Raw genomic sequence first — 115,343 nt, forward strand, 5'->3', positions numbered from 1 at the left:
GGGGTGATTACGCAAGCGGTCGAGGCGATTCCATACCGTGCACACGATGCGCGTTCACACTTGCTACGGATACGGGACGAAGCGAACACCCCGGCCCGGGGCCGCACATGGCGGCGTGCGGCGGTAGCCTCGCGATCATGTTCGTTCTCGAGTTGACCTACACCGCGCCCCTGACCGCCGTCGACAAGGAGCTTCAGGCCCACGTCGCGTGGCTCGACCAGCTGTACGCGGAGGGCGTCTTCATCGCCTCCGGGCGCAAGAATCCGCGTGACGGCGGCGTGATCCTGGCCGTGGCCGACGACCGTGCGGCGATCGAGGAGATCGCGGCGAGCGATCCCTTCGTACTCGCGGAGGTCTGCGAGTACCGCATCACCGAGTTCATCGCCACGAAGACCGCCCCGGAGCTCGCCCCCTACCGGCAGGTCCTCCCCTAGCCCCGCTCCCAGCGCGCGATCCGACCCTTCTCGCCGGACGCCCAGCAGGCCCGGTCCCGCGTGCAGTCCACGGTGTCGTACGACCCCGTATCGACCGTCCGCCAGCTCCGCCCGCCGTCCGTCGTGACGTCCGTGCCGGTCGGCCCGACCGCGAGCGCGCCCCGGCGGCTCCCGGGCAGCCAGGCCACACCGGAGCGGTAGGCGGGCGGCGGCTCGGCGGCCGTGGTCCAGGTGCGACCCCCGTCGCCGGTGGTGGCCGCGGCCTTCGGAGACGGCTCGTCGGCGCGGTAGTCACCGCCGACCGCGATGCCGTGCGTACGGTCGCGGAAGGCGAGGCCGAAGACGCCGCGCGCCGGATCGCCGGCCGGGATCGGGGCGTCCGTGGCCGTCCAGGTGCGGCCGCGGTCGGCGGAGTGCAGGACACGCGCGCGCGGCGCTCCCCCGGTGGCCAGCCACACGTCGCGGGGGCCGGAGCTCACCAGGCACTGGCCGCTCGCCGCGAAACCCGCCTCGCCCTCCTGGGCGGCGGGCATGCCGTCGCTGGACAGGACCTTCCAGGAGCGGCCGCCGTCGGCGGTGGACAGGATGCGGTACTTGCCGTCCACCGGGTCGCTCATCGCCAGGCCGTGGCGCCGGTCGAAGAAGGTCATGCAGTCGTAGAAGGCCCTGGGGTCGGTGTTGCGAAAGGACTCCTTCCAGGTCGCCCCGCCGTCCGCGGTGCGAAAGACCCGCGACGCCTCGCCCTCGCCGATGGCGAGGACCACCGCGCGGCGGCCGTCGAAGGCCTCGATGTCCCGGAACTCCAGCGCTCCGGCTCCGGGCGGCGAGACGTTTTGCCAGTGCCGGCCGCCGTCCGAGGTGCGCAGCACGGTGCCTTTCGCGCCGGCCACCCAGGCGGTCCTCCGGCTGACGGCGGCGAGACCGCGGAAGCGCGCGTCGGTGCCGCTGTCCTTCAGATCCCAGCCGCCGCCCCGCTGCGAAGGACGCTCGGGCACAGCCTCGGCCGGGCCGGGCGCGGCCAGTGCCGCCACCGCGAGAGCCGCCCCGCACAGTCCCACCGACACCGCACGGCCCACGGGCCGCGACCATCTCGTCTTCCCCAAGGACCTCATGGCGGGCGAAGTTACCACCGGAACGCAGGATTCCTGCCGGTGATTCCGTGAAGACGGTGAAGAGCACGCGGTGACCGAGGTCACTCGGTGTTCGCGTGCACGGATTCCGTCATTCCGACGTCTATCCAAGTGCCGACCCGAGTCGTCCAGCTGTAGTTGAGGGAGCAGGCGTTGTCCACCAGCATCGATCAAGCCGTAGAGGCCCGCCTCGTCGCCGCCGCACCGCGGATGTCGACCATTCCCGCGACACTGCACTACGACCGGAGCGATCCGTTCGCCGTCCGGATGAGTTTCCCCGCCCCGGCGACCCTCGAGGGCGTCGAGGTCTACTGGACCTTCGCCCGTGAGCTGCTCGCGCAGGGCATGGAGCAGGCGGTGGGCGACGGCGACGTCCGCGTGCGGCCCTACGGCTTCGACCGCACGGTCGTGGAGTTCCACGCCCCTGAAGGCACGGCGATCGTCCACATCCGCACCGGCGAGCTGCGCCACTTCCTGCACCGCACCCTGACCCTGGTGCCCACGGGCGACGAACATCTGTACGTCGACCTGGACCAGGACCTCGCCGATCTGATGCGGGACGCCTGCTGAACCGACCCCTCAGCCGCTGCCCCCGCCGCCCGACCTGGCCGCCTCCGCGTACGTCACCGCCGACGCAAGCGCCTTGCGCAGCCCGCGCATCAGCTCGGGGAGCTCCGGGGCCGGGGCCCCGCTGCGGTCGGTGAGCGCGTCGAGCCGCTCCTTGTACTGTCTGCGGTCCTTGCCCGAGATGACGGCGCGCAGCTTGCCCGTCGCCGCGCACACCACCAGGGCCGCGTCACCCGCGGGGACCTCGGACACCGGCACCGGACCGCGCAGGACCGCGAGCGCCTCTGCGTGCAGCACCTCGACGTAGCCGGCGCGCTCCAGCTCGTACCGCCGCGAGGGGAAGATCCCGAAGACCCGGGTGCGCTCCGTTCGCAGATAGCCCTCGGATGTCAGCTGGTCGCGCACCGTGTCCAGGGTGTGGCGGGCCTTGTGAGTGATCCAGCCGTTCCATTTGCGGGGCCGGGATTCCTCGACGAGTTCGAGGACGCTGTCGAGCGCCGGGTCCCCGGTGCGTGCGCCGAGGACCGGCGTGGCGATGCCGCCCACGTCCGAGAGCAGTCCGCGCTGGGCAAGCTCCGCGAGCGCGCAGGCCCGCACCGCGTAGTGCAGTTCGGGGGCTCCGGCGATCCTGTTCCGGCCGGTGTCCCAGGCCAGCAGGAAAATCCGGGTCGGAAGTGAGAGCGAGCCAAAGGGCATGGGGCCTCCTTCTTCCTTCTTCGCGCTCACGATAATTCGTTGACAGCGGTCAGGGTGAGTCCTACGGTGCATAACGGTTCTGTTGTCGCCGATAGGAGTAGGACGTTGCTCGTCTGAGGTCTGGAGTCATCGCGTCACACGGCTCGGCCGTGTGCATGGCGTGCGACCTCGGCGTACGAGCCGTCTCCCTCTGACGCAGGGCCCGTTTTCCTGCCCTCGTCTTCTCTGACGACGCTGCTCCCGTCCTCCTGTCGCGCCCCGCGGTGCCCCGAAACGCGTTGCCCCTGACCGCGCTTCATCTCACGCAACCGCGAGGACCACATGTCTACTTCCCCCACCTCCATCACGTGCACGTCGCTCGACTTCACCTGGCCGGACGGCACCGGCGTCTTCGATGGTTTCCAGGCCGCCTTCGCAACGGGCAGGACCGGCCTCATCGGTGCCAACGGCTCTGGAAAATCAACCCTGTTGAAGCTCGTCGCCGGTGAACTCGCGCCGAGCGAGGGCGCGGTCCGCGTCGCGGGCGACATCGGGTACCTGCCACAGAACGTCACCCTCGACACCGGTCTGCGTGTCGACGAGGTGCTCGGCATCGCGGTAACTCGCGCCGCCCTGCACGCCATTGAGGCGGGCGACGTGGCCGAGGAGCACTTCGCGGCGGTCGGTGACGACTGGGACGTCGAGGAGCGTGCCGTCGCGACCCTCGATCAGCTCGGCCTCGGGCACATCGGCCTCGACCGCACCACCGGCGAGGTGTCGGGCGGCGAGTCCGTGCTGCTGCGCCTGGCCGCACTGCTGCTGCGCCGGCCCGACGTGCTGCTGCTCGACGAACCCACCAACAACCTCGACCTGTACGCCCGTCGGCGCCTGTACGCGGCCGTCGAGGCCTGGTCCGGGGTCCTGGTCGTGGTCAGCCACGACCGTGAACTCCTCGACCTGGTCGACCAGATCGCCGACCTGCGGGACGGAGAACTCAAGTGGTACGGAGGAAACTTCTCCGCGTACGAGGAAGCGCTGGCCGCCGAGCAGGAGGCGGCGGAGCGCATGGTGCGTGTCGCCGAGTCCGACCTGAAGAAGCAGAAGCGCGAACTGGCCGACGCGCAGGTCAAGTTGGCCCGCCGCAAGCGGTACGGCCAGAAGATGTGGGACACCAAGCGCGAACCGAAGGTCGTCATGAGCGAGCGCAAGCGCCAGGCCCAGGTCTCCGCGGGCAAGCACCGCATCATGCACGAGGAGAAACTCACCGAGGCGAAGGAGCGCCTGGACGACGCCGTCGAGGCGGTGCGGGACGACGACGAGATCCGCGTCGACCTGCCGTTCACGGCGGTCCCACCGGGCCGCACCGTACTCACGCTGAGCAATCTCGCCCTGCGCTACGGCGCCCGCGTGGAGGGCGAGTTCGAGCTGCGCGGCCCCGAGCGGATCGCGCTGGTCGGCCGTAACGGCGCGGGCAAGACCACGCTCCTGCGGACGATCGCCGGAGAGCTGGAGGCGGTGGAGGGCGAGGCACGGGCGCACGTCCCGCTGCGTTTTCTGCCCCAGCGCCTCGACGTGCTCGACGAGGAGTTGACCGTCGCCGAGAACGTGGCACGCTACGCACCCGACGCCACCAACAACCGGATCCGGGCCCGCCTGGCCCGCTTCCTGTTCAAGGGGGCGCGGGCCGACCAACGGGCGGCGACCCTGTCGGGCGGCGAGCGGTTCCGTGCGGCGCTCGCCGCGCTGCTGCTCGCGGAGCCGGCGCCGCAGCTCCTGATGCTCGACGAGCCGACGAACAACCTCGACATGGCCAGCGTGAAACAGCTGGCCACGGCCCTGGAGTCGTACGAGGGAGCGCTGATCGTGGCCAGTCACGACGTGCCGTTCCTGGAGTCGATCGGCATCACGCGCTGGTTGCTCCTCGACGGCGAAATGAAGGAAATCCCGACAGAAGGTGTCGGGTATTTTGGCTAGCTTCGCGTGTATGCACCAATACATCACCATCACCGGAGCCCGTGAGAACAACCTCAAGGAGGTGAGCCTGCGCATTCCGAAGGACCGGCTCACGGTTTTCACCGGCGTGTCGGGGTCGGGGAAGTCGTCGGTCGTCTTCGACACGATCGCGGTCGAGTCGCAGCGTCAGCTGAACGAGACCTTCACGTGGTTCGTCCGCAACCGGCTGCCGAAGTACGAGCGGCCGCACGCGGAGACCATCGAGGACCTCTCGCCCGCGATCGTCGTCGACCAGCGACCGATCGGCGGCCACTCCCGGTCCACGGTGGGCACGATGACGGACATCTACTCGGTGATGCGCGTGCTGTTCTCGCGGCACGGCACACCGAGTGCCGGTCCGGCCACCGCGTACTCGTTCAACGACCCGTCGGGCATGTGTCCCCGGTGCCACGGCCTGGGCAAGACCGTGCGGCCCGACTACGACCTCATCCTGGACCCCGCCAGGTCCCTGGCGGACGGCGCGATCCTCTTCCCGCCGTTCGCCGTGGGGACCTGGCAGGGCCAGACGTACACCAACACCCCCGACCTGGACACGCACAAGCCGGTGGGCCGATTCACCGCGCGTGAGCGGGAGTTCCTCATGCACGGCGGACAGCACGGCGGCAAGGTCAACGTCGACAACACCGGAGGCGCACGGGACATCGACTACGAGGGGCTCGCCGACCGTTTCGAGCGGCTCTACCTCAATCGCGACCTGTCGACGCTCTCCCAGAAGACCCGCGATCTCGTCCAGCGCTTCCTCGTCGAGGGCGAGTGCGACGCCTGCGACGGGGCCCGGCTCAACGCGGCGGCGCTCGCCACCCGTATCGGCGGCATGAACATCGCCGACTGCTCACGTATGGAGGTCACCGACCTCATCGCCGCCCTGGAGCCGATCGACGACCCGGTGGCGGGACCGGTCGCGTCGGCTGCCGTGACGGCGCTGAGTCGGATCGAGGCCATCGGGCTCGGCTACCTCAGCCTCGGCCGCGAGACGTCCACTCTGTCCGGCGGGGAGGGCCAGCGCCTGAAGACGGTGCGGCACCTGGGCTCCAGCCTGACCGGCATGACGTACATCTTCGACGAGCCGAGCGTCGGCCTGCACCCGCGTGACGTGGGGCGGCTCAACGACCTGCTGCTGCGCCTGCGCGACAAGGGGAACACCGTCCTGGTCGTCGAGCACGACCCCGATGTGATCACCGTCGCCGACCATGTCGTCGACATGGGGCCGGCGGCGGGCACGGGCGGCGGCCTGGTCGTCTTCGAGGGGACACCGGACGAGCTGCGGCACGCCGACACCCTGACGGGCAGGCACCTGCGGCGCTCCACCGGCATCAAGGCGAACCCGCGCGAGGCCATCGGCGGGCGGTGGGTCAAGGGCGCCCATCTGCACAACCTCAAGGGCGTCAGCGTGCGCGTGCCGACCGGGGTGCTCACGGCGGTGACAGGCGTCGCGGGCTCGGGCAAGAGCACGCTGGTCTCGGGGGCGTTCGTCGCCGAGCATCCGGACGCCGTGGTCGTGGACCAGTCGAGCATCGGCATCTCGGGCCGCTCGACCCCGGCGACGTACCTCGGCATCATGGATTCGCTGCGCAAGCTGTTCGCGCGCGAGACCGGCAGGGACGCGGGGATGTTCAGCTTCAACTCCAGTGGTGCGTGCGAGAGTTGCCAGGGGCGCGGGATCATCTACAGCGACCTCGCGTTCATGGACCCGGTGACGACGACCTGCGAGGCGTGCGAGGGGCGCCGCTTCAAGGAGGAGGTGCTCCGGCTGACCGTGGGCGGCAGCTCCGTCGCCGATGTGCTCGACATGACGGCCGAGCGCGCCCTCGGCTTCCTCGCCGCCGTCGCCGACACGGCCATGCGCCGTCGGCTGCGGGCCCTGCACGACGTGGGGCTGACCTACCTGACGCTCGGGCAGCCACTGAGCACCCTCTCGGGCGGCGAGCGCCAGCGCATCAAGCTCGCCACGCAGCTGCACCGCACCGGCACGACCTACGTCCTGGACGAGCCGACGACCGGCCTGCACATGGCGGACGTGGACGGCCTGCTGGCCCTCCTGGACCGGCTGGTCGACGCGGGGAACACCGTGATCGTCGTCGAGCACAACCTCCAGGTCGTCAAGCACGCGGACTGGGTGATCGACCTCGGCCCCGACGGCGGCAAGCACGGTGGCCGGATCGTCTTCGAGGGCACACCGGGGCAGCTGATCGAGGCGGAGGGCTCGTTCACCGCCGCACATCTGCGACGAGACCTGGGCCTGGACCCCTCACACGCTGCATGATGTGCGGGAACCCCTGGCCCGGCGCCCGCCGGACGGGGGCGCCCCCGCCGCTCCACCCCTACGGAGAGCATCCCGTGCCCAGCAGGAAAGCGCTGATCCGCCGACCGGGACCGCGTCTCGCCGAAGGCCTGGTCACACATGTCGAGCGAACCCCGGTGGACACCGGCCTCGCCCTCGAACAGTGGGAGGCGTACGCCGACGCGCTGCGGGCGCACGGCTGGGAGACGGTCGAGGTGGAGCCTGCCGACGACTGCCCGGATTCGGTCTTCGTCGAGGACACGGTCGTCGTCTTCCGCAACGTGGCGCTGATCGCCCGGCCCGGCGCCGAGTCACGGCGGGCGGAGACGGCCGCCGTGGAGGAGGCGGTGGCCCGGCTCGGCGCCTCCGTGAACTGGGTGTGGGAGCCGGGCACGCTGGACGGCGGCGACATCCTCAAGATCGACGACACCATCTACGTGGGGCGCGGCGGGCGCACGAACGCTGCCGGCCTACGGCAGCTGCGGGCCGTGTTCGAGCCGCTGGGGGCGCGGGTCGTGGCCGTCCCCGTCAGCAAGGTCCTGCATCTGAAGTCGGCGGTGACGGCGCTGCCGGACGGCACGGTCATCGGCCACCCGCCGCTCGTGGACTCCCCCTCGCTCTTCCCGCGCTTCCTGCCGGTCCCCGAGGAGTCCGGGGCCCACGTGGTGCTGCTCGGTGGCGCGAAACTGCTGCTCGCGGCGAGCGCGCCGAAGAGTGCCGAGCTGCTCGCGGACCTCGGTTTCGAACCGGTCGTGGTGGATATCAGCGAGTTCGAGAAGCTCGAAGGCTGTGTGACATGCCTCTCAGTGCGGCTCAGAGAGCTGTACGCCTGACCAGTCCTGGGGCGGGCGGGACGTGAGAGGCCAGTGAGCCCCTCTGTCTCGGCCACTTTACGGAGGGCTTAACCTACGGCAACGTAACCTACGAGACCGTAGGTAGGTAGCACCCGCTCGTACTGCCGCGTAACCCCTACGCACGTAATCCGTAGAAAAACTCCCGTCCCCCTGGAGCCCCCGTGACGATCACCTCTCCTCATCTCGGCAGCACGGACGACTGGACCGATGCCCGGTTGCTGTTCGCCCTGGAAGAAGTGGTCGAGAAGGAGCTCAACCGCCACATGAAGGTGGCCAAGGACTGGATGCCGCACGAGTACGTGCCGTTCTCCGACGCCCGGAACTTCCCCGGGTACTTCGAGGACGGCGAGGCCTGGGAGCCCGAGCAGTCCAAGGTCACCGACATCGGCAAGATCGCGCTCGTCGTCAATCTCCTGACCGAGGACAACCTCCCCAGCTACCACCACGAGATCGCATCCCTCTTCGGCCGTGACGGCGCCTGGGGCACCTGGGTGCACCGCTGGACCGCGGAGGAGGGCCGCCACGGCATCGTGATGCGCGACTACCTGCTGGCTTCGCGCGCCGTGGACCCGGACAAGCTCGAGCAGTTCCGCATGGCGCACATGGCCGAGGGCTTCGAGTCCGACAACCGTCACTCGATGCTGCACTCGGTCGCGTACGTGGCCTTCCAGGAGCTCGCCACCCGCGTCTCGCACCGCAACACGGGCCACCAGTCCGGCGACCCGGTCTGCGACCGCATGCTGGCGCGCATCGCCACCGACGAGAACCTGCACATGGTCTTCTACCGCAACCTCCTGGGCGCGGCCTTCGAGCTCGCCCCCGACCTGACCATGCAGTCCGTGCGCGACGTCGTGGTCGACTTCCGGATGCCCGGACACGGCATGCCCGGCTTCGAGCGGGCCGCCGCGCAGATGGCGATCGGCGAGATCTACAACATGCGCATCCACCACGACGACGTGATCCAGCCCGTCCTGCGCTACTTGAAGGTCATGGACATCGACGGGCTCGGCCCCGAGGGTCTCAAGGCGCAGGAAGAGCTCGGCCTGTACATGAACGGGCTCGACACCGAGGCCTCCAAGTTCGACGAGAAGCTGGCCGCTCGTAAGGCCCGCATGGCCGCGCGGGGCAAGTAAGCAGCAAGCAGCACGCTGCCCCCGCGGGCAGTCACTCGTAGGACCTGCACACCGCCGGCGCGGCGTCACGGACATCCGGGACGCCGTGGCCCCGCAGGGACCCCAGCAGATCCCGCCAGGCAGCCGTCCGGCCCGCCCGCTAGCCGAGCGCTTCCACCGCCGCCACGGCGAAGAGGCCAAAGGCGCGGGCTCCCGCCCTCGGCGAGACGGCATGCCACGGGGAGCTGCGGGGCGGCTGGAATCGAACCAGCGTGTTGAGGACCGCCGTGCCGAACCGATTTACGGCCGCCCGTCCCGGTGCAACGGTGGGCAGCGGGGGTGAACCCATGGCAGAGACGGCGCAGACCCATGAGTGGATGTTCTACGAGGTCATGTGGCGCGGCTGGGCGGGGCGGGCCGAGGTGCCCTATCCCGTTCCCTGGTGGGCCCAGGCGGCCTTCCGGCGCTGGAGCGACGACTTCGACTCGGGGACGTACGCATCCAAGGAGGCCGCCTTCGCCTCCAACGCCCTGTACCGCTACTGGCACATGGTGGGGGTCAAGGACCACCGTCAGGAGTCCCTGATCGGGCAGGCGGGCGAGATCGAGCCGGTCTACGACAAGTACTGCCTGTCCTTCTTCCTCTACTCGCCGTCCACCGGCGCCGTCCGCCTGCCGCAGCTGACGGACGCCGGGACACTCGGCCAGCGCATGGAGGCGCCCCATCTGCCGGTGGTCCTGACGACGTTCCGCACCGCTGACGGCACCGAGTTCGTGCAGCGGACCTTCGGGACGGCCGTCGGAGCCCGGCAGCGGGACCTCGTCGTGACCCGCCTGACCGTGGGCAGCGCGACCGGGCAGCCGCGCGACGGATGGCTGTGCGCCGCCGTCATGCCCGCGGGGCCGAGCGGCTTCCAGCGGCACGACCGCAACGGCCGCCAGATCACCGACCGCCGCCTGACGTTCCTGCGCCATCTGCCCGATGAGGGGCGGCTGGAGACCAACACGGGCTGGGGCCCGGTCTTCGACACGGCACCCGAGCAGCACGGCGTGTACGGCAACCCGGTCTTCAGTCACGACCCGGATTCCTATCTGACCCACAACCCGTTCCACGACCTCGTCACCGGCGGCAAGCTGAACGGCGCACTTCAGGCGCAGGACCAGATCGCGGGACTGTGCAGCGCGGCATTCGCCTGGCCCTACCGGATCGCCGACGACGAGCTGTTCGAGCTCGACGTGCGGCTGCCGGTCGATCTCTACAGCGGGTCCGCCGATCTGGCGGAGATCAAGGCCACTCCCGCCGCGGATCTGGAGGAGGCCAACCGTGTCTTTTGGACCGGCAAACTGGTCGAGCAGGGCGTTCAGCCTCAACTGCCGCAGCCGGTAGCGCACTTGGCGGATCAGTTCCGTCAGTGTCGCGCACAGCTCCTGATCCTCTCCGACCACGGCGAGATCCACCCGGGCCCGACGGTGTACGACTCCTTCTGGATTCGTGACTCCTCCGTGGAGGCCACGGCGTGCTCGCTGGTCGGCGACGCGGCACTGGCCGAGCGCCAGTTGGGCACGCACTACCCGCTCAAGTTCAACCGCGGTTCGGGCCGCGTCGGGCCGTGCGCGGAGTACGGCTTCTACGGCGGGCCGCACGAGAAGGACGACCGTGAGTGGGACAGCAACGGCCAGGCGCTGTGGGCGATCGGCCGCTTCGACCGGACCCACGGCAGGTCCACCGCGTTCGGCGCGAAGCTCTACACCCCGTACGTCATCGACGGCGCCCGGTGGCTGCGGGACAACCGCGACCAGAACGGCCTGCTGCACAGCGGCTGGAGCGCCGAGCACCTCGGCGAACGCGACAAGCCCCACTACTGGGACGACCTGTGGGGCCTGGCCGGTCTGTACGAGGCCGCGCGGCTCGCTGAGCGGCTCGGCTCCCCCGACGTACCCGAACTCTGGGGCGCTTTCGACGACTTGAAGCAGGCAACGGCCGCCTCGGTGCGCTGGGTCCTGGAGGAACAGCGCAGGCGCGGCGCCTGGGAGACGTACATCCCGACCGGGCCGGGCGACGTCGGCAGGCTCGACTCGACGATGATCGGCACAGCGGCGTTCTTCCATCCGCTGCGGCTGCACATGGGCAGCAAGCTGGGCGAGGACATCGACCGGGCAGCACGCTGGACCCTGGACACGATGTATGCGCACTTCGTGACCGGCGGCTACCGGCACGAGGCGGCCTGGAACACCTACGGCCCCTACCTCACCACGCAGTTGGCGCACGCCTACCTGCTGGCCGGCGACACCGTGCGGATGGACGCGCTGCTCGGCTGGATCGTGGGCGCTTCGCTGCCGCGGACCGAGGAGCGGGCGGTGGCGCTCGGCGCGTGGAACGAGCAGCACGCCTTCCCCATCGCCTCCGACTTCCGCGAAGTCCCCTCCCGCTACTGGTACATGGGGGACATCCCGCACGGCTGGGCGGCGGCGGAGTATCTGCTCCTGATCCGCGACATCCTCTTCTTCGAGGCAGACGAGGACCGCGACCCGCATCTCTACATCGCTCCGGGCGTACGCCCCCACTGGGTGCCGGACGGCGCTTCGGTGGCCGTCGACGACGCTCCGAACCTGTTCGGCACGCCCTTCGGCTATCGGCTCACCCATGACGCGGGCGCGCGGAAGGTGACCGTGGACATCGCGCGGGCGCCGGAGCGGGTGCGGTACGTCTATCCGTGCCGGTTCGGTCCGGTGCGTGCGGCGACAGCGGACGGCCGCGAGCTGACGGTGGCAGGGGATGACGTGCACGTCCCGGCGGGAACGAGGAGGTTCACGGTCATCTACGCCTGAGGCTGAGCCGCTCCTTCTCCGAGAGGCCGCCCCAGACGCCGAACCGCTCGTCATGGGCCAGGGCGTACTCGAGACACGCGGGGCGCATCTCGCAGAGCCGGCAGATGTATTTGGCCTCGCGCACCGAGCTGCCCGGTTCGGGGAAGAAGAACTCGGATCCTGTCTGGGCGCACAGGGCCTGCTCCTGCCAGGCGAGTTCCGGCTCGGCTGTCATGTCGATCTGCATGCCGCCGATGCTGGCAGGGCGCGCGAAACAACGGATCAACGAACGATCAACGCCGTGACGTGCGCTGTTTCAGGCTCCTTCTGCTTGCCCGTGGGGGGCGTGGGGAAACATTCGCGGGCGCGTTCAAGTGCTGGACGGGAAGGGAGGTCTGGGCCCTCGTCTCTCGACCTTCCTCCCCGTCAGCTCTCAGCTCTCAGCTCTCCGGCCCCGGTTCTCGGGCCGCCACTCTCAGCCCGCGCTCGGCGGCTCCGGTTGCATCAGCGCGAACCGTGCCCCTGCGGGGTCGGCGAGCTTGGCGAAGCTGCCGACGCCCGCGAGGTCCATGCGGGCGACGCGCACCGTGCCGCCGGAGGGCTCGACCTTGGCGAGCACCGCGTCGATGTCGGTCACCTGGAAGTACGGAGTCCAGTACGGCCCCGCCTCGGCTTCCTCCGGGGCGTCGGACAGCGGCCACAGGCCGCCGAACATGTCGTTCTCGGTGCCGCCCGCGGGGTGCACCATCGTGTACGAACCGCCCTCGAAGGCCTGGGTCGTGGTACCCCAGCCGAACACGGAGCCATAGAACTCCAGGGCCGCCTTCAGGTCCGGGGTGTAGAGCTCGGTCCAGCACATGCTGTTCGGGGCATCGACCAGGTCGAGGCCCTTGTTCGTGCCCGGCTGCCACACCGCGAAGCCGACGCCCTGGGCGTCGCTCAGGATCGCCATGCGGCCGAGGTCGCCGACGTCCATGACCTCGTACATCGTGCTGCCGCCGGCCTGCTCGACCGTCTTGGTCGTCGCGTCGGCGTCCGTCGTCTTGAAGTAGATCGTCCAGGCCGGAGGTGCCTGGTCGGCGGTGACGGTCATGGCGCCCGCCACGGTCTTCCCGTCCGCCTGATACGTGCCGTATCCACCGAATTCCGCGCCGCCCGATTGGAATTCCCATCCGAAGAGTGCGCGGTAGAAGGTGTGGGCGCCTTCCAGATCCGGGGTGCCCAGGTCGACCCACGTCGGGGCGCCCGCCACATAACGGGTATTGAGCATGATCGACTCCTTTGTCGCATCTCTCTTCCGTCCTTCCGAGTCTGACACCCGGCACTGACAGTGCGCGCGCGCTGCCATCTTGTGAAGGAAACAAGATTCTGAGAGCGCTCTCAGTCACAACTCTTGACGGTCGAATTCGCCGACGCGACAGTGGTCGCACCGCACGGCCCCCACCCCCTCCGCACGGCCGCATCACACCCACCCCGACCCCCATGGATCCCCCCGCATCCCCCACGCCCCACTCATCCCTCACCCCCACTCATCCCTCACCCCCACTCGCATCCCCCCACTCATCCCGGGAGACCTTCCGTGATTTCGCGTCGAGTGTTCCTGTCCTCTGCCGCCGGTGCCGCCGGAGCCCTGACCTACCCCGTCTGGGGAAGCGCCCTCAGCCCCGGCGCCAAGGCGGCTCCCGCGACCTGTGAACTCGCCCTCCAGAACAAGTCGTTGCCCGGCCAGGTGCGGGCCTACGTCACCGGGCACGAGCAGGGCACCGACCGCTGGGTCCTGCTGAAGCCTGACGGGGGCGTCTATCGCCCCGATTCACCCTCGGCCCCGCAGACTCCGCTGCCCGTCGACTGCGCGATCCCGCTCGGCGCGGCGGGCTCAGCACCGAAGGTCCTGACCCTGCCTCAGATGTTCGGCGCCCGCGTCTACTTCGTCCGGGACGACAAGCTCGACTTCTTCCTGAACCCGGGGCCTTCGCTGGTCGAGCCGGCCTTCGCGACCAAGGAGGATCCCAACTACGGGCGCACCTGGTCGTTCTGCGAATTCACCTTCAACAGCACGCAGTTGTACGCCAACATCAGCTACGTGGACCTCGTCACGGCCCTCCCCATCGGCCTGACCCTGGAGGGCGACGCCACGCACACGGTGGCCCCGCTGCCGGACGGCGCCGTCGCCAAGATAGCCTCCGACCTCGTCGCCCAGGGGCAGAAGGACGGGCAGCCCTGGGACGATCTGGTCATCCGCGGTGACGGCGGGGACGTACTCCGGGTCATCTCACCGCAGAATCTCATGGCCCCGTACTTCGACCGCCCCAATGAGATGCCGTTCCGGGACGTGTGGAACAGCTACATCGACCAGACGTGGGAGAAGTACCGGAGCACCGACTTGAAGATCGACCTGCAGGGCGGTCGCGGTGTGTTCACGGGCCGGGTGAGCGGGGACACGCTGACGTTCAACGGCGGGCACACGTTTCCGAAGCCGACGTCGAAGGACATCTTCACCTGCAACCACGGCCCCTTCACCAACAACCCCGGGGACTCCGACGACAAGAAGGGCCTGCTCGCGCGGCTCGCGGCGGGGTTCAACCGGAGCATCATGCTGACGCACGCGGAGCAGCCGAACGGCGCCGGCGCCGGGGACTACTACAAGGGCGACGTGACCAACCACTGGGCCCGTGTGGTGCACGCGAACTCCCCCATCGGCTACGCGTTCCCGTACGACGATGTCCGGCCGGACGGCGAGCCCGACGTGTCCGGTGCCGCCCACGACGGAAACCCGCGCCGCTTCACGGTGAGTGTCGGCTCCTGACGTCCCGGCCCCGCTACCCACCCCCCACGTACACCGCCCCGCCGCGAGCTGATCGCGACGGGGCGGGTGCCGTTATGGCAGGCCTGGCCCGCCGGTCCGGAGACCTACTTGCATTTGTTGCCGGCGGCCGGGTTGAGGAGGCCGACCACGTTCACCGAGTTGCCGCACGCGTTGACGGGAACGTCCACGGGAACCTGAACGACGTTGCCGCTGAGGACGCCCGGCGACTTCTTGGCCGTGCCCTCGGCGTGGGAGCCGGGGCCCGGGCCGGCGACGGCGGAGCCGGCCCCGCCGATGACGGTGACCGCGGCGAACGCCGCTGCTGCCAGGATCGCGCACTTGCGCATGGTGTTACCTCCGGATGAGGGAAAGTGCTGAACCGAGCCTCACCCGCCCACGCCGCGCCAAAAACGCCGGTGGACCGTGCGGGGTAACGAGGGCACCCGTTAGTGGGATCAATGGACCGAATGCCGCCCTTGCGGACTCTTGCGGGCCCCTACGCCGAGCCCCTGCGCACCAGTTCCGTCGGCAGGACCACACTCTCCGTCGGCAGCTCGCCGCGGGACAGGAGCATGCGGGCCATCAGGCGGCCCATCTCCTCGATGTCCTGGCGCACCGTCGTCAGCGGGGGGTCCACCTGCTCCGCCACCGCCAGCATGTCGTCGAAGCCCACCACCGCGACGTCCCGCGGCACCCGCTTCCCCCGCTCCCGGAGGACCCGGAGCGCGCCCGACGCCGTCAGGTCGTTGGCGGCGAAGACCGCGTCCACGTCGGGGACGCGGTCCAGGAGCTCGCGCATCGCGCGTTCACCGCCGGCCGGGGTGAAGTCGCCCCGCGCGACGAACCTCTCCCCCGCATCCGGCAGAACGTCGCGGAATCCGTCGAGGCGGTCCACCGCCGACGTCTGGTCGAGCGCGCCGGTGATGTGCGCGATGCGGGTGCGGCCCAGCGACAGGAGGTGGCGGACCGCGTCCCTCGCCCCGCCGCGGTTGTCGCAGTCGACGTACGGAGACGTCACCGTCCCCTCCGGCCAGCCCGGGCGGCCCCCGAACACCGTCGGCACGCCCGCGCCCTGGATGATGCCGGGCAGCGGATCGTCCAGGTGCAGGGAGAAGACGAGGGCGCCGTCCACATGGCCGCCCGCCAGATAGCGGCCGACTCGCTCGTGGTCGTCCCTTCCCTCCGTGAGCAGCAGCACCAACTGGACGTCTCTGGACGTCAACTCCTTGCTGATGCCCCGCAGTTGCAGGGCGAAGAACGGGTCGGCGAAGACCCGTGTCTCCGGCTCGGCGATCACCACGGCGACCGCGTCATGGCGGCGGGTCACCAGACTGCGGGCGGCGCGGTTCGGCACGTAGCCGAGCTCGTCGACCGCCTGTCTGACCTTCTCGGCGAGCACCTCGCGTACGCCCGCATCGCCGTTGACGACGCGGGACACCGTGGCCCGGGAGACTCCGGCCCGTGCGGCCACGGCCTCCAGGGTGGGGCGCGGGGCGGCGCTCGGCGGCTCGGTCACGTGGGGCTCCTCGGGGGCGGTCCTGCTGGTGTGCGCCGGTCAGGATACGACCGGTGGGCGAGGCGCGCGGACACCACCTGCCCGCGTCACCTCCGCGCGTCCGTCCTGATCAGTTCGGCCGCCTTCTCCGCGAGCGCCACCGTGGGAGCGTGCGTGTGGCCGCGCGTGATCCGCGGCATGACCGAGGCGTCCACGACCCGCAGCGCCGTCACTCCCCGCACCCGCAGCGTCGGGTCGGTGACGGAAGCCTCGTCGCTGCCCATCCGGCAGGTGCCGACCGGATGGTAGAGCGTCTCGGACGCCCCGCGGATCGCCCGGGCGAGCGCCGCGTCGTCGACCGTGCCCGGATACGGCGCGAGGGGCCCCGAGGTGTACGGGGCGAGGGCACGCCCCGCGAGAAGTTCCTCCGCGCGGCGCACCCCGGCGACGAGCGTGCGGATGTCCGCATCCGCCGTCAGATAGCCGGGGTCGATGCAGGGCGCTGACCCGACTCCCGGGCCCCGGGGCGTGATCCGTCCCTCGCTCTCCGGCTGGAGCAGCACCACGCCGACGGTGATGCCGTGTTCGGTGGGCGGGGTCAGGCCGTGCTGGACGAAGGGGACGGGCGCGTAGATCAACTCGATGTCGGGGGCGGCAAGTTCGGGCCTGGTCCTGATGAAGGCGACGGCCTCGCCCACGTTCGAGGTGAGCGGGCCGCGTCCACCGAGCAGGCAGCGGCCGACGTTGGAGAGGGAGTCCGCGCCGGTCAGTGTGACGGGCTCCGGACAGCGCATGGTCACCGCGTAGGCAAGGTGGTCCTGGAGGTGGCGCCCCACGCCCGGGGACTCGATGCGCGGCTCGATGCCCACCTTCGCGAGGGTGTCCGGGTCACCGACGCCGGAGGCCTGGAGGAGCTGCGGTGAGCCGATGGCGCCCGCGCACAGCAGCACCTCGCGGCGGGCTATCAGCTTCCCGGGGACACCGTCGGCGATGACGCCGGCCACGCGCGTCCCGTCGAACTCCAGCCTGCGGACCCGCGCTTCGGTCAGGACGTCGAGGTTGCGGCGGCGCCCGGCCGGTTTCAGATAGCCGTCGGCGGCGCTCCACCGGCGCCCGCGGCGCTGGTTGACCGGGGTGAGCGCGAAGCCGCTGTGGTCGGGCTCGTTCAGCTCCGTCAGCTCGCGCAGGCCCGCCTCGCGGCAGGCGTCCAGGAACGCGCCGGTGGTCGGGTTGAGGGCACGCGGCGGAGAGATCCAGAGCGGCCCCTCGCTTCCGTACACGCTGTCCGCGCCGGCGCCGCCGGGCCCGCCCGTCCACCGCTCCGCGCGCCGGAAGTACGGCTCGATCGCGTCGTAGGACCACTCGGGCCCCGCCGCCTCACCCCAGGCGTCGTAGTCGTCGCGATGGCCGCGCACCCACATCATGGCGTTCATCGAGGACGAGCCGCCCAGCATGTGGCCGCGCGGCCAGTACAGCTCGCGGCCGTCGAGCGCGGACTGCTTCGCCGTGGAGTAGTCCCAGTCGTAGGGCGTCTTGAAGAGCTTCGGGAAGGCCGCCGGGATGCGGATCTCAGGCTTCCGGTCGCGTGGCCCCGACTCGACGAGCGCCACCCGTGCCGCGGGGTCCTCGGAGAGCCGCGCCGCGAGGACACACCCCGCTGAACCGGCACCGACGATGACGTAGTCGTACACGCTGTCCTTGCTCAACTCGACTCCCTTGAATGGCAGTTCACGGGGGATGGGCGCAGGGGACGTACCGGCGTGGCGCGTGGCTGAGGTGCATGGATGAGGCGTACAAGGAGTACACCCATCGTGGACCTCTGGGTAAAGGGATGGCACGAGGATCGGCCTGTCCTACACGATCTCCACATGACGCGCGCGATGAAGCCGTTCGGGGTGCCCCCGGTGGGCCCGGCCCGCATCGCCCCTGACCACGGCGCCCAGGCTGTCCGGATGTTCACGAAGCGGAGAGCGCGCAAGCAGGCGGAGCTGCACGAGGAGCTGGCCGCCGCGCTGCGGGGTCCGGACGTAAAGGTGCGGCGGATGGCGTCGGTCACCGCCGCCGAGTCCGGCGAACTTCACTGGGTGGCTCATCGGCCTCCTGGAACACGACCCCGATGTCTCGGTCCGCCGGCACGCCGCCACCGCGCTGCGATGGCTCGAGTACAGCCATGCCGACCACGCCCGCGCCGGCGCCGAGGCCCTGGCGTGCCAGGCGAACGCGGACGACCCGGAGATCCGCGCGCACAGCGTCTCCGACGCCCTGCGGCGCGGTGCCCCAAAGGCGTACGACCGGCTGCTGGTCGAGCTCGAATCCCCGCACGTCCACAGCCAGTTGCTCTCGGGCCTGCTGCACGTGCCCTTGGGCTCCGGTTTCGTCCTGCCCTCGCGCGCCCGGTGCGCAAGGCGCCCATCGAACGCCTCGAAGCTCTGCGTGCCGCGGGGTGGGCGGACCGGGACGCGCCCGGGCCCGCGACGGCCCGCCCGAACGTGGAGGTCCTTGAGCCCGCCGACCGGGCCGAGCTGCTCAGCGAGCTCATCGAGGCCGTACGCGGCCTCTGGGCCGGGCCAGGCCCTCCCCAGGCCCGGCCCGGCGGATCAGCGCCTAGCCGTGATCGTGCCCGGACGCCCCGGACGCGGACCCGGCGGCATGATGCGGCTCGTAGTCCGGGATCGTTCCGTCCGCCTTCTTCACCAGGAAGAGTCCCGCCATCCCCATGTCGGAGTGGCTCTGCACATGGCAGTGGTACATCCAGGCGCCCGCGCCCACCCCCTCCCCCGCGATGACCTGGAAGCCGAACGAGTCCCCCGGCCCGGTGATCTTGTCGTCGAGGACCTGGCTCGGATCGTCGGGGCCGGTGAGCAGGCCCGTGCGGTTGTCCGCCCAGCGATGACCGTGCACGTGGAACGTGTGGTAGTACTCGCCGTGCGTGATCGAGACGAACTCGACCCGATCGCCCACCGTGGCCTCGAAGTTGGGGCTGTCGTGACCCGCCTTGTTGTTGATCGTCATGTCGTTGAAGACGATCGTGAAGGTCTTGTCCGGCAGCAGGTCGCCCTTGCGGCGCACGATCAGCGCGCCGTAGAGCCCCTTGCGCACACCGCCCGTGCCGTGGTCGGTACCGACCACGTGGTCGTGGTAATGCCAGTAGCCCGCGGTCCCGGGACGCCAGGTGCCGTCCTTGCGGCGGCCCGGCGCGTGCGTGCGCCAGGTGTACGTGCGCTTACCTCCCGGTTCGACGTGACTCTTGGTGTGTCTGGTGCCGTCGCTGGATATCTCGTAGTCCATGCCGTGGACGTGCAGGCTGGCGTCGACGTCCGTCAGGTTCTCGAACTCGATGTGCAGGGTGTCGCCCTCGTTCAGCTCGATGAGCGGGCCGGGAATGGACGCCTTGCCCTTCTCCAGGCCGTAGCCCATCTGCCCGTCCGGCAGCTTCTCGGCGTACAACTTGATGCGGCGCACCTCGCCGCCCGCGGGCGCGGTCTTGGGCCCTTCGGCCGTGCTCGCCTCGGGCGCGGTAGCCAGCGACAACGATGTCACCCCGGCGGTCGCGACCGCCCCGCCCACGAGCATCCGCCGGTTGAAGCTCCGTCGGTCCATGCCGAACTCCCCACTGCGGTACGGAGACTGACGGGGCGCAGGTGGCCCCCGAGACGGCCACACGGTATCGGGGGGATCTTTGTTTATCCACACGCAGGACAAAGTTCGCGGAATTCCGGTGTTACCTATTGGCGAGTGGCCAAAAGAGGTCTAGCTTCATCCGCGCCTGTTGCTGTGACCGACGAGGGGTGGGTGTACTCATGCGGCTCACACCGCATCAAGAGCCCTTGGCTGTACGAGGGTTGAGCAGAGTCAGACGCAGACGGAACCGCCAGAGCCAGAACCACGATCGCCACCAGGTCGGCTCGCGCCGTGCCTGGGCCGCCGCTTTGCTCTCCGGAGCGATGGTCACCGGCGCGCTCTCCACACAGGCCGCCACCGCGCGGCCCTATCCCGAGCCGCCGTTGACAACGATGTCCCTGCCGTCACCGCCCGGCCAGGCGAACGTGCGCGTGCTTGTCTTCCACGGCTCGGCCGCGGACGGCGACGAGTCCCCGGTCGTGAACGCCGGGATCGAGGCCATCGAGAAGATCGGCCAATCCGGCCCGGCCGCCCAGCGGTTCAGGATCGAGGCGACCGACGACCCGGCGGTCTTCACGAACGAGGCCAAGCTCGGCAAGTTCAACGCGATCGCCTTCCTGACCGGCGGCGGCGACGTCCTCGACGCCGAGCAGGAAGCGGGACTCGAGGCCTACATGGAGGCGGGCGGCGGTTTCGTCGGCATCCATGACGCGGCCCGCGCCGAGCCGTACTCGACCTGGTTCACCGGTCTGATCGGCGCACGACCTGCCGACTCCAGCCCGGCGAACGTGCAGCGCGCCACCGTCGAGGTCGGCGACCGGGAGAACCCGGCCACCAAGGACCTGCCCCTGGAGTGGAAGCGTCCCGACCAGTGGCTGAACTGGACCAAGAACCCGACCGGCGAGGTCCACACGGTGGCCCGCGTGCGCGAGTCGACGTACCAGCCGGGCGAGAGCAAGAACGGCGCCGACCACCCGGTCTCCTGGTGCCGTGACTACGACGGCGGACGCTCCTTCTACACCGGCATGGGCGGCACGGCGGCCTCCTACGACGAGACCGACTTCCGGCAGCACCTGCGCGGCGCGCTGCTCTGGACGAGCCGCATCGCGCGCGCCGACTGCAAGTCGACGATCACGGCCAACTACAAGGCGTCGCGCCTGACCCAGGCCAACCAGCCGGGCCAGAACGACCAGATCGGCGAGCCGCACGGCCTGGTGACCGCGCCCGACGGCAAGGTCCTCTACATCGGCCGCGGCGGCGCCGACTCCTCGCAGCCGGTCATCACCGACTGGAACAACCCCGACGTCGGCAAGGGCAAGGGCGAGATCCACGTCTACGACCCCAAGACCAAGAAGTCGACCCTCGCGGGCGCGCTGACCGTCTTCGGCAACAAGGGCGGCGGCGACGAGCTGATCAAGGTCGAGGAGGGCCTGCTCGGCATCGAGCTCGACCCGAAGTTCGAGCAGAACGGCTGGGTGTACCTGCACTACACACCCCACTCGAAGATCAACCGCGAGACGCACATGGCCGAGCGCCACGTCTCCCGCTTCACGCTCGACCGGGCCACCGACAAGCTGGACATGGGCAGCGAGAAGGTGCTGCTCAAGTGGCCGGTGCAGATCCACAGTTGCTGCCACGCGGGCGGCGGGATGGCCTGGGACTCCAAGGGCAATCTCTACATCGCGACCGGCGACAACAACTCCTCGCAGTTCAGCGACGGTTACTCGGGCAACAACCCGCAGCCCAACTTCAAGGGCGTCTCCTTCGCCGACGCGCGCCGCACTGCGGGCAACACCAACAACCTCAACGGCAAGATCCTGCGCATCCACCCGGAGGACGACGGGACGTACACGCTCCCCTCGGGCAACCTCTTCACCGGCAAGGAGCCGGACGAGGGTGGCGGCAAGACGCGCGGTGAGATCTATGTGATGGGCGTCAGGAACCCGGCGCGCATCTCCATCGACAAGAAGACCGACACGCTCTACGCGGGCTGGGTCGGTCCTGACGCCGGTGCGCCGTCGACGACGTGGGGCCCCGCGAAGTACGACACGTTCGCCGCGATCACCCACGCCTCCAACCGCGGCTGGCCTTACTGCATGGGCAACAACCAGCCCTACCGCGACCGCAATCTGCCGGACCCGACGAAGCCGCTTGGCTGGTACGACTGCAAGAACCTCAAGAACGAGTCGCCCAACAACGACGGTCTGGTGAACATCCCGCCGGCCGAGCCGAACAACATCTGGTACTCGCCGCAGGGCGGCGGCGTCGACTACCCGCGTGACGCGAACGGCGTCCCGAGCTACAAGACGGAGGAGCAGAAGATCCTCCTGCCGTGGCTCAAGGGCGGCGGCCAGGCCACGATGAACGGCCCGGTCTACCGCTTCGACGCCGCCAACTCCAGCGCGGACAAGTGGCCTTCGTACTGGGACGGCAAGTGGTTCGTCGGCGACTTCTACGACGCCGACCAGCCCCGGCACGCGGTCCTGACCGACCCCAAGACGGTCGGCAGCGGCGGCCTGCCCACGCACGCCGAATCCCTGAAGAAGATCATCCCGATCGGCAACGACGGCATCAAGAACCTCATGGACTGGAAGTTCGCCGCCGACGGCTCGCTCTACGTCCTCGACTACGGCCGCGGGTTCTTCACCTCGGACTCCAAGTCGGCGCTGTGGCGCGTCACTTACTCCGGCGGCGAGGCCACACCGGCCGCCAAGGATCTCGCAAGGAAGGCCGGATGATGCGGGCGGTACGCAAGCGAGGACTCTGGACGGCGCTTCTCGCGTCGCTCCTGATGGTGCTCGGCCTGACGTCCACGGCGGCGAGTCAGCCGGACAGTCCCGGCCGGGCGGCGGCCCAGACCCTGACCTGGACCGCGAACAACGACATCGACAAGTACGCGTCCGCGCCCACCACCGCGGTCGCGGGCGCGACGACGATCGTCTTCGAGAACAGTGAGGCGACCGGCAACAACACCGGCATGCCGCACACGCTGACGTTCGACGTCTCGGACCCCGAGTACAACAACGACGTGCCGCTGAACATCCTGGCCAACCCGAACGACGACCAGGGCGGCAAGCACACCGCCGAGGTCACCCTGACGCCTGGCCGTTACCGCTACCACTGCACGATCCCCGGCCACGGGGCGATGCAGGGCATCCTGGTGGTGACCGAGGGCGGCGACGAGGACACGACCGCTCCCGAGACGGCGGCCAAGGTCGAGGGACAGACCAACTCCGATGGCGCGTACGTCGGTTCCGCCACCGTCTCGGTGACGGCGACCGACGAGGGTTCGGGCGTCGACAAGACCGAGTTCGCGGTCGGCGCGGACGGCGCCTGGCAGCCGTACACGGCGCCCGTGGTCGTCGACCAGGTCGGCACCCACAAGATCCGCTATCGCGCGAGCGACAAGGCGGGCAACGTGGCGGCGGAGAAGGCCGTCGACTTCACGGTGGTCCCACCCTCGTCCGACGACAAGACGCCACCGGAGACCTCGGCGACGGTGACCGGCGAGAAGAACGACAAGGGCGAGTACCTCGGGATGGCGACCGTCACCGTGACGGCGTCCGACACCGGCTCCGGCGTCAACAAGATCGAGTACGCGGTCGGTGACGGCGGCGCGTGGACGGCGTACACCGCGCCGGTCATGGTCCACGCGGCGGGCGCGCACAAGATCCGCTACCGCGCGTCGGACAAGGCGGGGAACCAGGCGGCTGAGAAGGCCGTCGAGTTCACCGTGGTCACGCCGCCGGTCGAGGACAAGACGCCGCCGGAGACCTCCGCGAAGGTCGAGGGCGACAAGAACTCGGACGGCGCGTACGTCGGCAAGGCGAAGGTGACGGTCACCGCGACCGACGCCGACTCCGGTGTCGACAAGGTCGAGTACTCGCTCGACGGCGGTCCGTATCTCGCCTACGCCGACCCGGTCGTCGTCGACCGCGTGGGCCGGCACACGGTGGCGTACCGCGCGAGCGACAAGGCGGGCAACACGGCGGAGGCGAAGGACGTCTCCTTCACCGTCGCGGAGGGCGGCGGCGTGCCGTCCCCCAACTGCGCCGAGTACGACGAGCGGTTGACGGTGATCGTCGGCACCATCGACACGGGCATCCCGAACCGGGTCACCAACAACCGGTGCCGCATCAACGAGATGATCGAGGACGAGAAGGAGTGGACGTCCCACGCGCTCTTCCTCAAGCACGTCAAGAGCGTCACGGACAAGCTCCTGCGGGCCGGTGAGATCGACCAGCGCGAGTACAACAAGATCAACCGCGCCGCCAAGCAGTCCGGCATCGGCAAGCCGGGCCAGACCGAGGGCTACCGCAAGATCTTCGACGGCACCCAGGAGTCCCTGAACAAGTGGGAGCAGGTCGGCGGCGGCAAGTTCGGGCTGAACGCGGACGGTTCGATCACCAGCAGCACCACCGTCGAGGGCATGGGCATGCTGTGGTTCCCGGAGCGCAAGTACGGCGACTTCTCGCTGAAGCTCCAGTGGCGGGACGACGCGCCGGGCAACGGCAACGCCAACGGCGGTGCCTTCGTGCGCTTCCCGCAGGTGCACGACCACCCGGAGGAGTCACGTCCGGAGTGGGTCGCCATCAAGTACGGGCATGAGGTGCAGATGCTCGACAGGCCCGCCGGCGACATGTACAAGACGGGGTCGATCTACGGCTTCGACCGGGTGGGTCTCGGCGGCGCCGGGGTCACCCCGAAGGGCACGTGGAACGACTACGAGATCAAGGTGGTGGACCAGCACTACTCGATCTACCGCAACGGCGTCCTGATCAACGAGTTCGACAACACCGGCGGCCAGGTCTTCACGCCACCGCGTGGCGACGACCCGGGCACGGACGGGCGGCGTTACTCGTCCGGCTATGTCGGGCTCCAGGTGCACGGGGTCACCGATGTGATCTCGTACCGGGACATCAGGATCAAGGAGCTGTAGTCACCGGGCTGTAGTTCCCGGCCGGCAGGACCGACCTCGGCCCCCGCTCCCCCACTTGGGGGCGCGGGGGCCGTTGTCAGTGCCGTACGGCATGCTTCTGATCAACGGGATCGAGGCACGATCGAGGCGCGGGGGAATCGGGGGGCCGGAAATGGCCACGGGGATCGAGGACGTCGACTGGGCGTCGATGGCGCATGCCTATGGAGACGCGTCGGACGTGCCGCGGCTGCTGCGGGGCCTGGCGTCGGCGGACCCGGAGGAGCGGGACATCGCTCTGGACGGGATGTACGGCGCGGTGCATCACCAGGGTGATGTCTATGACTCCACGGTCGCCTGCCTGCCGTTCCTCTTCGATCTCGTGGCCGACGCGTCGGTCGCCGACCGCGGGGCCCTCGTGGAGCTGCTGTGCAGCATCGCGGGCGAGGAGGAGCCCGACCCGGAGGAGCTCGCGGACCTTTTCGCGGACGAGGAGGAGGACACGGACCGGGCGGCGCACATTCTTGCCGCGAGCGCGATGATCCGGGGGCGGGCCGAGTTCTTCCTGGAACGCCTGGGCGACCAGGACCCGGGTCTGCGCGAGGCGCTGCCGCGGGCGCTGGCCCAGCTGCACGGCGACCCCGCGCGGGTGCTGAGGGCACTGCGCGAGCGGATCGCCGTGGAACAGGCGGACGAGGTCGTGCGGGCCCTGGTGCGGGCCGTCGGCCTGCTGGGCACCCGGCACGCGCAGCCGCTCGGCGCGGAGGCGGGCGCGTGTCTGCGCGCGGTCGTCGAGTCCGGCACCGCAGGCCCCGGGCTCCGTCTCACGGCCCTGGCGCAGCTGGCCGAGTGCGCTCCCGCCCTGCTGCCCGAAGACTCCGTGGCGATCGCCACGGAGGTGATGCGGACCGCGTACGGGACGGCGAGCGAGCGAGGCGAAGCTCCCGTCTCCCCCGATCGGCCGCGTACGAAGACGCTGGTGTCGCATCTGAGGGACATCGAGGCCGCGCACAGTGCGAGCATCGACACGAACGCGGCCGACGCACTTTTCGAGGAGCTGCAGGACGCGCTCGGCGACCGCACGGCCGAGCGGTTCGCGCTGCTGAACGACCAGCTGTGCGGCGCCCACCGGGGACAGCGCATGACCGCGGTCCGGCTGAGCGGGCGCCTGCTGACCGGCTGGCGCGCGCCGGACGACCGCACTGTGGTCCTGCTCGGACGCCAGCTCGCCGAGCATGACGAGGGGCTCTCGCGGGCCACGCTGAGCAAGCTGGCGCAGGTGTACCCCATCGCCCATGCCGCTGCGGACATGCTGACGGCGGCCCTGGTCGAGTGGGAGGGCCGGTGGGAGCCGGAAGGCTGGGAGTCCTCCCTCTTCGGCAAGGCCCTGGACGTACTGGCTCTGCAGGGTGACGCGCGGGCCGTGCCTCAGCTGACCACGGTGCTGGAGAGCGGCGCCGCCGTCCCGGAGCACCTGTTCCGGTGGGTCGGGGCGCTGGGCTCCGCCGCGGCGCCCCTGGCGCAGGTGCTGCACCGCCGGCTCACGTCAGTCGGTGGGAACGGCACACGGTCGGATGCCACGCGCCTCGTCGCGTCCCTCAGCCGACTGCGCCACACTGATTCCCTGCCGCTGGTGGTGGGTGTCCTGCGGGACCACCACGGCGCACAGACCCAGTCGTCCGTACTGAGGGCAGTCGGCAGGTTCGGGCGCGCTGCCGCGGACGTCGCGCCGTACCTCCGCGAGCTGGTGTCCGACAGCTCTCTCAGCAACAGCCATCGGATGGAGGCGGCGGACGCCCTGTGGGCGGTCACGGGCGAGAGTGACCTCGCCCTGCCGCTCCTGAGCGAGGCCCTGGCCGCGACGCGGCCCTACAACCGGAACCTCGCCCTGCGCATCACCAGGTCACTCGGCCCACCGGCCGCGAAACTGGCCCCTCGGCTGCGCGAGCTGAGCGCGGACGGGGGGTCCGACGAGGGGTCCTTGGAGGCGACCCTCGCTCTGTGGAAGGTACGGGCCGAGGCGGCCGAGGTGCTGCCGACGCTCCTGGCCCAGTGGGCGGCGAACCCCGCCACCCGTCCGGCGACGGCCGCCTGCCTGGCCGAGATGGGCTCGGAGGCGATGCCCGCTCTCCCCCTGATACGGGAGGAGTTGGCCGCCACCCGCCGCCACAACAACCGCGGCGCCCGGGGGAACCTGCGCCATGCCTGCGCCGAGGACGAGGCTCTGCTGAGCAGCTGCCGCGGCATCGCTGCCGCGCTGGCCCCCTAGCCGGACCCCGGGCACACCTCAGTCCTCGTGCCTGGCCCGACTCGGCTGCACCCGCTTCGGCTCGCCCGGCATCTTCGGGTACTCGGGCGGATAGGGCAGGTCGCCCAGGCCGTGGTCCCGTTCGTCCTGGGCGGCGAGTTCGAGGAGTGCCTCCAGGGAGAAGGCGTGCTTCTCCATGTCCGCGTGCACGTCTCCGACCTGGGCGAACCGCTCCGGCATGGTGCCGATGTCGAAGTCCTCCGGCACCGCGTCGTCGACCTCGTCCCAGCGCAGCGGCGCCGACACGGGGGCGTTCGGCCGGGGCCGCACCGAGTAGGCGGAGGCGATGGTGCGGTCGCGCGCTGTCTGGTTGTAGTCGACGAAGATCTTCGCTCCCCGCTCCTCCTTCCACCAAGCGGTCGTGACGGCGTCCGGCATGCGGCGCTCCAGCTCGCGCCCGACCGCGATCGCGGCCCGGCGCACCCCGGTGAAGTCCCACCGCGGTTCGATCGGCACGAAGACGTGCAGGCCGCGCCCGCCGGACGTCTTGGGCCAGCCCTTGAGGCCGAACTCGTCCAGCAGGGCGCGCAGTTCACGCGCCGCGCGCACCGCGTCGGCGTAGTCCGTGCCGGGCTGCGGGTCGAGGTCGATGCGGAGTTCGTCGGGATGGTCGAGGTCGTCGCGCCGTACCGGCCAGGGATGGAAGGTCAGCGTGTTGAACTGCGCGGCCCAGATGACCGCGGCGACTTCCATGGGGCACATCTCATCGGCCGTGCGGCCGCTGGGGAAGGCGATGGTGGCCGTGGGGATCCAGTCCGGGTGGTTCTTGGGGACGCGTTTTTGGTAGAAGAACTCACCGGTGACCCCGTCCGGGAAGCGCTGGAGCGTCGTGGGGCGCTCCCGCAGCGCGCGGACGATCCCGTCGCCGACCGCCAGGAAGTACTGGGCGACGTCCAGCTTGGTGAATCCCCGCTCCGGAAAGACGACCTTGTCCGCGCTGGACAGCCGCACCGTCCGCCCACCCGCGTCGAGCTCGACCGCTCTACCACCCATGCCGCCACGCTAGGCGCAACGGACGAGAGGCGCACACCGGGCACGAAGTGGCGTATGGGCACAGAATCGAGCCATGGATCTGCCGGTGATGCCCCCCGTCAAGCCCATGCTCGCCAAACCCGTGGCGAGGATCCCGCCGGGCATGCAGTACGAGGCCAAGTGGGACGGCTTTCGCGCGATCGTCTTCCGGGACGGCGCGGACCTGGAGATCGGCAGCCGTACGGGCAAGCCGCTGACCCGGTACTTCCCGGAGCTGGCCGCGGCCCTGCTCGACCGCCTGCCCGGCCGGTGCGTCCTGGACGGCGAGATCGTGATCGCGCGGGACGGGCGGCTCGACTTCGACGCCCTCACGGAGCGCATCCATCCCGCCGCCTCCCGGGTGCGCACGCTCGCCGAGCGGACCCCGTCCTCCTTCGTGGCCTTCGACCTGCTCGCCCTGGACGACGAGGCCCTCGTCGACACGCCCCTCACCGACCGCCGCACACGGCTGACCGAGGCTCTGGAGGGCGTGAGCGCCCCCGTCCACCTCGCGCCCGCCACCAAGGACCCCGAGCTGGCCCAGGAGTGGTTCGAGCAGTACGAGGGGGCGGGCCTCGACGGCATCATCGCCAAGCCGCTCGACCTGCGCTACCGGCAGAACGAACGCCTCATGTTCAAGATCAAGCACGAGCGCACGGCGGACTGCGTGGTCGCGGGCTACCGCTTCCACAAGAGCGGTCCCATCGTCGGCTCGCTCCTTCTCGGCCTGCACGACGAGACGGGCACCCTGCAGCACGTCGGGGTCTGCGCCGCGTTCTCCATGGCGCGGCGCGCGGCGCTGGTGGACGAGCTCGAACCGCTGCGGATGGAGTCGCCCGAGGGGCACCCCTGGGCCGCCTGGGCGGACGAGGCCGCGCACGAGACGTCCCGGATGCCGGGGGCGCCGAGCCGTTGGTCGGGCAAGAAGGACCTCTCCTGGGTGCCGCTGCGCCCCGAGAGCGTCTGCGAGGTGGCTTACGACCACATGGAGAACGGACAGCGCTTCCGGCACACCGCGCGCTTCCGCACCTGGCGACCCGACCGCACCCCCGACAGCTGCACGTTCGCCCAGCTGGAGGAGCCGGTCCGCTACGACCTGGCGGACGTACTGCGCTGACCCGGCCCGACCCGGCGCCGACCCTGCCGGGAACGCAATCGCGCCAATGTTCACGCCCGCGGCCTCGCGCCGCTTCCACGTCACGGACACCGACCGTAAGCTCCTGCGCCTGATACGGGAGTTACCTACGGTAAGGGGGCCGGGGCATGGGGCACTCGGGAGTTACGGGCAGCACGAGACGGACGTTTGTCGCGGGGGCGGCCGCGGCGGGCGGCGTGGCGGCACTGGGGGCGGGCGCGCTGCCGGCGGCGGCCGCCGGGCGCACTCCGCGGGCGGATGCGGCGAAGACTTCGGTGGCCGTGCTCGGCGGCGGCGTCGCGGGCCTGACCGCCGCGCATGAGCTGGCCGAGCGCGGTTTCGCCGTCACGGTCTACGAGCGCAGGGCGCTGGGCGGCAAGGCCCGCAGCATGGACGTACCGAACAGCGCGAAGGGCAACCGCAGGCCGCTGCCCGGCGAGCACGGGTTCCGCTTCATCCCGGGGATCTATCACAACCTCCCGGACACGATGCGCCGCATTCCCTTCCCGGGGAACGCGAACGGCGTCTGGGACAACCTCGCGGCGCCGCGCGAGATGTCGTTCGCGCGCACCGGACGCGAGGACATCCGGATGCCGATCCCATGGCCGGGCAGCGAGCCGGAGAAGCTCACACCGGACGACATCGCGCGGGCGCTCACCGCGCTCCTCGACACCGCCTTCAACCTTCCCGCGCACGAGGTCGCGTACTTCGTGAACCGCGCCCTGGTCTTCCTCACCAGCTGCGACGAACGCCGCGACAGCACCTGGGAGTCGACGCCCTGGTGGGAGTTCGTGCGCGCCGCGCAGATGTCGAAGGACTACCAGCGCATCCTCGCGATCGGCGTCACCCGCAACATCGTCGCCACCAAGGCCGAGGAGGCGAGCACCCGCACCGTCGGCACGCTCGGCGAGGCCTTCGTCTTCAACGCGCTCGGCCAGGGCGCGGACGGCCCGCCGGACCGGCTGCTCGACGCGCCGACGAACGAGGCCTGGATCGACCCCTGGGTGACTCATCTGGAGTCTCTGGGCGTGGAGTTCAAGGTCGGCTGGAGCGTGCGCCAGTTGGGCTTCGCGGGCGGCCGCATCACGAAGGCCGTCATCGAGGACCCCGAGGGCGTACGCCGTGACATCACCGCCGACCAGTACGTACAGGCCATGCCGGTGGAGCACGCGCGCAGGACGTGGAGCGCCGAACTGAAGGCTGCCGACCCGCAGTTGGCGCGCTGCGACAAGCTGGAGACGGACTGGATGACGGGCATCCAGTTCTATCTGACGGAGCGTCCGCCCTTGGTGAAGGGCCACTTCAACTGCATCGACTCGCCCTGGTCGCTCACCGGCATCGCCCAGGCGGGCCACTGGACGGACCGCGACTTCCCCGCGGACTACGGAGACGGCGTCGCGGTCGAGTGTCTTTCCGTGGACATCTCCGAGTGGGACAAGCCGGGGATCCTCTACGGCAAGACCGCCAAGCAGTGCACGCGCGAGGAGATCGCCAAGGAGGTGTGGGCGCAGCTCAAGGCCGCGCTCAACGACACCGGCAAGGTGGTCCTGAGCGACAGCAAGCTGCACTCGTGGTTCCTGGACCCGGGCGTCGACGGCCTCGGGACGCCGAACCCGACCAACGAGGACGAGCTGCTCATCCACCCGGTGGGCACCCTGCACAACCGCCCGTCGGCCGCCACGAAGATCCCCAACCTCTGTCTGGCAGGCGACTACGTGGCCGTACCGATCGACCTGGCGACGATGGAGGGCGCCAACACGTCAGCACGCCAGGCGGTGAACGCCATCCTGGAGAGGGTCGGTTCGGATGCCGCACCGTGCACGGTGACCTCCCTGTTCCGCGCGCCCGCGATCGAGCTCCTCAAGCGCCACGACCGCACCCGCTACCGGCTCGGCCTGCGCAACGCCCTCGATCTGGGCTGAAGGGCCGAAGAGCGGGAGGCGGCGAGGCTGAGGGACTCGGAGACGGGAGAGCAGAGGCGTACGGGGTAGGAAGCCTGCATGGGAACGCGGACTGGGGCAGGGACACGGACACGACGCACGACGGTGGCGGCGGTGGCGGCCGTCGCCGCCCTGGCCCTGGCGCCCGGCTGCACCCTGAGCGACACGGCAGGCGACGGGAAGGCGCCCTCCGGTGACGGAGGGCGCGTACTCGCCGTGAAGATCGACAACGTACGTCCGGCGCGTCCCCAGACGGGCCTGGAGGCGGCGGACGTCGTGTACGCGGAGCAGGTCGAGGCGGGTCTCAGCCGCCTGATGGCGGTGTACGCCGACCGGCTGCCACCCGTCATCGGCCCGGTGCGCAGCGCGCGGGAGACGGATCTGGAGCTGCTTCGGCAGTTCGACGATCCGGCTCTCGTGTTCTCCGGGGCGCAGTCGAAGCTCCTCCCGCTCATCTCGGCGGCTCCCCTGCGACAGCTGTCCCCCGGCAAGGCTCCGGGGGACGCCTACTTCCGGGGCGGCGACAAGGTCGCCCCGCACAACCTCTTCGTACGCCCGAAAGCACTGGACGCCGACTTGGGCGAGGGAGGCCTGGAGAGCACGGGCTTCCGCTTCGGCCCGCGACCGAAGGGCGGCACCCCGGAACGTGAGCAAACCGTCCGCTTCCCGGCGGCGCGGTTCACCTTCACCTGGTCCGCCGGGCAGGAGCGCTGGCTGGTCTCCATGGACGGCGAGCGGGCCCGCACCACCGACGGCGGGACGCTGGCCGCGTCGACCGTCGTCGTGCAGTACGTGAAGATGCGCGAGTCGCGCTTCCACGACCGCTCGGGCAACAACACGCCCCTCACCGAGACCGTCGGCTCGGGCAAGGCGCGGGTCCTGCGGGACGGCCGTGCCTACGAGGCGCGCTGGGAGCGGCCGTTGCCGCAGGACGGCACGGAGTTCACGACGGCGGACGGCGGCGAGCAACTGCCGTTCGCCAAGGGCCAGGTGTGGGTGGTGTACGTGAAGGCCTGACTCAGGCCCGGGGGGCGGCGACGGCCTCCGCGGGATTGCGCAGGCCCTCTGCCGCGTCCGAGACCCGCTGGATGAGGTCGAAGAACACGGTCTGCTCGTCCGCGGAGAGCGGCCCGAGGAAGACCTGGTTCATCCGGGCCGTCCGCACGGTCAGCTTGCGGTGCGTGCGCTTGCCCTCGTCGGTGAGGTGCAGCAGATACCGGCGGCCGTCCTGCGGGTCGCGGACCTTGTCGAGCAGCTCGCGGCGCATCAGGCGGCTGATGACCTCCGCGATGGTGGACCGGTCGAGGCCGACCCGCTCGCCGACGGTGCGCTGGTCGAGGCCGGGCTCGGCGACGAGCGCGTTCAGGACGGCGAACTGCGGCGAGGTGATCTCCTCGGAGACCATCGTGTTCCACAGCAGGTAGTGCGCCTGCTGCAGACGCCGGGCCAGGTGCCCGGGGTGGGTGGTCAGGTCCACCGCGGCCATGAGTTCCTCCACTGCCTGTGCCGAAGATTTCTGTAGGTGCACTGAACACTACTCGCTCTTGACGGCCCCGGGAACGAGTGGCAGCGTAAGTTCAACCTCGTGGAAATAGTCAGTGCCCTGATTAATGAGCAGGGCATCGAAGGCCTGGAAGAGATGGGGCTCGACGGATGGACAAGGTGGTGGCCTCGGCCGCCGGCGCGGTGGCCGATGTGGGGGACGGTTCGTCCCTTGCGGTGGGCGGGTTCGGGCTGAGCGGTGTGCCCGGCGTGCTGATCGGGGCGCTGTACGAGGCCGGCGTGTCGGGCCTGCGGGTGGTGTCCAACAACTGCGGGGCGATGGAGTCGGGTCTCGCCGTACTGCTCTCGGCGGGCCGGATCGCGCGGGTGACCGGTTCGTACATCGGCGCCAACAAGGAGTTCGCCCGCCAGTACCTGGGCGGCGAGCTGGAGGTGGAGATGATCCCGCAGGGCACGCTCGCGGAGCGGCTGCGCGCGGGAGGGTGCGGCATTCCCGCGTTCTACACGCCGGCCGGGGTGGGCACGCAGGTCGCCGACGGCGGACTGCCCTGGCGCTACGACGGCTCGGGCGGGGTGGCGCTCGCCTCGCCTGCCAAGGAGGTGCGGGAGTTCGACGGGCGGGAGTACGTCCTGGAGCGCGGCATCCGGACCGACTTCGCGCTGGTGCGGGCCGCCAAGGGCGACCGGCACGGGAACCTCGTGTTCAACAAGTCCACCCGCAACTTCAACCCCCTGGCCGCGATGGCCGGACGGGTCACGATCGCCGAGGTGGAGGAGCTGGTCGAGCCGGGCGAGATCGACCCCGACGCGGTGCATCTGCCGGGGATCTACGTCCAGCGGGTCGTCGAGCTGACGCCGGAGCAGGCCACCCACAAACAGATCGAGAGGCGCACGGTCTCCGCGCCCGAGGAGCAACCCCCTGCGCAAGGAACGGTGAGCGACTGATGGCCTGGACCCGCGACCAGATGGCCGCCCGCGCCGCGCGCGAACTGCGCGACGGCCAGTACGTGAACCTGGGCATCGGCCTGCCCACGCTGATCCCCAACCACCTCCCCGAGGGCGTCGAGGTGGTCCTGGAGTCCGAGAACGGCATCCTCGGCGTGGGCCGCTACCCTACGGACGCCGAGGTGGACCCGGACCTGATCAACGCGGGCAAGGAGACGGTGACTGTCCGCCCCGGCGCCGCCTACTTCGACTCCGCGCTGTCCTTCGGGATGATCCGCGGCGGCCATATCGACGTCGCGGTGCTCGGCGCCATGCAGGTCTCCGAGCGCGGAGACCTGGCCAACTGGGCCATCCCCGGCAAGATGATCACGGGGATCGGCGGGGCGATGGACCTGGTGCACGGTGCGCGCACGGTGATCGTGGCGATGACGCACACCGCCAAGGACGGCTCCCCCAAGATCCTCGATGAGTGCGCGCTGCCGCTGACCGGCAAAGGCTGCGTGAACCGGATCATCACGGATCTCGGCGTCCTGGACGTCACCGAAACCGGTCTGGAACTCGTCGAGTTGGCGCCCGGCGTCACTCCCAGGGAGATCACCACCAAGACAGCGGCCAGGGTCCGCGTCCCCGAAGCCTTCTCCGATGCGATCTCCGAAGGAAGCCGTCATGAGCCTGCGTGACGTCTACATCGTCGACGCCGTACGCACCCCCGTCGGCAAGTACAACGGCGCGCTCGCGAGCGTCCGCCCGGATGATCTCGGCGCTCACGCGATCCGTGAACTCCTGTCCCGTACACCGGACTTGGACCCCTCACGGATCGGCGACGTCTACTTCGGCAACGCGAACGGCGCGGGTGAGGAGAATCGCAACGTCGCACGGATGGCCGCCCTGCTCGCCGGTCTCCCGGTGACGGTGCCGGGCGTGACCGTCAACCGGCTCTGCGCCTCCGGGCTCGAAGCCGTCATCCAGGCCGCGCGGGCCATCGCGCTCGGTGACGTCTCCATCGCCCTGGCCGGCGGAGTCGAGTCGATGACCCGCGCCCCCTACGTCCTGCCGAAGAGCGAGAGCCCCTTCCCCGCCGGGAACACCGAGCTGTACTCCACCACCCTGGGCTGGCGCATGGTCAACCCGAGGATGGAGCCGCAGTGGACGGTCCCGCTGGGCGAGAGCGCCGAACTCGTCGCGGACAAGCACGGGATCACGCGCGAGCAGCAGGACGCGTATGCCCTGAGCAGTCATCAGAAAGCCTCCGCCGCACAGCAGAACGGTCTCTTCGACGCGGAGATCGCGCCGGTCGCCGTCCCCCGGCGCAGGGGCGAGCCCGTCCTCTTCGAGCGCGACGAATGCGTACGCGCCGACGCGTCCCGGGAGGCGATGGCCAAGCTCAAGCCGTCCTTCCGCGCCCCGGGAGGCACGGTCACGCCCGGCAACGCGTCACCGCTCAACGACGGCGCGGCCGCGCTGCTCCTGGTCGACGAGGAGGGCCTGGAGGCGACGGGCCGTGAGCCGCTGGCCCGCGTCTCGGCGTCCGCGGTCTCCGCGACCGAGCCGCACTACTTCGGCCTCGCGCCGGTAGAGGCCGTCAACCGCGCTCTCGCAAAAGCGGGCCGGTCCTTCGGCGATCTGAGCACACTGGAGCTGAACGAGGCTTTCGCGGCCCAGGTGTTGGGGTGCGCGGCCGAATGGCCGGACCTCGACCCGGGGGTCCTGAACCCTCAGGGCGGCGCCATCGCGCTCGGCCATCCACTCGGCGCGTCCGGAGCGCGGCTCGCCGGGACCGTCGCCCACCAGCTCGCCCGGCGCGGCTCGGGTACGGGCGTCGCCACCCTCTGCATCGGCGTCGGGCAGGGCCTGGCCCTGGTCCTCGAACGCTGACGCACAACCCCCAGCCCCCAGCCCTCATCCCGCAGCACGCTGTACTCACGGACTCACGGAGCCGACAGACATGCCCCTCACCGAACCCCTGCCCGACGGGCTGAGCCAGCAGGAGATAGACGCGGAGGTCGCCAAGGCGCAGGCCGCGGCCGCCCCCTCCGATCACCCCCCGCGCGACTATCCCCCGTACCGCAGCAGCCACTTCCGCCACCCCGAGCAGCCGCTGATCCCGCTGCGCGACCCGGAGGCGGTGGAGCGATACGGCCCGGCCTTCGGCGTCACCGACATCACGGCGCTCGACCGCGACCTGACGCGCCAGCACCTGGGCGAGCCGCTCGGTGAGCGCATCACCGTCTCCGGCCGTGTCCTCGACCGCGAAGGGCGGCCCGTACGCGGGCAGTTGGTCGAGCTGTGGCAGGCCAACGCCTCCGGCAGGTACGCCCACCAGCTGGACCAGCACCCGGCGCCCCTCGACCCGAACTTCACGGGCTTCGGCCGCTGCCTGACCGACGACGAGGGAACGTACTCCTTCACGACCATCAAGCCGGGCGCGTACCCGTGGCGCAACCACGTCAACGCGTGGCGCCCCGCGCACATCCACTTCTCGGTCTTCGGCACCGCCTTCACGCAGCGCCTGGTGACACAGATGTACTTCCCGGGCGACCCGCTGTTCCCCTACGACCCGGTCCTGCGCTCGGTCACCGACGAGGCGGCGCGAGCACGCCTGGTCTCCGCCTACGACCACGATCTCTCCGCCCCCGAGTGGGCCCTCGGCTACCGCTGGGACATCGTGCTCGACGGCCCCGCCGCGACGCTCTTCGAGGAAGGCGACCACCACTGATGTCGTACGCTCCGACTCCCTCTCAGACGGTCGGCCCCTTCTACGGCTACGCACTGCCCTTCCCGCGGGGCGGCGAGGTCGCACCGGCCGGCCACCCGGACACGGTCACCCTGCACGGGTATGTCCACGACGGCGCGGGAAACCCCGTCCCCGACGCGCTCATCGAGACCTGGCAGCCCGCACCCGACGGCTCCCGCACGGGTGCGCCGGGGTCGCTGCGGCATGATCCGGTCACCGGCGAGGTCATCGGCCGTGACGGCGTCGCGTTCACCGGGTTCGGCCGCGTCCCGACCGACGCGGACGGACACTGGACGGTCCGTACGCTGCCGCCGGGCGGCGTCTCGTACATCGCGGTCGCGGTCTTCGCGCGCGGTCTGCTCCATCACCTGTACACACGCGCCTACCTGGTCGACGAGCCCGGCGATCCGCTCCTCGGCTCGCTCGACCCGGCGCGGCGCGCGACGCTGGTCGCCCACCCCGAGATGAGCCACACGTACCGTTTCGACATCCGCCTTCAGGGCGAGGGCGAAACGGTGTTCCTGGAGTTCCAGTGAGTGTTGACGATTCCGGCTGCTTCGACGTCGGCCTGCTGGCCCCCGGGCGAGCGGGCACCCCGGCCGAGGCCGCGACGGGCGACACCGCCCTTCTGCAGGCGATGCTGGACGCGGAGGCGGCGCTGACGCGGGCCCAGGCCGAGGTGGGTCTGGCACCGGCGGAGGCGGTGACGGCCGTCGCCACGGCGGCGCGCGCCGAACACTTCGACGTACGCGATGTGGCGCTGCGCGCGGGGGCCGGCGGCAATCCGGTGATCCCGCTGGTCGCGGACCTGACGGCGGCGGTGCCCGCGGACGCGGCGCCGTACGTCCACCGGGGGGCGACCAGCCAGGACATCATGGACACGGCGATGATGCTGGTCGCGCGGCGCACGCTGGACCTGGTCCTGGTGGACCTGACCCGCACGGAGGCGGCGCTGGCCCGCCTGGCGTCGGAACACCGGGACACGGTGATGCCGGGCCGCACCCTGACTCAGCACGCGGTCCCGACGACGTTCGGTCTGAAGGCCGCGGGCTGGCGGGCGCTGGTCCTCGACGCGCGGGACAGGGTGCGGGCGGTGCGGGCCTCGCTTCCGGCTCAACTGGGGGGCGCGGCAGGCACGTTGGCCGCCTTTGCGGCCTACGCGGACAGTTCGCGCCCTGGTGCCCCGTCGCCGGGTGACCCATCGGCGGATGCCCCGTCGGCGGGTGTCCCGTCGCCGGGTGTCCCATCGGCGGGTGACCTCGGGGACAGCATCGTCTCCGCCTACGCCCGCCAGCTCCGGCTGGCCGAGCCCGCCCTCCCCTGGCACACCCTCCGCACCCCGGTGGCCGACCTCGCCGGAGTCCTCGCCTTCACCGCCGGCGCCCTGGGCAAGACGGCCGTGGACATCCTCACCCTTACTCGTACGGAGATCGCCGAGGTCACCGAGGGTGCTGGTGGCGGCTCCTCCGCCATGCCCCACAAGGCGAACCCCGTACGCTCCACCCTCGTCGCGGCCGCCGCCCGCCGCGCCCCCGCCCTGGCCGCCACGCTCCACGCGTCGATGGCCGCCGAGGACGAACGCCCGGCAGGCGCCTGGCACGCGGAGTGGGAGCCCCTGCGGGACCTCCTGCGTACGGTCGGCGGCGCGAGCCTCCACGCGGCGGAACTCACCGAGAACCTCCGGGTCCACCCGGGGACGATGCGCGAACACCTCGGCCTCACCCACGGGTTGATCGTCTCCGAACGCCTCACCGCCGAGCTGACGCCCCTGTTGGGCCGGGCGCGCGCCAAGGAGCTCCTCACGTCGGCGGCCCACCGCACCCGCGACGAGGGCAGGACGCTCGCGGAGGTACTCGCCGAAGAACCCGACCTGACGGCCGTGGACCTCACCGAACTCACCGACCCCGCCCGTTACACCGGCTCCGCAGGAGCCCTCACGGACCGCGCCCTGGAGCGACGATGACCAGCAAACTGCCGCACCACACCACTGAGGGCGCCCCGACCGCTCCCCCGCTCTTCCTCGGCTCCTCCGTCGGCACCTCCACCGCCCTGTGGGACGCCGTGGCGCCCGAACTCTCCACCACCCACCGGGTCATACGCTGGGACCTGCCCGGTCACGGCAGGTCTCCCGCCGAGCTGATCGGCCCGGGAGCGACCGTCGCCGACCTGGCCGCCCTCGTCCTCGCGCTCGCCGACTCCCTCGGCATCGACCGTTTCGCCTACGCGGGTGTCTCCCTCGGCGGCGCCGTCGGTCTGCACCTGGCCGCGCACCACCCGGAGCGCGTGGAGAGCCTCGCCGTGATCTGCTCGTCGGCGCACTTCGGCGGCAGTGCGCGCTGGCAGGAGCGCGCGGCCCTCGTACGCCGCGAGGGCCTCGCCGGCCTCGCACAGAGCGCGCCGGAGCGCTGGTTCACCGCCGGGTTCACGGTCCCCGGTCTGGTGGACGACCACCGGACCACCGACCCCGACGCGTACGCCGCGTGCTGCGACGCGCTGGCCGCGTACGACATCAGGGAGTCCCTGGCCACGATCACCGCTCCCACGCTCGTCGTCGCGGGCCGCGAGGACCCGGCGACGCCGCCCGCCCACGCGCGCGAGATCGCCGACGCGGTGCCCGGCGCCTCCCTCACGGAGCTGGCGGGCGCCTCGCACCTGGCGCCGGCCGAGCGCCCGGAGGCCGTGACCGCCGCGCTGCGCACGCACCTGACGGGGGCGGCGACGAGCGGCATGGCCGTACGCCGGGCTGTCCTCGGGGACGCTCACGTGGACCGCGCCCAGGGGAACACCACTCCCTTCACGGCCCGCTTCCAGGACTTCATCTCGCGCTACGCCTGGGGCGAGATCTGGACCGATCCCACCCTCGCGCGCCGCGAACGCAGCATGATCACCATGACCGCCCTGGTCGCGCACGGGCACTACGACGAGCTGGCCATGCATGTCCGGGCGGCCCGCCGCAACGGGCTCACGCCCGAGGAGATCGGCGCGGTGCTGCTCCAGACGGCGGTCTACTGCGGTGTGCCCGCCGCCAATTCCGCGTTCGCGGTGGCACAGCGGGTCATCGCCGAGGAGTAGCGGTCACCCCAGACCGTTTAGGCTGCTGCTCTGATCAGGGGGATCAGGGCCAGGGATCTGGGGTTCAGGGGAGCCGGGGGGCTAGCTGCGATGAACGACGCGACTGAGGTGTTCCAGCCGTTGCGGGCGGAGGACCCGCCCGTGGTGGCGGGTTACCGTCTCGCCGCCCGGCTGGGGGCGGGCGGCATGGGCCGGGTCTATCTGTCGCACACCCAGGGCGGCCGACCGGTGGCGATCAAGGTGGTTCGGCCGGAGCTGGCCGACGACCCGGCCTTCCGGCGGCGGTTCGGCCGGGAGATAAGGGCGGCCCAGCGGGTCCGGGGCGCCTACACGGCCGAGCTGATCGACGCCGACGCGGACGGCGTGCCGCCCTGGCTTGCCACCGTGTACGTGCCGGGTCCCTCCCTCACGGAGGCCGTCGTCCGGCGCGGACCGCTGCCGGTGCCCGCGGTGCTGTGGCTGATGGCGGGGGTCGCCGAGGCGCTGCAAGCCATCCACGGCGCCGGAATCGTGCACCGTGACCTGAAGCCGTCGAACGTGCTGCTGGCCGCCGACGGGCCGCGCGTGATCGACTTCGGCATCTCACTGACCTCCGGCGCCACCTCCGCGTACACCGCCACGGGCGCCACGGTCGGCACGCCCCACTTCATGGCTCCCGAGCAGGCGTCCGCGGGCGAAGTCACCCCGGCCACCGATGTGTTCGCGCTCGGCCAGACGGCCGCGTTCGCGGCTCTGGGCGAGCCGCTGTACGGGGACGGCCCCTCGGTGGGCGTGCTGTACCGGATCGTGCACTCGGAGCCCGATCTGTCCCTGCTGCCCGCGCAGCTCCGTCCGCTCTTCGCCAAGTGCCTGGCCGCCGATCCGGCGGAGCGGGCCACCCCCGCGGAGATCGTCGCGTGGTGCCGCCGGCGTCTTGGCCGGGAGTCCGACGCGGGCGCGGGGTTGGCCCTGTGGCGGGACGTCGCGGGGCCGGAGGTCCCGGTTCCGGCGCCGGTGCCCCACCCCACTCCGGTGCACACCCTGCCGTTGTTCGCGCCACCGCCGCAGCAGCGGACGCCGCAGCCGACGGGGCCGTTGGATCGGAGGAGCCGCCGAAGACGCAACGCGCTCATCACGGCCATCACGACGGTCAGCGCACTGCTGGTGCTCGGCCTGACGTGGGCGGTGATGGACGCGACGGACCTGCTCCGCCGCGGGGACACGTCCTCGAAGTCCGGTTCGGAGGCGTCCGGACGGGGGGCGGGATCGACGTCGGGGTCCACATCGGGATCCGGGGCGGCCTCGGGGTCCGGCGAGAACGCGAAGACCGGGGAGAACGCGAGGTCCGGGGAGAGCTCGGGGGCGGGTGACGGGAGCGGCCAGAAACCTGACGCGTCGCGCCCCTCCACCGACGCCTCCACCCCGCCGCGCCCCGTCGCGTACCCCCAGGAATGGTTCGACGAGAAGAACTCCGTGAGCCTCAGGGAGCCGGTCGCCCGGAAGGACCGCAAGGGCGACATCCGCTTCGTCTGCGGACAGGACAGGTGTGCGCTGGAGAGCGACAAGAGCTTGATCACCTTGCTGTACGGCAAACCGGGGGCCACCCTCGATTCGTGCCGTCTCGCCCTCAAGGGCGCCGACAGCCACGACCTCCCGCTGGCCGCGGTGGCGTCCGGCAGCGAGATCTGCGTGCAGCACCCCAGCGGAGACATCGCCCTGCTCGTCGTCCAGGTGAAGTCGACCGCGCTGCCGAACGACGGGATCAGCTTCATGACCGCGGACATGACTGTGTGGCGCGCTCGATGAGCGCCTCAGGACGCTAGGTCGCGCTTCGCTCACTCGCCTCGCGGTAGCGCCGCTCCATCGCGTCGACGTACGCGTCGTCACCCGGCCGCCCCGCCCGCAGCAGACGCCACCACTGCTCGATGCTCCAACTGGCCGGCTCCGTCGCCCCGATGAACTCCTCGACGAGCGAGAGGAAGCGCGCGGGATCGGCGTGAAAGGGAAAGTGCCCGGCCCCCGGGAAGATCTCGAGGCGGCTGCCGGGCATCGCCTCGTGCGCGGTGTACGCGTGGTCGACCGGCAGCACGCCGTCCCGGTCGCCCCAGACCAGGAGCGTGGGCATGCCCTGGGCGAGGTAGCAGCGGTCCAGCATCGTGACCACCTGGCCGCGCCAGTCGACGACGGATCGCAGCGTGCGGATGAACGCGGCCCGCGCCCGCACGTCCGGCAACGCGTCGACCAGACCCACCAGTTCGGGCGCGTCCCGCCCGAGGCCGGTGTCGAGCAGCCGCAGCAGCGCGACGACCGCCCGCACCGGCAGATCGGCGCCGGGCAGTCCGAGCAGGGAGAGCAGCAGTGCGGCCCCGGGCAGCGAGACACCGCGTAGGACGGGGGTGACCTGCGGGCCGACGCCTCCCGTGCTCACCAGGACCAGCCGGTCGACGCGCTCGGGGAACTGGTAGGCGAACTGCATCGCGACCCCGCCGCCGAACGAGTGCCCGACGAGGGTGACCCGCTCGACGCCGAGTACGCCGAGCAGATCCCGGACTCCGTTGGCGTACGCGGCCACCGAGTAGTCGGCCCGTGGCTTCTCGGACGCGCCGTGACCGAGCAGGTCAGGGGCGATGACCGTGTGAGCGAGGGCCAGTTGGGGGATCAGTGGGGACCATGTCGCCGACGAGTCGCCGATGCCGTGGACCAGCACGATCGCCGGTCCCTCACCCGCGACGCGGTACGCGCGCCGGTAGCCGTGCACGGTGCGGAACCGCAGGGCGGCCCCGCTCTCGTCGCCGGAGGGAAGCCGCCTGGACTGGAAGGGCAGGATCCGCGCCATGGGCCGGAGTGTAGGCGGGCGGCGCTGCGGGCTGGTTTCGTAGGGGTTTCGGGTGGCGCGATACGGGCGCCGATGGCGCGTCGCGCCGTGCCGCTATGTGGCCGCGTAGTACCCCAGGAACATGTCGACACCGGCGACGATCAGACGCTCCGTCAGATCGTCGCTGATGTCGGTGCCGTACGAGCCGAAGACCAGGTGCGGGAAGACCAGCAGGGAGTAGAGCTGGATGACCGCCGTCTCCATGTCCGGGACGGTCAGGCGCCCCCGCTCGGCGAGCTCGCGCAACGCGCCCGCGATGGCGGGGTGATGGCCCTCCGGGCCGCGCTGTCCCCACGCGTCGCCGAGCGACGGGAAGCGGTGGATCTCCCGGGCGACGAGGTGGCGCAGCGCGTTCATCTCCTGGTCGTTGCGGACGACGCCGACCCAGGCGCGGGCCACGTTCAGGAAAGCCTCGCGCAGGTCGTCCGCCTCGGTGAGGCCGTCGAGCGCGGCGACCGAGGACGAGGCGTCCAGGGGTTCGTCGAGTGCGCCCGCGATCACCGCGACGAAGAGGGTTTCCTTGTTGCCGAAGTGGTTGTAGACGGTCACCTTGGACACGCCCGCCTCGGCCGCGATGGCGTCCATGCCGACGCCGAATCCCTCGCGCAGGAACAGCGTGCGGGCCGCCCGGACGATCGCCTCGCGCTTGCGCTCGGCGCGAGGTCCTGTGGGACCAGGGGGGGCCGTCGCGCCAGGAGGGCCCGCACTTTCCGCCTCGCCGCTTCCCTTGGCCCTGTCGCTTCCCGCATTCCGCATGCGTCGCACTTTACCAGCGAACTGAACTGAACAGTTGAGTTCATATGAACTCGCCAGTACAGTTCAGATGCGTCAGGCCATGCCTGCTTCCCACCCACCTGACCCGACTCCTGCCAAGGACCTGCCATGACGCATCCCCACCCGGCCCCGGCCACCGCACCCCAACCGGCCGCGCCACCACCCACCGGCCCACACCCCTGGCCGGCCCTCACGCTGCTGTGCGTCGCCCAGTTCATGCTGGTGCTCGACGTGACGGTCGTGAACGTCGCGCTGCCGAGCATGGCCGCCGACCTCGACCTCGGCCGTACCGCGCTGACCTGGGTCGTCACGACGTACACGCTCTGTTTCGGCGGTCTGATGCTGCTCGGAGGGCGGCTCGCCGACGTCCTCGGAGCGCGCCGCACTCTCCTGACCGGCCTCGCCCTGTTCACGGCCGCATCCCTGCTGACCGGCCTCGCCACGGGCCCGGCGACCCTCCTCGCGGGCCGCACCGCGCAGGGTGTCGGCGCCGCACTGCTCTCCCCCGCCGCCCTCGCGATCGTCACCACGACCTTCCACGGCCGCGACCGGCATCGCGCGCTGGGCGTCTGGTCGGCGATCGGCGGTGCGGGCGCCGCGAGCGGCGTCCTGCTCGGCGGCGTCCTGAGCGACGGCCCCGGCTGGGAGTGGGTCTTCTACGTCAACGTGCCCATCGGGGTGGCCCTGCTGCTCGCCCTGCCCGCCGTCGTCCCCGCCCGCGCACCCCGGCCCGCACGCCTCGACGTCCCCGGCGCGCTGCTCGTCACCGCAGGCACGGGTTCGCTCATCTACGGCCTCGTCGCGGCGGGAGACACGGGCTGGTCGGACCCCCGGACACTGGTGCCGGTGGCCGCGGCGGTGGTGGCCTACGGAGCGTTCGCCGCCGTCGAGCGGGCGCAGCGGGCGCCGCTGATCGACCTGGCCGTCCTGCGGCGCCGTCCGGTGGTCGCGGGCTCCTACTTGATGCTGGTCGCCACGGCGTTGCTGATCTCGCTGTTCTTCCTGGGGTCGGTCTTCCTCCAGGAGGTACGCGGCTACAGCGCCCTGCGGACCGGGGTGCTGTTCCTGCCGGTGGCCGTGGCCACGGGGGTCGGGGCGCACCTGGGCGGGCGGTTCGTGGGCCAGTGGGGGGCGCGGCCCACGGCGGCCGCGGGGCTCGCGCTCGCGGGGATCGGCACCGCTGTGCTCACCGGCGCCGGACCGGGCGGCAACGCGTGGACGAGTGTCGCCCTGGGCATGTCCGTCGCCGCTCTGGGGCTCGGTTCGGTGTTCGTGGCGGCCACCACCACCGCGCTGGGGTTCATCGCACACGAGGAGGCGGGCGTCGCGTCCGGCGTGGTCAACACCTTCCACGAGGTGGGGGGATCCATCGGCGTCGCGGTGGTCTCGACGGTCGCCGCCGCGGGGATCGACGGCGGCACCAGCGGCGGATTCTCGGACGCGTTCACGGTGTGCGCCGTGGCCGCCGCGGTCAGCGCAGCCGCCACGTTCGTCCTCGTGCCGCGCGGAAAGCCGCAGCTGACCGGCGGCCCGCACGTGCACTGACCTGCTCCGGGCGGGGCCCCGCACCGCCCCGCCCGCGCTGCCGCGTCCCCTACGCCCACCCGCACACCCGCGCCACGTACGCCTGAACGAAGGGTGGCTCTCGCGCCATGTCACCACCTGATCAACTGTGCTGACACTTCTGGCGGTTACGTTGCTCGGTGACCATGCGAGTTACGCGGCCAGGTGAGGATGTGCACGGTGACGGGAGCCGGAGTGCGCATGCGGGTGCTGCCCGCTGTGCTGGTCGCCGTGCTCCTGGTGATCGTGCAGTTCTTCGCGCACGGGATCGACGAATCCGCGTCCGCCGTGGAAACCCGCATGCCACCGGCCACGGCGCCGTACGCCCAGTGCGGCGACGACACGCACCCGCAGGAGTCCGAACGCTTCCGGACCCGCGGCCGCGCGCACTGCCGTGACCTCACCCCTGATCCGGCTCCGCCGCTCCACACCGGCACGGACACGACGACGGACGGCGGCACGCGCGCGTGCCTTCCCGTTGCCGTCTCCCACCGCGAGGCGAAACCCGCGGGCCGCGAACTACCGGCCCTCCTCCAGGTCTTCCGCTGCTGATCGGTCCCTCCGGCACGGCGATGCCGTCAGGCCCGCACGCCTGACGCGCCGCAGGCCGGACCCGAACTCCGGTCCACGTCACACCGATGCGCCCGCCACGGCGCTCAGGAGTCAACCGACATGCAGCCTTCCTCTGCCTCCCTGCTCGACCGCGCCCGCTCGCTGTGCACGGCGCCCAACGACGCGCGGCATGATGTCGCCGCCTCCGTAGTCGTCTTCCTCGTCGCCCTGCCTCTGTGCCTGGGGGTGGCCGTCGCCTCCGGAGTGCCCGCCGAACTCGGCCTGATCACCGGCATCGTCGGTGGTCTCGTCACCGGCCTGCTTCCCGGCAGCAGCCTCCAGGTCAGCGGCCCTGCCGCAGGGCTCACCGTCCTCGTCCACGAAGCCGTGCGGGAGTACGGTCTCGCCGCGCTCGGCGTCCTGGTGCTCGTCGCCGGGGTCCTCCAGCTCGTCATGGGCTTCCTCCGACTCGGCCGCTTCTTCCGTGCCATCTCCGTCGCCGTCGTCGAAGGCATGCTCGCCGGGATCGGACTCGTCCTGATCGCCGGCCAGTTGTACGCCATGACGGACAGCGAAGCCCCCGCGAGCGGCCTCGGCAAGATCACCGGGCTGCCGGGGATGCTCATCGGGATGATCGGCTCGCAGCGCGCTCTCACCGCCTTCGGGCTCGGTGTGGGCACCGTTGCCGTGCTCGTGTTCTGGAACAGGCTCCCCGCGAAGCTCCGCGTGGTGCCCGCGCAGCTCGCCGCCGTCGTGCTCGCCACGGGTACCTCGCTGTTCCTCTCCCTGCCGGTGGCCACGGTCGAGGTGCGGGGGCTCATCGATGCGGTGCGGATGCCGGACGCCGCCGGCTTCGGGGGTCTGCTGAGTCTCGGCGCCCTCGGCACCGTCCTGGCGTTCGCCCTGATCGCTTCGGCGGAGAGTCTGTTCAGCGCGGCCGCGGTGGACCGCCTGCACGACGGTCCGCGCACGTCGTACGACAAGGAACTGATCGCTCAGGGCGCGGGCAACACCGTGTGCGGACTGCTCGGCGCTCTGCCGATGACCGCCGTCATCGTCCGCAGCGCGACCAACGTCCGGGCGGGCGCGCGGACGAAGGCGTCCCGCGTCCTGCACGGCGTCTGGCTGCTCCTCTTCGCGGCACTGCTGCCCGCCACGCTCGGCCTCATCCCCGTGGCCGCACTGGCCGGTGTCCTCGTGCACGCGGGCTGCAAGCTGATCCCCGTAAGGCAGTTGGTGACGCTGTGGCGCGAACACCGCGGCGAAGCCGTGGTCCTGGTCGTGACGGCCGTGGCGATCGTTTCGGTGAACATGTTCGAGGGGGTTCTGATCGGGCTGGCCCTCGCCGTCATAAAGATCGCCTGGGAGACGCCGCGCGTGCACGTGGATGTCGCCGGCAAGGACGCGGGCACGGTCCACGTCCGCCTGTCGGGCCACGCCACGTTCCTGTGCCTCCCTAAGCTCCTCGACGCGCTCGAGGCGCTGCCCCAGGACCGCCCGATCGAGCTCGACCTCACGGGGCTGCGGCATCTGGACCACGCGTGCCGTACGTCGCTGGAGAACTGGGCGGCGCGGCACAGTGCGGAGGGCACGGATCCGGTGCGGGTGGCGTCCGGCACCCCTCTGTCCTACCGCGCCCCGTACACCGGCTGAGGCACCTCCGCCCCGGCGAGCAGTTTGAGCACCGTGTCGCCGGCCTCCGCCGGGGTCCAGCGGGCCCCCTTGTCGGCCGTCGGTCCGGGGCGCCATCCCTCCATGACGGTGATGCGCCCCGCTTCGGCTTCGAAGACGCGTCCCGTGACACCGGCGGACGCCTCGGAGCCGAGCCACACCACGACCGGCGACACGTTCTCCGGAGCCATCGCGTCGAAGCCGCCTCCTTCGGGCGCGGCCATGGTCTCGGCGAAGGTGTGTTCCGTCATCCGCGTGCGCGCGGCGGGCGCGATGGCGTTGACCCGCACTCCGTAGGAGGCGAATTCCGCGGAGGCGACCAGGGTGAGCCCGATGATCCCGGCCTTGGCCGCGCTGTAGTTGCCCTGCCCCACGCTCCCCAACAGCCCCGCCCCGGAGCTGGTGTTGACCACGCACGCGTGCCGCGCGCGCCCCGCCTTCGCCTCGCCGCGCCAGTACGCCGCCGCATGCTTCAGCGGCAGGAAGTGCCCTTTGAGATGGACGCGCATCACCGCGTCCCAGTCGTCCTCCTCGAGATTGACCAGCATCCGGTCCCGCAGGAAGCCGGCGTTGTTGACGAGGGTGTCGAGGCCTCCGTACGTGTCGAGCGCGGCCCGCACCAGGGACGCGGCGCCCTCGGACGTGGCGATGTCACCACCGTGCTCGACGGCCTCGCCGCCCGCCGCGCGGATCTCGTGGACGACGTCGTGCGCGGGCCCGCCGGACGCTCCGGAGCCGTCCGGCCCCACGCCGAGGTCGTTGACGACGACCTTGGCGCCCTCGGCGGCGTACGCGCGCGCGTGCGCCCGGCCGAGCCCTCGGCCCGCGCCCGTGACGATCACGACGCGGCCCGCGCAGATTCCCGTGCCCGGCTTGTTGGCTGAGGTCATGCGGAACTCCTCGGTCGGCGGAACTGCTCGGATACGTTCTGTCGGAACTACTCGGATACGTTCTGTCGGAACTACTCGGTTACGTTCAGTGGTTGACGGACGCGGCGTCCAGGAACGCGGGGCGTTCGCCGCCGCCGTGCAGATGCAGTGCGGCGCCGCTGATGTAGCGGGCGCCATCGGAGGCGAGGAACACGCACGCGTCCCCGACGTCCGACGGATCGGCCAGGCGGCCGAGCGGGACGGTGCGGGCGACCGCCGCGATGCCGTCCTCGTCTCCGTAGTGCAGATGGGCGCTCTCGGTGCGGGCCAGGCCGAGCACGACGGTGTTCACGCGCACCTTCGGGGCCCATTCGACGGCCATCGTGCGCGCGAGGTTCTCCAGGCCCGCCTTGGCCGCCCCATAGGCGCCGGTGCCGGGTGAGGGCCGGGAGCCGCTCACGCTTCCGATCATGGTGATGCTGCCCCCTCCGTCGTCCTGGCCGCGCATCACCTCGTACGCCGCCAGGGACGCGTACAGCGGGGCCAGCAGGTTGAGCTCGACGATCTTCGCCTGGCGGGCCGGTGCGGAATCGGCGAGCAGGCCGAAGGGCGTGCCGCCCGCGTTGTTCACCAGAGCGTCCAACCGGCCGTGGTCGGCGGCGACATCGGCGAGGAACGTGTGTGCCGCCTGCGCGTCGCGCAGGTCGAGGGGCCGGAACTCGGCGGCGGCGTCAGCCACTTCGACCGGGCGGTCCGGGGGCCTGCGGGCACAGACGACGACCCGCGCACCGGCGGCGAGGAAGCTGCGGGCGATCCCGGCGCCGACGCCTCGGGTGCCGCCGGTGACGACCACCACCTGTCGGGTGTCAGTCATCGCTGCTACCTTTCTAACTAACAAATGTTTGGTTGAAGGGCCTGGTTGAAAGGTAGCGGATCCTCTGATGTCTGTCTCCACCTCCACCCCGGACAAGGGCGTGGCCGTCGTCACCGTCGACCACCCGCCCGTCAACGCCCTGCCCGTGCGGGGGTGGTTCGCCCTGGCCGCCGCGGTGCGCGCGGCCGGCCGCGACCCCGAGACCCGCTGCGTCGTCCTCGCCGCCGAGGGCCGCGGTTTCAATGCGGGCGTGGACATCAAGGAGATGCAGCGCGACAGCGGACACAGCGCACTGATAGGCGCCAACCGCGGGTGCTACAAGGCCTTTTCGGCGGTGTACGAATGCGAGGTGCCGGTCGTGGCCGCGGTGCACGGCTTCTGCCTGGGCGGCGGCATCGGCCTGGTGGGCAACGCCGACGCGATCGTGGCGAGCGAGGACGCGACGTTCGGCCTGCCCGAGCTGGACCGGGGCGCGCTCGGCGCGGCGACCCATCTCGCCCGCCTGGTGCCGCAGCATCTGATGCGCACCCTGTACTACACCTCGCGCACGGCCACCGCGGCCGAGCTGCACACGCACGGCTCCGTGTGGCGCATCGTGCGGCGCGAGGAACTGCGTGACGCGGCACTGGAGTTGGCGCGCGAGATCGCGCGGAAGGACGGGACGCTGCTGCGGTTCGCCAAGGCCGCGATCAACGGCATCGACCCCGTGGACGTGCACCGCAGCTACCGCTTCGAGCAGGGCTTCACCTACGAGGCGAACCTGAGCGGCCTGGCCGACCGGATCCGCGAGGACTTCGGAACGGGCTCCGGGACAGGCCCCGGAGAGGGAAAGAAGGAGGAGGGCAGGGCATGACGGACAAGACCATGACGCCCGACGCGATCGTGGGGCGGCTGCGGAGCGGGATGACGCTCGGCATCGGCGGCTGGGGGTCGCGCCGCAAGCCCATGGCGCTGGTGAGGGCCCTTCTGCGGTCCGGGATCACGGACCTCACCGTCGTCTCGTACGGCGGCCCGGACGTCGGCCTGCTCGCCGCGGCGGGGAAGATCCGCAAGCTGGTCACGGCGTTCGCGACCCTCGACTCCATCCCTCTGGAGCCGCACTTCCGCGCGGCACGCGAGCGTGGCGCGTTCGAAATGGTCGAGCTGGACGAGGCGATGTTCATGCAGGGACTGACCGCCGGGGCCCAGCGGCTGCCGTTCCTGCCGATCCGCGCGGGCCTCGGCTCGGACGTCCTGCGGGTCAACCCCCAACTGGCTACGATCACTTCGCCGTACGGGGACGGGGAGGAGCTGGTCGCGGTGCCCGCCCTGCGGATGGACGCCGCGCTGGTCCATCTGAACCGCGCCGACCGCTTGGGCAACGCCCAGTATCTGGGCCCGGACCCGTACTTCGACGACTTGTTCTGCGAGGCTGCCGACACGGCGTACGTCTCGTGCGAGCGGATCGTCGAGTCGGGCGAGCTCACCGAACACGCGGCGCCGCAGACGATGCTGGTCTCACGGCACGCCGTGACGGGCGTGGCCGAGACGCCCAAGGGCGCGCACTTCACGTCGTGCGTGCCGGACTACGACCGCGACGAACCCTTCCAAAAGGCCTATGCCGCCGCCGCGGCAGACCCCGACGCCTGGAAGGAATTCGAGGACCGCTTCCTGACCGGCACCGAGCAGGGCTACCAAGCGGCGGTCCTGACCTGGCACAAGGAGCAGCGATGACGCAGACCGACCCGACGGCCGCGGCCGGTGCGTCCGAGACGACCGCCGAGCCGGATGCCGTCACCCGCGCCGAGTACTGCGTGATCGCCTGCGCCGAGGCCTGGCGGGACGCCGGCGAGATTCTCGCGTCCCCGATGGGCACGATCCCTTCGATCGCCGCCCGCCTGGCCAAGCTGACGTTCTCGCCGGACCTGCTGCTCACGGACGGGGAGGCGCTGCTGATCGGCGATGTGCCCGCCGTGGGGACGCCTTCGGCGGTGACGGAGGGCTGGCTTCCGTACCGCAAGCACCTGGCGATGGTCATGGGCGGCAGGCGGCACGTGATGATGGGCGCGAGCCAGATCGACCGCTTCGGGAACCAGAACATTTCCTGCATCGGCGACTGGAAGCGGCCCAGGCGCCAGCTGCTGGGAGTGCGCGGAGCCCCGGTCAACACCCTCAACAACCCGGTGAGTTACTGGGTCCCGCGCCACTCGACGCGCGTCTTCGTCGAGAAGGTCGACATGATCAGCGGCGTCGGTTACGACAGCGCCGCGGCGGCAGGACCTTCCGCGACCCGCTTCCACGACCTGCGCCGGGTCGTGACGGACCTCGGCGTCCTCGACTTCGGGGCGGTGGACCACGCGATGCGCCTGGTGTCGCTGCATCCGGGCGTGACGGTCGAGCAGGTGCGTGAGTCGACCGGCTTCACGCTCGCGGCGGCGCACGACGTCCCGTACACCCGCGAGCCGACCGCGCAGGAACTGCGGCTCATCCGGGACGTGGTGGACCCGCGCGCTCTGCGCGAGCGCGAGGTGCGCTCGTGACTCCGGCCCCGGCGGGCATGGAGACGGCGCTGACCAAGCTGGTCGGTGTCCGGTACCCGATCGTGCAGACCGGCATGGGCTGGGTGGCGGGCCCCCGTCTGGTCTCCGCGACGGCGAATGCGGGCGCCCTCGGCATCCTGGCCTCCGCGACGATGACCGTCGACCAGCTGCGCTCCGCGGTCCATGAGGTCAAGTCCCGTACGGACGAGCCCTTCGGGGTCAACCTCCGGGCCGACGCGGGCGACGCGCGGGAGCGGGTGCGGGTCATCGTCGACGAGGGGGTGCGGGTCGCGTCCTTCGCGCTCGCCCCCTCGAGGGAGCTGATCGCGGAGCTGAAGGATGCCGGGGTCATCGTCATCCCGTCCATCGGGGCACGTCGGCATGCGGAGAAGGTCGCGGCGTGGGGTGCGGACGCGGTCGTCGTGCAGGGCGGTGAGGGCGGCGGGCACACGGGCGAGGTCGCCACGACAGTGCTGTTGCCGCAGGTCGTGGACGCGGTGGACATTCCGGTGATCGCGGCGGGCGGCTTCTTCGACGGCCGGGGGCTCGTCGCCGCGCTCGCCTATGGCGCGGCGGGGGTCGCGATGGGCACGCGGTTCCTCCTGACGTCGGACTCGACGGTGCCGGACGCGGTCAAGGCCCGCTATCTGGCCGCGTCGGTCAAGGACGTCACGGTGACCGCGCGGATGGACGGTCTCCCCCATCGGATGCTGCGGACGGACCTTGTCGCGTCGCTGGAGAGATCGGGGCGGACGGCGTCCCTCGCGCGAGCCGTGCGGCACGCGGCGGCGTTCCGGAAGATATCCGGCATGGGGTGGACGGAGATGGTCCGGGACGGGCTCGCGATGCGGCACGGCAAGGGGATGACGTGGAGCCAGGTCCTGCTGGCCGCGAATACGCCGATGATGCTGAAGTCGGCGATGGTGGACGGACTACCGGAGGCGGGGATCATGGCCTCCGGCCAGGTGGCGGGCGTCATCGAGGATCTACCGTCGTGCGAGGAGCTGATCTCGGGGGTGATGACGGAGGCGGCCGAGGTGGTGGGGCGGCTGCGGCTGAGCTGAGCGGACCTCCGGCGGGCCCCCGATGCCGCCCCCTTGGCGAAGCCAGCTGCGCCGGGGCGTTGTACGCCGGTGATCACCGGCTCCGGGCCCTGCACGCCGCTGATCACCGGCTCCACCGCGCGCGTCCAGCACCGCAGGTCGAACCCAGTTGCCCTCGCCCGCCCGGCGATTAGCAGCACGGTCCGAGATCACCCCATCCCCGATCCCCGTCCCGCCCACCCCCCATACCCGCTGCAGCCGGGGCCTTACACGCCGTCGATCACCGGGCCTCCGCCGCGTGCTTCCCCATTCGACGGGCGGGCCAAAGTGCGCCTGTTCCGTCCGGCGATTGAGCAGCGCGGTCTGGGGCGGAGCCCAGCCCCTGGAGGCCGAGTTGCGCCCGGCAGTCGGGAGCTCGCACCTGGTCTCGGGATCGGGGGGCGCCCCCGCTCAGACCCCCGCCACCTCCAGGGAAGCCCGCGCCCGGGCGACCAAGCCATCGGCACCGCATGATTCGGCCAGGGCGAGGCCCCGCGCCAACTCGCTTTCGGAGCCCGCCGCGATCCCGTACTCGACCCGTGCGACCGCGTGTTCATAGGCGCACGGTGACGCCTCCAGGCAGGCGACGGCTCGTGCGTACAGCTCGATCGCCCGCTGGCCGGTCTCCAGGTATGCCGCACACCGCAGTGCCTCGCCGATCGCCGTGTCCGTGCCGAAGAGCTCCGCCTGGACCCGTGCGTCCGCGACCAGGTCGGCGGCCCGGCGGGGATCCTCCTCGGCGAGTACGCGGGCGAGGTCGTACGCCCAGGGGTTGACGACCGTGTTGTAACGGCCGCGTTCGTTCGCCGCTTTCGACGCCACCTCCAGCTCGCTGACGCACTCGGGCCGTTGGCCCGTGGCGATCAGCAGGCGGGCCCGCACCGAGTGGATGTCGGGCAGGAGGATCGTGGACGGGTAGGGCGGCGCGATGCCGTAGCGGTCGGCGACCTCCTGGGCTTCGTCGGCCCTGCCCCGGGCGAGCAGCGTGTCGATGAGCTTGCACGCGGCGTCCCAGTGCATCGGGAGACCGCTGCCCACACGGTCGGTGAGGCGAAGGCTCTCCCGCAGCGAGGCCTCCGCCTCGACGAGACGTCCGCGCCTGCGGTACACCAGACCCAACCAGGCCTTGGCGACGGCCAGATGGCCGCCGCTCCAGCCCGCCGCCTCGTAGGCGCGGACTCCCTCGGCGAAGACGCTCTCGGCGCGGTCGAGACGGTCGGTGAAGATGTAGGAGCCGCCCAGCATCGTCAGGAGCTCGAAGCCCCACTCCGTGTCGGTCCAGCCGAGCCCCGGCGCGAGGCGGCCGTTGACGAGGGAGCGGTCGCAGAGATCGACGATCTCCTCCGCGTTCTCCCCGCGGGTCATGGCGTCGAAGGCGCGCAGGATCAGCAGGGCGCGCTCGGAGTTGTCGCGTCCGACCAGCGGTCCCGCGAGCGCGGCCAGGCGGCGTGAGCGGCCCGCCGCGTCTTCCTCGCGCGAATAGATCCCCTCCCACATGTAGTGAACGCCCTGCAGACGCATCCGGTCGGGCCCGGGGTCGAGCCGCTCGGCCTCGGCGTCCACGACGCGCAGCGCCTCTTCCAACTGGTCGTTGTGCACCAGGGCCTGGGAGAGCCGGCACACCGCGTCCACGTGCAGCTTTCGGTCGAGACCGGGGGTGTGGAGCGCCTCGCGCAGGTGGCCGATGGTCGTGACGGGCGAGGTGAGGAGCGTGGCGCAGCCCAGTTCATAGAGCACGCGCGCGTGCATCTCGGGCAGCGGCGGTTCCCGAAGGGCGCGTTCGAGGCAGCGGCGGGCCGCGTCCGGCGCACCGACCGCGAGGTGCTCGGCCGCCGCTTCGCGCAACTGCTTGACCAGTTCGGGGTCATCGTCCGGATGGACCTCGAGGAGGTGCCGGGACGCGGCCGCCGCGCCACGGCCCGACAGCGTGACGGCCCAGGCGGCCTGGCCGTGGAACGCGGTGCGGGTGGCGGGCGGAATCGAGCGGTAGACGGTGCTCGCGATCAGCGGATGGACGAACTCCAGGGCGTCGTCCGCGCCGAGCAGGATGCGCGCGGTGCGCAGCCGCTCCGCGCACCGCTCGGCCGTGTCGCGGGTCATCCCGGCGAGGGAGGCGGCGAGGTCGAGCGGGATGGCGGTGCCCAGGATCGCGGCCGCCCACGCGAACCGGTTGACGTCCGTGCCCAGTCCCTCGAGACGGGCGACGAGTCCACGGCCGCGCGCCGAGCGGTTCAGGGCGCGCAGTTCGGCTGCGGAGCTCTCCACCGGTTCGAGTTCGCTGTCCTGGACCTTGGCGAGCAGTTCCACGGATTCGTACGGATTGCCGCCGGTGACCGCCCACACCTCGCGGCAGAACGGCGCGTCCGCGTGCTCGCCGAGGGTGGCCCGGGTGAGGCCGGCCGCCGCGTCCGGAGTGAGCGCGCGCAGCGGGGGCGAAGGGCGGGCCGCGGCGCCGACCGCCGTGAGGTGGCGCGCGCTGTCGCCGGTGGCCTCGTCGGGCCGGTGGGCGACCACCACGAGGACGGACAGTTCGTCGAGGCGCTGGGCGAACGCGGCCAGCCAGTGCAGGGTCTCCTGGTCCGCCCAGTGCGCGTCGTCGATGAGCAGGACCAGCGGCCAGTGCAACCCCGAAAGGCGCGCGACCGCCTCGACCAGGCCGTCGCACACACCCTGCGGATCGGCCTGGAGACCGGTCGGCTCGGCTATGCCGAGCGCGGGGCCCGCGATCTCGTACCAGTCACCGAGATACTCGCGCGCCAATTCCGGGGAGAGACCTACGAGTGCCGGCTGCAGCAACTGGCGTACGACGTTGAAGGGGACGGAGGTGACGGTCTCTCCACCCCGCGCGGCCCACACCATGGCCCGCCCCTCCGCGATGCGGCGCACCTCGGCGAGCAGCGCCGTCTTGCCGATGCCCGCCTCGCCCTGGAAGACGAGCAGCCCGCCCGCCGTCGTCGAGTCGGAGCACAGCTCGTCAACGGCCCGTCCAGCCGCGGCGAGTTCCACGTCGCGCTCCCACAGCGGGGCCCAGGCGGCACCTCCGGGCCGTCCCTGCGTCATCGCGCTACCTCCCGAGGTCGCTCAATCGACGTACAGACATCGAGACTAGCTGGGGAGAAGGCCTCGCGGTGCGGGGTCCGGGCAGCAACTCCCGCAAGGGGTGAAGGTCGGATCCCCGGCTGGACGCCGTCAGAGGCGCTCGATGATGGTCACGTTCGCCTGGCCGCCGCCTTCACACATGGCCTGGAGACCGAACCGGCCGCCGGTGCGCTCCAGTTCGTGCAGGAGCGTGGTCATGAGTTTGACGCCGGTCGCGCCGAGAGGATGGCCGAGGGCTATCGCACCGCCGTTGACATTGACCTTCTGAGGGTCGGCGCCGGTCTCCTTCAGCCAGGCGAGGACGACGGGCGCGAAGGCTTCGTTGATCTCGACGAGGTCGATGTCGCCGATGCTCATGCCGGTCTTCTTGAGGGCGTGAGCGGTGGCGGGGATCGGCGCGGACAGCATTCGGATCGGGTCCTCGCCGCGCACGGAGAGGTGGTGGATGCGGGCGCGTGGCGTCAACCCGTGTTCCCGCACGGCCCGTTCACCGGCGATGAGCAGGGCTGCCGCGCCGTCCGAGACCTGTGAGGAGCAGGCGGCTGTGATGGTGCCGTCGTCCAGCACCGGCTTGAGGCCCGCCATCTTCTCCAGGGTCGTGTCGCGGCGCGGGCCCTCGTCGGTGGTCACGTCCCCATGGGCGGTGAGTTCGCGGTCGAAGCGGCCCTCGTCGATGGCGCGGACGGCCCGCTGGTGCGAGCGGAGGGCGAACTCCTCCATGTCGCGGCGGGTTATGCCCCACTTCTCCGCGATCAGCTGGGCGCCGTGGAACTGGTTGACGGGCCGGTCCCCGTAGCGGGCACGCCAGCCCTCGCTGCCCGCGTACGGACCCTCGGTGAGGCCGAGCGGTTCGGCGGCCTGCCGGGAGGCGAAGGCGATGGGGATCATCGACATGTTCTGCGTGCCGCCCGCGACGACGAGGTCCTGTGTGCCGGACAGGACGCCCTGCGCCGCGAAGTGCACGGCCTGCTGCGAGGATCCGCACTGCCGGTCGATGGTCACGCCGGGCACCTCTTCGGGCAGTCCCGCCGCCAGCCAGGAGGTGCGGGCGATGTCCCCGGCCTGCGGGCCGACCGTGTCCAGGCAGCCGAAGACGACGTCCTCGACGGCGGTGGGGTCGATTCCGGTGCGCTCGACGAGTGCCTTCAGGACATGGGCTCCCAGGTCGGCGGGGTGGACGGCCGCGAGGCCTCCCTTGCGCCTGCCGACGGGGGTACGGACCGCTTCGACGATGTAGGCCTCGGCCATGACTGCGTACTCCTCGTGCTCCTCGGTCGGTGCGGTCGCCGGGTGACGACGCGCTCTACGTGCGTACGGCGATGCCGTCCAGGACCATCGAGAGGTACTGGCGGGCGATCTCCTCGGGGCTGTGGCCGCCGCCGGGGCGATACCAGGACGCGGCGACCCAGACGGTGTCGCGCACGAAGCGGTAGGCGAGCCGGATGTCCAGGTCGTCGCGGAAGACGCGCTCCGCGACTCCGCGCTCCAGGGCCGTCAGCCACGTCTTCTCGAAGCGCTGCTGCGAGTCGGCGAGGTACTGGAAGCGTGCCTGCGCGACCAGGTGTCTGGACTCCTTCTGGTAGATGGCGACGGCGGAGCGGTGCCGGTCGATCTCCCGGAAGGACTCGGTGACGAGCGCTTCGAGGGTCTCGCGGGGGCCGAGCCGCGACTGGAGCACGGTGTCGTACCCGTCCCACAGCTCGGTCAGGAAGGTGGAGAGGATCTCTTCGAGCATCGACTCCTTGGAGTCGAAGTGGTAGTAGAGGCTACCGGCGAGCATGCCGGCGGCGTCCGCGATCTTGCGGACCGTGGTCGCGTTGTACCCCTGCTCGGCGAAGACGTCGGCCGCGATGGCGAGGAGTTCGCCGCGGCGCTCGGGCGAGGGACTCACCGAGGCCTTCTTGGCCGGAGCCCTCTTGGCCGCTGCCTTCTTGGCCGGTGGTTTGCTGGTGCTGGTGCTGGTGCTGGTGCTGCTCTGCTTCTGTTTCGACACACGGTCATTCTCCGCCTAGGCGTGCTGGTTACTGACCGAGACCGTCTCCCCCGTCATGTACGAGGAGTACTCACTGGCCAGGAAGACGATGACGTTGGCTATCTCCCACGGCTCGGCATGGCGCCCGAACGCCTCGCGCGCGGTGAGCTCTTCGAGCAGCTCCGGCGACGTGACCTTCGCGAGGTGCGGGTGCATGGCGAGGCTGGGCGACACCGCGTTGATCCGTATGCCATGGGGGGCGGCCTCGACGGCGGCGCAGCGGGTGAGGGCCATGACGCCCGCCTTCGCCGCCGCGTAGTGCGCCTGGCCGGCCTGGGCACGCCAGCCGAGCACCGAGGCGTTGTTCACGATCACGCCACCCCGGTCGGCGGCCCGCATACGGCGCAGGGCGGCCCTGGTGGAGCGGAACGTGCCGTTCAGCGTCACGTCGATGACTCTGTCCCACTGCTCGTCGGTCATCTCGGTGAGCTCGGCGGTGCCGCCGAGTCCCGCGTTGTTCACGACGATGTCCAGGCCGCCGTGGCACTGCTCGGCCAGGTCGTACAGAGCCTGCACTCGGGCTTCGTCCGTGACGTCGCACGGCATCCCCTCGACCCGGTCGGCGCCGAACTCCGCGGCCAGCGCCTCCACCGTCTCCTTGGTGCGGCGCGGGTGGGCGTCACCTATGACGATGCGCGCACCCTCCTCCAGGAAGCGGCGGGCGGTCGCGCCGCCGATACCCGCTCCGGCCGCGGCGGTGATGACGGCGGTGCGGCCCGCGAGCAGACCGTGCCCCGGCACGTACGTGGGCGCGTCCATGCTCGGCCCCCCTCGACTCTCGTAGCTCTCGACTCGCTCTCGACGGCTGACTCGACTCAGAGTAATCTACCAAACACTTGTTAGGGAAGAGCGCTGGAGAAGAACCGACCGAAGAGGTGGGCCACTGATGGACCTCGACTTCACCGCCGGGGAAGAGGAGTTCAGGCGGCGGGCGCGCGACTGGCTCGCCGGGCATGTGCCCGCCGAGCCGCTGCCGTCACTGGAGACCCGGGAGGGGTTCGCGGCCCACCGCGCCTGGGAGGGCGAGCTCGCGGCCGACCGCTGGTCGGTGGTCTCGTGGCCCGAGGAGTTCGGCGGGCAGGGCGTCGACATCGTCAAGTGGCTGATATTCGAGGAGGAGTACTTCGCCGCCGGCGGGCCGGGACGGGTCTCGCAGAACGGCATCAACCTCCTCGCGCCGGCCCTCTTCGACTTCGGCACCGACGAGCAGCGCGCACGGGTACTGCCCCCGATGGCGAGCGGCGAGGTGATCTGGGCGCAGGCCTGGTCCGAGCCCGAGGCGGGCTCGGACCTGGCGTCGCTGCGCTCCACCGCACGCCGCTCGGAAGGAGGTTGGCTGATCAGCGGCCAGAAGACCTGGTCGTCGCGGGCCGCGTTCGCCGACCGCGCGTTCGGCCTGTTCCGCAGTGATCCGTACGAGAACAACGAGGGCAAGCCGCACCGGGGCCTGACGTATCTGATGTTCCCGCTCGACGCGGACGGCGTGACCGTCCACCCCATCGGGCGCCTCGACGGCAAGCCCGCGTTCGCGGAGCTCTTCCTCGACGACGTCTTCGTGCCGGACGAGGACGTGATCGGTGAGCCGGGCCAGGGCTGGCGTATCGCCATGTCGACGACGGGCGACGAACGCGGCCTGACGCTGCGCTCCCCCGGCCGCTTCGTCGCGACGGCCGACCGTCTTGTGCGGCAGTGGCGCGCGCACGGCGACCCCACGGACACCGCGCTGCGCGACCGGGTCGCCGACGCCGTGATCGGGGCCCGTGCCTATCAGCTGTTCACCTGGGCCAACGCCTCGCGCTTCGCGGCGGGCGAGACGATCGGCGCGGAATCGAGTTTGAACAAGGTCTTCTGGTCCGAGTACGACATCGCGCTGCACGAGACCGCGCTCGATCTCCTGGGCTCGGAGGGTGAGTTGACGGAAGCGGACGGGGACGGCGACAGCGACGGACGCGGCGAATGGGCCGAGGGGTACGTCTTCTCGCTCGCCGGGCCGATCTACGCGGGCACGAACGAGATCCAGCGCGACATCATCGCCGAGCGGCTGCTCGGACTTCCGAAGGGACGCCGCTGATGAGGTTCCTCCTCGACGACGAGCAGCGCGAGTTCGCGCGCTCGCTCGACGCGATGCTGACGGCGGCGGACACCCCGACCGCCGCGAGGGCGTGGGCCGCCGGGGACCACACGCCGGGGCGTGCCGTGTGGGGGCGCCTCGCGGACGCGGGCGTGTTCGCCCTGGCCGCCCCCGAGGAGTACGAGGGGATGGGGCTGCTCCCGGTCGACATGGCCGTCGCCTTGGTGGAGTTGGGACGGCATGCGGTGCCGGGACCGGTGGTCGAGACGGTCGCGGCGGGCGCGCTGCTCGCCCGCCTCGCCGCACTGGGTGAGGCGGCCCCGGCCAAACGGCTCCTTGCACCCATCGCCTCCGGGGAGGCCGTCGCGACGCTCACTCTCCCCGAAGGGGGGCCGTTCGCCCTCGACGCGGACGCGGCGACGCTGCGGCTGACCGCGGCCGACGGCGAGTTGCGCCTGGCCTCCGGGCACGCGCGCGTGGAGCGGTCGTTGGACCCGGTGCGGCGTCTCGCCCGGCTCCGGCCCGGCGAACTCCTCGCCACGGGCCCGGCGGTGACAGAGGCTTGCCGGCACGCGGCCGACTGGGCCTCGCTCGCGACGGCCGCGCAGGCCTTGGGGGTTGGGCTCGCGCTGCTCGACAGGACGGTCGCGTACGTGAAGCAGCGGACCCAGTTCGGCACGCCGATCGGCGGCTTCCAGGCGGTCAAGCACCGGCTCGCGGACGTCCTGATAGGCCTTGAGTTCGCCCGACCCCTCCTGTTCGGGGCGGCGTTGACCCTGGAGACGGCGGATGTGGCCGCGGCGAAGGCGGCGTCGGGCGAAGCCGCGTACGGCGCCGCGCGGGCGGCTCTGCAACTGCACGGGGCCATCGGTTACACCGCTGAGTACGACCTGTCGCTGTGGCTCACCAAGGCGCGGGCGCTGCGCGGTGCTTGGGGCAGTCCCGGGGAATGCCGACGGCTGGTGTTGTCCGGGGTTCGGGGCGGTTGATCGTCAGCCACCTGTGCATATGATCGACAGCATGGCACTGCGACTTGTTAACGTGAATCTCAAGGCTCGGGATGACTCCGCGCTCGGCCGGTTCTGGGCGGAGGCGCTCGGCTGGGGCACCTCCAGCGAGGGGCCCGGGGTCACCAACGTCGAACCCGTCGGCGTCGCCTGGCCGGACCCCTCCGCCATCTGCGTCGATGTCGTCACCGTCCCGGACCCCGAGACGGTGAAGTACCGCGTGCACATGGATCTGGCCACCACCTCCGAGGCCCATCAGGCGGAGCTGGTCGCGCGCCTGAAGGAGCTCGGTGCGACGCCCGCCGACGTGGGCCAGGGTGACGTCCCGTGGACGGTCCTCGCCGACCCGGAGGGCAACGTGTTCTGCGTGCTGGAGCCTCGGGAGCTCTACCGGGACACCGGGCCGGTCGCCGCGATCGTGGTCGACTGCGCCGACCCGCGGGCCATGGCCCGGTTCTGGGACGAGGCGATGGACTGGACCCTGCACGAGGTGACCGACGACCACGCGCGGATGCGTTCATCCAAGGGGGTCGGCCCGTATCTGGAGTTCATCCGCACGTCCGGCGAGAAGACCATGACGAGCCGCGCCCATCTCGACGTGGCGCCGTACGCCGATGACGACAAGGCGACGGAGGTGGCCCGGCTTCGGGCGCTGGGTGCCACGGACGCCGATGTCGGCCAGGGCGACGTGCCGTGGTCGTGCCTCGCCGACCCGGAAGGCAACGACTTCTGCGTCCTCTCCCTGCGCTGACGCGGAGCTTCCGCAGGCCGCGGGCCGCGCGACGGCTCCGCGGCACCGAGGTGGTGGGCCCAGCACTCGGGGCAGTGCCGCTTGCGTCAGGAGCAGCCTTTGAGGAGCGTCGGTTCGGGTGAGGTTCGTGCGGCGCACCTGAGGGTGCGGACCTGACGATCCCGTGGTGGGCAGGGACAAGTCGCCCCTCCCGCTGTGTCGATGGCCTGAACTGGTTCGTACGTGCGAGTGCGCGCGCCCCTTTGTCGCTGCGATGATCAAACGCACTGGTGAGGAGAGCGAAAGGGGCAGCACGTGCGCGTAATCGGGCTGATGTCGGGGACTTCGTACGACGCCATCGACGCCGCGGCGGCCGACCTGACGATCGACGGTGACCGCCTGCTGCTCTCCCCACTGGGCCTGATCACCCGCGGGTACGACGAGGAGTTGCGGACGTCGCTCGGCGCCGCGCTGCCACCCGCCTCCACCACGCTGGCCGACGTCTGCCGCCTCGACACCCTCATCGGTCGGGCCTTCGCCGCGGCGGCGGCCGAGGCGGACCGCGAACTGTGCGACGGACGCGCCGAGTTGGTGGCCTCGCACGGACAGACGGTCTACCACTGGGTGGAGGACGGCCGGGCAGTCGGCACCCTGCAGATCGGGCAGCCCGCGTGGATCGCCGAGGCGACGGGGCTCCCGGTGGTCGCCGACTTCCGCCCCCGCGACATCGCCGCGGGCGGCCAGGGCGCACCCCTGGTCAGCATCGTCGACCGGATGTGGCTGCGCGGCAGGCCCGGCGCCCCGGCCGCCCTGAACCTCGGCGGCATCGCCAACATCACCGCCCCGGACGGCACCGCATTCGACACGGGCCCCGCGAACGCGCTCATCGACGCCGCCGTGCGCGAGCTGACGCGGGAGCGCCTCACGTACGACGTGGACGGCGAGATGGCCGCGCGCGGCACGGTCGACGAGGGGCTGCTCACGGTCCTGCTCGCCGAGCCGTACTACGCGCGTCCCGCCCCGAAGACCACCGGCAAGGAGCTCTTCCATCTGCCCTATCTACGGGCGGCGCTCACCGGGTACGAGTCGCTCGCCCCGCAGGATGTCGTCGCCACGCTCACCCGTCTGACCGCCCGCACGGTCGCCGACGCCGTCAGGGCGGTGAACGCCTCCGAGGTCATCGCCTCCGGCGGCGGCACGCGCAACCCGACGCTGATGGCGTTCCTTCGGGCCGAGTTGGGGGCCGCGTCGCTGGGGGCCGGGCCGGGGGGCGAGGTGCCGGTGCGCACCTCCGACGAGCTCGGGCTGCCATCCGCGGCGAAGGAGGCGTACGCCTTCGCGGTCCTCGGTTTTCTGACGGCGCACGGACTGCCCGGGACGGTGCCGCAGAGTACGGGGGCCCGGCATGCGAGCGTGCTGGGGTCGATCACTCCGGGGCGGGCCGGGGTGCGGGTGCCCGCTCCTGAGGGAGGCGGGCCGGTGCGGTTGGTGGTGAACGGGCGGGGACGGTGAACTCGCCACGCCCTCCGGGGAGTACGGCGGCGAGCAGGGCGCCCCGACCACCCGAGTACAGCGGGCGAACGGCGACCTCCGTAGAGGCCCCCTCTCATCCCACTTTCACCGAATGCTCATACCCTGACGCCCATGACCCAGGTAACCCCTCCCGGCTGGTACCCCGACCCCGGCCAGACGACTGACGGCCCCCGTACCGAACGCTGGTGGGACGGGAACGTATGGACGGACCAGGTCCGCGCGGTGGGATCCGCCGCCGGGTGGGACGGTTCCGCTCCGGCGGCTTCCCCGGCCTATCCGCCCACCGCCCCGACCGGCGCCCCGGGCGCGTATCCGGCCTACCCCGCCTATCCGGGCCGGCCCACCGCCGCACGGCGCGGCCTGCGCACCGGCATAGCCGTGGGCGTGGCCCTCGTGGTCCTGGCCGGGATAGGCGGTGGCGTCTACTTCCTGACCGCTGACGACGACAACGGGGACAGCGACAACACCGCCAACCCGCCGTCGTCTTCCGCCCCCTCGAAGCCCGGCGTGCCCCAGGACCCGCAGGACCCGCAGGACCCCGAGCAGTCCCAGCCCCCCGGCGGCGGCCCGTCCGCCGGCCCGCCGAGCGAAGAGGGGTACGCCACGGACATGCTCAGCGGTGTCAGCCTCCCGGTGCCGGACGGCTGGACCGGCGCGAGCGGCCAGGAAGGCGGCGCCTCGGTGACCACGGGCCCCTATCCCTGCCCCAGGGAGGCCTCCAAGACCTGTACGCGCGGCGGCGCGTACGCCGGACTCGCCGAGGGATTCAAGATCGACGCCAAGACGGCGGAGGCTGCCGCCAAGGCCGACATCGCCGCCAACGCCAAGGAGTCATACGGCGGCAAGACCTACGGCAAGATCACCTCGCACAAGGAGCTGGAGTCCAAGGCGGTCACCGTGGCGGGCGAGAAGGGCTACCTCGTGCGCTGGAAGGCCGTCACCGAGAAGAGCGACGACGGCTACGTCCAGTCGCTGGCCTTCCCCTCCCCGACCCTGAAGTCCCAGCTCGTCATCGTCCGCTTCGGCATCGACGTCAACGACAAGTCCCCGAAGCTGTCCGTCATGGACGAGATCACCAAGGGGATCAAGGCCGCGGCGGGCGGCGGGGGCGGCAACGGCCAGGAAGTCTGACGGGACGTCGCGGCTCCGGCTCGCGCGGCTCCGGCTCCGGCTCCGGCTCACGCGGCTCCGGCCGGGGAACGTCGGAGCCGGGCGGGCGGAACCACGAGGGGTTCCGCCCGCCCGGCCAGGAGCGGCCACGCCACCCCCGTCCCCACGGTGCGGCGCGGCAGGCAGATCGGGGCCCGTCATCCACCGGGCCCCGGTCCACGATCAGGTGGGTCCGGTCAGACCCAGTGCGGGCAGCACGCACGCCTCCACGAAGTCGGACAGATACTCCTCGTCCGCTTGCTTGCCCTCGAGGACGGGCCGGGCCCGGACCACGCCCATGAGCTGAGCCGTGATGAACCGCGTGGCCGGATGGTCCGCGGCGATCTCGCCCCGGGCCACTCCCCGCTCGACCAGGTCGTCAAGCGCACGGGTCTCCGGCTCCACCAGCGCTTCGCGCAGCGCGCTGCGCAGATCCTCGTCCTGAAGGACCGCGTGGCTCAGCGCCTGGACCAGCATGCTGTCCCGGGTCGACCACTCCCCCGCGGCCCGCGCCGCCTCGCGCAGATCACCGGCGAGCGTGCCGGTGTCGATGCCCGCGAACCGCACGCAACGGTTGGCGCGCAGCGCGGCGGCCACGAACTGGGGCTTCGTCTTCCACTGGCGGTAGAGCGTGGACTTGCTGCACCGGGTGGTCGATGCGACGCCCTCCATGGTCACGGCGTCGTACCCACACTCGCGGAGCTGGTCGAGGACGGCGTCGTAGAACTCCTGCTCACGCTCGGGCGTGATCTTGGAACGGCGCGACGAGCCCACGAGGTCCGCTGTGCTCGCGTCTGCTGCCCGGTCCGGCGACGTCATGGCTCTTCTCCTCGGTGCGGTGGTTTCGACCGACCCTATCGATACGCCAGTGTACCGGTACGCATCCGTATCGGTACACTGGCGTATCGGTACACTGACGTATCGATGAGTGGGGCGCTCCACGACTGCGCGAGGCGCTTGTCCACTCACTACCCGCACCACCCAGTCATCACGTAAAGGGGCCGGGGGATGGAATCCCGAACCGAGCCTGCCGAAAGGGAACCGGACATAGCCCTCCGGGAGCCGGACACCTCTGCCCGACCGCCCCTCGTCCGCGAGCTCCTCCTCGTCGTAGGACTCTTCCTCGTCTACAAATTCGGCCGGCAGCTGGCCAACGGCCACACCGGCGAGGCCTTCCGCAACGCCCACCACGTGTGGGACGCCGAACGCACCCTGCGCCTGCCGGGCGAGGACGCGGTCCAGGACGCGCTGCTCAGCAGCGACACCCTCGTGCACATCGCGAACACCTACTACGCGAGCGTGCACTTCCCGGCCACCGCGCTGTTCCTGATCTGGCTCTACCTGCGCCGTCCCCGGCACTACGTCTGGAGCCGCCGGGTGCTCGCCGCGCTGACCGCGGCGGCCCTCGTGCTCCATCTGACCTTTCCTCTGGCGCCGCCCAGGCTGCTGGACGCGACGGGGCTCGTGGACACCGGCCAGGTGTACGGGCCGACCGTCTACGGCTCCACCCCCCAGACCGACTCGATGGCAAACCAGTTCGCCGCGATGCCGTCCCTGCACTTCGGCTGGGCGCTGATGCTCGCCGTCGGACTCATCGCCGCGACCTCATCGCGGTGGCGGTGGCTGTGGCTGCTGCATCCGCTGATCACCCTGCTCGTGGTCGTCGGGACCGCCAACCACTACTGGCTCGACGCCCTCGTGGCGACCGCGCTGCTCGGCGTCGCGCTCGCCGTGATCAAGCTGCCGGACGCCGCGCGCTCGCTCGTCGTACGGCGGCACGCGCCCGCCCGCGAGCCGGCCGTCCCCGGGATGCGGCGATGAACGCCACCCTCGTCGCCGTCGCGCTCTCGCTCGTCTCCGCCGCCGCGTACGCCTGCGCCGCCGTCGCCCAGGAACGCCTCGCCGCCCGCGTCACAGCCCCCGGCAACGGCTTCCTGCGGCTGTTCGGCAGCGGCGCCTGGTGGTCGTCCGTCGGGCTCAACGCGTCCGCTGCCCTGCTGCACGTGGCGGCCCTGAAATACGGTCCGCTCACCCTGGTCCAGCCACTCGGCGCGCTCACCCTGGTCGCCGCCGTACCGCTGGGCGCGCGGCTCGCGGGGCGGCGCGTCACCCCGCTGGAGTGGCGCGGCACGGGGCTCACGCTCATCGGCCTCGGAGCCCTGCTCCTCACCGCTTCCGGCCCCGCGCCCGACGACACGCTGACCCTGACGGAGGCGCTGGCCGTCGCGGGCGCGACGATGGCCGTGATCGGCGTCCTGTCGCGTCCGGGTACACGGCCGGGGCTGCGCCACGCGACGGCTTCCGGGTTCGCTTCGGGCGTCGCGTCCGCGCTCACCCAGACCGTGACGGTCGCCGCGACGGACCGCTCGGGCCCGCTGCTCGGCCCGCAGGTGATCGTCGTGGCGCTGCTCGTCGCCTCCTTCGCCGTGGGCGGCCTCTTCCTGTCCCAGACCGCTTACCGCGGGGGCCTCGGGGCGCCGCTCGCCGTCGTCACCCTGGCCAACCCGGTGGCCGCCGCCGCCATCGGCCTGACCCTGCTCGGCGAGCGCCTGCAGGGGGGCGTGGCCGGTCTCTTCCTGGCAGCCGGGGGTGCGGGAATCGCGGCGTACGGCGTGGTGGTCCTGTCACGGTCGCCGCGGGAGGCGTCGGCGTCCCGGGCGCCTTCGGAGTTGTCCTCGGAGGACTTCCTGCCCTCCGTTCCAGGACAGACGGAACCTGCGGCGCTGCACCTGTCACGCCACTGAAACGGCATGACGCGACGTACGGGGGGGCGAAGGCATCTTGCGATGGTCCGCTGAGTTCACCGTATGAAGGCTGGTCCGCCTCAGTGATCATTCAGAGGGGCGGAGTGCCGCGACTTCTTCGCGGTCGGCGCCGCCGATCGACTGAGCGCACGTGGCGCGGCCGCAGGTGCCGGCCGCCCTGCAGGGCGGCGCCTCAGCCGTCGCCGACGACCACAAGCCCGGGGCAAGTCAGCCTCGGTCGACCCTCTCAAGCCGCTCGCGCAAGGCGCGTCGGCGTTCGCCAGCATGGCCGCACCCTTCGTCAACGCGGCCAGCGATGTCATGTTCCCGAGGTCATAGGAACCGCCGAGGGAGAACATCTGGGGGGCGTAGGGGCCGCCGTCGGAGCTGTAGTCCGACGGCGGCCCCTTCAGGTGCTCGGGCAGATGCTCGGGCAGATGCTCAGGCGGAGATGATCGCCGGGTCGCTGACCCCGGCCCGGCCGTTCTCCACGTGCCCGGCGAAGCGTCGCAGGAAGGTGGCGTCCGCGTCGGACTTCACCGTCACGTCGTACCAGCGCTTGCTCGCCCGCAGGTCGACAGTGTGCTCGACGGTGCTGCCCGCCTTCACCTTGAACGTCTGTGCCGCGCCGCCGTAGGCGTTGGAGACGCTGAGGTTCACGTCGGCGCTCCCCGCGTTCCTCAGGGTCAGCCTGAGATTGCCGGTGGCCTTGTCGTGGCGGGCTGCCACCTCCGGGCCCGCGGTCTTGCCGGGCCCCTTGAAGACGCGCAGGAAGCCGTTCGGCCCGAACACCGACAGGTCGTACGCGCCCTTCGAGTACGCCGTGTTCCAGGTGTCGGAGATCGTCCTGCCGGCCTCCGTGGTGTACGTCCAGGGCCCGTCCGTGCGGTTGCCGGAGCGGACGTGGAAGCAGGCGCCGGCCGCGTCGCCGCCGCTGAAGGTGAGTGTGAACTTCCCGTCGGCGGGCACTCCCGTTCCGTCCACCAGCGGTACGTACGGCAGCGGGCGCGCGGGCCGGGAGCCGGTCTCCTGCTTGGGCAGGTTCGCCTTCGCGGGAGCCTTGGGCACATAGTCGGGGTGGCGCTCGTTGTCCGGCGGCTCGTAGGCGTCGGTGTCCGGCAGCTGCGCGGGCTCGGTGTCCTTGCCCGCGAAGTCGAAGGCGGAGGTGAGGTCACCGCAGATCGCACGCCGCCACGGCGAGATGTTCGGCTCCCGCACGCCGAAGCGCTTCTCCATGAACCGGATGATCGACGTGTGGTCGAAGACCTCGGAGTTCACGAAGCCGCCGGTGCTCCACGGCGAGACGACGACCATCGGGACGCGCTGGCCGAGGCCGTAGTGTCCGGCGGCGTACTGCGCGTTGCCGGGGAAGTGGTCGAGCTTCGTGTCCACGGTGGACAGGCCCTGGTCGGCGGAGGACGGGACGTACGGCGGGACGACGTGGTCGAAGTAGCCGTCGTTCTCGTCGTACGTGATGAACAGCGCGGTCTTCGCCCACACGGCGGGGTTGGAGGTGAGCGCGTCCAGGACCTGCGCGATGTACCAGGCGCCGAAGTTCACCGGCCAGTTGGGGTGCTCGGTGAAGGCCTCGGGCGCGGCGATGTAGGAGACCTGGGGGAGCTTGTCGGCCTTGACGTCGGCCTTCAGGAGGTCGAAGTAGCCGTCGCCCGCCTTCACGTTCGTGCCGGTGCGCGCCTTGTCGTAGAGGGGGTCGCCGGGCTTGGCGTTGCGGTACTTGTTGAAGTAGAGCAGCGAGTTGTCGCCGTAGTTGCCGCGGTAGGCGTCGTCTATCCAGCCCCAGTGCCCGGCCGCGTCCAGGCCATCGCCGATGTCCTGGTAGACCTTCCAGGAGACCCCGGCCTGTTCCAGGCGCTCGGCGTACGTCGTCCAGTCGTAGCCGAGTTCCTGGTTGCCGAGGACCGGGCCGCCGCCCTTGCCGTCGTTGCCGACGTGGCCCGTGAGCATGTAGTAGCGGTTGGGGTCGGTGGCCCCCATGAACGAACAGTGGTAGTCGTCGCAGACGGTGAACGCGTCGGCGAGGGCGTAGTGGAACGGAATGTCGTCGCGCGTCAGGTACGCCATCGTCCGCTCGGACTTGGCGGCGATCCAGTTGTCGTACTTGCCGTTGCCGAAGGCGCTGTGGCCGCCCGCCCAGTCGTGGTCGAGGCCCGCGATGAACTGCATGCCGAGGTCCTCGGCGTCCGGGTGGAAGGGCAGCACCTCCTTGCCGCCGCCCGACTGGTTCCAGACGGGTTTGCCGCTTGGCAGAGTCACCGGGCGCGGGTCGCCGAAGCCGCGTACACCCTTCATCGTGCCGAAGTAGTGGTCGAAGGAACGGTTCTCCTGCATCAGGACGATGACGTGCTCGACGTCCTCGATGGAACCGGAGCGGCGCTGGGCGGGCAGAGCGGCGGCGCGGGCGATGCTCTGCGAGAGCGTCGCGAATGCTGCGGTGCCGCCCGCGAGTTGCATGAACCGGCGCCGATTGAGTTCTGGCATGAGTGGATTCGACCTCGTGGTGTGGGGTGTGGGGGACGTGAGCGGGTGAAGTGTTTCAAGGGGAGCAAGGATGAGGGAAGGGGCTGTGACCTGGATGTGAAGAGAAGTCCAACCCTTGGTGGGCAGGACACAAGGCCTGACCTTATGAGGACCAAAGTCCCGTATTTGACATATGTGTACTGACATGCCTGACTTGGCTCTGCACCGCTCGATGGTGCGTTCTTCCGTGTTCCGCGATCGCAAGGAGGTGTTCGGGATGAGTCCCGAAGGAAGTCCTTGCGTCAGCGCCACGTCTCACTGAAGCGGTTCCGCCTTCCCGGCCGAGCTCCGCTTTCCCGGCTGAGGCGTCATGCCGCCCAGCCCCCTTTTCCGTCACGCGGTAGTACACCCGCGGCGATACGCCGTGTCTGCTGACTGACGGCACCCATCACAACCACGTCCCTGTGCGCGGGCGTGCTTCGCCATGCCCCCGCACGGAGGGAGGTCTGCCATGAACAAGCTGATTCCCCAGGTACGCCCGGCTCCCCCGGGCGAGAACCCCAGCCTCACCACACCCCGCGTCCCCGACGGCCGCCGCGAGCGCAAGGCCGCCGAGCTGGACGCCCGCACCCGCGAAGTCGGCGTCCGCCTCGCCGAGTTGAGCGCCACGCCTGCCCGCGATGTCCTGCGGCACCTCGGCACGGGCACCCGCGGACTGCGCCAGGACCAGGTCCTCGAGCGCCTGGAGCGGCACGGCGAGAACACCGTCGCCAAGGAGCGCGCGCCGCACTGGACCGCGCAGCTCGCCAGGTCCTTCCGCAACCCCTTCATCGGCGTACTGGTCGCGCTCGCCGCGGTCATGTACTGGCAGGACCCGGCCGACCCCGGCGTCTGGATCCTCACCTCGATGGTGCTGGTCAGCGGAGTGCTGCGGTTCTGGCAGGAGTTCCGCTCGACCCGGTCGGCCCAGGCGCTGAAAGCCCTGGTCACCACATCCTGCGCGGTCCAGCGCCGGTGGAGCGAGCGCCCCGGCACCGAAGAGATCCCGATGGAGCAGGTCGTCCCCGGCGACCTCGTGAAGCTCGCCGCGGGCGACATGGTCCCCGCCGATCTGCGGCTGCTCACCGCCAAGGACCTGATGGTCGGTCAGGCCGCCCTGTCGGGCGAGTCGCTCCCGGTGGCCAAGGCGGACACGCGCGCCCCCGACCTGGGGCAGAGCACGACCACCGACCCCGTCGAGGCCGACAACCTCTGCCTGATGGGTACGTCGGTGACCTCGGGCACGGCGACCGGCGTGGCCGTCGCCACGGGTGCGGAGACCTACTTCGGCTCGATGGCGGGCGCCCTGGCCGGCGACCGGCCGCAGACCGCCTTCGACCTCGGTGTACGGCGGGTCAGCTTCCTGCTCATCCGCTTCATGCTGGTGATGGTCCCGATCGTCTTCGCGATCAACGGCTTCACCAAGGGCGACTGGGACCAGGCGCTGCTGTTCTCGATCTCGGTGGCGGTCGGGCTCACTCCCGAGATGCTGCCGATGGTGGTCTCGGCGAACCTGGCGCGGGGCGCGGTCGCGATGTCGAGGCACAAGGTCGTCGTCAAGCAGCTCAACGCGATCCAGAACCTGGGCGCGATGGACGTGCTGTGCACCGACAAGACGGGCACGCTCACCGAGGACCGCATCGTCCTGGACCGCTACCTCGACGCCCACGGTCACGAGGACCGTGAGGTGCTCGAACACGCCTACCTCAACGCGCACTTCCAGACGGGCCTTCGCAACCTCATGGACCAGGCGGTCGTCGACCGCATCGACGAGGCCGAGGAGGTTGTCGTCGACCGGCTCTTCACGATGGTCGACGAGATCCCCTTCGACTTCGCCCGGCGGCGGATGTCCGTCGTGCTGCGCCGCGAGGAGCTGTCAGGTCCGGCCGCCGAGCACACCATCGTCACCAAGGGGGCGGTGGAGGAGGTCCTCGAGCGGTGCGGTCACGTCATGGACCGCGGCGAGCGCGTCGAACTCACCGCCCAACTGCGCGCCCACGTCACGTACATCAGCGAACGCCATAACCGTGAGGGCCTGCGTGTGCTCGCGGTCGCCACGCGCACCGTGCCCGCCGACCGTGACACCTACACGGTGGCGGACGAGTCGGATCTGACCCTTGTCGGGTTCCTGGCGTTCCTGGACCCGCCCAAGCAGGACGCCTCCGAGGCCCTGCGCGCGCTCGCCGGGAACGGCGTCGCGGTCAAGGTCGTCACCGGCGACAACGAACTGGTCGCCGCGCGGGTCTGCGCTGACGTCGGCCTCGACGTCAGCGAGCTGATCACCGGCGCCACGGTCGACCTCGTCGACGACGCGGAGCTGCGCCGTCTGGCCCGTACGACCACGGTGTTCGCGAGGGTCAACCCGGTCCAGAAGGCGCGGATCGTACGGGCCCTGAAGGCCGACGGGCACACGGTCGGGTTCCTCGGTGACGGCATCAACGACGCGGCGGCGCTGCGCGAGGCGGATGTGGGAGTGTCGGTCGACACGGCCGTCGACATCGCCAAGGAGTCCGCGGACATCATCCTCCTGGAGAAGGACCTGATGGTCCTGGAACAGGGTGTGTTGATGGGCCGTCAGACGTTCGGCAACACCATCAAGTACATCAAGATGACGGCGTCGTCGAACTTCGGGAACGTCTTCTCCGTCCTCGTCGCATCGGCGTTCCTGCCCTTCCAGCCGATGCTCGCCATCCACCTCCTGGTGCAGAACCTCTGCTACGACATCAGCCAGCTGTCGATCCCCTGGGACCGGATGGACAAGGAGTACCTGCGCGAGCCCCGCGCATGGGACGCGAAGGGCATCGGCCGGTTCATGATCCGGGTCGGTCCGATCAGCTCGGTCTTCGACATCACCACGTTCCTGGTGATGTGGTACGTCTTCCGGGCGGACTCGCCCGCGCAGCAGACCCTCTTCCAGACGGGCTGGTTCGTGGAGGGCCTGCTGTCGCAGACGCTGATCGTGCACATGATCCGCACGCGCAGGATCCCGTTCATCCAGTCCCGCGCGTCACTGCCAGTGCTCCTGATGACGGGCGCGGTGATGGCCTTCGGCCTCTGGCTGCCGTTCTCGCCGCTGGCTTCGGCCTTGTCGATGCAGCCGCTGCCGATGAGCTACTTCCCGTGGCTGATCGGGACGCTGCTCGCGTACTGCACGCTCACCCAGGTGGTGAAGGGCCGGTACATCCGTCGCTACGGCAGCTGGCTCTGACGGCGATGGCCCACGGGCGGCCCGGTCAGCTCGTGAGGACGACGAGCTGCTGGGTCGCTCGCGTCATCGCGACGTAGCGGTCCACCGCCCCTTCGATCCCCTCACCGAAGTTCTCCGGGTCGATGAGGACGACCAGGTCGAATTCGAGGCCCTTGGAGAGCTCCGGTGTCAGTGACCGGACACGGTCCCTCTCCCGGAAGGCGGGATCGCCGATGACACAGGCGATCCCGTCGGCGTTGGTGGCGAGCCAGCCGTCGAGGACCGTGTCGAGGTCCGTCACCGAGCCGTGCACGACGGGGATGCCGCTGCTGCGGATGGAGGTCGGCACGTTGGCGTCCGGGAGCGCGGCCCGGATGACCGGTTCGGCCTCCGCCATGACCTCTTCCGGCGTCCGGTAGTTGACGCTCAGGGAGGCCACTTCGCTCCGGTCGAGCCCGATCCGCTCAAGACGCTCCTGCCACGACTCCGTGAACCCGTGCCGGGCCTGCGCGCGGTCGCCGACGATGGTGAAGCTGCGGGACGGGCAGCGCAGCAGCAGCATCTGCCACTCCGCGTCGGTCAGCTCCTGGGCCTCGTCCACGACGACGTGCGCGAACGGCCCCGCGAGGCGGTCCGGGTCGGCCGGAGGCAGCTCGGACTCGTCGACCAGGCTGACCTTGGCGTCCTGACCGCGCAACATCGTCACCAGACCCTCGCCGTCGTCACCGTCGGCGCCGGAGGCCGACGCGGCGTCGATGAGGTTGTCGACGACCTGCGCCATCTGTTCGCGCTGGGCGGCGAGGATGGCCTCGTGCCGACGCTTGTGCCGGACCGCCTCCGGGTCGCCGAGCCGCTGTCGTGCCGCGTCCAGGAGCGGCAGGTCGGCCAGCGTCCAGGCCTGGGGAGCCTCCTTGCGCCTCAGCCTGCGCACGTCGTCCGGGGTGAGCCAGGGCGCGCACATCCGCAGATAGGCGGAGTTCGACCACAGGTCTGAGACGAGGTCGGCCGCTTCGAGCAGCGGCCACGCGTGGTGCAGGGTGGTGACCAGCTCCTCGTCGTGCCGCAGCGACCTCTCGAAGAGCTCGCCGGGCACGTCGCCGTCGAGCTTGTCGAGGAGAATCGCGACGAGCTCCTCCCAGATCTGCTCGCGGGCCTCGTTGTGCGGGGTGCCGTGGCCCGCCGCGTCGAACGCCTCGGCCCAGTCGTCCGCGCTCAGCCAGACGTCGGCCCAGTCGGTCGAGACCGTCATCCCCTTGGCGGGCGGCTCCTCGTAGAACCTGACGGCCTTCTCGATCGCCTCCACCATGTCGGCGGACGACTTCAGGCGGGCCACCTCCGGGTCGGTCTCGGCCCCCGCCGTGGCTCCCTCGGTGACGAGGTCCTGCAGGACGCAGGTCTGCACACCCTCCTCCCCGAGGCTGGGCAGGACGTCGGCGACGTAGTTCAGATAGGGCCGGTGCGGGCCGACGAACAGCACGCCGCCCCGGCTGTGCCCGAGACGGGGGTCGGAGTAGAGGAGATAGGCGGACCGGTGCAGGGCGACAACGGTCTTACCCGTGCCCGGGCCGCCGTCGACGACGAGAGCACCCCGGGAACTCGCGCGGATGATGGCGTCCTGGTCGGACTGGATGGTGGCGAGCACGTCACGCATCCGTGCGGACCGGTTGCTGCCCAGGCTGGCGATGAAGGCGGACTGGTCGTCGAGCGCCGCGTGCCCTTCGAGTCCGTCGGCGGTGAACACCTCGTCCCAGTAGTCGCTGATCCGGCCGTCGGTCCAGCGGTATCTCCGGCGGCTCGCCAGACCCATCGGGTCGGCGTGGGTCGCTGCGAAGAACGGCTCGGCCGCGGGGGCACGCCAGTCGAGAAGCAACCGGCGCCCGTCGCTGTCGGTGAGGCCCAGCCGGCCGATGTAGACGGGTTCGGGGTCGTCCGCGGTCACGATGTGGCCGAGGCACAGGTCGAGGCCGAAGCGGCTCAGGGCACGCAGGCGCCCGGTCAGGCGGTGGATCTCCAGGTCCCGGTCCATCGCCTCACGGCCGATGCCACCGGGCGCCCTGCGCTGGGCTTCGAGGCGGTCGGACACGTCGGCGATGGTCTGCTCAAGGCTCTGTTCGATGGCGGCGAAGTGCTTCTCGTCCCGGTCGATGAGCGTCGGGTCGGCCTTGGGGGCGAGGTGGGCAGGAAGGTCGAACGCAGACAGCAACGCAGGCACTTGGTGAATCTCCCGTTTTCGCAGGTCCTGGGCTTAGGCCTGCGATTGTGCGGCATGACGGGGGCCTTGCCGCAAGCCCCCCACTGCGCTATAAATTAAGAGTGGCAAGGAGTGGGAACACCTCCTTGCCTCTTCTCTTTCTCCTCTGCTGCTTCTCCACTGCCGCCGCACTCCAGGTGCCGCGGGCAACCATGCGCGAGGATGTGGCGGGTCGGCGCTTCCAGCGATCGAGGAGAGTCATGACGGTAGGCATCCATGGCACCTGTGCCCCGGGATTCGAGGGCGTACGCGAGGAGTTCGAGCGGAACTTCGTCGAACGCGGCGACCTCGGGGCGGCCGTCGCGGCCACCGTGGACGGCGAGTTCGTCGTCGACCTGTGGGGCGGCGACGCGGACAGGACGGGCACACGCGCGTGGGAGCGCGACACGCTGGTGAACGTGTACTCCACGGCCAAGGGCATGACCGCGCTGTGCGCGCATCTGCTGGTCGACCGGGGCGAGCTCGACCTGGACGCGCCGGTCGCCCGCTACTGGCCGGAGTTCGCCCAGGAGGGCAAGGCCGACATCCCGGTGCGCTGGCTGCTGAGCCATCGCTCCGGAGTGATCGCGCCGCGTGAGCCCATGACGTCGGACGATCTCTACGACTGGGAGAAGGTGTGCGGGGCGCTGGCCGCGACGCCGCCGTGGTGGAAGCCGGGTTCGGCGCAGGGGTACCACGCGGTGGCCTACGGCTATCTGGTCGGTGAGGTCGTCCGGCGGATCACGGGCGTCTCGCTCGGTACGTTCCTGCGGAGCGAGGTCACGGGTCCGCTGGGCGCGGATGTGTACGTCGGCACTCCGGAGAGCGAGCACGGCCGGTGCGCCAACATGGCCAAGGCGCCGGTTTCGGCTTCGGACGGCCCGCGCAGCGTGCTCGGCTCCCCTGCTCCGCCCGCGCCGCCGGTGGCGTCGATCGACGACCACCCGATGGCGGTCGTCACGCTCGCCCTGCAGTACCTGCCCGTCGGCAACGTGAACAGCGCGGCCTACCGGTCGGCCGAGATCCCCGCGTCCAACGGGCACGCGTCCGCCCGTGGTCTCGCGACGGTGTACGCGGCGCTGGGAGGCGGGGAGCTGGTGAGCCCCGCGACGCTGGAGCGGCTCCGGACGCGGCAGGGCGAGCCCGACGAGCCGGACCTGGTGCTCGCGGCGGGCACGGCGTGGGGCGCGAAGTGGGAGTGGGGGCTCGGCTACATGCTGAACCTGTACGGGCAGGCCGGCCCCAACCCGCGGGCCTTCGGACACGGGGGCGTGGGTGGGTCGTACGCGTTCGCCGATCCCGAGAACCGGGTCGCGTACGCGTACGTGATGAACCAGATGGGCGGCGGGACCTCGGGTGAAGATCTTCGGAGCGTGCATTTGGTGGGGGCGCTGTACCGGGGCCTGAAGGGGGGAGCGTGAGGCAAGGAGCGTGAGGCAGGGGGTGGGGGTTCGCGAGCTCGCGAGATCCCGCGAACGCGGGGGGAACGTAATCTGCCCACCATGGAGCAGCACACCCCCCGCCACCGCCCGTCAGGGCAGTACGCCGCCGCCGACACCCGCAGAGCGGCCATCATCGACGCCGCTCTCGCGCTCTTCGCCAAGGCGGGCTATCTGAACTCCTCCCTGGCGAAGATCGCCGAGGAAGCGGGCACGTCCGCCACCGTCATCACCCACCACTTCGGGTCGAAGCAGCGGCTCCTGATGGCGGTGCTCGAAGCCCGCGAGGAGCGCACCGTCCGCACCTTCGGACGGCTCGGCCCCGACTCCGGCGGTGACGACGTGCGCGCGCTGTTCCACGAGGTGCTCGCACTGGCCGCGTACAACCTCACCCAGCCGGGGCTCATCCAGCTCTACACCAAGCTGTCGGCGGAGGCCGGTGATCCCTCGCACCCGGCACACGCCTACTTCAGCGAGCGGTACGAACGCGTCGCGCTCTCCCTCGCCTCCGTGCTGCAACGCTCCGTCGAGGCAGGGCAGTTGAAGCACGGCACCGACCCGCAGGGCATCGCCCGCGAGGTCCTCGCCGTGTCCGACGGGCTCCAGGTCCAGTGGGCCATCGCCGAAGGGCGCCTGGATTTCGTCGGGTTGTACCGAGCCCACCTGGACCGGCTCACCCGAGCACTCACCGTGGACGGCGAGGGACTCGGGTGCGGTGAACCGGCCGGCGGGCCCTCGTCCGCCTAGCGCGCCACCCCCGTCAGCCGGATGTCGCGCGACGATGACCCGACGTACACCGCGCGCCGCCCCTCGGGGCGCACCCAGCGGCCTCGGTCCGTGTCCCAGTACGACAGCTGCCGCTCGGCGACCCGCATCCTGATGCGGCGCGACTCCCCCGCGCGCAGCTCGACGCGGTCGAAGGCGGCCAGCGTCCTCACCGCCATCTCGACGTCGGCGCCGCGCGGCGCACCGACGTACACCTGTGGGACCTCCGCGCCTTCGCGCCGCCCCCGGTTGGTCACCGTGAACGACACCTCGTAGCCCTCGCCCGCCCGGCGCACGGAGAGGTTGCGGTAGCCGAACTCCGTGTAGGACAAGCCGTGCCCGAAGGGGAAGAGGGGCTCGATGTCCGCCTTGTCGAAGCCGCGGTAGCCGGTGAAGATGCCCTCGCTGTACGTGACCACTCCGTCGACGCCGTAGTAGCGCTCGGGGTGGGCCGGGTCCAGGGTGGGGTGGTCCGCGTCCTTCTTCGGCCAGGTCACCGTGGCCTTGCCGCCGGGGTTGGCGCGGCCGGTGAGGAGATCGGCGGTGGACCAGCCGCCCTCCTGGCCGACGTAACCGGTGTGCAGGATGCTGCCGACCTCGCGGCGCCAGGGCATCGTCGCCGGGCAGCCGGTGGTGAGGACGACGACCGTACGCGGGTTGGCCCTGGCCACCGCCGTGATCAGCTCGTCCTGGTGGGCGGGGAGCGTCAGCGTGGTGAGGTCGCCGCTGCCGCCCACCGATCCGCCCGAGCCGTTGAACGCGAAGACGACCGGAGTGTGGACGCGCCGGGCCAGCTTCGCCGCGGCGGCGATCGAAGCGGTGCGCTGCCGCGGCGTCACCCAGGCGAACCGCACCTGGACCGGGCCGCGTTCGGCGATGGTCGCGGCCCAGCCGGTGGCCTTGACGACGACCTGGTAGGACTTGCCGCCGGTGAGTTCGACGGGGTCGGCCTGACCGTTGTCGAGGCCGTCCGTGGTCGGGACGATCGAGGACCACTTGCGCGCGAAGCTGTCGCGGGCGCCGGCCGCGGTCGTCAGCTCCTTGCCGTCGAGGCTCAGCGAGACGGCCGCGCCCCAGCCCTGGATCTTGAGCGCGTACTCGCCGGTGGTGGGCGGCACGAAGGTGCCGGTCCACTCGGCCGTCGTACCGACGGGGAGCGCGTTGTCGCCGACGAAGTCGACGGTCTTGTCGGTCTTGTGCGTCTTGCTTGTGCCGCCGCCTTTGCGCGTCAGGCCCTTGGGGAGGGCGGATGCGGGGACGGCCGTGCCCGTGAGGTCGACGCCGACCTCGTAGGCGATCTTCCGACTGGTGCTGCGGCGCAGCGCGTCGAGCGGGCTGACCAGGCGCTCCTCGAAGCCGTACGCGCGCTCGCCCGAGACCGATGTGGCGACCTGGCCCGCGGTCGGGCCGATGAGCGCGAGGTCGCGCAACGCGGCGTGCGAGAGCGGGAGTCCACCGTCGTTGGCGAGCAACACCGAGCCCTGGGTGGCGACTTCGCGGGCGACACGGGCGCCGGCCCGGACATCGATCTTCCTGCGGGCGGGGACGCGGCTGCCGTCGAGCATGCCGAAGGTGTCGTACTGGCCGAGGATGCGGGAAACGGCGGTGTCCAGGGCGGTCTCGGGGATGGACCCGTCCTTGATGGCCTCCTTCAGGGGCTCCCCGTAGAACGAGCCGTCCCACATCTGCATGTCCTGGCCCGCTTCGAGCGCGGCCGTGGAGTGGGTGGCGCCCCAGTCGGACGTGACGAAGCCCTTGAAGCCGAGTTCGCCGCGGAGGATGTCGGTGAGAGTGGTGCGCTGCTCGGAGTTCCACTCGCCGTTGAGGTGGTTGTACGCCGACATCACCGAGGCGACTCCGGCGCGGACGACCGCCTCGAAGGCGGGCAGGTACAGCTCGTGCAGGGTGCGGTCGTCGACGACGAAGTCGTAGGAGTTCTCCGGCTTCTCGCGGTCGAACTCGTGCAGGCGCTGGTTGTTGGCGAGGAAGTGCTTGGCCTGGGCGAGCATGCCCTGTGCCTGGACGCCCTCGACCTGGGCGGCGCCGATCAGGCCGTTGAGGTAGGGGTCCTCGCCGGACTGGTCCTTGTTCCGGCTGAAGAAGGGCGTGCGGGAGAGCTCGATCTGCGGGGCGAGCAGTACGTCCATGTCGAGGGTGCGGCCCTCGCGGCCCATGACCTCGCCGTACTCGCGGGCGAGTTCGAGGTTGAAGGAGGAGCCGAGTGTCGCGACCGGCGGCAGGCCGGTCGCGGACTTCGTGACGTTCACACCCGCGGGGCCGTCGCTCAGGCGCAGCTCCGGTATGCCGAGGCGCTCGATGCCCGGCAGGTAACCGGCCTGACCCAGTCTTCGAGGGTCGGTCGCGCCGTGGACGAGGCTGATCTTCTCGTCGAGGGTGAGGCGGGCGACGAGCCCCCGGACGCGGCGCGTGGCGGCGGCCGTGCCCGGGGAGGCGGCGGAGTCGGCTGCCGCGGCGGCGGGCGTGGCAGTGGCGATCGGGCCGGCGGCGGCCACGAAGGCGAAGGCGGCTGCGGTGCCGCCCAGTTGCTTCATAAGTTCACGACGGGTGGTGGCGGGCATGGCGGAATGGCCTCCGAACGCGGCTGTGAACGCTGCTCTGGGCATGCCGAACTGGTCGACGACGCCAAGAGCTGAATGCGTCACCCGCGCCAGTGCGGTGTTACGGGGCCTGAGTCTTGATTGGTTGAACGCTTAAGGTCAAGGCTCTCGTCAGCAAAACTTTGGAGGCCGTTCAGTTTTTGGTTCCCGTAGGCCGGGGATCTCGTTGCGGCCTCGTGAACGTGGCGGCTCAGGGGGAATAGCGGGGTGATCACGGCGGTCATCCAAGGAGAAGCACACGTCGTGGCCGCACGGTTCACAGTTTGAAGCGAGGGAGCACATGTCCAAGGCGTACGTATTCACCCGGTTCGGCGGCCCGGAAGTCGAGGCCTTCATCGATCAGGCACTACCGGAGCCGGGCCCCCGTCAACTCCTGGTCGCCGTGCGGGCAGCGGGGGTCAACCCGGTCGACTGGAAGTTGCGCGCGGGCAAGCGGAGGCCGGGGGCGCCGCCCGTCGAGTTCCCCGAAGTGCTGGGCAGCGAGGTCGCCGGCGTGGTCGAAGCCGTCGGCGCGGACGTCGAAGGCTTCGCGGTCGGCGACGCGGTGTTCGGCAATCCGGACACCGGCGGCTACGCCGAGTACACCCTCCTGCCCGCCCCGCTTGCCGCGCACAAGCCGGAGGGCCTGACCTTCGCGGAAGCCGCCGCGCTGCCGGTCGCCGTGGCGACGGCGTACGACGGGCTGCGTCAGTTGGATCTGCCCGCCGGGGCGACGCTGCTGATCACCGGGGTCGGCGGGGGTGTGGGGGTGGCCGCCGCGCAGTTGGCGCGGCACCTCGGCATCCGTGTCGTGGGCACGGCGAGCGCGGGGAAAAGGGACTTCGTCGAGTCGCTGGGCGCGGTGCATGTGCCGGCGGGGCCCGATGTCGCGGACTTGGCGGACCGGGTGCGGGCGGGTGCGCCGGGCGGTCGCGTCGACGCGGTCTTCGATCTGGTGGGCGGTGAGGATCTCGTGGCGGTGGCGTCCCTGCTGCCGCCGGCCGACCGCGAGGGGAAGCTGATCACGGCCGCGGGCAAGGAGACGGTCGGTGAGCTGGGCGGGGCGGCGGTTGCGCGGGCGCGGACCAGTGAGGTCCTGGACGCCGTGGCACGGCTTGCCGTCGACGGGGTGCTGCGGCCTCAGGTGACGGCGGTGTATCCGCTGGAGCGGGCCGGTGCGGCGCTGCGCGCGGTGGAAGGCGGGCATGCGCGGGGCAAGGTGGTGATTGAGGTGGGCGCGTGAGGGCCGGCTGTGCGACCTCGGCGCGCTTCACTGCGGACCCACCGGGGACCCACCGATGGGGCCCCACTTGGACGCCCTCGGGCGCCCCTCCCCGCAGAGGGCACGCCGGCACGCCCCTTGGACGGACGTGTCGCCGAGGGGAGGTCTGCCCGATGCCCCTGAGCTCCGGGCGGCGGAAAAGGGGAAGACGGTCCCCTAGCCGCGTTGGTAGATTCCGGATCATGGAACCTATCGGCGAGAAAGAGATTCGCGCGGCCTTCGTCAATTGCTCCAAGGGCGAAGCCCGCAGACTCACTCTCCCTGCGGGCTTCCCGGACACCCCGTGGTCCGACCTGGACTTCCTCGGTTGGCGGGACCCCAAGGCCCCGGACCGCGGCTACATCGTGACGGAGCGGGACGGCGCCTACGTGGGCATCGCGCTGCGTGCCTCGACAGGCGCCCGCAGGAGCCTGCTCAAGTCCAGCATCTGCTCGGTCTGCGTGACCCCGCAGTCCGGTTCGGGCATCACGCTGCTCGTGGCGCCCCTCGCCGGCCCCGCGGGCCGGCAGGGCAACTCGGCCGGCATCTACATCTGCGCGGACCTCGCCTGTTCCCTCTACGTACGGGGCAAGAAGACCACGGCACTGGCCCGCCGCTTCGAGGAGAGCCTCACCCTGGAGGAGCAGAACGCGCGCACCGTGGCGAACCTGCACGGCTTCCTCGACAAGGTCCTCAATGGCTCGAAGGCGGTGGCCTGACCGCTGACCCTCACGTCGCGCGGGGGTCCACCACCTGCAGCGTGAGCGCCGGCGACGGCGCGGCGATCCCCGGCCCGCCCGCCTCGGCCCACGCGAGTATCTCGTCGATCGAGTCGTCGTCCATGGCGAAGCCGATCCAGACGGCCCGGCCACCTCGCCCGCGCCCGTCCCGCGAGGGCTGTACGACGATGATGTTCGCCTGCCCGCAGGGCCCGAGGCACTCGCTCGTACGCACCGCGAACCGCCCCGCCGATTTCGCGGCGGCGGCACGCATCCGCGCGAGCTGCCAGGCGTGGTCGGTGCCAGGGTGCTTCTGCGCGTTGCCGCAGCAGCAGCCCCTGCACACGACCAGTGTGCAGGGGCGGGCGGCAGCGGATCCGATGGCGATGACGGGGCTCATCCGGTGATCATCTCAGTCCAGGGACTCCTCAGCCCAAGTACCCCAGCCCCGGATGTGCCTCCCCGTACCCCTCCATCAACCTCCGCGCCACCGCCACGGAATCCACCAGCGGGTGCAGCGCGAACGCCTTCACCGCAGTGGCGCGTGAGCCGCTCTCCGCCGCGGCCAGGATCTCTCGTTCCACCGCCTTCACCGCGCACACGAGCCCCGTCGCGTGACCCGGCAGCGGATCCACCGCCATGGGATGCGCGCCGTTGGCGTCGACAGAGCACGGGACCTCGATCACCGCGTCGGTGTCCAGTGCCGAAAGGGTCGTGCGGTTGCGGACGTTGAGGATCAGCGTCGTCCGCTCGTCGCGTGCGATCGCCCGCATCAGGGCGAGGGCGACCTTCTCGTACCCGCCCGACTCGAGGTCCTCGGCCGCACGCTCCCCGACACCCGCGGCCTCCCGGTTCTCGGCCATGTACGTGGCCTCGCGTTCCGCACGTGTCGCGTCCCACGTCTTCAGTGCGGAGGGAGAAGCTGCCGGTCGCTCCAACTCCTCGTAGAAGCGCGCCTGTTGGTCACGCAAGAACGCTCCCCGCGTCTGCTCCGCCTGCTGATAGGCGCGTACCGCCTCGCGGTTGAAGTAGTAGTAGTGCAAGTACTCGTTCGGGATGGCTCCCAAAGACTGGAGCCACTCGGCGCCGAACAGCCGGCCCTCCTCGAACGAGCCCAGCAGCTCCGCGTCGCCGAGGAGCCGCGGCAGTTCGTCGCGTCCCGCGATCCGCAGGCCCCGCAGCCAGCCGAGGTGGTTGAGGCCGACGTAGTCGATGAACGCCTCGTCGGGGTTGCCGCCCAGGATGCGGGCCACGCGGCGGCCCAGGCCCACCGGTGAGTCGCAGATGCCGATGACGCGGTCGCCGATGTGCCGGGACATCGCCTCGGTGACCAGGCCCGCGGGGTTGGTGAAGTTGATGACCCAGGCGTCCGGTGCGAGCTGCCGTACGCGCCGTGCGATGTCGACGGCGACGGGCACGGTCCGCAGGCCGTAGGCGATACCGCCGGCGCCGACCGTTTCCTGCCCGAGGACGCCCTCCGCGAGGGCTACCCGCTCATCGGCCGCTCGCCCCTCCAGGCCTCCGACGCGGATCGCGGAGAAGACGAAGTCCGCGCCCCGCAGGGCCTCGTCCAGGTCGGTGGTGGCGGTCACGGCGGGGGCGTCCGGCACCCCGATCGCCTGCTCGGCCAGCACCCGGGCGACCGCACCGAGCCGTCCCGCGTCCAGGTCGTGCAGCACGACCTCCGTGACCCGCCCTTCGGCACGGTCGCCGAGCAGCGCGCCGTACACGAGCGGAACGCGGAATCCGCCGCCACCGAGAATGACCAGCCTCACGTCTCAACCACCTTCTGTCGGAACCGACGCACGCACATCTGTCGACCTGTCAGAACTCACCCGTCGACAGAGGTCACGTTACGTACGATTGCCCGGCAGCGATCGACCCCCCACGGAGGCAGCGCACCGATGACACCCCTCAAGACGACCTCGAAGACATCCCCGAAGACATCCGCGAAGGCGTCCATCGCCCTGATCGGCGCCTTCGCGCTCGCGATGGCGACCGGCACCGGCGCCGTCGCCGACACCGCCCCGCGATCACCCGGTGGCTGGCAGGAGTCCGGCGTCTCGTCCGTCAACTCCCTCACCGGAAGCCAGGGCCTGGCGAGCCGCGCCGACGGCAGCCTCCTCTACCGGGGCCTCGCCTCGATCCCGCTCGACCTGCGGGCCAAGGGCTGGAGTCATGTCGGCGACCCGGACATATCCGCCGGACACACTGTCGACGCCTATCAGGGCGGCGGTGACGCGAAGTCGAAGATGTTCGCCGTCACGACGCCCGGCGGGAAGCGCTACCTCTACGAGCACCCGCTCGACGCGGGCGAGAAGCTCAACAACTCCTTCGCGGCCGTCTCGCCCGACAGCCAGTGGCTGGTGTCGGGCGAGTGGGGCGACCAGAACCGCCTCCAGGTCTTCCCCGCCCCGCTCCTCAACTCCTCGACCCCGCCGACCGGTGGGGCGCTCCCCCAGGCCGGCCAGATCTCGCTCGACAAGCCGGTCCGTGACATCCAGGGCTGCGACTTCGTCTCCGCCACCCGTCTGGTGTGCGCGTCCAACGACGCGTCGAAGGAGCTGTGGCCCGAGGACCGGCCCGTCCTCCAGGTGGACCTGGCGCACGCGCTCGACGGGAAGCCCGTCACGGGCGAGGTCACGAGCCTGTTCGCCGTGCCGCAACGCAGCATCTGCCGCGGCACGTTCGAGACGGAGGGCGTCGACTACGACTCCGAGCGCCGCACGCTGCGCGCCGAGGTCGTACCGCCGGTGCCGTGCCTGGTAGCGACGTCGGTCTACTCGTACAAGCCGACGACGGGCTGAGCTGACCTGCGCAACCGCTCCGAACACACCCTGTACGCGCGGGACGTGTGCGGAGGGGCCGGGCGGGGGATGGTCGCGATCATGACACAGCAACACCGGCACGGACCCGTGTCCGAAACGCTCCCCGCCCAGCCCGCTCACTCCCGCCGCCCCATACGGCAGCTGCTCGCCGCATCGGTGGGCAACGCCGTGGAGTGGTACGACTGGTACGCGTACACGTTCCTCGCCACGTACATCGCCGACCAGGTCTTCCCCAAGGGCTCGGGCAACTCCCTCGTACCGCTGCTCTCCACGTTCGCCGTCTTCGCGGTCGGCTTCTTCATGCGTCCGGTCGGCGGACTGCTCATGGGCGCGGTCGCCGACCGGCGCGGCAGGCGGGCCGCGCTGACCGTCACGATCCTGCTGATGGGCGGCAGCAGCCTGCTGGTCGGCCTGACGCCGACGTACGCGTCGGTGGGGGTCCTCGCGCCGGTGGTCCTCGTCCTGGCGCGACTGCTCCAAGGCCTGTCCGTGGGGGGTGAGTTCGCGGCGTCGACGACCTTCCTCGTCGAGTCAGCGGGACCCGGACGGCGAGGTCTCTTCTCCAGCTTCCAGTACGTGTCGACGACCGCGGGCCAGCTCGCCGCTTCCGGCATCGCGGCGCTGCTCGTCGGCACGCTCTCCGACGGGCAGATGGACGGCTGGGGCTGGCGGCTGCCGTTCGTCATCGGCGCGGTGCTCAGCCTGGTCGGCTTCTGGATCAGACAGGGCGCGTACGAGACCCATCAGGCACCCCAGGACGAGTCCGCACGCCCCGGCCTGTTCGACGCCCTGCGCAAGCACCCACGCCAGTCCCTCCTCATCTGCGGCATCACGGCCGGCGGCACGATCGCGTACTACACGTGGACGTCGTACCTTCCGACGTACGCCGAGCTGAACACCGACATCAGCAAGAGTCAGGCGCTCCTGTCAGGGACTCTCTCGCTCGCGTTCTTCGCGCTGCTGCAGCCGGTCGGCGGACTGCTCTCCGACCGCTTCGGCCGCAGGCCGCTCCTGCTCTTCTTCGGTATCGGCTTCGCCGTCCTGAGCGTGCCGCTGCTGCGATCCCTGACCGGCTCGTTCGGCTCGCTCCTGATGGTGCAGTGCGCGGGCATGGTGCTGCTCACGGGCTTCACCTCGATCTCTGCGGCCGTGAACGCGGAGATCTTCCCCGCCCGCGTCCGCGCCGCGGGGATCGGCTTCCCGTACTCCCTCACCGTCGCCCTGTTCGGCGGCACGGCCCCGTACATGGGCACCCTGTTCAAGGAGATCGGCGAACCGGGCCTCTTCCCGTGGTACGTGGCCGTGCTCTGCCTCGCATCGTCAGCGGTGTACCTCAAGCTCCCGGAAACCGCGCACAAGGAGCTGGAGCGCTAGCGGGGGCAGGTCGGGTCACGGCTCCATCACTGGTTCCACAAACCGCCTTCACAACTGACACCGCAGGACTAGCGTCATGCCTCTTCATCGCAGCGAGGGGGCAACCATGGCCAACCCGTATCCCGCGCCGCCGTCATCGCCGAGACCCGCACCGAAGTGGGCACGCAAGCGCTTCGTGCTTCCCGCCCTCGCCCTCACCTTCCTCATCGGCCTCGGGGCGGGTCTCGGTGACGACGGCAGCACCTCGACGAAGGCTGCCGCGAAGGAGGAAGGCCCGACGCCGACCGTCACGGCGACAGCGACGGCGACCGAGACGGCGAAGCCGAAGCCCGCTCCCACAGTCACCAAGACCGTCGAGGCCACGAAGACGGTGAAGGCCACCGTCACTGCCCAGCCGGACGCCGCTGCGCCCGGCTCCGGTGGCAGCGACTCCGGCACTGGAGGGGGCGGCAGCGTCGCCTTCGGGAACTGCAGCGAGGCCCGTGCCGCGGGAGCTGCTCCCGTGCATCGCGGTGAGCCCGGCTACGGGCCTCACCTCGACCGTGACGGTGACGGTGTCGGCTGTGACAGCTGAGCGGCTGCGCCGTCAGGACTGACGCGGCACCTCGATGATGGAGCGGCCCGCCCATTCCGGGGCCGGTTCCGCGAGGGACGTCAGGTGGTCGCGGATCGGGGCCGGGAAGGGGGTCGTCCGGCCCGCGTTCTGGTCGACGTGCAGCGCGAGGAGCTCGGTGGTCGCCGCCGGGGTCGCGTCCGGGGCGATCTGTGTTTCGGGTTCGTCGAGCACGTACAGCTCGTGGGTGAAGCGGGCCTTCTTGGTGTCCGCGCCCAGGATGCGGGTGCGGACGGCCAGGTGGGCGCCCTCCGCGACGTCGTCGAGGTAGCGGATGTGCGCCTCCACCGTGTAGAGGGAGCAGCCGGTGGACTCGCGGTACCCCGCGTGCAGGCCCGTCTCGATCATCATGGCGTCGGTGGCGTAGCCGAAGACGAGGACGTAGAACGCCTCGCTCATATGGCCGTTGTAGTCGATCCATTCCGGACGTACGGTCCGGTGCAGGAGAGGCAGGGGCTCGGTCACTTGGTGTCCTCCTGTGCTGCACGCTGCTGCGGCAGGCGTCCCGTCGCCCGCAGCACGTCGATGACTCCCTGGTCACGCTCGGCGACCAGGTCGGCGATGGTCCGGCCGTCCGCCGCGTCGTCGCATCCGGCGACCACCGCGTCGTACAACTCCTTGTCGAGCTCGGGTGCTTCGAGGCGCGTCCAGGGGGACTTCAGGGACGGGCCGAAGTGGTCGAGCATGTGCGCCATGCCGCCCTCGCCGCCCGCGAGCGCGAAGGTGAGCATGGGGCCCATGAACGCCCAGCGCAGGCCGGGGCCTTCGGTGATCGAGTCGTCGATCTCCTGCACCGTGGCCTCGCCGTTGGCGACCATGTGCAGGGCCTCGCGCCACAGGGCTTCCTGGAGGCGGTTGGCTATGAAGCCGGGGACCTCGCTCGCCATGGTGATCACGGACTTGCCCGCGACCTCGTAGAAGCGCGACGCCCAAGTGATCGCGTGGGGCGCTGTCCTGTCGCCGCCGACCACCTCCACTAGCGGAATGAGGTAGGGGGGGTTGAAGGGGTGCCCGACGACCAGGCGGCCGGGGTCGGTGGCCTCGGTCTGCATGTCCGTCATCGGGTAGCCGGAAGTGGAGGAGGCGATGACGACTCCGGCGGGCGCGGCAGCGTCCAGCTTGGCCAGCAGATCCCGCTTGAGCTCCAGCTTCTCGGGGGCGCTCTCCTGCACGAACTGGACGTCGGCCACGGCCTCTTCGAGGGTGGTGGTGACCGTGAGGCGCTCCGGCGAAGCGCCTTCCGCGAGCCCGAGCTGGGTCAGCGCGGGCCATGCCGCGTCGACCAGGCGGCGCAGCTTCTGCTCGGCGTCGGGGGCGGGGTCCCAGGCGGTGACGTCGTAGCCGCGGGCGAGGTAGTGGGCGACCCAGCCGCCGCCGATCACTCCGGCGCCGACGCAGGCGATACGGCGTACGTCTTCGGGGGCGCAGGGGGCGGGGGGTGTGGTGATGGTGTCGTTCATGCGGGTCCTACTCGTCGTGGGGGGGGGAGGGGTGTCAGGCGCGGGGCTTGAGGCCGAGCTTCTGGCGGGCCTCGTCCGGTGTGGCGACGCGCGAGCCGAGGTTCTCGGTGATCTGCACGGCCCGCTCGACGAGTTGGGCGTTGCTGACCTTGTTGCCCTTGCCGAGGTAGAGGTTGTCCTCCAGGCCCACACGGACCTGGCCGCCGAGCAGGATGGACTGGGCGACCCACGGCATCTGCATGCGGCCGAGCGCGAAGCTGGCCCACTGGGCGCCTTCGGGGAGCATGTTGACCATGGACTGGAGGACACCCGGGTCGGCGGGGGCGCCCCACGGGATGCCCATGCAGAGCTGGAAGACGGTGGGGTTGTCGAGCAGCCCCTCGGCGAGGAGCTGCTTGGCGAACCACAGCTGCCCGGTGTCGAAGATCTCCAACTCGGGCCGCACGCCGAGCTCCTGGATGCGCTTGGCACCCTGGCGGAGCATGTCGGGGGTGGAGATGTAGAGGTTGTCGCCGAAGTTGAGGGAGCCGCAGTCGAGCGTGCAGATGTCGGGGAGCAGGTCCTCGACGTGCGGGAGCCGGTCCAGGCCGCCGACGAGGTCGGTGCCGGGCAACTCGCCGAGCTCCTTCAGCGGCTCGACCGGGTCGATGACCAGGTCGCCGCCCATGCCCGCGGTGAGGTTGATGACGACGTCGGTGCCGGTCTCCTTGATGCGCTCGACGACCTCGCGGTACAGGCGCGGGTCGCGCGAGGGGTCGCCGGTCTCGGGGTCGCGTACGTGGATGTGCACGACGGCGGCGCCGGCCTCGGCGGCCTCCACGGCGGAGGTGGCTATCTGCTCGGGGGTGACCGGGACGTGGGGACTCTTGCGTACGGTGTCGCCCGCGCCGGTGAGGGCGGCGGTGATGATGACGTCTTGATTCACGGGCATGGTGAACTCTCCCTCAGGGGTGGGGTGTTGGTCTTCCTGTAGCAAGCTGCGCGGGGTGTCTACGCGCTGCGTGGCGCGGTGAGCGTCGCGTCCACGTACACGAGCAGCGCCTCGTGCATGTCGTCGGGAGTCGTTCCGTCGGCCCCCGGAGTGGAGGCGAGCACCTGGGTCGCGAGGCCGTCGATCAGCGCCGTGAGGCGCAGTGCGGCGGACTGCGGATCGACGGGGCGGAACACGCCCTGGTCGACGCCGCGCCGGACGACGTCGGCGACGGTCGCGCGCCACTGGCGGTAGTACTCGGCGTGCAGCCGCCCCACGGCGGTGGAGCGGGCGGCCTCCGCCCACAGGTCGAGCCAGACGCTCCACTGCCAGCGCTGCTGCGGGGTGCGGGGGGTCTGGAGCTCGATCAGCTGGCGCAGTTCGTCGGCGGCGTCGGCCGCTTCGGCGATGCGGGCCGCACGGCGGGCGGTGTCCTCGTCCATGCACCAGCGGACGGCGGCCTCCAGGAGGTCGTCACGGCCGGGGAAGTGGTAGTGAATGGCGGCGGTGCTGGTGGCGCAGGCTTCGGCGATGTCCGCGACGCGGACGGCGTGGAATCCGCGCTCGGCGACGAGCCGCACGGTTTCGCGGACGATCTGGAGGGGGCGGCCCCCCTCGGGGGCCGCTGCGGTGCGTTCGCGTCGCGCCTGCGGGGCGGCGGTCGGGGCCTGGGTGCCAAGGAGCCAGCCCGCGTCCACGCCGCCGGTGTCGGCGATGCGGGCCAGCTCGGCCGCGGTGAAGCGGCGGGTGCCGCCGAGGGAGCGGGAGAGCTTGGAGGGGTCCATCACGATACGACGGGCGAATTCGCGCTGGGTCGCTCCGGCGTCGGCGATGACCTTGCGGACCCTGTCCGCGACCTCGGGGTCTTGCTGCATGGGCGGTGACGCTACCCGCGTATTGAGCAGATCGCAATCCAGAGGACGACTTTATCCATACCTACGTCCGGCATTGCGATCCTGACTGATGCCTCAGTCACTGCATCCGGCGAGGGCAGCGAGTGGGACCACGCACGCCCACCCGCTCGCCCCTGCGGGGCAAACGGGTGGGTGGGTGGGAGAAGGATCCGTCGCGAAGCGACGGGCTAGGTCCTGTCCTGGACCCCCTGCACGAACTCATCCAGGTAGGGGTCGGCGATCTTCACCGCCCCCAGCTGATGATGCTCCGCCGGGTCCACGGAAATCGCCCGCGCCCGTCCCGCGAGCGACTCCATCGAGGCCCGCTCCCGCGCCGCCGACGCAGAGTCCCCCTCCTGCGCCGCAGTCAGCGCCGCGAGCCCATGCCGCATCGCGGACCCCCACAGCTCCGTGGCATCGAGCCACTGCTTCGCGTCGTGGAGGAACTGCTGGTCCGGCACCCCGGCGCGCAGCACCGCGGGGACCTTCTCGATCTCCCGAGCCGTGGGCCGCAGCGCCCGCAGCGCCCCGGCGGGGTCACTCTCGTACCGCTTCCAGAACGCGTCCAGCTTCGGCCCGAGGACCGGGGACTGCGGCTGCCAGTTCGACTCACCGAACGTGGGCGCCGCGTGGTTGAGGTCCACGAACGTCCGCACCGCGTCGGCGACCCGATCGTCGCCCCCGGCGAGATACAGCGCCGCCTGCCGCCCCGACCGCGCCCGCTCGTACCCGCGGTCGTTCCAGGAGAAGTCGTTCATGGTGAAGACGGCGAGCTTGCTGGCCCCCTCCTGGTTCATCGGGTTGGACACGATGCCGCTCAGGTGACCGGAGAGACCGGGCTCGCGCTTGTCGTAGGGGGCGAGCAGCAGCCGCCCCGCCGTACGCGCGAAGTCGTTCACCGGGTAGTTGTCCCAGACGAACACCTTCCGCCCGAAGAGCTCGGCGGCCTTCTTTGCCTGGGAGTTGGTGATCTCCGGCGGGACCACGTCCGTGCCCGTCCACATCACTTCCACGGCGCCGTCGAGCTCGGCCCGCATCGTCTGCTTGTACGCGGTGTCGGTGAGGTCGCCGTACTCCGTGGGCACCATCTGCAGCGGGTTGGCGTCCTCGTGCTTGGCGATGAAGTCCCGCTGGATGGTGTTGAGGAGCCCCACCTGGGCCTTCGCCGCGGGTCCACGGCCCGGCTCACCGAACTTGGCCTTGTCGCCCTCGCAGTTCCACTTGGTGTAGCTGATGTCGTCGAGCGGGACCGAGAAGGACCGCACCCCGAGGTCGTACATCGCCTGGAGCTTCGCCGTCAGCGCCTTGACGTCGGCCGGGTCCGAGTAGCAGATGGAGCCGCCCGGCGAGACCGCGAACGTGAAGCGCACGTGGTTGGCGCTCGCGCGGTCGATCAGCTTGCCGAGCTCGGTGAGCTTGTCCTCGGGGTACGGCTCGCGCCACTTCTCCCGGTGGTAGGGGTCGTCCTTGGGCGCGTAGACGTAGGTGTTGGCCTTGGTGTCGCCCAGGAAGTCCATCTGGTCGAGACGTTCGGCCTCGGTCCAGGGCGGTCCGTAGAACCCTTCGATGCTGCCGCGCAGCGGCATGGAGGGAAAGTCGGAGACCTCCGCACCCGCTATGCGCCCGCGCGAGATGAGCTGGCCGAGGGTCTGCGCCGCGTAGAACTGCCCGGTCGCGTCCTTGCCGCCGAGCGCGACGGTGCGGTGCTTCGCCCGCAGGGCGTAGCCCTCCGCCCGCGTCGGCACCTTCGTATCGCCGAGCGCCTTCGCGATGTCCGGCCGGGTCGCCGGGCCGAGCAGGACGGTCAGCGGGGCACGGCCCGACGCCTTGGCGCGTACGTCGATGTCGCGCACCCCGTGGGCGCGCAGCGTCTCGGTGACGCGGCGCCGAGCCACCTCGTCCGCTTCCTCGGCGGCATCGCCGACGACGAGTTCGGCGCGACGGGCGAGCGGCACGTCGCCGCCCGCTCGGTCCATGTGCTGCGGGGTCGGGGAGACGACGGGGAGCTCGCGGCTCACGGCTTCCTCCTGAGCCGACGGCGGCGCGGCGGCTGCCGACGGGGCCAGGGGAATCGCCAGGACGGCGAGCGCGAGAAGCGCCGTCCGGGGTCTGAGAGCGCGTGTGGTGAGGGGCATGGGGCCTCCGAACTTCGGGATGGGGGTGCGGGTGGGGTCAGGGGGGCGCGTCGGGAGACGCGCCCGTAGGGGCGCGGGGAACTGCGCGACCAGCCCCCACCGGCCCGCGGTGAATGAACCGCATGTCCAGCGGACCGCTCAGTCGCGCGTGTGCGCGCGGTACAGGTCGAGCTCGCCGTCGAGTTCCAGGGCGATGACCGTGCACAGCGGATCGAGCTGGTCGTCGGTGAGATGGACGTACTCCCAGCCGGGTACGTCGCCGAGGCCGCCGACACGCTCGTGCCGGGCGACGGTGTCCGTGCCGAGCACGCGGGCGGACGCCACGCCGTTCCCGAGGCCCCGCAGCACCACGTACTCGTTGGGCCGGTCGAAGAGGAAGAGATACAGGGTGCGGCGGTCGGCGGAGAGCGTCGAAGGGCCGTAGAAGTGACCGTGCGGAAGGCCGCGTACCGTCCCGTAGACCGCGTCGGCGTGCCGGCCCGTCCACTCCCCCAGCGCTTCCAGGCGCTCGGTCTGTTCGGGCAGCAGCGTGCCGTCCGCCTTCGGCCCGACGTCCAGGAGCAGATTGCCGCCGCCTCCGACGGTCTCGACGAAGATGCGGACGAGTTGACGCGGCGACTTGTGACGGGTGTCCTGCGGCTGGTAGCCCCAGGAGTCGTTGACGGTGAGGCACAACTCCCACGGCTGGTCGGGTGGTTCGATCGGAACGCCCTGCTCGGGGGTGGCATAGTCGCCGTGTCCGGTGAGGCGGCCGTTGACGACGGTGTGCGGACAGAGCGCCCGGATCTCATCGGCGAGTTCCGCCATCCGCCACTGCTCCGCACTGCGCTCCCACTCGCCGTCGAACCACAGCAGGTCCGGCTCGAAGCGCTGGAGGAGTTCCCGCACCTGTACGCGGTGGAAGGCGAGGAAGTCCGCCCACCTCTCCTCGGACTCCTCGCCGACGGCGGGCATCGCGTAGCGGTTGCCGCGTTCGGCGGGGTCCTGCCCTTCGGGACGCACGGAGGCGTAGTCGGGGTGGGACCAGTCCAAGTGCGAGTAGTAGAGGCCGACTTTGATGCCTCGGGCGCGCAGGGCGGCGACGTACGGGGTGATGAGGTCGCGGCCCGCGGGGGTGCGCTTGACGACGGACAGGTCGTTCGCCGCGGTGTCCCAGAGGGCGACCCCGTCGTGGTGCTTGGCGGTCAGGACGGCGTAGCGAGCGCCCGCGCGGACGAAGAGATCGGCCCAGGACTCGGGGTCGTAGGCGGAGGCGGTGAAGCCGTCGAGCTGCGCCATGTAGCGGTCGTAGGGGACCCGGCCGTCGAAGAAGGACCAGGACTCGGCCACTCCGTCCACGCTGTAGATGCCCCAGTGGAGGAAGATCCCGAGCTTGGCGTCCGTGAACCACGGCTGGATCACTGGCAGTTCTCCTCGTCAGGGGGAAAGCGCTTGCGCGCCAGAAGGCTAGATCGAGAAAGTTGCCCCATACAAGAGGGCGGCTGAGACTGTCGCGACCATTGACCCGCCGAGAGACCAAGTGATTTATTCACTTCATGAGTTACGGCAGTCAGCCCTCCCTGTCCGAGCGCCTGGCGGACGACATAGTCGACATCATCCGCACCGAGCGCCTCACTCCCGGCGACGCGCTGGCCTCGTCCCGCGAGCTGGCACGGCGTTTCGAGGTCACCACGCCGACCGTGCGCGAGGCGCTGCGCAGGCTGGAGGCCACCGGAGTGGTGGAGTTCCGGCACGGATCAGGGACGTACGTCGGGCCGGGTGTGGAGCGCAGGCTCCTGGCCAACCCGCATCAGCCGCGCAGCGACCGAGCCTCGGTCCTCGAACTGGTCGGGGCCCGTCTCGTCCTGGAACCGGCGATCGCGGCAACCGCCGCCCGCGCCCAAGCCGATGACGGCGTACGGCAGTTGGCTCTCGCCGCGGGCAACGCCCTGCTGCCGCCTGAAGAGTCACTGCGCCAGTCCGTGCACTTCCACGTGGCGCTCGCGGCGGCCAGCGGCAACACGCTGCTCCGGGAAGCCGTCGAGGCCCTGCTGCACGTGCGGGCGCGCGAGCAGGTGGAGATCCGGCACCGCTACAACGACCGCGAGCGCGACCACGCCGAACACGTGGAGATCTACGAGGCGGTGCGCGCGGGCGACGCGGAAGCGGCGGAGCGGCTCACCCGCGAGCACCTGACGGCGATCCGCGACGCGGTCGCCTCCGCGGACTTCCCCGAGGAGGTGGGCCGATGAACGGATCCGCCGCACACGCCGGGGCACCGAACGGCCGACAGACGGCCGCGACCCAGGACAGGGAAGCGGCGGACGCCATCTCCGAACCCGGGTCACCGACACCCCGGCAACCATCTCCGCCGCACCCCCGCCTCGCGGAGCACACACCTGACGTGTCCCGTCAGCCCGAACCACATACGGCCGAGGAACACGGCCCTCCGCCCCTCGCCCCCCAACGCCCCTGCCACCTGGCCGAGATGACCACGCCCGAAGCCGCCGCCGCGGTTCGTGACAGCCCTCTCGTGATCATTCCCGCGGGCGCCTTCGAGCAGCACGGACCCGGGATGCCGCTCGCCACCGACACCATCCGCGCCGAACACGTCGCCGACCTGGTGGCATCGCAGCTCGCCGGGCGGGCCGTGATCGGTCCCTCGCTCGGCATCGGCGTCTCCCCGCACCACCTGGCCTTCGCCGGGACGGTCAGCCTCTCGACGGGAACGCTGGCCGCGCTCCTCCGTGACTACGTCGACAGCCTGCACCGGCACGGCTGGCGCGACATCCTGGTGATCACCGGCCACGGCGGGAACAACGCCACGCTCACCACCGTCGCGCAGGACCTGCTCGTGACCCACCCCGGCGTGCGGTTCGCCTGGACGCCGCTGACCACGCTCGCCCCGGACGCCGTCGCGGCCATGCGGCCCAGCGAGGTCCACGGGCACAGCGGAGAGGCGGAAACCGCGCAAATGCTCTACCTCTCACCGGAGTTGGTACACCGCGAACGCCTCGCGCCGGGGTCCGTCACCCAGGATGATCTCGACCCGCTCTCCCGACTCGCACGCCGTGGCGGCCACCCCGCCCTGACCGTGCCGTACGACCGGCTCAGCCCCAACGGCGTGCTCGGCGACCCGCGCCGCGCCACCCCCGGGGACGGCCGCGCGATCGTCGACGCCGCCGTCCATCGCATCGTCACCTTCGCCAAGGAGTGGCTGGACACCGCCAGCTGACGCCTCGTCACTGAACCTCTTCTCTCAGCCGCCCGCGTCCCCGCGCCGTCGGCGGAAGGAGCCTGCCTTGAAACGCGCACTGTCCCGCACGGCCGTCTCTGTCATCGCCGGTCTCACCCTGCTCGCGGGGGCGGCCCTGACCACTCCCTCGTACGCTCAAGGGGGCGTGCCCGGTTGCCGCGAAGCCGGGCCGCAGCCGCCCGGCACCACCGCCCCGCACACGCTCACCAGCGGCGGTCTGACCCGGACCTATCAGCTTCACCTGCCGAAGGGATACACCGCCGATCGCGCGTGGCCCGTGGTCCTCGCCTTCCACGGGCGGGGCAACACCGGCAGCGGCACCGAGGAGTTCAGCAAGCTGTCCACCCTGCCCGCGATCGTCGCGTACCCGGAGGGTGTCGTCGGCACCGGTGACGGGCAGCGACAGGCATGGCAGGGAGCTCCGTACGCCGCACCCGGTGTGGACGACGTGGCGTTCACCCGCGATCTGCTCGATGCGCTGGAGGACCGCCTCTGCGTGAACTCGCGGCGGGTGTACGCCACCGGGAAGTCCAACGGCGCCGGGTTCACCGCGCTCCTCGCCTGCCGGATGTCCGACCGGATCGCGGCGATCGCTCCGGTGGCGGGGGCCTTCTACCCGGGCACGGGCGAGAGCTGCCGCCCCGCACGCCCGGTCCCGGTGATCGACTTCCACGGCACCGCGGACGCCACCATCCCGTACGCGGGAGATCCCGACCGCGGCCTGCCCGCACTCCGCGACTGGCTCACCACCTGGGCCGACCGCGACGGCTGCCGCACCCGCACCCCGGACCGGGCGACCGCGCCCGACATCACCGAGTCCCGCTGGGTGCGCTGCGCGGACGGCGCCGAAGTCCGGCATGTGGCCGTCGCGGGCGGTGGTCACACCTGGCCCGGCGCCGACAGCTACAGCGGCGGCGGTCACACCACCCAGAGCATCGAGGCCCACGAGGTCATGTGGAGCTTCCTGCGCCGCCACCACCTGCGCTGAGCCGCGCCGCCCCGTCCCCTCCCCACCCATGCCCCGCGGAGCCGCCATGTCCTCCCCGACCCCCGCCCTGCCGGACGCACCGCCCCCACCACCCGGCGGGCCCCCTCTCCCCCGCGTCATCCGCGCGATGGCCGTCGTCGAGCGCGCCGGCAACGCGCTGCCGCACCCCTTCTGGCTGTTCTGGATCCTCTCCGGCGTCCTCGCCGTGATCAGCGCGATCCTCGCCGGGTTCGACGTCCTTGTCATCGCGCCGGGAGACGGCAAGAGCGTCGCCGTGCGGAGTCTGCTCAGCGGGGACGGGCTCGCGATGGCCGTCTCGACGATGATCGAGAACTTCGCCGCCTTCCCGCCGATGGCGACCATCGTGGTGGTCATCATGGGCGTCGCGGTCGCCGAACGCAGCGGATTCCTGGCCGCGTTGATGAAGGTCGGCGTCTCCCGCGTCCCTGCCTCGTGGGTGGTCTTCGCGGTCGCCTTCGCGGGCACGGTGGCGCATGTCGCGTCGGCCGCCGCCTACGTCATCCTCGTACCGCTCGGCGGGCTCGCCTTCCGCGCCGTGGGCCGCTCCCCCGTCCTCGGCGTCGTCGTCGCCTACACCGCCATCGCCTCCGGCTACGACGCGAGCCCCGTCCCGACTCCCAACGACGCGATCTTCGCCGGGATCACCACGACGGCGGCGAAGATAGCGGGCGGCGACGACGCGTACGTCTCGCCGCTCAGCAACTGGTTCTTCAACATCGCCTCCTCCCTCCTGCTCGCCGCCGTCATCACCCTCGTGACGCGCTTCGTCCTGAGCAGGCGGCCCGACCTCGACGCCGACCCGGACGCCGATCTCGACGACATCGGGGCGCTCAGCCTCAGCGACCGCGAGCGCTCGGCCCTGCGCCGGGCGGGCCTCACCTTCGTGGTGGCCGTCGCCGCCCTGACGGCTGCCGTCGTACCGGCCTCGTCGCCGCTGCGCGGCGAAGGCGGCAGCATCGTCGAGTCACCGCTCCTGGCCGGCATCGCGGCGATCGTCGCCTTCCTGTTCGCGCTCGTCGGCGTCGTCTACGGAGTCCGTTCCGGGTCCGTCCGCAAGCCCGGCGACGTGCCCAGGCTCATGGGCCAGGGCGTCATGCAGATGGCTCCGGTGCTCGTCCTGTTCTTCGCGATCGCCCAGTTCCTCGCCTACTTCGACTGGACGCACATCGGCGACGTCCTCGCGGTCAGGGCGGCCGAGGCGCTGGAACACAGCCGGCTGCCGATCGTGGTGGTCTTCCTGCTCATCCTGCTGCTCCTGACCCTCGTGAACGTCATGGTCACCAGCGGGTCCGCGATGTGGGCCCTGGCCGCCCCCGTCCTCGTACCGATGCTGATGCTCGTGGACGTCCCCGCCGAGACCACGCAGGGGCTCTTTCGCATCGCGGACTCCGGTTCGACGGCCATCACGCCCATGAGCCCGTACTTCGTGATGGCGCTCGGGTTCCTTCAGCGGTACCGCAAGTCGGCGGGGCTCGGCACCCTCGCCTCGTACACGCTGCCGCTCGCCGTCGCGATGACCGTGGCCTGGACGCTGCTGTTCCTCGCCTGGTGGGCGCTCGGCATCCCGCTCGGTCCCGGCGCACCGGTGCGCTGACTACCCCGTCCGAACTCCGGTGCGCTGCCTACCTGTTTGAACTCCGGTGGGTCACGCAATGGTGTGACGCTGCGGCAGTCGCCGCATCGGTCATCCCCGCTCGGGTAGTGCTCCGCTGCCCGTAAGCCGCCGTCGCGAGGAGAACGCCGCATGTCGCAGCCCTTTGAACTGCCCAGCTTCTACATGGTGCATCCCGCCCGTCTCAACCCCCACGTGGAAGCGGCGAGGGAGCACTCCAGGACGTGGGCACGTGGCATGGGGATGCTGGAGGGTTCGGGCGTCTGGGAACAGCGCGACCTGGACGCCCACGACTACGCACTGCTGTGCGCGTACACCCACCCCGACTGCGACGGCCCCGCGTTGTCACTGGTCACCGACTGGTACGTGTGGGTGTTCTTCTTCGACGACCACTTCCTCGAACTGTTCAAACGGACCCAGGACCGCGAGGGCGGCAAGGCCTATCTGGACCGGTTGCCCGCCTTCATGCCGATGGACCTGTCGACGCCGGTGCCGGAGCCGACGAATCCGGTCGAGGCGGGTCTCGCGGACCTGTGGGCGCGGACGGTGCCGTTCATGTCGCGCGACTGGCGGGCGCGGTTCGCCGAAAGCACGACGAATCTGCTCAACGAATCCCTGTGGGAACTCGCGAACATCAACGAGGGCCGGGTCGCCAACCCCGTCGAGTACATCGAGATGCGCCGCAAGGTGGGCGGCGCACCCTGGTCGGCCGGGCTCATCGAGTACGCGACAGGCGCGGAGGTCCCGCCGGCCGTCGCCGGCTCCAGGCCGCTGCGTGTCCTCAAGGAGACGTTCTCCGACGCCGTCCACCTGCGCAACGACCTCTTCTCGTACCAGCGGGAGATCCAGGACGAGGGTGAACTCTCCAACGGCGTGCTGGTCCTTGAGAAGTTCCTCGGCTGCACCACGCAGGAGGCGGCTGATGCCGTGAACGACCTCCTGACCTCCCGGATGCAGCAGTTCGAGAACACGGCGCTGACCGAACTCGCCCCGCTCTTCGCGGAGACCGGGCTGCCCCCGAAGGAGTGCGCGGACGTCCTGGCGTACACCAAGGGCCTCCAGGACTGGCAGTCCGGCGGTCAGGAGTGGCACATGGTGTCGAGCCGCTACATGAACAAGGGCGGCGCCAGCCCTTCGCCACTCGACGGCCCCACCGGACCCGGTACGTCGGCCGCCGGGATCAAGGCGCTGATCGCCGCCACGGGTGCGAAGCGGCTGCGCGGCTACACACACATCCCCTTCCAGCGGGTCGGCCCCTCCCGGCTGCCCGACTTCGACCTGCCGTACGCGACCCGGCTCTCGCCGCACCTTCAGGAGGCACGCCCCCGCGCCGTTCAGTGGGCGGACCGGATGGGCATGCTCGAACCCCAGACAGGGGTGCCGAGTTCGGACATCTGGGACGCGCACAAGCTGTACGGCTACGACTTCCCGCTCTGCGCGGCGGGCATCCACCCGGACGCGGACCTCGAAGCTCTCGACCTGGGCTCGCAGTGGCTGACCTGGGGCACGTACGGGGACGACTACTTCCCGGTGGTCTTCGGCAGGCCCCGCGACCTCGCGGGCGCGAAGCTCTGCAACGAACGGCTCTCGCTCTTCATGCCGCTGGACTTCGCCGACATGCCGGCGCCCACGAGCGCGATGGAGCGGGGGCTCGCCGATCTGTGGGTGCGCACGGCGGAGCCGATGGACCGGGGAGGGCGCCGCACGCTGCGCACGGCCATCGAGGTCATGACGGCCAGTTGGCTCTGGGAGCTGGACAACCAGGCGCAGAACCGTATCCCCGACCCCGTCGACTACATCGAGATGCGGCGCCTGACCTTCGGCTCCCCGCTCACGATGAGCCTGTGCCGCCTCGGCAACGGCCCCCAGGTGCCGCAGGACATCTACCGCACGGGCCCCATGCAGAACCTGGAGAACGCGGCCAGCGACTACTCCGCTCTGATGAACGACGTCTTCTCGTACCAGAAGGAGATCGAGTACGAGGGCGAGATCCACAACGGCATCCTCGTCGTCCAGAACTTCTTCGGCTGCGACTACCCGACGGCGCTCGGCATCATCGACGACCTGATGAAGTCACGGCTGAGCCAGTTCCAGCACATCGTGGCCCATGAACTCCCCGCTCTCTACGACGAGTTCAATCTGCCGCAGATGACGCGGGGCATCCTCGACGGCTACGTGCGCGAGCTGGAGAACTGGATGGCCGGCATCTACACCTGGCACCGCGACTGCCGCCGCTACCGCGAGGAGGACCTGTCGCACGGCCCGCTGCCGGCCCCGTCGGGGTTCGGCATGGCGGCCGTACGCCCGGACTGGCTGCGGGAGTTCGGCATCGCCGCCGACCGCCAGATGGAGGCGACGACCGGCCTGCCCTCACCCGCCCGCCCCTGACCGCTCCCCTCTATCCGGCGTCCCGCGGCTCCGGCAGGATCGGGCGGAGGCGTGGGGCGGGGTGGCGGTCGCGGCGCCATTCGCGGGGGTAGCCGACCGAGACCTCCTGGAAGCGGACTCCGTCGTGCCAGGTGGTGCGGGGGATGTGCAGATGGCCGTAGACGACCGCCGCGGCCTCGTACTTCACGTGCCAGTCGGCGGTCAGCTCGGTGCCGCACCACAGGGCGAACTCGGGGTAGTGCAGGATCCGCGTGGGGTCGCGCACCAGCGGCCAGTGGTTGATCAGGACCGTCGGGAGGCCGGGAGTCCGCCGGGCGAGCATCTCCTCGGTGGACGCCACGCGGGCGCGGCACCAGTCGTCAAGGCCCGGGTAGGGGTCGGGATGCAGGAGCACCTCGTCGGTGCAGACGATGCCCGCCGCGTGCGCCGCCTCCAGCGCGTCCGTCTTCGCGTACGTGCCTTCGGGGCGGAAGGTGTAGTCGTAGAGCAGGAACAGCGGGGCCACGGTGGCGGGACCACCGTCGCCGTGCCAGACCGGGTAGGGGTCCTCGGGGGTCGCGACGCCCAAGGAGCGGCACAGCTCGACGAGATGGCGGTAGCGGGCCTCGCCCCGCAGCTGGTTCGGGTCGTCGCGGGGCGTCCACAGTTCGTGGTTGCCCGGCGTCCACACCACCTTGGCGAAACGATCGGTGAGGGTGCGCAGCGCCCATTCGATGTCGGCCATGCGCTCGGCGGTGTCCCCCGCGACGATCAGCCAGTCCCCGTCGGTCTCCGGGCGCAGGGACTCGAGGAACTCGCGGTTGTCGTCGTACGCGACGTGCAGATCGCTGATGGCGTACAACTTCGGCTTTTTTTTGGGCACTTGTGTCACTCCGTGAGGCTAACCGCAGCGCTGACCGCGCGGGGTGCGATCAGCTTCCTCCGGTGTGCGGGTACGGGGACAGCGCCGAGGGGCCCTCAGTGGTGTCCGTCCCCGCCGCCCTGCTGGATCTCCAGGTACTCCTCGGGCGTGGCCTTGGGCACCTGCGCCGACGGACCGTACATGGCCCGCCCCAGACGGGCCCGCATCCGCTCGCCGCGGGTGACCTTGCGTGCCACGCCGTGCTCGTCGACCGCCGGACCGGCCTCGTACGGCTTGGGCTGCTCGTGCGCGGTCAGCTTGTACAACTCACCCTGTGTGAGCGGCACATGGACCTCCACGTACTCACCGTGGGGCAGGCGTTTGATGGTGCCGCTCTCCCGGCCGTGCAGCGCCTTCTCGCGGTCGCGGAGCTGGAGCCCCATGCACCATCGGTGGGTCACGTAGAAGGCGAGGGCCGGCCCGACGAAGCAGGCGATCCGCACGAACCACGTGATCGCGTTGATGGAGAGATGGAAGTGCGTGGCCCAGATGTCGTTGCCGCCGCCGACCATCAGGACGGCGAACAGTGTCAGCCACGCCACGCCGAGCCCGGTGCGCACCGGAGCGTTGCGCGGCCGGTCCGCGATGTGGTGCTCGCGTTTGTCGCCGGTGACCCAGGCCTCGATGAACGGGTAGACGGCGATGGCCATCAGGATGAGCGGGAAGAGCGAGAACGGGATGAAGACACCCAGTTCCAGCGTGTGCCCCCAGGCGTTGATCTCCCAGCTGGGCATCACCCGGATCAGACCTTCGGAGAAGCCCAGATACCAGTCGGGTTGAGCGCCCGTGGAGACCAGATCCGGTCGGTAGGGCCCGATCACCCACACGGGGTTGATGGTGGCGACCGCTCCCATGATCGCCAGGATGCCGAAGACGAGGAAGAAGAAGCCGCCGGCCTTGGCGATGTAGATGGGCATGAACGGCGCCCCGACCACGTTCTTCTCGGTCTTTCCGGGCCCGGCGAACTGGGTGTGCTTGTGGTAGAAGACCAGGATCAGGTGGGCGACGACGAGCCCCAGCATGATCCCCGGCAACAGCAGGACATGGACGCTGAAGAGCCGCGGAATGATCGCGTCGCCCGGGAACTCCCCGCCGAAGAGGAAGAAGGAGAGATACGTCCCCACGACCGGGACGGAGAGGATCGCGCCCTGCGCGAAGCGGATGCCGGTGCCCGAGAGCAGGTCGTCCGGGAGCGAGTATCCGGTGAGGCCGGTGATGATCCCGAGGAACAGCAGCGTCCAGCCGAACAACCAGTTGACCTCGCGCGGCTTGCGGAAGGCTCCGGTGAAGAACACCCGCATCATGTGCACGAGCATGGCGGCGACGAAGACGATCGCGGCCCAGTGGTGGATCTGCCGGATCAGCAGGCCGCCGCGCACTTCCAGGCTGATCTCGACCGTGGACTCGAACGCCCGGGTCATCTGGATGCCCTTGAGCGGCGTGTACACGCCGTCGTAGATGACCTCGGAGCCGCTCGGCTCGAAGAAGAGCGTCAGATAGACGCCGGTGAGGATCAGGATCAGGAAGCTGTAGAGACAGATCTCCCCGAACATGAAGGACCAGTGGTCGGGAAAGATCTTGCGCATCTGGCTCTTGGCCAGGGTGTGGATGCCGAGGCGGCCATCAGCCCAGTCGGCGACCCGCTCCCCCTTGCCCGCCGGGGCCGGCCGTTTGCTGTCCCGGGCGTGCTCGACGTTTCCACTCATGCGTCTCCCCCTCAGGCGGCTACCAGGTTAGATCAAGGGGTTCCCGGCGCCAACAGGCCCCACCGCACCGGTAGTTGATGATCATCGGACGCCCTGGTCGGAGGCGGTACAAGTGGCTGCTTCGGAGGGACGGGGAAGTCACGTCGCTGGGGCGCCCGACGGCCGGGCGGTCTGAGGGCTCTCCTGTTCCTCCACCTCCCGCACCAGATCGATCGCCCGCCCCAGGGTCGTGAGCCGCGCCTCAAGGCCCTCGCCGGCCGGATAGAAGCGGACCGTGTCCACGCCCGCGTCGCGCCACACCCTCAGCCGCTCGCGGACCATGTCCTCGGTGCCGATGAGGGTGGTGGCGAGAACCATGTCGTCGGTGATCAGGGCGGCCGCGCCGTCGCGGTCGCCGGACTGCCAGCGGGTGCGGACCTCCGCCGCGGTGTCGGCCCAACCCTGTCTGCTGTAGGCGTTGTTGTAGTAGTTGGTGCTGGCGGAGCCCATGCCGCCCAGGCTGAAGGCGAGCTCCTTCTTGCGGCCCGCGACCATCGTGCGCAGCACGTCCTCGTCGTCGGCGAAGGCCACTTCGGCGCCCTGGCAGATGTCCAGATCACCGCGGGTGCGGCCGGAGGCGGTGAGGCCCGCGTCGAGATGGTCGAAGTAGGCCTCCTTCGCGCCCTCCGGGACGAAGCTGGTACCCAGCCAGCCGTCGGCGATCTCGCCGGTCAGGCGCAGCATCCTGGGCGAGAGGGTGGCAAGGTAGATGGGCAGTTCGTGCTCGGCGCGCATGGACAGGCGCATGGGCTTCGCCTCACCGCCGGGCAGCGGCAGGGTGAACTCCCGTCCCGTGTACGAGATCTTCTCCCCCGTGGCCGCCCGGCGGACGATCTCCACCGTCTCCCGCATCCGGGTGAGCGGCCGCGCGAACGGCACCCCGTGCAGGCCTTCGATCACCTGGGGACCCGACGGGCCGAGCCCGAGGAGGAAGCGGCCGTCGGAGATGTTCGAGAGGGTGATCGCCGCGCGGGCGATGGCGGCCGGGGTGCGGGTCGCGAGCTGGATGATGCCGGAGCCGAGCAGCATGCGCTCCGTGCGCGCGGCCAAGTAGCCGAGCGGGGACGGCGCTTCGGAGCCCCACGCCTCCGCGACCCAGCAGATGTCCATTCCCAGCTTCTCGGCCTCGGTGACGAAGTCGACGGTCTCCCGCCAGTTCGCCCCGGAGGCCTCGATGGTCGTCGATGTGCGCATCACGCGTCCGCCTTCCCGGCAGCGGCGCCCTCCGCCAGCTTCTTGATCGCCTCCAGCGTGGCCGTCATGTTCCGCTCGAACTCCCGCATCCGTACGTACACGATCTTCTGCTCCTTCTCCGGCATCCGGTCGATCGCGTACGACAGGCCGGAGCGGCCGGGTCCCAGCTGCATCCACTGGGTCAGCTCGGTGCCGCCGTCGTCCGCCGCCGTGAGGCTGAACCGCCAGACGGCGCTGGGCCGTTCGGGGTCCTCGACCGCCCAGGCGAACACCCGCGGGGCCTCGCACTCCACGACGTACGACGTGGTCTGCCACGCGCCGAACGACGCGTGCTCGCTGCGGCCGACGAACCGCGCGCCGGGCGCGGCCCTGGCCGCCCCGTCCAGCCACTCGACCGACCGCAGCTCCGTGCTCAGCGTGGGCATCAGGCCGATGTCGGAGACGAGCTCCCACACGTGTTCCGGTGACGCGGTGATCCGCGTGCGCACCTCGGTCGTCGGCTTTTCCGCGTAGCGCGCGCCTGTCCACTCCATCGTGGGTCGCCTCTCTGTAGTCGCTGACCACGAGAGTTGCGTAGATAGACTCACTCGTCAAGGGTGAGGGCCCGTCAGGGGCCGAGGTGGGTTCAGCGGCTGAAGCGGTCCCGGATCTCCGGCCGTTCGGCCAGCCGGGCCGGATAGCCGGGCCCGAGGCGTGCATGCGTGTCGTCTGCCGACATCGGCTCCTTGCAGTGGCCACAGACCACCTCGGCCGTGGCCTCGTGCCCGCAGCGGCCGTGCTCGAAGACGACCGGCGCTCCCTCGTCACCGCTCAGCCAGCGGTTGCCCCAGCTGTTCATCACGGCGAGCACACCGAAGAAGTCGCGGCCCTTCTCGGTGAGCACGTAGTCGTAGCGCACGGGCTCGCTCTGATAGGGGCGCTTCTCCATCAGGCCCTCGTCGACCAGGCGGCGCAGCCGGTCGGTCAGGGTGTTGCGCGCGATGCCCAGCTCCTGCTGGAAGACGTCGAAGCGCTTGATCCCGTAGAACGCCTCGCGCAGCACGAGCGGGGTCCACCAGTCGCCCAGCAGGTCCATGGTGCGGGCGATGGAGCAGGGCCAGGTGGCAAAGGAGGTCCGCCTCATGCCGCAAGGATACGAGAAGAGGTCACGGCTCCTGGTGGGTCTCGGAACTGGACTCAGCAGCCCGCGGCCGGTGGAGAGGCGCTCACGTGACGTTCGACGCACACGCGGCGCTCCGTTGTGGAGCTCGGTGGCGGGTTTCGCCAACTTCACGATGCTGCTCGTCCAGGCGCTGCACGACCAGTTCAGCAAGGTGCGGGTCTTCGCCTTCGTCAACCGTGTCGACGAGGTGACCGACCTCATCGCGCGCGGCACGGCCGACCCCGAGGGCCTGGGCAGCCGCGTCATCTCGGGAGCGGCGGTCACCGGCTACCACGGCAGCAGCGACCACGGCTCCGCCCTGGGCGAGTTCGCCGAGCGCTACGCCGAGGCGGTCACCCCGCGCTCCACGGTCTTCGTGCTCGGCGACGCCCGCACGAACATGAGCGACCCGAACGTCCCGGCCCTGCGCACCGTCGCGTCCCGCGCCCGCCAGGTGTACTGGCTCAACCCGGAGCGCCGCGCCCAGTGGCAGACGGGCGACTCGGCGGCGGGCACGTGTGCCGAGCTCGTGGAGATGTACGAGTGCCGCAACGCGCGGCAGCTCAGCGCACTGACCGGACGGCTGTTGCCGGTCTGAACCGTCCGGGACGTCCGCCCCCGACCCGTTCGACCCCGCCTTAAGCTGTCCCGGCACGGGTGACAGAACGGCGAGGAGATGACGTGGCAGGCGGCGCGGACCAGGTCAAGGAGGAGATCCGGGCTCGGATCGGTGAGGTGCGGAGCGAGCTCGTCGGGCTCAGTCGGCGCATTCACGCTCATCCGGAGATCGCCTTCGAGGAGCGGCGGGCCGCCGGATGGTGTGCGGACGTGCTGCGCGGGCACGGCTTCGCGGTGACCGCTCCCGCGTACGGGCTCGAGACCGCCTTCGAGGCGACCCTGGGGTCGGGGCCCGTGACCGTCGCGCTTGCCTGCGAGTACGACGCGCTGCCCGGCATGGGGCATGCCTGCGGGCACAATCTGATCGCGGCGGCGGGCGTGGGGGCCGCCCTCGGTCTCGCTCCAGTCGCCGATCAACTCGGGCTCACTGTCCGCGTGTTGGGGACGCCCGCCGAGGAGAGCGGAGCCGGGAAGGCGCTGCTGCTCGATGCCGGGGCGTTCCAGGGCGTCGACGCGGCGATGATGGTGCACCCGTGCCCGTTCGAGGTGGCCGACTTCCATTCGTACGCGATGGGGGCGCTGTCGGTGACGTACACGGGGAAGTCCGCGCACGCCACGCTCAACCCGCAGGACGGGCGGAACGCGGCCGACGCGCTGACCGTGGCGCAGGTCGCCCTCGGGCTGCTCCGGCAGCAGCTGCCCGGCGAGTGGAAGGTGCACGGGATCACCACCGAGGCCGGGACGGCACTCAACGCCGTTCCCGAGCGGGCGAGCGCCGCGTACGCACTGCGGGCGCCGTCGGTGGAGGAACTGCGCGAGCTGCGGGAGCGGGTGGCGGACTGCTTTCGCGCGGGGGCGCTCGCGGCCGGGTGCGCGGTGGAACTGGAGCAGCCCGCTCCCGACTACCTCGACTTCCGGTCCGATGCCGGTCTCCTCGCGCTGTGGGAGGCGAACGCCCGCGCCCTGGGGCGGCCCGAACCGCAGCGGCGCGGACCCTTCGCGTCCACGGACATGGGCAACGTCTCGCACGTCGTGCCGTCGATCCACCCCGTGCTCGACATCAGCGGGGGCGGCTGCGGCCCCCACCAGCCCGAGTTCGCCGCCGCGGCCGCCACGCCGGTCGCCGAACAGGCCCTGATCGACGGGGCCGTGGGGCTCGCCTGGACGGCGGCGGACTTCGCCGTCAGCCGGTCCTAGCCGCCCGTCGCGGGGCGCGGCGCCACCTCCGCGGGCTCCGGTCAGCCCGGCTCGGCCGGCTGCGCGGAGGCCGTGGTGGAGGCCTTCGTAGAGGCCGTGGTGGAGGCCGCTTCGGGCGCCTGCCCGGGTGTGTTCTTGCTGGTCGCCCTCTCAGGCGTCTGCTCCGGCGCCCGCCCGGCCGCCTCCTCCGGCGCCCTTCCGGGCGCCTTCGCGGTCATCGTCGGTACGACCACCGGGGAGCCGTCGCCCGGTGCCTGAAGGATGTCCGCGTCGATTCCGTACAGCTCCTTGACGAGCTCGGCGGTCACCACCTCGCGGGCCGGGCCGTTCGCGACGATCTTGCCGGCGTTCATGGCGATGACGGTGTCGGCATAGCGGGCGGCGCTCGCCAGGTCGTGCAGGACCATGACGACGGTGCGGCCCGCGGCGGCCACCTCCCGTACCAGGGACAGGACTTCGACGGCGTGCCCGAGGTCAAGGGCGCTGGTCGGCTCGTCCAGGAGCACGATCGGCGTCTGCTGTGCGAGGACCATCGCCAGCCAGCAGCGCTGGCGCTGGCCGCCGGAGAGGTGGTCGAGGCGGCGCGTGGCGAGGTCCGTGGTGCCGGTGGCTTCGAGGGCCTCGCGCACGGCGGCCTCGTCCTCGCGCGACCACTGGCGGAACAGGCCCTGGTGGGGGTGGCGGCCGTAGCGGACGAGTCCGGCGACGGTTACCGCCTCGGGGGCCTGCGGGGACTGGGCGAGCAGCGCGATGCGGTGGGCCGCGCGGCGCTGGGTGAGCCGCCACACGTCCTCGTCCCCGGCGCGAACTGTGCCCGAACTCGGCTTGTGGAGCCGGGAGATGGAGCGAAGAAGCGTCGACTTTCCGCAGCCGTTCGGGCCGACGATGGCGGCGACCTGTCCGCTGGGGATGGTCAGATCGACGCCGTCCACGGCGGCCGTGTGGCCGGGGTAGCCGGAGGTGAGCGCCTCGACGGTCAGTTGCACGGGTCAGGCCTTTCCGGTCTGCTCGGAGTTCTTGCCGAAGAGGACCCACAGGAGGAAGGGTCCGCCAAGGACGCTGGTGATGACGCCGACGGGGATCTCCACGGGGGCGACGACGCGGCCGAGCGCGTCGGCGGCGCCCACGAGAGCCGCGCCGACCAGGGCCGAGCCGATGATCGGGACGCGGGACGGGCCGCTGAGCCGGCCGGCGACGACGGGTGCGGCGAGCGCGACGAACGCGATCGGTCCTCCGATGCCGACGGCCACGCCGGACAGGGCGACGGCGAGCGCGAGGGTCACGGCGCGTACGCGGCGGACGTTCACGCCGAGGGTGGCCGCCATGTCGTCGTCGAAGCGCAGGAGTTGGAGGCGCCCGCCGGCCACGAGGGACAGCGGTACGAGGACGAGCAGGACGATCGACAGGGGCGTGCCGACGCTCCAGTCACGGCCGCTGAGGGAGCCGACGGTCCAGAGGAAGACGCCGCCCGCTGTGTTGTCGTTCTCGCGGGACATGACGAGGTCGGTGACGGCGCCGATGACGGTGGAGACGCCGATGCCGACGACCAGGATCCGGTATCCCCCGCTGCCCGCGCCGCCCGCGCAGGCGACGACGACCATGGCCGCGGCCGCTGCACCAAGGGGCCCGAGCCACCAGTCGCCGATCATCCCGGTGGACGAACCGACGACGGAGGCGACGACGGCCGCGGTGGCGCCTTCGTTGACGCCGATGATGTCGGGGGTGGCGAGCCGGTTTCCGGCGAGCGTCTGGGTCAGGCACCCGGCGATGCCGAGCGCCGCGCCGACCATGAGCCCCACGGCGATCCGCGGAAGGCGGAAGTCCCGCACCAGCATGACGGTGGCGGAGTCCCCCGTCCCGAGCAGTCCGGAGAGGCTGTCGGAGAAGCTCATGCCGGTGGAGCTCGCGAAGGTGGCGAGCGAGACGACCGCCGCGATCACCAGCGTGAGCCCCACGGCGGCGAGGGCGCTGCGGTGGGGGAAGAGCCAGGAGAAGGTCCCCACACGGACAGAGGTGGAGTCGGGCGGGGTGATCTCCGCGGGCCCGGAGTCGGGCGTGCGCTCCGTGCTCACGCGGCGACCCCCGCCGTGGACATCCGCTGCGACCGGGCGATCCAGATCAGCAACGGGCCGCCGATGAAGGCGAGGAGCACGCTGACCGGGGTCTCCCAGGGGCGGATCACGACCCTGGCGAGGAGGTCGGCGGCGATCATCACGTTCGCCGCGACCAGCGCGGAGAGCACCAACTGGCCCGCCATCCTGGGGCCGGTGACGGCGCGCGCCGCGTAGGGGGCGAGGAGGCCGAGGAAGGCGATGGGTCCGGCGATGGCGACCGCCGAGCCCGCGAGGAGGGTCACCGCCGCCGCGACGACCAGCCGGATCCGCCCCGGGTGGTGGCCCAGCGAGCGTGCGCTGTCGTCGCCGAGCGCGAGCGCGGAGAGGGGGCGTACACAGCTGAAGGCGATGAGGAGGCCGACCGCGATCAGCGGGATCAAGGGGTACGTCTCGGACGTCCTGATGCCGGCCAGCGAGCCGATGGTCCAGTAGCGGTAGGTGTCGAAGGTGGCCTGTTCACCGAGGAGTACGTACGACGTCATGCCGTGGAAGGTCGCGCCTAGCGCCGATCCGGCGAGCACGAGCCGCAGCGGCGAGCCCGCGGCCCGGCCCGAAGCGGCGAGCAGCAGCACCACCGCGCTCGCGGCCATGCCGCCGACCAGGGCCCACACCAACACGCCGTACGCCGACGTCACTTCGAAGTATGTGAGACCGATCACAACGCCCAGCGCCGCCCCCGAGTTGACCCCGAGGAGGCCCGTCTCGGCGAGCGGGTTTCGCGTCACGGCCTGCAGGAGGCAGCCCGCCGCGCCGAGGGCGACACCGACCAGGACGCCGGCGAGCGTACGCGGAAGGCGTACATCCATCACGGCCAGCCGTATCTGGGCGTCGGCCCGCGCGGAGGGGTCCCCGGCGAGGAAGTCCCAGGCGCGGCTCATCGGCGTCGACCCGGACCCGACCAGGAGCGAGAGCAGGCCGAGCAGCAGGAGCAGGACAACAAGGGCGGCAGCCGCCCACAGCGTGGGGCGATGCATCTTCGCCAAGCCCGGTATGGGAGGTCTGGATCCGGACGTTGGGACCCGCCCCTCTTGCGCAACCAACATGAAGTTAGCCTAACCTAACCTTGACCTGGAGCCCCGAGTCGGGGTGGCGGCGAACTCCCTGTTCTTGCAGGGGTACTTCGTCATGCCCCGACACGGCCAGGGATGACCCTTATGTCCGGACTGCCCCCCGGACTCGGAAGCATGGAGACACGGACATGTCCTCGAACCACTCCCCGCGCACCCGGCTGACCGCGGTTGCGGCCCTCACCCTGGCCTCCGCGCTCACCCTCTCCGCCTGCGGTTCGGACTCGTCCGACGACTCCGGCTCCGGTGCCAAGGCCAAAAACGCCGGGAAGGTCACCGTCACCGACGCCTCCGGTGCGGAGGTAAAGGTTCCGGCCAATCCCAAGAAGGTCATCGCGCTCAGCGAGATGGACCTGGACTCCGCCCTCGCCCTGAAGGTCAAGCCCGTCGGTCTGTCCGCGGGCAGAGGCCAGAAGGGCGCCCCCGAGTATCTGGCCGACCAGGCCAAGGGCATCCCGGTCGTGGGCGCGGTCACCGGACCCGACATCGAGAAGGTCCTCCAGGCCAAGCCGGACGTCATCCTCGCCGGGCAGCTCGCCGACCAGCAGGTGCTCAAGCAGCTGAAGGGGATAGCCCCGACCGTCGTCACGATCGACAGGACCAAGGACTGGAAGAAGTCCCTGGAGATCACCGGTGAGGTGCTCGGCAAGTCCAACGAGGCGAGCGCGTTCCTCAAGGACTACGACACCAAGACCGCCGCCGTGCAGAAGAACCTCGGCGACAACGCGGGCGCGAGCGTCTCCGTGGCGCGCTACTCCGCCAAGGGCACCGCCGTCATGCAGCAGGGCGTGTTCATCTCCGACGTCCTGAAGGACCTCGGCTTCAAGCGGCCCGGCATCCAGAACAAGAAGGGAGAGGGCCACTCGACGCCGCTCAGCGACGAGGACCTGAAGCAGATCGACGCCGACTGGCTGTTCATCGGCACCCTCGCCTCCGCGGGCCCTGACGCCGACCTCTTCAAGGAGCTGAAGGGCAAGGCCGCGTACAAGCAGCTCGACGCGGTCAAGAAGGACCACACCACCGAGATCGACGGCTCGAAGTGGACCAGCCTGGGTGGCGCGCAGGCCGCCGTCTCCGTCCTTCAGGACGTCGAGAAGGCGATGGGCAAGTGACTTCCGGCATAACCGACCCTGAGCTCGCGGGCCGGGTGGCCCTGGTCACCGGCGCGAGCCGGGGTATCGGTCAGGCAGTGGCCCGCGCGCTCGCCGAGCGCGGCGCGCGGGTCGTGGCCGCCGACCGGTCGCCCGACGTCAAGGAACAGGACGTCGAAGAGCAGTCGGAGGGCGGCCGCGTCACCGGCATGGTGCTCGACGTCACCGACGCGGCAGCCGTGGACGCCGCGATCGATGAAGTCGAGCGCACCGTAGGGCCGTTGGACATCCTCGTGAACGTGGCAGGCATCCTGCGGCCGGCCCCGGTCGTCGAACTCACCGACACCGACTGGGCGGACACCTTCGCCGTCAACGCGAACGGCGTCTTCCACACCTCGCGCGCCGCGGCCCGCCGCATGACCGCGCGCGGCAAGGGCTCCATCGTGACGGTCGGCTCGAACGCCGCCGGGGTGCCCCGCACCCAGATGGCCGCGTACGCCGCGTCCAAGGCCGCAGCCACGATGTTCACCAAATGCCTCGGTCTGGAGGTCGCCCGCGACGGCGTGCGCTGCAACGTCGTGTCGCCGGGCTCCACCCACACCGACATGCAGCGGCAGCTGTGGACGGGCGACCACGAGCAGGCCGCCGCCCGGGTCATCGACGGCGACCCGGCCTCGTACCGGGTCGGCATTCCGCTCGGCCGGATCGCCGACCCCTCCGACATCGCCGACGCGGTCGCCTTCCTGGTCTCCGACCGGGCCAGGCACATCACCCTGCACGACCTGTACGTGGACGGCGGCGCCACCCTGCGCGCCTGAAAGCCGCGCCGCCCTCCCCTACTTGACGAGGAGTCATCCGTGACACCGCCCAATGACGTGGTCGCAGACGCCGCCCCCACCACCCCCGGGGCCGTCGGCGCGGCGACCGCGCTGCTCGACGCCTACCGACCCGGCGACACCCGGTTCTTCGCGTCGCCCACCCGCACCCTCCTCGCCCACGGCACGGCCGCCGAAGTGCCGCACGACGAGCGGCCGTTGACGGAGCGGGTAGCCGCCACCCTCGACGCGCAGCTGCGCGCGGGCAACCAGGCCCCGGTCGTGGTGGGCTCCATCCCCTTCGACCCCACCGAGCCCGCTGTGCTCGCGGTGCCCGAAGCGGCCCGCTGGGCACCCGCCCTGCGCACCGACCCGCTCGTCGCGCTGCCCACCCCGCCGCCCGCGACGGCCGGCGGCTGGCAGGTGCGCGAGGTCCCCTCGGGCGAGGAGTACGCCGCGTCGGTCGAGGCCGCCGTCGCGCGCATGAAGAGCGGCGAGTTCGACAAGGTCGTCCTCGCCCGCACCCTGGAGCTGTCCACGGAAGGACCGCTCGACCTGCCCGCGATGCTCCAGCGCCTGGCACGCCGCGACCCGCGCGGCTACTCCTTCGCCGTGCCGTCGGGCTCGGGCCGCACCCTTCTCGGCGCGAGCCCGGAGCTGCTCGTCTCGCGGCACGGCAACCGTCTGACCGCCAATCCCCTGGCCGGTTCGACGCCCCGCTCGGCGGATCTCGCCGAGGACGTGCGCCGGGCCGCCGCGCTGCTCGAATCGGCGAAGGACCTGCACGAGCACGCCGTCGTCGTGGACGCCGTGCACAAGGCGCTCGCCCCGTTCTGCACCGACCTCGACGTGCCGGAGCGGCCCACGCTGGTCCGCACTGCCACGATGTGGCACCTGTCGACGACGATCACCGGCGATCTCGCCGAGCCGGCCACCTCCGCCCTGGAGCTGGCCACCGCGCTGCATCCGACTCCGGCTGTCTGCGGTACCCCTACCGGGCACGCCCGTGGCGTGATCGGAGAGCTCGAGCCCTTCGGCCGCGGGCACTACACCGGCATGGTGGGATGGAGCGACGCGCGCGGCGACGGCGAGTGGGTCGTCACGATCCGCTGCGCGGAGGCCGAGGAGACGCAGGACGGCACCGGACGGCTGCGGCTCTTCGCGGGCGCGGGCGTCGTGGCCGACTCCTCGCCGGAGGCCGAACGCGCCGAGACGGGCGCCAAGTTCCGTACGTTCCTGGACGCGGTGGGGGTCGACCGATGACGACGGCAGAGAGCCGCGCGGACGCGCCGCGCATCCCGGAGGTCTTCGCCGAGCGCTACCGCGCCGCCGGGTACTGGCGCGGCGAGACCTTCGGCGGCATGCTCCGTGAACGCGCCGACACACACCCCGCCCGGGTCGCGATCACCGACGGAGAGCGGAACTGGACGTACGGCGAACTCGACGTCCGCGCCGACCAGTTGGCCGCCGGGTTCACGGCCCGTGGCATCGGCAAGGGTGACCGGGTCGTCGTCCAGCTGCCGAACGTCGCCGAGTTCTTCGAGGTGATCTTCGCGCTCTTCCGGATCGGCGCCCTGCCGGTCTTCGCGCTGCCCGCGCACCGCGAGACGGAGATCCACTACTTCTGCGAGTTCACCGAGGCCGTCGCCTACGTCATCCCGGACCGGCACGGCGGCTTCGACCACCGTGACCTCGCGTCGAAGGTCCGCGCCGAAGTACCCACGCTGCGCGACGTGTTCGTGGTGGGCGACCCGGGCGAGCACACGGCCCTGTCCGACGTGCCGCGCGAGCCGATCGAGATCGACGGGCCGAAGCCGTCCGACCTCGCGTTCCTCCAGCTGTCGGGCGGCAGCACCGGCGTGCCCAAGCTGATCCCCCGCACCCACGACGACTACATGTACTCGCTGTGGGGCTCGAACGAGCTCTGTGGCGTGACGGAGGACTCCGTCTACCTCGTGGCACTGCCCGCGGCCCACAACTTCCCGCTGTCGTCGCCCGGTTCACTGGGGCTTCTCTACGCGGGCGGCCGTGTCGTGATGTGCCCGCAGCCCGACCCGGACACCGCGTTCCCGCTCATCGAGCGGGAACGGGTGACGATCACCGGTCTCGTCCCGCCGCTGGCGCTGGTGTGGACGGACGCGGGCCGCAGCACGCCGTACGACATCTCCAGCCTCGACGTGCTCCTCGTGGGCGGCGCGAAGTTCAGCGAGTCGGCCGCGCGCCGCGTCGCACCGGCGCTCGGGTGCTCCCTTCAGCAGGTCTTCGGGATGGCCGAGGGTCTGGTCAACTACACGCGGCTCGACGACCCGGCGGAGACGATCGTCACCACCCAGGGCCGTCCGATCTCCCCGGACGACGAGGTACGCATCGTCGACGACCTCGACCAGGACGTGCCGGAGGGCGAGGCGGGCCATCTGCTGACCCGCGGCCCGTACACCATCCGCGGCTACTGGCGCGCGCCCGACCACAACGCCCGCTCGTTCACCGCCGACGGCTTCTACCGCACCGGCGACATCGTGAGCCGCACCCCCACCGGACATCTGGTGGTGGAGGGTCGCGCGAAGGACCAGATCAACCGCGGCGGCGAGAAGATCGCGCCGGAGGAGGTCGAGAACATCATCCTCGCCCACCCCCACGTCCATGACGTGTCGGTCGTCGCCGTGCCCGACGAGTACCTCGGCGAGCGGACCCTCGCGTACGTGATCCTGCGCGCGGACGCCGAACCGCTGAAGCCCGTCATCATCAAGAAGTTCGTACGGGAGCGGGGTCTCGCCGCGTACAAGGTGCCCGACCGGGTCGAGTTCGTGAACGCCTTCCCGCAGACCGGCATCGGCAAGATCAGCAAGAAGGACCAACGGACGAGCGCCGCGGCTCCGGTCAGCTGAACCCTGCCATCAGCCGCCGGGCGGCCGACCCCTGCCCGGCGGCACCCGATCCACCCAGCTACCTTGAGTTCCCGAAAGGCTTCACCATGGCGCTCCCCGCCGTCACGCCGTACCCGATGCCCTCGTCCGACGAGCTGCCCGACAACCGGGTCTCCTGGACCATCGACCCGCAGCGGGCGGTGCTGCTCGTCCATGACCTGCAGAACCACTTCCTGACCGCCTACACCCCCGACACCTCGCCGGCCACCGAACTCCTCGCCAACGTGGGCGAGTTGGCGAAGGCGGCGCGCGCGTCCGGCATCCCCGTCCTGTACTCCGCCCAGCCGGGCGGCCAGACGCCGGCCGAGCGCGGCCTGCAGCAGGACTTCTGGGGCCCCGGGCTGCCCGACGACGAGCACGCGAAGGCGATCGCGGGCCCGGTCGCCCCGGAGCCCGGCGACACGGTGCTCACGAAGTGGAAGTACAGCGCGTATGTCCGCACCGACCTTCAGGAGCGCATGCGCGAGGCGGGCCGGGACCAGATCATCATCGTCGGGGTGTACGCGCACATCGGCGTCCTGATGACGGCCTGCGACGCGTGGATGCGTGACGTGCAGGCGTTCGTCGTCGCGGACGCCGTGGCCGACTTCTCCCGCGAGGAGCACGACATGGCGCTGCGCTACGCTGCCGGCCGGTGCGCGGTCGTCACCACCACCGACGCGGTTGTGAAGGGGATCTGACATGGCGCTCAGCGTGGAACTGATACGGGCCGACGTCGCCGACGTGCTGGGCGAGGACCCGGCCGACATCCCCGTCGACGAGAACCTCGTCGACTACGGCCTCGACTCGGTGCGCATCATGTCGCTCATCGAGCGCTGGCGCC

General features: G+C 70.9%; 94 protein-coding genes and 2 pseudogenes (1 of these 96 only partly in view). 57 read left to right on the forward strand and 39 right to left on the reverse strand.

Annotated features, from left to right (window positions below):
• Positions 1–137 precede the first annotated feature (137 nt).
• Positions 138–434, forward strand: a complete 297-nt coding sequence (locus ACZ5WE_RS20590; protein ID WP_467691021.1) for a YciI family protein — start codon at positions 138–140, stop codon at positions 432–434.
• Here the strand turns inward: ACZ5WE_RS20590 and ACZ5WE_RS20595 are convergent.
• Entirely contained in the window at positions 431–1,546 is a 1,116-nt protein-coding gene (locus tag ACZ5WE_RS20595; protein ID WP_467691023.1) for a WD40/YVTN/BNR-like repeat-containing protein, read from the reverse strand. The two genes, ACZ5WE_RS20590 and ACZ5WE_RS20595, sit on opposite strands and share 4 nt — an antisense overlap.
• A gap of 171 nt (positions 1,547–1,717) precedes the next feature.
• Between ACZ5WE_RS20595 and ssgD the strand changes: the two genes are divergently transcribed.
• Positions 1,718–2,134, forward strand: coding sequence for a spore wall synthesis regulator SsgD (ssgD, locus tag ACZ5WE_RS20600; protein WP_467691025.1), 417 nt, complete (start codon positions 1,718–1,720; stop codon positions 2,132–2,134).
• A gap of 9 nt (positions 2,135–2,143) precedes the next feature.
• On the opposite strand, the gene ACZ5WE_RS20605 is transcribed toward ssgD, so the two are convergent.
• Positions 2,144–2,827 carry a GOLPH3/VPS74 family protein gene (locus tag ACZ5WE_RS20605; RefSeq protein WP_467691027.1) on the reverse strand — a complete coding sequence of 228 codons (684 nt, stop codon included), beginning with the start codon at positions 2,825–2,827 and terminating at the stop codon, positions 2,144–2,146.
• A 321-nt stretch (positions 2,828–3,148) separates the two neighbouring features.
• Between ACZ5WE_RS20605 and ACZ5WE_RS20610 the strand changes: the two genes are divergently transcribed.
• From ACZ5WE_RS20610 to ACZ5WE_RS20630, 5 genes are all read left to right on the forward strand, one after another.
• Positions 3,149–4,780 carry an ABC-F family ATP-binding cassette domain-containing protein gene (locus ACZ5WE_RS20610; protein WP_467691029.1) on the forward strand — a complete coding sequence of 544 codons (1,632 nt, stop codon included), beginning with the start codon at positions 3,149–3,151 and terminating at the stop codon, positions 4,778–4,780.
• A gap of 10 nt (positions 4,781–4,790) precedes the next feature.
• Positions 4,791–7,082, forward strand: coding sequence for an ATP-binding cassette domain-containing protein (locus ACZ5WE_RS20615; RefSeq protein WP_467691031.1), 2,292 nt, complete (start codon positions 4,791–4,793; stop codon positions 7,080–7,082).
• Positions 7,083–7,156: 74 nt separating this feature from the next.
• Positions 7,157–7,933 carry a dimethylargininase gene (gene ddaH, locus ACZ5WE_RS20620; protein ID WP_467691033.1) on the forward strand — a complete coding sequence of 259 codons (777 nt, stop codon included), beginning with the start codon at positions 7,157–7,159 and terminating at the stop codon, positions 7,931–7,933.
• A gap of 182 nt (positions 7,934–8,115) precedes the next feature.
• Positions 8,116–9,087, forward strand: a complete 972-nt coding sequence (locus ACZ5WE_RS20625; RefSeq protein WP_467691035.1) for an acyl-ACP desaturase — start codon at positions 8,116–8,118, stop codon at positions 9,085–9,087.
• Positions 9,088–9,413: 326 nt separating this feature from the next.
• Positions 9,414–11,894 carry a hypothetical protein gene (locus ACZ5WE_RS20630; RefSeq protein WP_467691037.1) on the forward strand — a complete coding sequence of 827 codons (2,481 nt, stop codon included), beginning with the start codon at positions 9,414–9,416 and terminating at the stop codon, positions 11,892–11,894.
• Here ACZ5WE_RS20630 and ACZ5WE_RS20635 read toward each other — a convergent pair.
• Entirely contained in the window at positions 11,881–12,120 is a 240-nt protein-coding gene (locus tag ACZ5WE_RS20635) for a WhiB family transcriptional regulator (protein ID WP_467691038.1), read from the reverse strand. The genes ACZ5WE_RS20630 and ACZ5WE_RS20635 overlap by 14 nt on opposite strands.
• Before the next feature lie 228 nt (positions 12,121–12,348).
• Positions 12,349–13,143: a VOC family protein gene (locus tag ACZ5WE_RS20640; protein ID WP_467691040.1), complete on the reverse strand. Its 795-nt coding sequence runs from the start codon at positions 13,141–13,143 to the stop codon at positions 12,349–12,351.
• A gap of 309 nt (positions 13,144–13,452) precedes the next feature.
• Between ACZ5WE_RS20640 and ACZ5WE_RS20645 the strand changes: the two genes are divergently transcribed.
• Positions 13,453–14,679, forward strand: a complete 1,227-nt coding sequence (locus tag ACZ5WE_RS20645; protein WP_467691042.1) for a glycoside hydrolase family 64 protein — start codon at positions 13,453–13,455, stop codon at positions 14,677–14,679.
• Positions 14,680–14,783: 104 nt separating this feature from the next.
• Here the strand turns inward: ACZ5WE_RS20645 and ACZ5WE_RS20650 are convergent, their stop codons facing one another.
• From ACZ5WE_RS20650 to ACZ5WE_RS20670, 5 genes are all read right to left on the reverse strand, one after another.
• A complete protein-coding gene (locus ACZ5WE_RS20650; RefSeq protein ID WP_467691044.1) occupies positions 14,784–15,026 on the reverse strand; it encodes a chaplin in 243 nt (80 codons plus the stop codon).
• Between the two features lie 149 nt (positions 15,027–15,175).
• Positions 15,176–16,195, reverse strand: a complete 1,020-nt coding sequence (locus ACZ5WE_RS20655) for a LacI family DNA-binding transcriptional regulator (protein ID WP_467691046.1) — start codon at positions 16,193–16,195, stop codon at positions 15,176–15,178.
• An 86-nt stretch (positions 16,196–16,281) separates the two neighbouring features.
• Positions 16,282–17,880: a GMC family oxidoreductase gene (locus tag ACZ5WE_RS20660; RefSeq protein WP_467691048.1), complete on the reverse strand. Its 1,599-nt coding sequence runs from the start codon at positions 17,878–17,880 to the stop codon at positions 16,282–16,284.
• Between the two features lie 147 nt (positions 17,881–18,027).
• Complete coding sequence (locus ACZ5WE_RS20665; protein ID WP_467691050.1) at positions 18,028–18,267, reverse strand: hypothetical protein; 240 nt, start codon at positions 18,265–18,267, stop codon at positions 18,028–18,030.
• Positions 18,268–18,778: 511 nt separating this feature from the next.
• Positions 18,779–19,774 (reverse strand): multicopper oxidase domain-containing protein, encoded by a 996-nt coding sequence (locus ACZ5WE_RS20670; protein WP_467691052.1) that lies wholly within the window; start codon positions 19,772–19,774, stop codon positions 18,779–18,781.
• 344 nt (positions 19,775–20,118) lie between these two features.
• Here ACZ5WE_RS20670 and ACZ5WE_RS20675 point away from each other — a divergent pair, with 344 nt between their 5' ends.
• The 3 genes from ACZ5WE_RS20675 (at position 20,119) to ACZ5WE_RS20685 (ending at position 26,979) form a co-directional block, all read left to right on the forward strand.
• Positions 20,119–22,533, forward strand: a complete 2,415-nt coding sequence (locus ACZ5WE_RS20675) for a ThuA domain-containing protein (RefSeq protein ID WP_467691366.1) — start codon at positions 20,119–20,121, stop codon at positions 22,531–22,533.
• Positions 22,533–24,734 carry an OmpL47-type beta-barrel domain-containing protein gene (locus tag ACZ5WE_RS20680; RefSeq protein WP_467691368.1) on the forward strand — a complete coding sequence of 734 codons (2,202 nt, stop codon included), beginning with the start codon at positions 22,533–22,535 and terminating at the stop codon, positions 24,732–24,734. The genes ACZ5WE_RS20675 and ACZ5WE_RS20680 overlap by 1 nt, the downstream gene beginning before the upstream one ends.
• Positions 24,735–24,885: 151 nt before the next feature.
• Positions 24,886–26,979, forward strand: a complete 2,094-nt coding sequence (locus ACZ5WE_RS20685) for a HEAT repeat domain-containing protein (RefSeq protein ID WP_467691053.1) — start codon at positions 24,886–24,888, stop codon at positions 26,977–26,979.
• Between the two features lie 18 nt (positions 26,980–26,997).
• Here ACZ5WE_RS20685 and ligD read toward each other — a convergent pair whose 3' ends face one another.
• Positions 26,998–28,011: a non-homologous end-joining DNA ligase gene (ligD, locus tag ACZ5WE_RS20690; protein WP_467691055.1), complete on the reverse strand. Its 1,014-nt coding sequence runs from the start codon at positions 28,009–28,011 to the stop codon at positions 26,998–27,000.
• A 73-nt stretch (positions 28,012–28,084) separates the two neighbouring features.
• On the opposite strand from ligD, the gene ACZ5WE_RS20695 reads away from it, so the two are divergent.
• The 3 genes from ACZ5WE_RS20695 (at position 28,085) to ACZ5WE_RS20705 (ending at position 32,121) form a co-directional block, all read left to right on the forward strand.
• Positions 28,085–29,146 carry an ATP-dependent DNA ligase gene (locus tag ACZ5WE_RS20695; RefSeq protein WP_467691056.1) on the forward strand — a complete coding sequence of 354 codons (1,062 nt, stop codon included), beginning with the start codon at positions 28,085–28,087 and terminating at the stop codon, positions 29,144–29,146.
• 146 nt (positions 29,147–29,292) lie between these two features.
• Positions 29,293–31,086: a hydroxysqualene dehydroxylase gene (locus ACZ5WE_RS20700; protein WP_467691058.1), complete on the forward strand. Its 1,794-nt coding sequence runs from the start codon at positions 29,293–29,295 to the stop codon at positions 31,084–31,086.
• A 78-nt stretch (positions 31,087–31,164) separates the two neighbouring features.
• On the forward strand, positions 31,165–32,121 hold the full coding sequence (locus ACZ5WE_RS20705) for a DUF3048 domain-containing protein (RefSeq protein ID WP_467691059.1): 957 nt from the start codon (positions 31,165–31,167) through the stop codon (positions 32,119–32,121).
• A gap of 1 nt (position 32,122) precedes the next feature.
• Here the strand turns inward: ACZ5WE_RS20705 and ACZ5WE_RS20710 are convergent, their stop codons facing one another.
• A complete protein-coding gene (locus tag ACZ5WE_RS20710) occupies positions 32,123–32,590 on the reverse strand; it encodes a MarR family winged helix-turn-helix transcriptional regulator (protein WP_467691061.1) in 468 nt (155 codons plus the stop codon).
• Between the two features lie 167 nt (positions 32,591–32,757).
• Here ACZ5WE_RS20710 and ACZ5WE_RS20715 point away from each other — a divergent pair, with 167 nt between their 5' ends.
• From ACZ5WE_RS20715 to ACZ5WE_RS20750, 8 genes are all read left to right on the forward strand, one after another.
• Positions 32,758–33,552 carry a CoA transferase subunit A gene (locus ACZ5WE_RS20715; RefSeq protein ID WP_467691063.1) on the forward strand — a complete coding sequence of 265 codons (795 nt, stop codon included), beginning with the start codon at positions 32,758–32,760 and terminating at the stop codon, positions 33,550–33,552.
• Positions 33,552–34,232, forward strand: a complete 681-nt coding sequence (locus ACZ5WE_RS20720; RefSeq protein ID WP_467691065.1) for a CoA transferase subunit B — start codon at positions 33,552–33,554, stop codon at positions 34,230–34,232. Before ACZ5WE_RS20715 ends, ACZ5WE_RS20720 begins: the two co-directional genes overlap by 1 nt.
• On the forward strand, positions 34,225–35,427 hold the full coding sequence (locus ACZ5WE_RS20725; protein WP_467691370.1) for a thiolase family protein: 1,203 nt from the start codon (positions 34,225–34,227) through the stop codon (positions 35,425–35,427). Before ACZ5WE_RS20720 ends, ACZ5WE_RS20725 begins: the two co-directional genes overlap by 8 nt.
• A gap of 70 nt (positions 35,428–35,497) precedes the next feature.
• Entirely contained in the window at positions 35,498–36,268 is a 771-nt protein-coding gene (gene pcaH, locus ACZ5WE_RS20730) for a protocatechuate 3,4-dioxygenase subunit beta (RefSeq protein ID WP_467691067.1), read from the forward strand.
• A complete protein-coding gene (pcaG, locus tag ACZ5WE_RS20735; RefSeq protein ID WP_467691069.1) occupies positions 36,268–36,822 on the forward strand; it encodes a protocatechuate 3,4-dioxygenase subunit alpha in 555 nt (184 codons plus the stop codon). Before pcaH ends, pcaG begins: the two co-directional genes overlap by 1 nt.
• On the forward strand, positions 36,819–38,249 hold the full coding sequence (gene pcaB, locus ACZ5WE_RS20740) for a 3-carboxy-cis,cis-muconate cycloisomerase (protein ID WP_467691071.1): 1,431 nt from the start codon (positions 36,819–36,821) through the stop codon (positions 38,247–38,249). Before pcaG ends, pcaB begins: the two co-directional genes overlap by 4 nt.
• The gene (gene pcaDC, locus ACZ5WE_RS20745) at positions 38,246–39,358 is read left to right on the forward strand and encodes a bifunctional 3-oxoadipate enol-lactonase/4-carboxymuconolactone decarboxylase PcaDC (RefSeq protein ID WP_467691073.1); all 1,113 of its coding nucleotides are present in this window, start codon (positions 38,246–38,248) and stop codon (positions 39,356–39,358) included. Before pcaB ends, pcaDC begins: the two co-directional genes overlap by 4 nt.
• 90 nt (positions 39,359–39,448) lie before the next feature.
• Positions 39,449–41,143: a serine/threonine-protein kinase gene (locus ACZ5WE_RS20750; protein WP_467691075.1), complete on the forward strand. Its 1,695-nt coding sequence runs from the start codon at positions 39,449–39,451 to the stop codon at positions 41,141–41,143.
• Positions 41,144–41,156: 13 nt separating this feature from the next.
• Here ACZ5WE_RS20750 and ACZ5WE_RS20755 read toward each other — a convergent pair whose 3' ends face one another.
• Positions 41,157–42,173 carry an alpha/beta fold hydrolase gene (locus ACZ5WE_RS20755; RefSeq protein WP_467691077.1) on the reverse strand — a complete coding sequence of 339 codons (1,017 nt, stop codon included), beginning with the start codon at positions 42,171–42,173 and terminating at the stop codon, positions 41,157–41,159.
• 93 nt (positions 42,174–42,266) lie between these two features.
• Positions 42,267–42,968, reverse strand: a complete 702-nt coding sequence (locus ACZ5WE_RS20760; protein ID WP_467691079.1) for a TetR/AcrR family transcriptional regulator — start codon at positions 42,966–42,968, stop codon at positions 42,267–42,269.
• Positions 42,969–43,094: 126 nt separating this feature from the next.
• Here ACZ5WE_RS20760 and ACZ5WE_RS20765 point away from each other — a divergent pair, with 126 nt between their 5' ends.
• The 3 genes from ACZ5WE_RS20765 (at position 43,095) to ACZ5WE_RS20775 (ending at position 46,754) form a co-directional block, all read left to right on the forward strand.
• Complete coding sequence (locus ACZ5WE_RS20765) at positions 43,095–44,531, forward strand: DHA2 family efflux MFS transporter permease subunit (protein WP_467691081.1); 1,437 nt, start codon at positions 43,095–43,097, stop codon at positions 44,529–44,531.
• A 198-nt stretch (positions 44,532–44,729) separates the two neighbouring features.
• The gene (locus ACZ5WE_RS20770) at positions 44,730–45,101 is read left to right on the forward strand and encodes a hypothetical protein (RefSeq protein ID WP_467691083.1); all 372 of its coding nucleotides are present in this window, start codon (positions 44,730–44,732) and stop codon (positions 45,099–45,101) included.
• A 120-nt stretch (positions 45,102–45,221) separates the two neighbouring features.
• Positions 45,222–46,754, forward strand: coding sequence for a SulP family inorganic anion transporter (locus ACZ5WE_RS20775; RefSeq protein ID WP_467691085.1), 1,533 nt, complete (start codon positions 45,222–45,224; stop codon positions 46,752–46,754).
• Here ACZ5WE_RS20775 and ACZ5WE_RS20780 read toward each other — a convergent pair.
• The gene (locus ACZ5WE_RS20780; protein WP_467691086.1) at positions 46,730–47,662 is read right to left on the reverse strand and encodes an SDR family oxidoreductase; all 933 of its coding nucleotides are present in this window, start codon (positions 47,660–47,662) and stop codon (positions 46,730–46,732) included. The two genes, ACZ5WE_RS20775 and ACZ5WE_RS20780, sit on opposite strands and share 25 nt — an antisense overlap.
• Positions 47,663–47,747: 85 nt before the next feature.
• Complete coding sequence (locus ACZ5WE_RS20785; protein ID WP_467691088.1) at positions 47,748–48,515, reverse strand: SDR family oxidoreductase; 768 nt, start codon at positions 48,513–48,515, stop codon at positions 47,748–47,750.
• Positions 48,516–48,582: 67 nt separating this feature from the next.
• Here ACZ5WE_RS20785 and ACZ5WE_RS20790 point away from each other — a divergent pair, with 67 nt between their 5' ends.
• The 4 genes from ACZ5WE_RS20790 to ACZ5WE_RS20805 are packed head-to-tail and all read left to right on the forward strand — an operon-like array spanning position 48,583 to position 52,098.
• Positions 48,583–49,368: an enoyl-CoA hydratase family protein gene (locus ACZ5WE_RS20790; RefSeq protein WP_467691089.1), complete on the forward strand. Its 786-nt coding sequence runs from the start codon at positions 48,583–48,585 to the stop codon at positions 49,366–49,368.
• Positions 49,365–50,228: a CoA transferase subunit A gene (locus ACZ5WE_RS20795; RefSeq protein WP_467691091.1), complete on the forward strand. Its 864-nt coding sequence runs from the start codon at positions 49,365–49,367 to the stop codon at positions 50,226–50,228. Before ACZ5WE_RS20790 ends, ACZ5WE_RS20795 begins: the two co-directional genes overlap by 4 nt.
• Complete coding sequence (locus ACZ5WE_RS20800; RefSeq protein WP_467691093.1) at positions 50,225–51,034, forward strand: CoA-transferase subunit beta; 810 nt, start codon at positions 50,225–50,227, stop codon at positions 51,032–51,034. Before ACZ5WE_RS20795 ends, ACZ5WE_RS20800 begins: the two co-directional genes overlap by 4 nt.
• Positions 51,035–51,051: 17 nt before the next feature.
• Positions 51,052–52,098: an NAD(P)H-dependent flavin oxidoreductase gene (locus ACZ5WE_RS20805; RefSeq protein WP_467691372.1), complete on the forward strand. Its 1,047-nt coding sequence runs from the start codon at positions 51,052–51,054 to the stop codon at positions 52,096–52,098.
• 429 nt (positions 52,099–52,527) lie between these two features.
• On the opposite strand, the gene ACZ5WE_RS20810 is transcribed toward ACZ5WE_RS20805, so the two are convergent.
• The 4 genes from ACZ5WE_RS20810 to ACZ5WE_RS20825 form a co-directional block, all read right to left on the reverse strand.
• Entirely contained in the window at positions 52,528–55,176 is a 2,649-nt protein-coding gene (locus tag ACZ5WE_RS20810; RefSeq protein ID WP_467691094.1) for an ATP-binding protein, read from the reverse strand.
• A gap of 129 nt (positions 55,177–55,305) precedes the next feature.
• Entirely contained in the window at positions 55,306–56,463 is a 1,158-nt protein-coding gene (locus ACZ5WE_RS20815; protein WP_467691095.1) for an acetyl-CoA C-acetyltransferase, read from the reverse strand.
• Between the two features lie 55 nt (positions 56,464–56,518).
• A complete protein-coding gene (locus ACZ5WE_RS20820; RefSeq protein WP_467691373.1) occupies positions 56,519–57,106 on the reverse strand; it encodes a TetR/AcrR family transcriptional regulator in 588 nt (195 codons plus the stop codon).
• Positions 57,107–57,223: 117 nt separating this feature from the next.
• Positions 57,224–58,006: an SDR family oxidoreductase gene (locus tag ACZ5WE_RS20825; RefSeq protein WP_467691097.1), complete on the reverse strand. Its 783-nt coding sequence runs from the start codon at positions 58,004–58,006 to the stop codon at positions 57,224–57,226.
• 127 nt (positions 58,007–58,133) lie between these two features.
• Between ACZ5WE_RS20825 and ACZ5WE_RS20830 the strand changes: the two genes are divergently transcribed.
• The 5 genes from ACZ5WE_RS20830 (at position 58,134) to ACZ5WE_RS20850 (ending at position 63,719) form a co-directional block, all read left to right on the forward strand.
• Positions 58,134–59,318 (forward strand): acyl-CoA dehydrogenase family protein, encoded by a 1,185-nt coding sequence (locus ACZ5WE_RS20830; protein WP_467691098.1) that lies wholly within the window; start codon positions 58,134–58,136, stop codon positions 59,316–59,318.
• Positions 59,318–60,307, forward strand: a complete 990-nt coding sequence (locus tag ACZ5WE_RS20835; RefSeq protein WP_467691100.1) for an acyl-CoA dehydrogenase family protein — start codon at positions 59,318–59,320, stop codon at positions 60,305–60,307. Before ACZ5WE_RS20830 ends, ACZ5WE_RS20835 begins: the two co-directional genes overlap by 1 nt.
• A 31-nt stretch (positions 60,308–60,338) precedes the next feature.
• Complete coding sequence (locus tag ACZ5WE_RS20840) at positions 60,339–61,076, forward strand: VOC family protein (protein WP_467691102.1); 738 nt, start codon at positions 60,339–60,341, stop codon at positions 61,074–61,076.
• 294 nt (positions 61,077–61,370) lie between these two features.
• Positions 61,371–62,567, forward strand: coding sequence for an anhydro-N-acetylmuramic acid kinase (locus ACZ5WE_RS20845; protein ID WP_467691104.1), 1,197 nt, complete (start codon positions 61,371–61,373; stop codon positions 62,565–62,567).
• 132 nt (positions 62,568–62,699) lie between these two features.
• Positions 62,700–63,719 (forward strand): DUF2510 domain-containing protein, encoded by a 1,020-nt coding sequence (locus tag ACZ5WE_RS20850; RefSeq protein ID WP_467691106.1) that lies wholly within the window; start codon positions 62,700–62,702, stop codon positions 63,717–63,719.
• 201 nt (positions 63,720–63,920) lie between these two features.
• Here the strand turns inward: ACZ5WE_RS20850 and ACZ5WE_RS20855 are convergent, their stop codons facing one another.
• A complete protein-coding gene (locus ACZ5WE_RS20855) occupies positions 63,921–64,556 on the reverse strand; it encodes a TetR/AcrR family transcriptional regulator (protein WP_467691107.1) in 636 nt (211 codons plus the stop codon).
• A gap of 189 nt (positions 64,557–64,745) precedes the next feature.
• Between ACZ5WE_RS20855 and ACZ5WE_RS20860 the strand changes: the two genes are divergently transcribed.
• Together ACZ5WE_RS20860 and ACZ5WE_RS20865 are read left to right on the forward strand one after the other, a co-directional pair.
• Positions 64,746–65,558: a phosphatase PAP2 family protein gene (locus ACZ5WE_RS20860; RefSeq protein WP_467691108.1), complete on the forward strand. Its 813-nt coding sequence runs from the start codon at positions 64,746–64,748 to the stop codon at positions 65,556–65,558.
• A complete protein-coding gene (locus ACZ5WE_RS20865) occupies positions 65,555–66,481 on the forward strand; it encodes a DMT family transporter (protein ID WP_467691110.1) in 927 nt (308 codons plus the stop codon). The genes ACZ5WE_RS20860 and ACZ5WE_RS20865 overlap by 4 nt, the downstream gene beginning before the upstream one ends.
• A gap of 441 nt (positions 66,482–66,922) precedes the next feature.
• On the opposite strand, the gene ACZ5WE_RS20870 is transcribed toward ACZ5WE_RS20865, so the two are convergent.
• Complete coding sequence (locus tag ACZ5WE_RS20870) at positions 66,923–68,980, reverse strand: phosphocholine-specific phospholipase C (RefSeq protein ID WP_467691111.1); 2,058 nt, start codon at positions 68,978–68,980, stop codon at positions 66,923–66,925.
• Between the two features lie 490 nt (positions 68,981–69,470).
• Between ACZ5WE_RS20870 and mgtA the strand changes: the two genes are divergently transcribed.
• On the forward strand, positions 69,471–72,206 hold the full coding sequence (mgtA, locus tag ACZ5WE_RS20875) for a magnesium-translocating P-type ATPase (RefSeq protein ID WP_467691112.1): 2,736 nt from the start codon (positions 69,471–69,473) through the stop codon (positions 72,204–72,206).
• A 25-nt stretch (positions 72,207–72,231) separates the two neighbouring features.
• Here the strand turns inward: mgtA and helR are convergent, their stop codons facing one another.
• A complete protein-coding gene (gene helR / locus ACZ5WE_RS20880; protein ID WP_467691113.1) occupies positions 72,232–74,397 on the reverse strand; it encodes an RNA polymerase recycling motor ATPase HelR in 2,166 nt (721 codons plus the stop codon).
• Between the two features lie 239 nt (positions 74,398–74,636).
• Between helR and ACZ5WE_RS20885 the strand changes: the two genes are divergently transcribed.
• Complete coding sequence (locus ACZ5WE_RS20885; RefSeq protein ID WP_467691115.1) at positions 74,637–75,836, forward strand: serine hydrolase domain-containing protein; 1,200 nt, start codon at positions 74,637–74,639, stop codon at positions 75,834–75,836.
• Between the two features lie 81 nt (positions 75,837–75,917).
• Positions 75,918–76,601 carry a TetR/AcrR family transcriptional regulator gene (locus ACZ5WE_RS20890; protein WP_467691116.1) on the forward strand — a complete coding sequence of 228 codons (684 nt, stop codon included), beginning with the start codon at positions 75,918–75,920 and terminating at the stop codon, positions 76,599–76,601.
• Here the strand turns inward: ACZ5WE_RS20890 and ACZ5WE_RS20895 are convergent.
• Positions 76,598–79,198, reverse strand: coding sequence for a glycoside hydrolase family 3 protein (locus ACZ5WE_RS20895; RefSeq protein ID WP_467691117.1), 2,601 nt, complete (start codon positions 79,196–79,198; stop codon positions 76,598–76,600). The two genes, ACZ5WE_RS20890 and ACZ5WE_RS20895, sit on opposite strands and share 4 nt — an antisense overlap.
• Positions 79,199–79,517: 319 nt before the next feature.
• On the opposite strand from ACZ5WE_RS20895, the gene ACZ5WE_RS20900 reads away from it, so the two are divergent.
• The gene (locus ACZ5WE_RS20900; RefSeq protein ID WP_467691118.1) at positions 79,518–80,459 is read left to right on the forward strand and encodes an NADP-dependent oxidoreductase; all 942 of its coding nucleotides are present in this window, start codon (positions 79,518–79,520) and stop codon (positions 80,457–80,459) included.
• Between the two features lie 221 nt (positions 80,460–80,680).
• The gene (locus ACZ5WE_RS20905; RefSeq protein WP_467691119.1) at positions 80,681–81,196 is read left to right on the forward strand and encodes an FBP domain-containing protein; all 516 of its coding nucleotides are present in this window, start codon (positions 80,681–80,683) and stop codon (positions 81,194–81,196) included.
• A gap of 10 nt (positions 81,197–81,206) precedes the next feature.
• On the opposite strand, the gene ACZ5WE_RS20910 is transcribed toward ACZ5WE_RS20905, so the two are convergent.
• Positions 81,207–81,596 (reverse strand): (2Fe-2S) ferredoxin domain-containing protein, encoded by a 390-nt coding sequence (locus ACZ5WE_RS20910; protein ID WP_467691121.1) that lies wholly within the window; start codon positions 81,594–81,596, stop codon positions 81,207–81,209.
• A 28-nt stretch (positions 81,597–81,624) separates the two neighbouring features.
• A complete protein-coding gene (locus ACZ5WE_RS20915) occupies positions 81,625–82,971 on the reverse strand; it encodes a 6-phospho-beta-glucosidase (protein WP_467691122.1) in 1,347 nt (448 codons plus the stop codon).
• A 216-nt stretch (positions 82,972–83,187) separates the two neighbouring features.
• On the opposite strand from ACZ5WE_RS20915, the gene ACZ5WE_RS20920 reads away from it, so the two are divergent.
• The 3 genes from ACZ5WE_RS20920 to ACZ5WE_RS20930 all read left to right on the forward strand — a co-directional run bounded on the left by ACZ5WE_RS20920 (position 83,188) and on the right by ACZ5WE_RS20930 (position 85,972).
• Positions 83,188–84,003: a hypothetical protein gene (locus ACZ5WE_RS20920; RefSeq protein WP_467691375.1), complete on the forward strand. Its 816-nt coding sequence runs from the start codon at positions 83,188–83,190 to the stop codon at positions 84,001–84,003.
• A 69-nt stretch (positions 84,004–84,072) separates the two neighbouring features.
• The gene (locus tag ACZ5WE_RS20925) at positions 84,073–85,398 is read left to right on the forward strand and encodes an MFS transporter (protein ID WP_467691123.1); all 1,326 of its coding nucleotides are present in this window, start codon (positions 84,073–84,075) and stop codon (positions 85,396–85,398) included.
• A 106-nt stretch (positions 85,399–85,504) separates the two neighbouring features.
• Positions 85,505–85,972, forward strand: coding sequence for an excalibur calcium-binding domain-containing protein (locus tag ACZ5WE_RS20930; RefSeq protein ID WP_467691124.1), 468 nt, complete (start codon positions 85,505–85,507; stop codon positions 85,970–85,972).
• A gap of 12 nt (positions 85,973–85,984) precedes the next feature.
• On the opposite strand, the gene ACZ5WE_RS20935 is transcribed toward ACZ5WE_RS20930, so the two are convergent.
• The 6 genes from ACZ5WE_RS20935 to ACZ5WE_RS20960 form a co-directional block, all read right to left on the reverse strand.
• On the reverse strand, positions 85,985–86,476 hold the full coding sequence (locus ACZ5WE_RS20935) for a thioesterase family protein (RefSeq protein WP_467691125.1): 492 nt from the start codon (positions 86,474–86,476) through the stop codon (positions 85,985–85,987).
• Positions 86,473–87,471: a 3-hydroxyacyl-CoA dehydrogenase NAD-binding domain-containing protein gene (locus ACZ5WE_RS20940; RefSeq protein ID WP_467691127.1), complete on the reverse strand. Its 999-nt coding sequence runs from the start codon at positions 87,469–87,471 to the stop codon at positions 86,473–86,475. Before ACZ5WE_RS20940 ends, ACZ5WE_RS20935 begins: the two co-directional genes overlap by 4 nt.
• Positions 87,472–87,505: 34 nt before the next feature.
• A complete protein-coding gene (locus ACZ5WE_RS20945) occupies positions 87,506–88,402 on the reverse strand; it encodes a beta-keto acid cleavage family enzyme (RefSeq protein WP_467691128.1) in 897 nt (298 codons plus the stop codon).
• A 59-nt stretch (positions 88,403–88,461) separates the two neighbouring features.
• Entirely contained in the window at positions 88,462–89,316 is an 855-nt protein-coding gene (locus tag ACZ5WE_RS20950) for a TetR/AcrR family transcriptional regulator (protein WP_467691130.1), read from the reverse strand.
• A 206-nt stretch (positions 89,317–89,522) separates the two neighbouring features.
• Positions 89,523–91,469: a beta-N-acetylhexosaminidase family protein gene (locus ACZ5WE_RS20955; RefSeq protein ID WP_467691131.1), complete on the reverse strand. Its 1,947-nt coding sequence runs from the start codon at positions 91,467–91,469 to the stop codon at positions 89,523–89,525.
• Positions 91,470–91,607: 138 nt separating this feature from the next.
• A complete protein-coding gene (locus ACZ5WE_RS20960) occupies positions 91,608–92,867 on the reverse strand; it encodes an alpha-L-fucosidase (protein ID WP_467691377.1) in 1,260 nt (419 codons plus the stop codon).
• 137 nt (positions 92,868–93,004) lie between these two features.
• Between ACZ5WE_RS20960 and ACZ5WE_RS20965 the strand changes: the two genes are divergently transcribed.
• The 5 genes from ACZ5WE_RS20965 to ACZ5WE_RS20985 all read left to right on the forward strand — a co-directional run bounded on the left by ACZ5WE_RS20965 (position 93,005) and on the right by ACZ5WE_RS20985 (position 99,713).
• Positions 93,005–93,700, forward strand: a complete 696-nt coding sequence (locus tag ACZ5WE_RS20965) for a FadR/GntR family transcriptional regulator (RefSeq protein WP_467691133.1) — start codon at positions 93,005–93,007, stop codon at positions 93,698–93,700.
• Between the two features lie 236 nt (positions 93,701–93,936).
• Positions 93,937–94,683 carry a creatininase family protein gene (locus ACZ5WE_RS20970; RefSeq protein WP_467691134.1) on the forward strand — a complete coding sequence of 249 codons (747 nt, stop codon included), beginning with the start codon at positions 93,937–93,939 and terminating at the stop codon, positions 94,681–94,683.
• A gap of 67 nt (positions 94,684–94,750) precedes the next feature.
• A complete protein-coding gene (locus tag ACZ5WE_RS20975; RefSeq protein WP_467691136.1) occupies positions 94,751–95,692 on the forward strand; it encodes a CE1 family esterase in 942 nt (313 codons plus the stop codon).
• A gap of 46 nt (positions 95,693–95,738) precedes the next feature.
• Entirely contained in the window at positions 95,739–97,307 is a 1,569-nt protein-coding gene (locus ACZ5WE_RS20980) for an AbgT family transporter (RefSeq protein WP_467691138.1), read from the forward strand.
• Positions 97,308–97,457: 150 nt separating this feature from the next.
• Positions 97,458–99,713 (forward strand): terpene synthase family protein, encoded by a 2,256-nt coding sequence (locus ACZ5WE_RS20985; RefSeq protein ID WP_467691139.1) that lies wholly within the window; start codon positions 97,458–97,460, stop codon positions 99,711–99,713.
• A 10-nt stretch (positions 99,714–99,723) separates the two neighbouring features.
• On the opposite strand, the gene ACZ5WE_RS20990 is transcribed toward ACZ5WE_RS20985, so the two are convergent.
• The 5 genes from ACZ5WE_RS20990 to ACZ5WE_RS21010 all read right to left on the reverse strand — a co-directional run bounded on the left by ACZ5WE_RS20990 (position 99,724) and on the right by ACZ5WE_RS21010 (position 104,676).
• The gene (locus tag ACZ5WE_RS20990) at positions 99,724–100,575 is read right to left on the reverse strand and encodes a metallophosphoesterase family protein (RefSeq protein ID WP_467691141.1); all 852 of its coding nucleotides are present in this window, start codon (positions 100,573–100,575) and stop codon (positions 99,724–99,726) included.
• A 95-nt stretch (positions 100,576–100,670) separates the two neighbouring features.
• Positions 100,671–102,320, reverse strand: coding sequence for a cytochrome bc1 complex cytochrome b subunit (gene qcrB / locus ACZ5WE_RS20995; RefSeq protein WP_467691143.1), 1,650 nt, complete (start codon positions 102,318–102,320; stop codon positions 100,671–100,673).
• Positions 102,321–102,458: 138 nt separating this feature from the next.
• Positions 102,459–103,553 carry an LLM class flavin-dependent oxidoreductase gene (locus ACZ5WE_RS21000; protein WP_467691145.1) on the reverse strand — a complete coding sequence of 365 codons (1,095 nt, stop codon included), beginning with the start codon at positions 103,551–103,553 and terminating at the stop codon, positions 102,459–102,461.
• Positions 103,553–104,086, reverse strand: coding sequence for an SRPBCC family protein (locus tag ACZ5WE_RS21005; RefSeq protein WP_467691147.1), 534 nt, complete (start codon positions 104,084–104,086; stop codon positions 103,553–103,555). Before ACZ5WE_RS21005 ends, ACZ5WE_RS21000 begins: the two co-directional genes overlap by 1 nt.
• Before the next feature lie 92 nt (positions 104,087–104,178).
• Entirely contained in the window at positions 104,179–104,676 is a 498-nt protein-coding gene (locus ACZ5WE_RS21010; protein ID WP_467691149.1) for a winged helix-turn-helix transcriptional regulator, read from the reverse strand.
• 19 nt (positions 104,677–104,695) lie between these two features.
• Between ACZ5WE_RS21010 and ACZ5WE_RS21015 the strand changes: the two are divergent.
• Together ACZ5WE_RS21015 and ACZ5WE_RS21020 are read left to right on the forward strand one after the other, a co-directional pair.
• Positions 104,696–105,292 (forward strand): annotated as a pseudogene (locus ACZ5WE_RS21015) (VWA domain-containing protein); the annotation flags it as partial.
• 116 nt (positions 105,293–105,408) lie between these two features.
• The gene (locus ACZ5WE_RS21020) at positions 105,409–106,509 is read left to right on the forward strand and encodes a M20 family metallopeptidase (protein WP_467691379.1); all 1,101 of its coding nucleotides are present in this window, start codon (positions 105,409–105,411) and stop codon (positions 106,507–106,509) included.
• A 197-nt stretch (positions 106,510–106,706) separates the two neighbouring features.
• Here the strand turns inward: ACZ5WE_RS21020 and ACZ5WE_RS21025 are convergent.
• From ACZ5WE_RS21025 to ACZ5WE_RS21035, 3 genes and pseudogenes are all read right to left on the reverse strand, one after another.
• Positions 106,707–107,495, reverse strand: a pseudogene (locus tag ACZ5WE_RS21025) (ABC transporter ATP-binding protein); the annotation flags it as partial.
• Between the two features lie 3 nt (positions 107,496–107,498).
• Positions 107,499–108,581: a FecCD family ABC transporter permease gene (locus ACZ5WE_RS21030; protein ID WP_467691151.1), complete on the reverse strand. Its 1,083-nt coding sequence runs from the start codon at positions 108,579–108,581 to the stop codon at positions 107,499–107,501.
• A complete protein-coding gene (locus tag ACZ5WE_RS21035; RefSeq protein WP_467691381.1) occupies positions 108,578–109,597 on the reverse strand; it encodes a FecCD family ABC transporter permease in 1,020 nt (339 codons plus the stop codon). The genes ACZ5WE_RS21030 and ACZ5WE_RS21035 overlap by 4 nt, the downstream gene beginning before the upstream one ends.
• 224 nt (positions 109,598–109,821) lie before the next feature.
• Between ACZ5WE_RS21035 and ACZ5WE_RS21040 the strand changes: the two genes are divergently transcribed.
• From ACZ5WE_RS21040 to ACZ5WE_RS21065, 6 genes are all read left to right on the forward strand, one after another.
• Positions 109,822–110,802, forward strand: a complete 981-nt coding sequence (locus ACZ5WE_RS21040; RefSeq protein WP_467691153.1) for an ABC transporter substrate-binding protein — start codon at positions 109,822–109,824, stop codon at positions 110,800–110,802.
• On the forward strand, positions 110,799–111,599 hold the full coding sequence (locus tag ACZ5WE_RS21045; protein ID WP_467691155.1) for a 2,3-dihydro-2,3-dihydroxybenzoate dehydrogenase: 801 nt from the start codon (positions 110,799–110,801) through the stop codon (positions 111,597–111,599). Before ACZ5WE_RS21040 ends, ACZ5WE_RS21045 begins: the two co-directional genes overlap by 4 nt.
• Before the next feature lie 39 nt (positions 111,600–111,638).
• Positions 111,639–112,859, forward strand: coding sequence for an isochorismate synthase DhbC (gene dhbC / locus ACZ5WE_RS21050; protein ID WP_467691156.1), 1,221 nt, complete (start codon positions 111,639–111,641; stop codon positions 112,857–112,859).
• Entirely contained in the window at positions 112,856–114,481 is a 1,626-nt protein-coding gene (locus tag ACZ5WE_RS21055) for a (2,3-dihydroxybenzoyl)adenylate synthase (RefSeq protein ID WP_467691157.1), read from the forward strand. Before dhbC ends, ACZ5WE_RS21055 begins: the two co-directional genes overlap by 4 nt.
• An 86-nt stretch (positions 114,482–114,567) precedes the next feature.
• Positions 114,568–115,200, forward strand: coding sequence for an isochorismatase family protein (locus tag ACZ5WE_RS21060; protein ID WP_467691159.1), 633 nt, complete (start codon positions 114,568–114,570; stop codon positions 115,198–115,200).
• A gap of 1 nt (position 115,201) precedes the next feature.
• A protein-coding gene (locus tag ACZ5WE_RS21065) for a phosphopantetheine-binding protein (RefSeq protein WP_453443839.1) crosses the window boundary here: on the forward strand, positions 115,202–115,343 show its 5' portion. The gene runs 89 nt beyond the window's last position; only the first 142 of its 231 coding nucleotides appear in the window; it begins with the start codon at positions 115,202–115,204; its stop codon lies beyond the right edge, outside the window.

It is taken from the genome of Streptomyces sp. NPDC033180, assembly GCF_055577645.1.

Coding starts and splice junctions, on each gene's coding strand:
- ACZ5WE_RS20590 (WP_467691021.1), top strand. CDS start 138: ATGTTCGTTCTCGAGTTGACCTACACCGCGCCCCTGACCGCCGTCGAC.
- ACZ5WE_RS20595 (WP_467691023.1), bottom strand. CDS start 1,546: ATGAGGTCCTTGGGGAAGACGAGATGGTCGCGGCCCGTGGGCCGTGCG.
- ACZ5WE_RS20605 (WP_467691027.1), bottom strand. CDS start 2,827: ATGCCCTTTGGCTCGCTCTCACTTCCGACCCGGATTTTCCTGCTGGCC.
- ACZ5WE_RS20610 (WP_467691029.1), top strand. CDS start 3,149: ATGTCTACTTCCCCCACCTCCATCACGTGCACGTCGCTCGACTTCACC.
- ACZ5WE_RS20615 (WP_467691031.1), top strand. CDS start 4,791: ATGCACCAATACATCACCATCACCGGAGCCCGTGAGAACAACCTCAAG.
- ACZ5WE_RS20630 (WP_467691037.1), top strand. CDS start 9,414: ATGGCAGAGACGGCGCAGACCCATGAGTGGATGTTCTACGAGGTCATG.
- ACZ5WE_RS20635 (WP_467691038.1), bottom strand. CDS start 12,120: ATGCAGATCGACATGACAGCCGAGCCGGAACTCGCCTGGCAGGAGCAG.
- ACZ5WE_RS20640 (WP_467691040.1), bottom strand. CDS start 13,143: ATGCTCAATACCCGTTATGTGGCGGGCGCCCCGACGTGGGTCGACCTG.
- ACZ5WE_RS20650 (WP_467691044.1), bottom strand. CDS start 15,026: ATGCGCAAGTGCGCGATCCTGGCAGCAGCGGCGTTCGCCGCGGTCACC.
- ACZ5WE_RS20665 (WP_467691050.1), bottom strand. CDS start 18,267: ATGAGCCACCCAGTGAAGTTCGCCGGACTCGGCGGCGGTGACCGACGC.
- ACZ5WE_RS20670 (WP_467691052.1), bottom strand. CDS start 19,774: ATGGACCGACGGAGCTTCAACCGGCGGATGCTCGTGGGCGGGGCGGTC.
- ACZ5WE_RS20675 (WP_467691366.1), top strand. CDS start 20,119: ATGGTCACCGGCGCGCTCTCCACACAGGCCGCCACCGCGCGGCCCTAT.
- ACZ5WE_RS20680 (WP_467691368.1), top strand. CDS start 22,533: ATGCGGGCGGTACGCAAGCGAGGACTCTGGACGGCGCTTCTCGCGTCG.
- ACZ5WE_RS20685 (WP_467691053.1), top strand. CDS start 24,886: ATGGCCACGGGGATCGAGGACGTCGACTGGGCGTCGATGGCGCATGCC.
- ligD (WP_467691055.1), bottom strand. CDS start 28,011: ATGGGTGGTAGAGCGGTCGAGCTCGACGCGGGTGGGCGGACGGTGCGG.
- ACZ5WE_RS20695 (WP_467691056.1), top strand. CDS start 28,085: ATGGATCTGCCGGTGATGCCCCCCGTCAAGCCCATGCTCGCCAAACCC.
- ACZ5WE_RS20700 (WP_467691058.1), top strand. CDS start 29,293: ATGGGGCACTCGGGAGTTACGGGCAGCACGAGACGGACGTTTGTCGCG.
- ACZ5WE_RS20705 (WP_467691059.1), top strand. CDS start 31,165: ATGGGAACGCGGACTGGGGCAGGGACACGGACACGACGCACGACGGTG.
- ACZ5WE_RS20710 (WP_467691061.1), bottom strand. CDS start 32,590: ATGGCCGCGGTGGACCTGACCACCCACCCCGGGCACCTGGCCCGGCGT.
- ACZ5WE_RS20715 (WP_467691063.1), top strand. CDS start 32,758: ATGGACAAGGTGGTGGCCTCGGCCGCCGGCGCGGTGGCCGATGTGGGG.
- ACZ5WE_RS20720 (WP_467691065.1), top strand. CDS start 33,552: ATGGCCTGGACCCGCGACCAGATGGCCGCCCGCGCCGCGCGCGAACTG.
- pcaH (WP_467691067.1), top strand. CDS start 35,498: ATGCCCCTCACCGAACCCCTGCCCGACGGGCTGAGCCAGCAGGAGATA.
- pcaG (WP_467691069.1), top strand. CDS start 36,268: ATGTCGTACGCTCCGACTCCCTCTCAGACGGTCGGCCCCTTCTACGGC.
- pcaDC (WP_467691073.1), top strand. CDS start 38,246: ATGACCAGCAAACTGCCGCACCACACCACTGAGGGCGCCCCGACCGCT.
- ACZ5WE_RS20750 (WP_467691075.1), top strand. CDS start 39,449: ATGAACGACGCGACTGAGGTGTTCCAGCCGTTGCGGGCGGAGGACCCG.
- ACZ5WE_RS20755 (WP_467691077.1), bottom strand. CDS start 42,173: ATGGCGCGGATCCTGCCCTTCCAGTCCAGGCGGCTTCCCTCCGGCGAC.
- ACZ5WE_RS20760 (WP_467691079.1), bottom strand. CDS start 42,968: ATGCGGAATGCGGGAAGCGACAGGGCCAAGGGAAGCGGCGAGGCGGAA.
- ACZ5WE_RS20765 (WP_467691081.1), top strand. CDS start 43,095: ATGACGCATCCCCACCCGGCCCCGGCCACCGCACCCCAACCGGCCGCG.
- ACZ5WE_RS20775 (WP_467691085.1), top strand. CDS start 45,222: ATGCAGCCTTCCTCTGCCTCCCTGCTCGACCGCGCCCGCTCGCTGTGC.
- ACZ5WE_RS20780 (WP_467691086.1), bottom strand. CDS start 47,662: ATGACCTCAGCCAACAAGCCGGGCACGGGAATCTGCGCGGGCCGCGTC.
- ACZ5WE_RS20785 (WP_467691088.1), bottom strand. CDS start 48,515: ATGACTGACACCCGACAGGTGGTGGTCGTCACCGGCGGCACCCGAGGC.
- ACZ5WE_RS20790 (WP_467691089.1), top strand. CDS start 48,583: ATGTCTGTCTCCACCTCCACCCCGGACAAGGGCGTGGCCGTCGTCACC.
- ACZ5WE_RS20795 (WP_467691091.1), top strand. CDS start 49,365: ATGACGGACAAGACCATGACGCCCGACGCGATCGTGGGGCGGCTGCGG.
- ACZ5WE_RS20800 (WP_467691093.1), top strand. CDS start 50,225: ATGACGCAGACCGACCCGACGGCCGCGGCCGGTGCGTCCGAGACGACC.
- ACZ5WE_RS20805 (WP_467691372.1), top strand. CDS start 51,052: ATGGAGACGGCGCTGACCAAGCTGGTCGGTGTCCGGTACCCGATCGTG.
- ACZ5WE_RS20810 (WP_467691094.1), bottom strand. CDS start 55,176: ATGACGCAGGGACGGCCCGGAGGTGCCGCCTGGGCCCCGCTGTGGGAG.
- ACZ5WE_RS20815 (WP_467691095.1), bottom strand. CDS start 56,463: ATGGCCGAGGCCTACATCGTCGAAGCGGTCCGTACCCCCGTCGGCAGG.
- ACZ5WE_RS20825 (WP_467691097.1), bottom strand. CDS start 58,006: ATGGACGCGCCCACGTACGTGCCGGGGCACGGTCTGCTCGCGGGCCGC.
- ACZ5WE_RS20830 (WP_467691098.1), top strand. CDS start 58,134: ATGGACCTCGACTTCACCGCCGGGGAAGAGGAGTTCAGGCGGCGGGCG.
- ACZ5WE_RS20835 (WP_467691100.1), top strand. CDS start 59,318: ATGAGGTTCCTCCTCGACGACGAGCAGCGCGAGTTCGCGCGCTCGCTC.
- ACZ5WE_RS20840 (WP_467691102.1), top strand. CDS start 60,339: ATGGCACTGCGACTTGTTAACGTGAATCTCAAGGCTCGGGATGACTCC.
- ACZ5WE_RS20850 (WP_467691106.1), top strand. CDS start 62,700: ATGACCCAGGTAACCCCTCCCGGCTGGTACCCCGACCCCGGCCAGACG.
- ACZ5WE_RS20855 (WP_467691107.1), bottom strand. CDS start 64,556: ATGACGTCGCCGGACCGGGCAGCAGACGCGAGCACAGCGGACCTCGTG.
- ACZ5WE_RS20860 (WP_467691108.1), top strand. CDS start 64,746: ATGGAATCCCGAACCGAGCCTGCCGAAAGGGAACCGGACATAGCCCTC.
- ACZ5WE_RS20865 (WP_467691110.1), top strand. CDS start 65,555: ATGAACGCCACCCTCGTCGCCGTCGCGCTCTCGCTCGTCTCCGCCGCC.
- ACZ5WE_RS20870 (WP_467691111.1), bottom strand. CDS start 68,980: ATGCCAGAACTCAATCGGCGCCGGTTCATGCAACTCGCGGGCGGCACC.
- mgtA (WP_467691112.1), top strand. CDS start 69,471: ATGAACAAGCTGATTCCCCAGGTACGCCCGGCTCCCCCGGGCGAGAAC.
- ACZ5WE_RS20885 (WP_467691115.1), top strand. CDS start 74,637: ATGACGGTAGGCATCCATGGCACCTGTGCCCCGGGATTCGAGGGCGTA.
- ACZ5WE_RS20890 (WP_467691116.1), top strand. CDS start 75,918: ATGGAGCAGCACACCCCCCGCCACCGCCCGTCAGGGCAGTACGCCGCC.
- ACZ5WE_RS20895 (WP_467691117.1), bottom strand. CDS start 79,198: ATGCCCGCCACCACCCGTCGTGAACTTATGAAGCAACTGGGCGGCACC.
- ACZ5WE_RS20900 (WP_467691118.1), top strand. CDS start 79,518: ATGTCCAAGGCGTACGTATTCACCCGGTTCGGCGGCCCGGAAGTCGAG.
- ACZ5WE_RS20905 (WP_467691119.1), top strand. CDS start 80,681: ATGGAACCTATCGGCGAGAAAGAGATTCGCGCGGCCTTCGTCAATTGC.
- ACZ5WE_RS20910 (WP_467691121.1), bottom strand. CDS start 81,596: ATGAGCCCCGTCATCGCCATCGGATCCGCTGCCGCCCGCCCCTGCACA.
- ACZ5WE_RS20920 (WP_467691375.1), top strand. CDS start 83,188: ATGGCGACCGGCACCGGCGCCGTCGCCGACACCGCCCCGCGATCACCC.
- ACZ5WE_RS20925 (WP_467691123.1), top strand. CDS start 84,073: ATGGTCGCGATCATGACACAGCAACACCGGCACGGACCCGTGTCCGAA.
- ACZ5WE_RS20930 (WP_467691124.1), top strand. CDS start 85,505: ATGGCCAACCCGTATCCCGCGCCGCCGTCATCGCCGAGACCCGCACCG.
- ACZ5WE_RS20940 (WP_467691127.1), bottom strand. CDS start 87,471: ATGAACGACACCATCACCACACCCCCCGCCCCCTGCGCCCCCGAAGAC.
- ACZ5WE_RS20945 (WP_467691128.1), bottom strand. CDS start 88,402: ATGCCCGTGAATCAAGACGTCATCATCACCGCCGCCCTCACCGGCGCG.
- ACZ5WE_RS20950 (WP_467691130.1), bottom strand. CDS start 89,316: ATGCAGCAAGACCCCGAGGTCGCGGACAGGGTCCGCAAGGTCATCGCC.
- ACZ5WE_RS20955 (WP_467691131.1), bottom strand. CDS start 91,469: ATGCCCCTCACCACACGCGCTCTCAGACCCCGGACGGCGCTTCTCGCG.
- ACZ5WE_RS20965 (WP_467691133.1), top strand. CDS start 93,005: ATGAGTTACGGCAGTCAGCCCTCCCTGTCCGAGCGCCTGGCGGACGAC.
- ACZ5WE_RS20970 (WP_467691134.1), top strand. CDS start 93,937: ATGACCACGCCCGAAGCCGCCGCCGCGGTTCGTGACAGCCCTCTCGTG.
- ACZ5WE_RS20980 (WP_467691138.1), top strand. CDS start 95,739: ATGTCCTCCCCGACCCCCGCCCTGCCGGACGCACCGCCCCCACCACCC.
- ACZ5WE_RS20985 (WP_467691139.1), top strand. CDS start 97,458: ATGTCGCAGCCCTTTGAACTGCCCAGCTTCTACATGGTGCATCCCGCC.
- qcrB (WP_467691143.1), bottom strand. CDS start 102,320: ATGAGTGGAAACGTCGAGCACGCCCGGGACAGCAAACGGCCGGCCCCG.
- ACZ5WE_RS21000 (WP_467691145.1), bottom strand. CDS start 103,553: ATGCGCACATCGACGACCATCGAGGCCTCCGGGGCGAACTGGCGGGAG.
- ACZ5WE_RS21005 (WP_467691147.1), bottom strand. CDS start 104,086: ATGGAGTGGACAGGCGCGCGCTACGCGGAAAAGCCGACGACCGAGGTG.
- ACZ5WE_RS21010 (WP_467691149.1), bottom strand. CDS start 104,676: ATGAGGCGGACCTCCTTTGCCACCTGGCCCTGCTCCATCGCCCGCACC.
- ACZ5WE_RS21035 (WP_467691381.1), bottom strand. CDS start 109,597: ATGCATCGCCCCACGCTGTGGGCGGCTGCCGCCCTTGTTGTCCTGCTC.
- ACZ5WE_RS21040 (WP_467691153.1), top strand. CDS start 109,822: ATGTCCTCGAACCACTCCCCGCGCACCCGGCTGACCGCGGTTGCGGCC.
- ACZ5WE_RS21055 (WP_467691157.1), top strand. CDS start 112,856: ATGACGACGGCAGAGAGCCGCGCGGACGCGCCGCGCATCCCGGAGGTC.
- ACZ5WE_RS21060 (WP_467691159.1), top strand. CDS start 114,568: ATGGCGCTCCCCGCCGTCACGCCGTACCCGATGCCCTCGTCCGACGAG.